A 113904-nucleotide genomic window follows, 5' to 3' on the forward strand; every position below is an offset into this window, starting at 1 on the left:
ACGCACGGCGCCGGCCTGGCCGGATTCACCGCCACCGTGCACGTTGACGTGAAAGTCGAACGATTCCAGGTGGTTGGTCAGCGCCAGCGGCTGACGCACGACCATGCGGCCGGTTTCACGCGCAAAGTATTCGTCAACCGGCAAGCCGTTGACGACGATCTTGCCCGTGCCTTTTTTCAGAAACACCCGAGCCACCGAAGTTTTGCGGCGGCCAGTGCCGTAATTCCAATTACCGATCATGATGGCCTATCCTCAAATATCCAGGGTTTGCGGCTGCTGCGCGGTATGCGGGTGCTCGGCACCGGCATAGACCTTCAGCTTTTTCGCCATGGCGTAACCCAACGGCCCCTTGGGCAGCATGCCCTTGACGGCTTTCTGCAGGGCGCGGCCCGGAAAACGCTGCTGCATTTTCTGGAAGTTGGTTTCCGTGATCCCGCCCGGATAGGTGGAGTGACGGTAGTAGCGTTTGTCCTGCGCCTTGGCGCCGGTGACAACGATATCGGCGGCATTGACGACGACGATGTAATCGCCCGTATCAACGTGCGGCGTGAATTCGGGTTTGTGCTTGCCACGCAGACGGCGTGCGACTTCGCTGGCCACACGGCCGAGGACCTTGCCCTTGGCGTCGATCACAAACCAGTCACGCTTGACTTCATGCGGCTTGGCCACAAAGGTCTTCATGATGGTGTTCCTGATGAAAAATAAATGAAAGTTTTCGCTTTATTGTCAGGGCTTTATTTGCTGACCCACATACTGCGGCCAGAACCCGTACAAATTTGATTCAAAACGAAAAGCCCACCATTGTAAGCCACATCAATAACCCAGGCAAATGGAGGAAATAGCAGAGTCCGCGTAGGCGTGGCGAGGCCTAGTGTGTGCGTGCCCCAACCAGCGGTCCTCCCGATGGTCGGACTACCCGGATCTTCTTCGTCCGAGCGGGCGGCGGGCGAACTCGGCCTTCGGCCTCAAACACACCCGCCGACACCCCCCGCTCTCCCTTCAGAAGCATCCGGCGCTGGTCGACCGGGCACGCACACACTAGGCCTCGCCACGCCAGCACCTGCGCAAACACTCCACGCTGAAAAACAAAAAACGCCCCGAAAGGCGTTTTTTGATCCAGACAGCGGATTATTTTTTCTGACGCGCCAGCGCGGCGCCCAGATAGTTGTCGTAGGAACCTTCGGCGACGCGGAACCAGGGCACCACGTTGTCACGGAAGGCCATGTAGTTCTCGAAGATTTTCTTGAAGCCCGCGTCTTTATCGCAGAACTCTTTATAAACCACGCTGGATGCCTCGAACGATGCATCCATGACTTCGCGTGGGAAGCTCTTGAGCACGGCGCCATTGGCGATCAGGCGGCGCAGGGCTTCGGGGTTATGGGCATCATAATCCTGCACCATCTTTGAACCCGCCGCGCGCGACGCGATGTCGATCGCCGCCTGATAGTGCTTCGGCAGTTCGGCATAGGCCTTGTCGTTGACGTACAGCGACACCTGGGCGGAGCCTTCCCACCAGCCCGGATAGTAGTAGTACTTGGCGACCTTCTGGAAACCCAGTTTTTCGTCGTCCACCGGACCAACGAATTCCACAGCGTCCAGCGCCCCCTTTTCCAGAGACGGATAAATATCCCCCGGCGGCACCTGCTGCGGAATCACGCCCATCCGCGACAGGACTTCGCCCGCGAAACCAGCCGTACGCATCTTCAGGCCCTTCAGATCTTCGACAGTCTTGATTTCCTTGCGGTACCAGCCGCCCATCTGGGTGCCGGTATTGCCCAGGGGGAAGTTCACGATGCCCCGCGGCGCAAACAGTTCGCGCATCAGCTTCAGGCCGTCGCCTTCATACATCCAGGCATTCATCTGGCGCACGTTCAGCCCAAACGGCACTGCCGTATCGAAACAGAAGGAAGGATCCTTGCCGTAGTAGTAGTAGGACGCAGTCTGGCCGCATTCCACCGTGCGGTTGCCCACCGCATCCATCACGCCATAACCCGGAACCAGTTCACCAGCGGGGTACAGACGAATGTTGAAGTTGCCGTCGGTCAGGTCCTTCACCATGCTGCAAAACAACTGCGCCGTGGAAAACAGCGGCGGCAGCGACGGCCCATAAGTGGACGTCATTTTCCAGTTGATCTGGGGAGTAGTCTGCGCGATGGCGGGCGCGGCCACAGCCGCTGTGCCGGCGACTGCACCCAGCCCAGCCTTTTTCAGAAATGCACGACGCTGCATGATGAGTGATCTCCGTGGTGTTCGAGTAAGAAGAAGTGTCCCTGATATTACACTGTGCGCCCGGCGGCGCGTAGCCCTGCCGCCTGGCGCACAGCCGTCATCGACCGGCGACGGCCATGCGCTCGATCAGGATGGAGCCGGTGGATTTGGCGCCCCGCGCATGGACATCCGCCCCCACCGCCACCATCTGGCGGAACATCTCCGCCAGATTGCCGGCGATGGTGATTTCATGCACCGGATGACGGATCTTGCCGCCCTGCACCCAATAGCCGAAAGCGCCCCGGGAATAATCACCGGTCACATAATTGACGCCCTGGCCGATGAGTTCCGTGACAAGCAGGCCGGTATCCATCTTGCGCAGCATGGCGTCCAGATCGTCCGCCGGGCGCGTCAGGTGCGACCGCAGACTGAGGTTATGCGAGCCGCCGGCATTACCCGTGGTGGCCATGCCCAATTTACGGGCCGTGTAGGTGGACAGAAAATAGCCTGTCAGCACCCCCTGGTCGACCACACGGCGCGCCTGCGTGCGCACGCCCTCGGCATCGAATGGCGAGCTGCCCTGCGCGCCGGGAACATAGGGGTTTTCAATCACGTCCAGATGATCGGCCAGCACCAGCTTGCCCAGGCTGTCCAGCAGAAAACTGGCCTTGCGATACAAGGCGCCGCCGCTGGTGGCCTGCACCAGAGCGCCCAGCAGGCCCACGGCCAACGGCGCTTCGAACAGCACCGGGTAATGGCCGGTTTTCACCGTACGGGCATTCAGCCGCGACAAGGCGCGTTCGGCCGCGTAGCGGCCAACGCGGACGGGATCGGCCAGATCCTGGGCGCGGCGCGCCGACGTGTACCAGAAATCGCGCTGCATGCCATCGCCGCGCCCGGCGATGGGCGCCACCGACAGACTGTGGCGGGAATAGGGATAGCCTCCTAGAAAACCCTGCGAATTGCCCAGGACGAAATGGCCTTCCATGGTGTCCAGGGAAGCGCCTTCGGTGTTGGTGATCTGATCGCTGACGGCCAGGGCGGCGCGCTCGGCCCGGATGGCGAGGCGAGCCGCATCGGCGACCTCGATCGCCCAGGGGTGGTGCAGATCCAGATCAGGGTAATGCTGCGCCAGCTGGTCGGCATCCGGCAGGCCGGCGGCGGGATCTTCCGCCGTATGGCGAGCGATATGCCAGGCGGCCTGGACGGTCTTGCGCAGCGCATCCGCCGAGAAGTCCGAGGTGGACGCCGACCCCCGGCGCTGGCCGGCAAAGACCGTGATGGCGAGGGACCGGTCGCGGGTCTGTTCGATGGTTTCCAGCGTGCGCTGCCGCACCGCCACCGACAGGCCCCGGCTTTCGGAGACCTCGGCGGCGGCATCCGATGCGCCAGCATCGCGTGCGTAGCGCAGGGCATCAGTGATCAGTTCGCGGAATTGAGCCTGCTGGGCGGGGATATCCAGGAAATCGTCAGTGTGTTCTTTCATGCTCAATCTGCCGTGGTCAAGACGGTTATCATAGCCAATTGCAAATCATTTTATGCCTGAACCCATGGACGAACACCTGCCGGACGAGGATGCCGCCCAAGACCAGCGGCCCAGCAAATCCCAGGTCAAGCGCGATCTGCACGCCCTGCTCGACCTGGGACGCGAGCTGATCGACCTGCCGGCGGCGCGGCTGGCGCAATTACCGCTGGACGATTCCCTGCGCGACGCCATCGCCTTGGCCCAACGCATCCACAGCAATGAAGGCCGCCGCCGGCAGACCCACTACGTCGGCAAGCTGCTGCGCCGCGTCGATGCCCAGGCTCTGCGTCGCCAGTTGACGGAATGGGCCAGCGGATCGCGCGAGCAGACCCGCTCCATGCACCGCCTGGAATCCCTGCGCGACCGATTGCTGGATGACGACGAGGCGCTGACCCGGCTGCTGGAATCCTTCCCGCAACTGGATATCCAGGCGCTGCGGGCGCAGATTCGCGCCGCCCGCAAAGAAGCCAAGGACAATCTGTCGCGCGCCGCCGGTCAGGAACCCGTGCGCAAGCACTACCGCGCCCTGTTCCAGACCCTGAAACAAATCGACTTCGAGGACCATGCCAGTGGACACGATGCTGGAAACGATTGAACGGGCTACCGGCCCCAACCCGACCCACAGCGTGATCTGGCTGCACGGACTGGGGGCCGATGGTCACGACTTCGAACCCATCGTGCCAGACCTGGCGCACCCCGGCCTGCCGGACATTCGCTTTGTCTTTCCCCACGCGCCGGTCCGCCCGGTGACGCTGAATCAAGGCATGCCGATGCGGGCCTGGTATGACCTGTACGGCCTGGACCGCGACGCCCGCGAAGACATCGACGGCATCCGCGCCACCCGACGCGCGATCACGGAATTGATCACGCGTGAAGCCGAACGCGGCATCCCGCGCGAACAGATCGTGCTGGCCGGCTTTTCCCAAGGCTGCGCCATGGCGCTATATACCGGTCTGCGTCTGGAACACAGACTGGCCGGACTGATCGGCCTGTCGGGCTACCTGCCGCTGCGCAACACCACGGCGGCAGAACGCCACCCTGCCAACGCCGCCACCCCGGTATTCATGGCGCACGGCACTCAGGACATGGTGGTGCCCCTGAGCTATGCGGAAACCAGCCGGGATGTAATGACGGGTCTGGGGCAGGCGGTGCAGTGGCACACGTACTCGATGCCTCACGGACTGCATCCCCAGGAACTGGACGATATCCGGGCATTTCTATCGGAGGTGTTCGTACGCTCGGATGAATCAGGCACGACATCCTGACCCCATCCTTGGTGCGACGCATCCCTCCACCTCGCGCCTTGCAAGGCGCTCGGATGAATCAGGCACGAACCCCCACGGCCACCTTTGGTGCGATGCATCCCTCCACCTCGCGCCTTGCAAGGCGCTCGGATGAATCAGGCACGAACCCCCACGGCCACCTTTGGTGCGACGCATCCCTCCACCTCGCGCCTTGCAAGGCGCTCGGATGAATCAGGCACGAAATAGCCCGCAGGGGCTATTTCGTGTCCAGATTCATCCATACCCTTCTCATGCCTGGGTCTTCGGGGTCGGGGTCGTTTTGCAGGCCCAGGGACGTCATCAGCGCAATCATGGCGCGATTGGTGGCCAGCACGAGGCCTTCGATGTAGCGCAGGCCCTGCTGGCGCGCAACCTGGAACAGGCTGTGCATCAATTCCCCGCCCAGGCCGCGCCGTTGCCAGTCGTCGGCAATCACCAGCGCGTATTCGGCGCCCTGGCCATCGGCATTGCGCAGGTAATGCGCAAACCCTACGATCCGCTCGCGCAGCAGGCCGCGGTTTTCGGGATTAGGCACCTGCACCGTGGCGACCAGCGCCACTTCCCGGTCGTAGTCGATGCGCGTATAACGGGCCAGCATCCGGGGCGTCAATTCGCGCAACATGGACACGAAGCGCATGTAGCGCGACTCGTCTGACAGGTCGCGCATGAATTCCTGCAGCAAGGAGGCGTCTTCCGGGCGGATGGGCCGCAGCAGCCATTCCTGACCATCTGCCATGACCATGGGCCGCACCATGCGTCGCGGATACGGGTGGATCGCCATGTGGCGGTAGGCCTGGTTTTCAGGGCGCTCACCGTCGTAATTCGGGTCCAGGCTGATCTGAATGCTGCCGGCGAACAAACTGGTATCGTCCCACCACAGGGGGTCGATACATAAGGAACGCACCCCCGGCAGGGCGCTGACGATTTCAGAAATGCGTTCCAGTGATTCACGCAATTGCTCGAACACCGCCGGGCTGAGATCCTTTTCCAGGACGCGGGACCAGAATTTTCCACGCTGGATCAGCTGGCGAGCCAGATAATTGTTCAGCGGCGGCAGCTCGATTTCCCGATGCGGCGACGCCAGCTGAGCGGGCCGCCCGCCCGGACCGAATTGAAGGTAGGGGCCGAACCGGGCATCCTGGCGCACCTGGATGGCCATGGGCACATTCTGGCGGGCCGGTTCGGGGGCCTGCTGGTCCTCGATCAAAATAGGCACGTGGAAACAGTCCAACAGCCAGCGGCAAGCCGGACGATCCAGTTCCTCTCGGCCCGACATGATGGCATCGCTGAGCAGGGTGCGGGCCTCGTCCAGCCTTGGCGGCCGGTTCAGCATCTCGGGCGGCAAGGCCTGCTGGGCCAGCGTCTGGTTGTAGTGATACGACGCCAGAATGCCGAAGGCATTGGCGGCGGATTCCGGGGTGCGGAAGGCCGGCAGGCCCACGGCATCCAGTCGATGTCGCTGCGAACGCATCGAGGCATCGCCCAGAAAGCAGGAAATGATCGGCTTGGCAGCCGCTTCGGAAAACTGCGCCAGGGCTTCTGTTGCAGCATCCATGTCCGACAGGGCATCCGGCGCAATCAGCACCAGCACCCCATCCACATTGCCATCGGCCGCCAGCAGCGACAGCGCCTGCTGCAGATTGTCCGGCTCCAGGGGGGCATGACTGACGACGGGATTGTCCACGGCAGCGCCCGGTTCCAGCAGCGCCGCCAGGTCGCGCCGGGTCTGCGTGCCCAGGTCGGCGCGCGAGACCGGACCGCCCGAGCCGACCGAGTCCAATGCCAGGCGGGCGGCGCCATGGCCATTGGAAAACAGGGCGATGCGCCGGCCTCGCTGGCGCTTGGTATGCACCAGGACCTTGAGCGCCGAAAACAATTGCACGAAAAACCGGATGCGCACCGCCCCCGTCCGCCGCAACAGCGCATCGAACACGGCATCGGCCGCCGCATCGTTGCCCGGCCCCTGACGGCCGGCTTTCAGCACAATGACCGGCTTGACGCTGGCAGCCGCCAGCAGCGCGCTGGCAAAGCGCCGCGAAGACTCGGCCTCTTCGAGATAGAGCACGATGCTGTCCGAGCGCGTATCCATGGACAGGTATTCCAGGACTTCGGCGGTCGTCACGCCCGAGGCATCCCCCGTGGATACCACAGCAGAAAACCCCAGCTGAATATCACCGGCCCAGTCCAGTACGGCAGCAGCCACCATGCGCGACTGAGCAACCAGCGCTACCCGCCCGACCGGCGCGCTATGCGAGTCCAGCCCCAGATTCAGTCCCAGGTGCGGACGCTGGATGCCCAGCGCGCCGGGCCCCAGCACCAGGCAGTCGTTCATCTGCCCCCAGGCCTGGCAATAGGTGTGGGTTTCGGCCGGATCGGCGGACGGGGTTTCGTGAGGCAGCAGCAACACCGCACGCGGGTGATGCGCCCGCAATTCGCCCAGAGCGGCTGGCAAACGCGCGGGGTCCAGGCACAGCAACGCCATATCCAGGCGCTGCCCCGGCTGTAGAAAGTCCAGCTGCGCAGGCAGCTGCCACTGTCCGCGCTCATCCACCCTGACAGCGGCGATGCGGCCCTGCAACAAGGGCGGCGGCGCCTGGACGACGGGCAGATCACGCGAACTAAGAACCAGCAAGGAGCGCGGCTCGAACAAAGCCGCCAGACGATGACGCAACATGAACGCAACCCCGAAACCCCCAAAGATGGGGCGTCCTTTAAAATACACGATTTCCATCCTGATTCTACAGGGCTTGCAGCCTCAGCACCCTGTCTGCCGACCACCACCATGACCGTTGCCACTTCGCGCCCCGTGCGCACTCGATTTGCCCCCTCGCCCACCGGCTATCTGCACCTGGGAGGGGCGCGGACCGCCTTGTTTTCCTGGGCCTACGCACGCCACTACGGGGGGACTTTCGTGTTGCGCATCGAGGACACAGACCTGGAACGATCCACCCCGGAAGCCGTCCAGGCCATTCTGGACGGCATGCAGTGGCTCAATCTGCAGCCCGACGAAGGCCCCTTCTATCAGATGCAGCGCATGGACCGCTACCGCCAGGTCATCGCCGACATGCTGTCCCAGGGGACGGCCTACCACTGCTACAGCACCCCCGCCGAAGTCGAAGCCATGCGCGAGCGCGCCCGCGCCGTCGGCGCCAAGCCGCGCTACGACGGCACCTGGCGCCCGGAACCGGGCAAGACCCTGCCCCCTGTTCCCGCCGACATCCGGCCCGTGGTGCGTTTCCGCAGCCCGCAGGATGGCGTCACCGCCTGGGATGATCTGGTCAAAGGGCCGATCAGCTTTGACAATGGCGAGCTGGATGACCTGGTCATCGCCCGCCCCGACGGCACGCCCACCTATAATTTCTGTGTGGTGGTGGACGACTGGGACATGCAGATCAGCCACGTGATCCGGGGTGACGACCACGTCAACAATACACCGCGCCAGATCACCATCCTGCAGGCGCTGGGCGCCGAACCGCCCTGTTATGGCCACGTGCCGATGATTCTGGGGCCAGACGGTGAAAAGCTGTCAAAGCGCCACGGCGCGGTCAGCGTCATGGAATACGACCGCCTGGGCTATCTGCCCGACGCCATGGTCAATTACCTGGCCCGCCTGGGCTGGAGCCACGGCAACGACGAACTCTTTTCCCGCGAGCAATTCGTGGCATGGTTCGACCCGCAGCACCTCAGCCGCTCGGCGGCGCAATGGGATCCGAAAAAACTGAACTGGGTCAACGCTCATGCACTGCGCCAGCTGGACCCCGCCGACCTGGCCGATCGGGTGGCGCCGCGCATCATCCAGCGCGGCGGCAATCCGCAGGCTGCTGATCTGCCCGCCGTCATGTCCCTGCTGCGCGACCGCAGTGAAACCCTGGAAGACCTGGCCGAAGGCGCCCTGCTGTTCTGCGGCCCCTACGTACCAGCCGATGCCGCCCTGCGAGCGGAAGTGCTGGACGATGCCGCGCTGGTCCTGCTGCGGGCCTTTCAAGCGCAAGCCCAAGACCTGGGCGATTGGACCGACGCCGCCCTGGATGCCGCGATCAAGTCCGTCCTGAAAACCGAGGGCGCCAAGATGCCGAAACTGGCCATCCCGCTGCGAGTCGCCGTCACAGGCCACAAGCACACCCCATCCATCAGCGCCGTACTGACCCTGCTGGGCCGCACCACCGTGTTGGAACGTCTGAGCGCGACCCTGGCCGGCTAAACCCGCCGATCAGAAGGGCAGCCGATAGCCTGGCGACATCCGCCGGGCGCGTACGCTGCCCTGAGCGCCCTGCAGCCTCAGTTCCGCCGCATCGGCCCGGACGATGTGATAGCGATTGGCGTAGATCGGATCATTCAAATCCACGGATACGCCATTGGATTCCAAGGTGCGCAACACCAGCGCATCGCCGCTACGCGACCAGCAGCCGGATTCTTCCAGCCCCTGCGAAGGCGCGCGAGGACGCTTGATCTGCTCCACATACGTCATGGTGCCGTCCGGATTCAGGGTGTACAGAGTGCGCAAGGCGCCCGCCACCCCTTTTTGCGTGCTCACCGACAACCAATTGCCCACCAGCGCGTCTCCGGCTGCCGCTGGCGTGCAGGTCGGTACAGCCGCGTGGACGACAGCAGGCGCCTGGGCGGGTTTGGTCGGGGCGCAGCCAGCCAGCACCCCTAGAGCAGCCATCCCCGCCGCTGCAATAGAAAAACGAATGAATCGCATTACTTGATTCCTGTTCATGACAATTGTCATCCAATACCCCCGCCCCACATAGGGCCGGACCCGGCAGACCCGATGACCTGGCCTACAATTTTTGGGTGCCTGCGCAACTTGCAGGAAAACAATCATTTTACTGACATGAGCCACTCCGTACTCGTCACATTGCACTTGTTTGCCGCCATCATGTTCGTGGGCACCGTGTTCTTCGAAGTGCTGATCCTGGAAGGCATCCGCAAGCCCCTGGGACGGGAAGCCATGCGCAACGTGGAACTGGCGATCGGCCGCCGCGCCCGACGCATCATGCCGTTTGTCATGATCGTCCTGTTCGGGGCCGGCCTGGGCATGGCCTGGCAGTTCCGGGATGCGCTGGCGCAACCCTTTGCCAGCCATTTTGCCACCCTGCTGTGGATCAAGATCATCCTGGCCTTCAGCGTACTGGGGCATTTTATTTTTGCCATGACCATGAGCGGTACAGGCCGGCTGAAGTCCCGTCATTTCCAGATCATCCACCTGAGCGTGTTTTGCCATGTGGTCCTGATCGTATTCCTGGCCAAGGCCATGTTCTATCTCTGATTCGCCGCAATCAAGCGGGAAACGCAACTTTTTCGAGACAAAGAACAATCCGATGGCGGAAGAAAGCCCCTAGCGCGCCGATAGTGCTTGGAAGCCCCCCACACCTTACGCTAGACTTGAATGCGTGTGATATTCATGATATTGCACGCCTGCGCCATTTGAGATGAGCCGCACCTGACGTGGGGGTCATATCAAATGGGTGGACGTTTCCTTTTGCCCTAAGGAGCCCGACAATGGCAACCGCCAAGAAAGCCGCAGCCACACCCGCAAAATCCGCCCCCGCCAAAACCCCCGCAAAAGCAGCAGCAAAGAAAGCCGCCCCAAAAGCAGCTGCCAAGCCTGCCGCCACAAAAGCTACTGCAGCTAAACCCGCTGCCAAGGCAGCTCCCAAAAAGACAGCCGTGAAAGCAAGCCCCAAGGCTGCCGCCAAACCCGTTGCCAAAAAAGCGGCTCCGGTAAAAGCTGCCGCCAAACCTGCGGCCAAGAAGGTCGCTGCCAAGCCTGCCGCCAAGAAAGCCACACCGGCAAAACCCGCTGCCAAAAAGGCCGTAGCACCGGCTGCCAAAAAGACAGTTGCCAAAAAACCGGCTGCAGCCAAGGCGCCTGTCGCCAAAGCAGCCGCCACGGTGAAAAAGACAGCGGCCAAGCCTGCAAGCGCTAAAGCAGCTGCCAAACCTGCAGTGAAAAAAGCAGCGGCAAAGCCCGCAGCAGCGAAAAAACCGGCTGCAAAACCCGCAGCTGCCGCCAAAAAACCGCTTGCCAAAAAGCCTGTCGCCAGCAAAGCGGCTACGGCCAAAGCAGCACCGGCAAAGAAAGCAGCAGCCAGCAAACCCGCCGCCGGCAAGGCCAGTGCAGTCAAAAAGGCGCCTGCAAAAGCAGCCGCAAAAACGACCGCCAAGGCCCCGGCAGCCAAGGCTGCTGCCGCCAAAAAACCGGCTGCCAGCAAAACCACTACCGTGAAAAAGGCTGCCAGCAAACCGACTGCAGCGGCGCCCGCCGCCCGCACGGACGTCAACCCTGGTGGCAACTGGCCGTTCCCCCTGAACAGCCGCCCGTAAGCAAGCCATATCAGCATGATCGATGCGCCGGGAATGCTCAGACGAGCACCCCGGCGCATTGCACTTGCCGCACCTTTTACGCTAATGCGACAATGGCCTACTTCATGCCATCTGTGAGCACCGCATGGTCCGCGACATTCTGCTTTTTCTGATTGATATTGTCTTTTCGCTCTTTGGCATCGCCCTGATTCTACGGGCCTGGATTTTTGCAATCCGCCTGCATCCATTCAATCCGTATTCTCAAGCCATCCTGCGGGTCACCGACTGGCTGGTGCAGCCCATCCGGCGCATGATCCCGGTCAGCGGACGCTTTGACTGGCCCAGCATCCTGGCCTGCTGGATCACGGCCATGCTCTACCTGCTGCTGACCTGGCTGATCGCCATGGGCGGCCTGCTGCCTCCGGCATCCGCCATCGGCGCAATCTTGCTGACCGGGCTGCTGGTGGGCTTGAAATGGCTGTTCAATGTGATTGTGTGGGTCACGCTGATTCAGGCCGTGCTGTCCTGGATCAATCCGCTGTCGCCGGTCATGCCGGTGCTCTACACCCTGACGGCGCCGCTGCTGGACCCTATCCGGCGCATTCTGCCCCGCATGGGGGGGCTGGACCTATCGCCGCTGGTGTTGCTGGTGGTGGCCCAGATCGTGATGATGATTCTGAACCACCTGGCGTTTTCAACGTTTGGGGTCTGACGCCGATTACATCGGGACGACGCGGGTCGGGCCGCCGCCGCTGATGACCTGCACCCGCTGGCCCGAACTGAGCGCGATATCGTTGGCCTGCGCAATGACGCGGGTTTCGCCATTATCCAGGCGCACGGTGATTTCCAGGCCCTGGGTCTTGCTGACCTGATTTTCAACCGCATTGCCCGCCAGGCCGCCCAACAGGGCGCCGCCGATGGACGTCAGGATCTGGCCCCGGCCACCGCCAATGGCGCTACCCGCCACGCCGCCCAATGCGCCGCCGGCCAATGCGCCGACGCCGGACGATTTATCGGACTGGATGACGACTGGCCGCACGGACACGACCGTGCCATAACGCACGATCTGTTCCTGCTGCGCCTGACCATAGGTATAAACGGACCCCGAAGCCGACTGATTGGCGCAACCGGCCAATGCCAAAACGGACAGGGAAATCCCCGCCGCCGCGGTCAGGCGCAAGGCGCGGGATGAAAGAGAAGAACTGCGGATCACCATGAAGGGACTCCCGTAACAGCTAACAACAAAGGATCAGGCAAGGCCTGCATCGATCCCGTAATGACGCTGCAGCGTTGCTGCAATCTGGTCACGGGACGGTTGGTGGTTTTGCGGACCTTGACTGACGATTTTAAAGCCGCCCATCACGTTCGCCAAACAGCAGGCATCCCGCAATGACCAATCATTGACCAGGCCATACAACAAGCCGGCGCGATGGGCATCACCGCAGCCGGTCGGATCCACGATCTGGCTGACCGGCACTGGTGCAATATCAGTTTGCTCACCCTGGGCATACAGCGTGGAGCCCTCGCCGCCCCGGGTGATCACAGCTGCCTGCAGGCCGGCGGCGATCGCTGCGATAGACTGCCCCATGCGGTCCTCGATGACGCTGGCCTCGTAGTCGTTGGCGGTCAGGATGCTGGACATGGCCACCATGCGGCGCAGATCATCGCCATCGAACAAGGGCATCGCCTGCCCCAGGTCGAAAATAAAGGGGATGCCGGCCGCATGCAGGCGCTCTGCATGGGCGAACATGCCGTCCTTGGAATCAGGCGATACGATGGCCCAGCGGGCGGCGTGCCCCGTCAGATCGTTTTCGGCCGAACGCAGCATGGCGCCGGGATGGAAAGACGCGATCTGGTTATTGTCCTGGTCCGTCGTGATGTAGCACTGCGCCGTATAGGTATCCGGCAACACCCGCACCAGACGGGTATCGATCTGCAGATCGCGCAGGCGCTGCAGATAATCGTCGGCGTCCTGGCCCACGGTGCCTACGGGCACGGGATGCCCGCCCAGCAGCTTCAGGTTGTAGGCGATATTCCCGGCGCAGCCGCCGAATTCCTTGCGCAGTGTCGGCACAAAAAAAGACACGCTCAGGGACTTGAGGTTATCCGACAGGATGTGGTCACGAAAACAGCCTTCGAACACGGCGATGGTATCGAAGGCGATGGAACCACAAATCAGCACATCCTGGTTGGGGGTCATGAATGAGTATCCTCAGGGGTAGAACAGATCAAGCTGATAGCCATTGATCCGCAGACCATCAAGGGTCAGCGGCACCTGGACCAGCACTTCGCCACGCGCGGCAAATGGACGTTTGGCGACTTCGGCCCCCAGATATTCCGGGGGGGACACATTCCGGCGCACCAGCAGCGTGCCTGCAGCGTCCTTGAGATCCAGCACGAGCGTCGGCCATTCCTGTGCATGTTCGGACTGATTGCGCAGCGTCGCCTGCAGGATGAAACGCTGCACAGGGCTTGAGGCAGAGACGGCGTCCGAGCCATGCGTACCGGGCACGTCATCCTGGACTTTCAGCGCAGAGCCGGTGATGGTCAAGCGCGCCAGATCCCGGGCATAGGGCACCTGGCAGCGCAAGGGCACGCACGCCTGCTCCAGCCAGGGTCGTAGGGCAGGAACCGCTTGCGCCAGCTGCGCACGATAGACATACAGCAGCTGCGCCCCCACCAGACCGATCAACGCCAACAACAGCAGACGGGCCAGCAAACGGACGATCCCCGCCCACCATGACGGCGCATCGTCCTGCCGCAACAGAGGCGCAGCGGTGCCTCCTTGGCTGAAATGCCCGGGCCGGGGCTCGACGACAAAGGACTCAGGGCGATCCGCTGCCTCGATCTGCGGCTCGATGCGGAAAGTGTCATAGTCAGCAACAGGTTCAGCATCCGGCGCAGCCAGACTGCGCCCGGACCGGAAGACCTGGGGCGCCTCGGCATCATCGGCATCCTCATATGCAGAAGACGCCGGCGCCGCCGCGGAATACGGCGGGGCCGACTCCGGATGCGAGACGGCAGACGGCTCCGCCGACACAGGTGCCACGCCCGAAGCGTCGGACACGACCTCGGCGTAGCCATCAAAAATATGAGAGCACTGAACGCAGCGGATATAGCCCTTGCGCAGCTGCAAATCCGACAGGCTGGCTTGGAAAACCGTGCCGCACTGCGGGCAACGCGTGGTCAGGTCCATCCCCCGGCCTCCCGCTGCTCAGTCTTTATGCCCGGCCAGGCAGACCCAGCCGTCGCGAGCCGCCCACACCTGCAGAGCCAACCAGGGCGCATACGCCTGGGCGACCTCGTCAGCTTGGCGTTCCAGCACACCCGACAGAGCCAGCCAGCCCCCGGGCGCAACCCGGGACGACAGCATGGGCGCCAGGACCTTCAGGGGATTGGACAAAATATTGGCGACCACGACCTGACTGGCGCCATCCGGCAAAGCGTCCGGCAGGCACGCCTGCACCTGGACCCGGTTGACGGCGGCATTCTGTGCCGTCGACAGCACTGCTTGATCGTCGATATCCACGCCGACCGTCAGGCCCGCGCCCAACAGCCGCGCCGCAATGGCCAGGATGCCGGAACCGCAGCCGTAATCCAGCACAGTTTCCCCGCCTTGCAGATGGGCGGCCAGCCATTCCAGGCACAGATGCGTGGTGGGGTGGCTGCCCGTGCCAAAGGCCAGACCGGGATCCAATTCGATGCGAATGATGCCATCCTGCTGACCCACAGGCGGCAGACCGGCGTCTTCGCGGTGCCAGCTGGGCACGATCCAGATGCGATCACCCACGGTGATCGGCCCGAACTGCGACTGGGTCAAGCGGACCCAATCGGCATCCGGCACATCGCGCAGATGCCAATCGCCGGCAGCCGGCGCGGGCCCGGCCAGACCATCCAAGGCAGTCAACAAATGGGCGGGATCGTCGCCATCGGCCAGCAGCGCCACCAGACGGTTGCGCTGCCAGGCCAAGGTTTCCGGCTCGGTGCCAGGTTCGCCAAAAAGCGCCTGCTCCTGATCCGTATCGCTATCAGCGTCTTCGACCGATACCGACAGCGCGCCTGCATCCAGAAGCGCATCCGACCAGGCTTCCGCCTGATCATGCCTGCAGCTGAGCACCAATTCACGCATGCCGCGCCCTTATGGCCGCTGGGCCAGTTTGTGTTCCAGGTAGTGGATGCTGGTCCCACCCTTGATGAAGTGCTCGTCCTGCAGCAATTCACGGTGCAGGGGAATATTGGTGCGGATGCCTTCGACGATCATTTCCGACAGGGCGATATCCATGCGCACCAGCGCCTGATGGCGGTCATCGCCATAGGTGATGAGCTTGGCCACCATCGAGTCGTAATACGGCGGCACCGTGTAGCCGGTGAACACGTGCGAATCCATCCGTACCCCGGGGCCGCCCGGCACGTGCCAGTTGGTGACCTTGCCCGGGCTGGGGGTGAATTTATGCGGGTCTTCGGCGTTGATACGGCATTCGATGGCATGCCCGTGCAGATGAATGTCACGCTGGCGCAGCGTGAATTTTTCACCGGCGGCAATGCGGATCTGCCACTGCACCAGGTCCAGCCCTGTGATCATTTCCGTGACGGTATGTTCGACCTGGATCCGGGTATTCATCTCGATGAAGAAGAATTCCCCGTTTTCGTACAGGAATTCAAACGTGCCGGCGCCGCGATAGCGCATCTGGCGGCAGGCCTCGGCGCAACGCTCACCGATGTGCGCGATCAGATCGCGCTCGATGCCCGGCGCGGGCGCTTCCTCGATGACTTTCTGGTGGCGGCGTTGCATCGAGCAATCGCGTTCGCCCAGCCAGACGGCTTTGCCCTCGCCATCGGCCAATATCTGGATTTCGATATGGCGCGGGTTTTCCAGGAATTTTTCCAGGTAGACCTCGGGGTTGTTGAAGGCGACCCCGGCTTCCGTGCGCGTCATGGCCACGGAATTGATCAGCGACCCGGCATCGTAGACGACGCGCATGCCGCGCCCGCCGCCGCCGCCGGCAGCCTTGATGATGACGGGGTAGCCTACCCTGTCGGCGATCTGCAGAATCTGGGCCGGGTCCTCGGGCAGGGCGCCGTCCGAACCAGGCACGACCGGCACGCCGGCCGCGATCATGGCCTGCTTGGCGCAGACCTTGTCGCCCATGGTGCGAATGCTCTCGGGACGCGGCCCGATGAAGACGAAACCGCTTTTCTCGACACGCTCGGCGAAGTCGGCGTTTTCGGACAGGAATCCGTAGCCGGGATGGATGGCCTCGGCATCGGTGACTTCCGCCGCCGAAATCAGGGCCGGCATGTTCAGGTAGCTGTCGCGCGGCGACGCAGGCCCGATGCAGACGGATTCATCCGCCAGCCGCACGTATTTGGCTTCGCGGTCGGCCTCGGAATGGACTACCACGGTCTTGATGCCCAGTTCACGGCAAGCGCGCTGAACCCGCAGGGCGATTTCCCCGCGATTGGCAATCAGAATTTTTTCAAACATGGCTTAAGCAATAATGAACAGGGGTTGGCCGTATTCGACGGGTTCGCCGTTTTCGACCAGGATTTCCTTGATCACGCCGGACTTGTCGGCCTCGATCTCGTTCAGAAGCTTCATGGCTTCGATGATGCACAAGGGGTCGCCTTCTTTGACGGTCTGACCGACTTCGACAAAGGCGGGCGAATTGGGGTTGGGCGCCCGGTAAAAAGTGCCGACCATCGGCGCCTTGACCTGATGGCCTTGAGGCGCAGCGGCGGCCGGAGCAGCAGGCGCAGGGGCGGCAGCCGCTGCCACCACCGGAGCGGCGGCGACCGGCGCAGCGGCGACGACCGGCGTCTGGGAAAACTTCACGATACGGACCTTGCCCTCGCCTTCGGTGATTTCCAGTTCGGCAATCCCCGAATCGGCCACCAGGTCGATCAATGTTTTCAGTTTTCTGAGATCCATGAGAAATGATTCCTGTGTGCAGGCCCGTATCGGCAGGCCATTCGTGATGAAAGGCGGGCGGCAGAAACAAAGATGCCGTCGGTCTGCCCTGTCCAAGCAGGGAGAATCCACGACGGCCGCATCTGACGTGACATCCAGGGGTCTGCCGGAAGTGCAGCCACAGCCTGAACGCATCAGCCCTTAAAGCGCCTTTTTACGCTAAAACCGTCGATTTGTCCATTAAATAAGGGGCGGACAGGCCATGCAGCAAGAAACTTGAAACTTATAGTATCTGGGCAACCCGCGCCTGCAGATCATCGGGTTTCAGCTCGCCCACGACCGTCGTCGCCGCGCGCCCCTTGCGATCGAACAGCACGGTAAAAGGCAGGCCGCCGCCCTTGTTGCCCAATTCACGCATCAAAGGAATGCCCTGGGTGCCTGTCAGCAGCAAGGGGTAGGATACGTGGACCTTGTCCAGAAACCGCAACACATTGGCGCGGGTATCGACGGCCAGCCCCAACACGACCAGATCGGGATGCTGCTGATGCAGGGATTCGAGCAGCGGCATTTCACGCACGCAGGGTGCACACCAGCTGGCCCAGAAATTCATGACCAGAGGACGTCCGACGTAAGCGGACAGGGCTTGGGCAGCCCCCTGCAAATCATCGAAAGAACGGCCAAACACCGGATCGGCCGGCAGCATGGAGGCCATGACCGGCCCCGCCCCTGTCGTGATGCCCAGCACAGCCCCCGAGGCCGCACGCAGAAATGAGCGTCTATCCATGAAATCATCCACTGCAGAATTCCTTGCCGGACCATCATAGCATTGGGCCCTACAATACAGCCCGGAGGATACGATGCACGTACACATACTGGGAATCTGCGGCACGTTCATGGGCGGTCTGGCGCTGATCGCCCGCTCGGCGGGGCATCGGGTCACTGGCTGCGACGCTGGTGTCTACCCCCCCATGAGCACGCAACTGCTCGAACAGGGCATCGACCTGGTCGAAGGCTTCGATGCCGGCCAGGTCAAGCTGGGCGCAGACCTTTACATCATCGGCAACGTCGTCAGCCGGGGCAATCCGCTGATGGAAGCCATCCTGGACCAGGGCCTGCCCTATATATCCGGCCCGCAATGGCTGTCCGAGCACATCCTGCCCGGCCAGCACGTACTGGCCGTGGCCGGCACCCACGGCAAGACCACGACCAGCGCCCTGCTGGCCTGGATCTTCGAGCATGCCGGCCAGCCGGCCAATTTCCTGATCGGCGGTGTCGCCCCGGATCTGCAGGTCTCGGCCCGCTATCAGGCGCAGCGCCGCCATTTCGTCATCGAGGCCGACGAATACGACACGGCTTTCTTCGACAAGCGTTCCAAGTTCGTGCATTACCGCCCTCGCACGGCGATCTTGAACAATCTGGAATTCGACCACGCCGACATTTTCCCGGATCTGGACGCCATCGAAACCCAGTTCCACCATCTGGTGCGCACCATCCCCGCCAACGGCCGGATCATCCGGCCCGCCGCCAGCGAGGCGCTGGACCGCGTACTGGCCAGGGGCTGCTGGACCGCAGTAGACACCTTTGGCCCGGACGGTCTCTGGCAGGCCCGCACGGATGCGACCAACGACCGCCGCTGCCAGGTCCTGCACGACGGGCAAGCACAAGGCTGGCTGGACTGGTCGATGGCGGGCTTGCATAACCAGTCCAACGCGCTGGCCGCTATCGCCGCCGCTCACCATGCAGGCATCTCTATTTCCGCTGCGCTGGCGGCGCTGAACGCCTTCCAGGGGGTGCGCCGGCGCCTGGAATTGCGCGGCACGGCACAAGGCGTCGCCGTCTACGACGACTTCGCCCATCACCCCAGCGCCATCGCCACCACCATCGACGGCCTGCGGCGGCGCATCGGGACCGGGCCGCGTATCCTGGCCGTCCTGGAGCCCCGATCCAACACCATGAAACTGGGCACCATGGCGGCCCGCCTGCCGGACGCCCTGGCGCAGGCCGATCAGGTCTATTGCTACGGCGATGCCGCCGGCAAACAGGCGCTGGGCTGGGATGCAGCACAGGTTCTGGCCTCTCTAGGCAGCCGCCTGATCTGGACGGGCGGCGATCTGCCCGCCCTGATCGACTCCCTGTGCCATCACGCCCAGGCAGGCGACCACATTCTCATCATGAGCAACGGCGGCTTTGGCGGCATCCACCTGAAACTGCTGGACGCGCTGGCCCGCCGCCCCTCGGACATCTCCTCGCACCAGCCCCCCCACTGATCACTCTTATTCTTTATGCACGTTCTCTACGAAGACGCCGGCAAGCTCAAGGCCGAAACGATTTTCTCCGAAGCCGACACCTCGCTGCAGGTGGAATCCGCTTCCGGCAAACGCAGCAAGATCAAGCGCAACAATGTGCTGTTCACCTTTGATCAGCCTGCCCCCGACACGCTGCTGCCCAGCGCGGAAACCCTGTCCGCCACGCTGGAACCAGCCTTTCTGTGGGAATTCGCCCCGCAACAGGAATTCGAGGCCGCCGCGCTGGCGGAAGACTATTTCGGCCACGCACCGAACGCCGTGGAAAAAACCGCACTGATCCTGGCGCTGTCGGCCGCACCCGCCTATTTTCACCGCCGCGGACGCGGCACCTTTCGCCCTGCGCCGCCCGACATCCTGCAGGCTGCCCTGGCGGCCATCGAGAAAAAACGCCTGCAAGCCGAACAGCAGCAGCAGTGGACCGACGCCTTGATCGCGGGCCAGCTGCCCGACGCCCTGCAGGCGGTCGCGCACACGTTCCTGGACCAACCGGACAAAAATTCGCAGGAATGGAAAGCCTTTGACGCGGCTGTGCAGCAACTGGGCATCAGCCCGGAAAAACTGCTGTTGTCCTTGCGCGTCTGGCCCAACCCCTTGGCCATGATGCGCCAGCGTTTCCTGACCACGCATTTTCCCAAAGGGACCGAATGGCCGCCCGTGGCCGTCGAGCCCTGGGGCGCCGACCTGCCGCAAGCCGAGGTCGAGGCCTATTCGGTAGACGATTCCAGCACCACGGAAATCGACGACGCCTTGTCCGTCACGCAGCCGGATGCCGAGACCATCCGGGTCGGCATCCACATCGCCGTGCCCGCCCTGGCCATCCCACGCGGCAGCGCCTTTGACGACATGGCCCGCAGCCGCATGTCCACGGTCTACATGCCGGGTGACAAGATCCCCATGCTGCCGCATGAATTGATCACTGCCTTTTCCCTGGACGAAGGCCAATGGCGCCCGGCCCTGTCGCTGTATGTGACGGCGCGGCGGCAAGACGGCGAAATCCTGGAGACCGATACCCGCCTGGAACGCATCCGGGTCACCGCCAACCTGCGCCACGACAAGCTGAGCGACACCATCACGGCTGACGCCCTGGCCGATCCCGACGCTGACATTCCCTACGGCCATTGGCTGCGCCCCCTATGGCAATTCGCGCTGCACCTGAGCGCCGCCCGCGATCAGGTGCGCGGCAAGCCCGAAAATAATGACCGGATTGAATACAGTTTCGAAATCGACGGCCCGGCCGACGCACCGGACTCCACCATCCGCCTGATTCCCCGACAGCGCAACGCCCCGCTGGAGCGTCTGGTGGCGGAATATATGATTCTGACCAACACGCAGTGGGGCGCCCTGCTGGCCCGCCACGGCGTGCCCGGCATCTACCGCTCGCAGCAGATGGGGCGCACGCGCATGTCCACCCAGGCCCTGCCGCATGACTCCATCGCGGTGCCGCAATACATCTGGTCCACCTCGCCGCTGCGCCGCTATGTGGACCTGATCAATCAGGGACAGATCCTGGCCGCCGCTGAACATGGGGTGTCCGCCCGTCTGGTCGCCCCCTTCAAACCCAAGGATGCGGACCTATACGCGCTGATCGGCGCCTTCGATTCGCAATACACGCTATGGGGCGATTTCCAGTCATCCCTGGAACGCTATTGGTGCCTGCGCTGGCTGCAGCAACAGGGCCTGAAAGAAGTTCGCGCCCATGTATTGCGCGAAAATCTGGTACGCCTGGCCTGCGCACCGCTGGTCACCCGCATCAACGGCCTGCCCGTCTTTGATCGCGGCCAGGAAATCGTCCTGGACATTCTGGGCTACGATGAACTAGGACTGGAAATCGAGTGCCGCCTGCGCGAAGCGCTCTAACGACATGACACAGCCGGAGAACCCGCTGCCGCTGCAGTTGCTGGAACCCCGCCGCGAAGGCCGCAGCCGGATGGCGCTGGCCCTGCTCTTGTCCGGCTGCGCGCACGCGCTGCTGCTGACCTGGCAGGCCTATGCCCCGCCTGACACGACACGCGAATCCCCGTTGGAAATCACCCTGGTCAATAGCCGCAGCGATCAGGCGCCGCTGCAGCCCCAGGCGCTGGCCCAACAAAACCTGGACGGGGGCGGCGAACAGCCGCAGGGCATGGCCTCGTCTCCCTTGCCGCGCACCAGCGACGGCAATGCCGACGAGGTCGTGCTGGAAGCGCTGCGCCGGCGCCAGGCGGAACTCGAAGCCGAGCAACGCCGCCTGCTGACGCAACTGGAATCCTCTGACAAGGTCCCCGAGGCCACACCGGCCCAGCAACTGCTGGGCCAAAGCGCGGAACCCGGCGACGACGAGCGCCAGCAGGACAGTCTGGTGCTCAGCGCCCGGATCGCTGCGCTGAAGGCCCAGATCGAACGCTACAACGCCCTGCCCCGGCAGACCTTCGTAGCGCCATCCACTCAGGCGGCCGATTACGCCCAATATGTCGAAGCCTGGCGCCAGCGCATCGAACTGATCGGCACGCAGCACTACCCGCCCCAAGCCCGTGGACGCATCTACGGCGATCTGCAGCTGACCGTCTACATCCGCCGCGACGGACAACTGGACCATCTGACGTTCGACCGCCCATCCAACCAGGCCATCCTGAACAGCGCGGCACGGCGCATCGTCGAATTGGCGACTCCCTTCCCCCCCCTGCCCCCTCAACTGGCAGCACGCACCGACATCCTGGCCATCACGCGGACCTGGCATTTCACCCGCGCGGGCCTGGACACGGAATCCCCATGAATCTGCGCCGCCTGATCGTCGCGGTCATCCTGGCGGCCCTATGCGCCGGCTTTCTGTATCAGATCGGCCTATTGGGCATGGTGGTCTGGTTCAATTTCCGCAACCCATCGAACACGCCAGTCATGCAGGACACGCTCAATACGCTGCGAACGCACCAGCCCGACGCCCGGCTGGTGCATCAATGGGTGCCCTATGACAACATCAGCGCGAATCTGAAACGCGCCGTGATCGCATCCGAGGATTCCGGATTCATGGACCACGACGGCGTGGAATGGGACGCCATCCGCAAAGCCTGGCGCTACAACCAGCGCCAGGAATCTCTGGGCCGCAGCCGCCGGCGCGGCGGCTCGACGATCACTCAGCAGCTGGCGAAAAACCTGTTTCTGTCGAACTCGCGCAACTACCTGCGCAAAGGACAGGAGTTGATCCTGACCTACATGATCGAAGGCGTCATGAGCAAGCGCCGCATCCTGGAACTCTATCTGAACATCGCCCAATGGGGCACAGCCACTTTCGGCGCTCAGGCCGCCGCCCGCCATTACTTCAAAACCGATGCAGCCAGGCTGTCGAGCACCCAGGCTGCCCAACTGGCGACCATGCTGCCCAACCCCGCGTACTACGACGCACACGGCGCCACGGGATATCTGCGATCCCGCGCCGCGACGATCCGCGCCCGCATGCCGCAGGTCGCGCTTCCCTGATCCGGCCAGCAAACGGATCAGAGTACTATTGAGGTTTTTCCTGCAGTCTGACCCATGCGCACGGCCCGACACTATCTCGCCCGCGAAATCTACCGCTCGACGGCTGTCGTGCTGGTGGCGCTCGTGGGGCTGTTCATGTTCTTTGCCCTGATCGAAGGGCTGGACAAGGTCGGTGATCGGCTGTCGCTGCTGAATTTATTCTATCTGCAGGCGCTCGACCTGCCCAACCACCTGTATGAACTGCTGCCGATCGGGCTGCTGATCGGCGCCGTGCTGGCGCTGGCCGGATTGGCTCAGCGCAATGAACTGACCATTTTGCGGGCTTCCGGCGTCAGCGGCCTGAAACTGCTGACCACCCTGTGGCTGATCACCATCCCCCTGGTCCTGGGGGCCTACATCCTGTCGGAATACATCACGCCGGCCGCCGAATTGCGCGGCAGCGAATCCCGGCTGTCGCTGATGGGGCGCACCGATGGCGGGCGCCTGTCCAGCGGCTATTGGTTCAAGGAAAGCGACGCGGACGGCGGGACGCGCATCATCAATATCCACCAGCTGGACGGCCAGGGTCAGGTGCAGGGCATCGTCCTGTACGAATTCCAGCCGGACGATACGCTCAAGGCCTATGTCCAGGCCAAGACCGGCCAATTCGAACAAGGCCGGTTGACGCTGCAGGACCTGACGGAAACCCGGATCCTTCCCCAGCCGACCAGTGCGCTGGCCGATGCCCGCATCCCCAAATCCCCGGTGACAGAGGTCCTGCACCTGGACCGTCGCAGCATCCCCACGTCTCTCAGCCCCGAACGCCTGATCGCCCGCATTCTGACGCCGGAACGCATGGCGATTTCCGACCTGCTGGACTATATCCAGTACCTGCGCAGCAATCATCTGCAGACCGACCGCCAGGAAGTCGCCCTGTGGCGCAAAGTCGCCTATCCCTTTACCTTGCTGGTCATGATGACCATTGCCGCACCGATCGGTTTCATGCAGACCCGGCGCGGCGGGGTCGGCCCCAAGGTCTTTCTGGGCATCATCCTGGGCGTAGGATTTTTCATGCTGAACCAGCTGGCGCTGAACGCCGGCATGCTGGGGGACTGGCCGCCCTGGGCCACTGCGTTAGTGCCCAGCCTGCTGGGCCTGGGCCTGGCATTGGTCACCCTGCTGGCCATGGAACACCGCCATCCTCTGGCGCTGTGGTGGCGACAACGGCGCCTGGAACAGACATCCGCATGACCTCCGCTCGTGATGTCTGGGTGATCGGCGATGTGCAAGGCTGCGCCGGCGCACTACGAGCGCTGCTGGCGCAGCCGGAACTCGCCCGACCCGATACGGAAATCTGGTTTGCCGGCGACCTGGTCAACCGGGGGCCGGATTCCCTGGGCGCCCTGCGCCTGATCCGCAGCCTGGGGACCAAAGCGCGTGCGATCCTGGGCAATCATGACCTGCACCTGCTGGCAGTCGTCGCCGGTGTGCGCAAGCAAGGTAAATCCGATACTTTGCAGGACATCCTGGATGCACCCGACCGGGATGAACTCATCACCTGGCTGCGCCATCGCCCGTTGATGGTGCGCGACTGCGGCCACGTCATGGTCCACGCCGGCATTCTGCCAGCCTGGACGCTGGACCAGGCCCAATCCCTGGCGCAGGAAATCGAATCCGCCCTGCAACAGGATGACTGGCCCCAGGCGGTCCATGATCTGTACGGCGAAGAACCCCTGCAATGGGATGACGCGCTGCGCGGACAAGCCCGCATGCGGGTCATCGTCAATGCCTTGACGCGGATGCGCGTCTGCCGCGCCGACGGCAGCATGGACTTCCGTCACAAGGGCGGCCCGGACGCAGGGCCGGAGCTGCAGCCCTGGTTTGACCTGCCGGGGCGCCGCGACCTGGCCGAGCCGGTGGTGTTCGGCCACTGGTCGGCCCTGGGCCTGAATATCCGGCCCGACAGCATCTGCCTGGACACAGGGTGCGTCTGGGGGCGATCCCTGACCGCGCTGCGCCTGCGGGATCATCGCTTGATCCAGCAGGATTGCACGGATTGCCGTTAAGCGCCTGAACCTGCCACGGCCCGCCGCACGGCCGCATGCGCCTGATGCGCCAACTGACTGCGATCCAGATGCGCGGCCGGAGCGATCGGCGGCAGGAATTCACATTCCACCGTCACGTCCCAGGCCCCCAGCAAGAACCACAGGTTTGCAGCCAAGGTCTGGTCCCCGACAAACGCCAGTTCGGGAGCGCGCCACCCGCGCCGTAAAAACCGCAAAGCCACGGGCTGCACAGGGACGGCGTCCTGCACGGCAGCCTCGAACAGCCCCGCATGAAAGGCCAGGATATCCTGGCCATCCGTCGTCGTGCCCTCGGGAAACAGGCCGACCACATCACCCTGTTGGAAACAGGCGCTGATCTGCCGCCCCGCTTCGCGGACCGCCTGGCGATGCCTGCGGTCGATGAACAGCGTGCCCGCCCAGGCGACCAGCAGGCCGATCACCGGCCAGCGCCGGATATCGCTTTTGGCGACGAAAGACGTGGTGCGCACCCGATTGAGGACAAAGATATCCACCCAGGACACATGATTGGCCGCCCACAGGACGGCGCCCTGCAGCATGGGTTCGCCCTGGACGCGCACCCGCACGCCGCACAGGATCAGCAAGCACCGGGACCAGCCGCCGACGACGGCGCGCCGCCGGGTTCGGCTTAATAAAGGGAACACCAGCAATTCTGTGAGCAGACCCAGCAGGATCCATGCCAGGACCAGCATCAAGCGAAACAGGAACAGCAATAGCGCCATGGGCATCCTTATGCCCGGCCAGCCCAGGCAACGCCGCCCATCATACCTGCTGCCCGCCGGCCCGCAAGGCGTGGCGCCGGCTGCCTAGCAGCGGCCTAGCGCCGCACACTGACCCCGGCGAGATCACTCGCCCCGCCGACGTGGCCCGACTGCTGATCCAGATAGCGCTGCAGGATGACGGCTGCCGCCATGGCGTCGTCCGGGACGTTCGAGCCCAGAATCTGCTGGGCTTCCAGGCTGGATCCGCGCTCGTCGACCAATTCGACCTGTACGCGAAAGCGCCCTTCCAGTTGATGCGCAAAGCGGCGGCTGTGCTGCGAAGCGGGCTGTTCCTCGCCATCCAGCGTCAGAGGCAGGCCGACCACCACCCGATCCGGCTGCCACTCGTCCAGCAGCGCCTGAACCTGGGTGAAGCGCTGTTCGCGTGTGGCTGGCGTCAGGATGCACAAGGGCCGGGCCTGCGCCGTCAGCGTATTGCCCAACGCCACGCCGATTTTCTTCAGTCCGAAATCGAAAGCCAGCAGGACGTCTTCAGGCATGGCCGACATCACTGGCCAGCATGGACGAGCGAATACCCAGCTGGGCCAGTGCGGCATCGTAGCGCTGCTCGGCCGGCGTACCGAACAGGATATCGTTGGAAGCCAGGACATTGAGCCAGGCATTACGGGACAGTTCGTCTTCCAGTTGGCCCGCGCCCCACCCTGCATATCCCAGCGTCACCAACAGATGCGCGGGGCCATGGCCGGCGGCGACATCCTGCAGCACGTCGCGGGACGTGGTCAGCGCCACGTCTTCGCCCAAGGGGATGCTGGAGCTGTATTCCCCCCTGGGGACATGCAGCACGAAACCCCTATCGGTCTGCACCGGCCCGCCGAAAAAGACGGGTGATTCACGGACCGGGCCGATTTCCAGGGACAGCGGCAGATCGATGCGCTGCAGCAGATCGCCGATCGTCAGATCGGTGGGGCGATTCACCACCAGGCCCAGCGCCCCATGTTCGGTGTGTTCGCAGACATAGATCACGGTATTGGCCAGTTCACCGGACACCATGCCCGGCATGGCCAGCAGGAACTGCCGGGACAGATCGATCCGCGAATGGGTGTCAGAATCATGCGTTTCCGTCTTCATGGCAGTCTCCTGAAAACCGGCCGTCAGGCCCATGCGACTAGAGTATCAGATCTCGATCAATTCGAAGTCTTCTTTACGAGCTCCGCATTCCGGACACACCCAGTTCGGCGGCACATCCTCCCACCGGGTGCCCGGCGCGATGCCGTCCTCCGGAAAGCCGGCCGCCTCGTCGTAGATCCAGCCGCAAATCAGACACATCCAGGTCCGCATGACAATCCCAACCTTGCAACAGGCCCGTCCGGTCATCGGCAGGCCGCATCCATTAGAATGGATGCCATAGTACCTAATCCGCCGGCGGCATTGCCGGCCAGTCGTCTGCACCCATGGCCTCGCCCCTCGTCTCTACACTCTCCCTGCCCCTGATTCTCGGCCCTTTCGACCCGAGCGGCGCCAGTAACCTGCCGATCGATGCGGTCATCTGCGCCCGGCTGGGCCTGCACGCCGGATCGGTGGCGACGGCCATCCATATCCAGGACACGAGCGGCACGGAATCCATCCAAAGACTATCGCCCGAACTGATCGACGATCAGGCCCGCTGCCTGCTGGAAGACATGGCGATCGGCGCCCTGAAGATCGGACCGCAATACGATCCGGAAACCATCGCGGTGCTGGCGCAGATCGTCGCCGACTACAGCGCCCTGCCCCTGGTGCTGCACCTGACGGCCCCGCCGCAGGTCCAGGACCTGGACGATCTGGACCCCGAAGACACGCTCAGCGCACAGCTGGACTTGCTGGTGCCCCAGGCGCGGATGGTCGTCGTCGACGCCGCATTGCCGGAACAATGGGCCAGCCAGGGCCTGCTGTCCGCCACGGGGGCCGACGATCCCATCCAGGCGCTGCTGGAACTGGGCGCAGACTACGTGCTGTGCAGCAACGCGGCCCTGAGCCCGGACCTGAACGGCCTGTCGCTGCACGCCCAAGACCAGGCCAGCCGCCGCTGGCCCTGGTCGCCATCGCTGGTGCGGGCCAGCGACAGCGACAGCCTGCTGGCCACCGCCCTGACCTGCCTGCTGGCCCGAGGCCTGGACCCGGCCGAAGCCGCCCAGCAAGCCATCACCACGGCTGCCGCCATGACTGAACACGCATTCCATCCCGGCATGGGCCAGCACATTCTGCAACACGCCGCCACATGAACCACCCACGCTTTCCTCGCGGCCTGTATGGGGTCACGCCCGACTGGGCCGATACCGGCCGGCTGCTGGCCGCCATCGAACAGGCCCACGCCGGCGGCATGCAGGCGCTGCAATGGCGGCGCAAGCACGGTTCCGCCGGCGAGCGCCGCGCTCAGGCCGCTGCCGTGCGCGATCTCTGCCTGCGCCTGCAGCTGCCCCTGATCATCAACGACGACTGGCGGCTGGCCGCCGACCTGGGCGCCGACGGCGTGCACCTGGGCAAAGACGACGCCGCCATCTCCCTCGTCCGCCAGACATTGGGACCGGACGCGCTGATCGGCTGTTCCTGCTACGACCAGCCCGAACTGGCGCGCCGGCACCTGCAAGACGGGGTAGACTACATCGCCTTCGGTGCGCTGTATCCCTCGGCCGTCAAACCGGATGCCGTCCGCGCCACACTGGACCATGTCCGCGCCGGACGGCGCTTGGCGGACCAGCATACGCCCCACCCAGCTGTCGTGGCCATCGGCGGCATCGGCCCCGACAACGCCGCCCCCGTCATCCAGGCCGGGGCGGACAGCATTGCCGTGATCAGCGCCCTATTCGAAGCTGCCGACGTCCGCGACGCCGCCCGCCGCTGCAGCGCGCTGTTTTCCTGATCCTTTCATATCGGAACCGATCCATGTCCCGCAATACCGAACTGTTCGAACGCGCCAGCCGCGCCATCCCCGGCGGTGTGAATTCCCCCGTCCGCGCCTTCCGCTCAGTCGGCGGCACCCCGCCCTTCATCCAGCGGGCGCAAGGTCCCTATCTGTGGGACGCCGAAGGCGCCCGCTACATCGATTACATCGGCTCCTGGGGTCCGGCCATCCTGGGTCATGCCGATCCCGAAGTGGTGCGGGCCGTGCAGGCAGCCGCCGAAGGCGGTCTGTCCTTCGGCGCGCCGACCGAAGCCGAAATCCAGATCGCGGAAGCCATCATCGACCGCATCCCTTCCATCGAGCAGGTGCGTCTGGTCAGCTCGGGCACCGAAGCCACGATGTCCGCCATCCGCCTGGCACGAGGCCACACGGGCCGCCACAAGATCATCAAGTTCGAGGGCTGCTATCACGGCCATTCGGACAGCCTGCTGGTCAAGGCCGGGTCGGGCATGCTGACCTTCGGCAATCCGTCTTCGGCCGGCGTCCCCCCGGAATTCGTACAGCACACCCTCGTGCTGGATTACAACGACCTGGTCGCTGTCGAGACCGCCTTTGCACAATACCCGGATGAGATCGCCTGCATCATCGTCGAACCCATCGCCGGCAACATGAATCTGGTGCGCCCGGCGCCCGGCTTCCTGGAAGGACTGCGCACGCTGTGCAGCCGGTACGGCGCCCTGCTGATCTTTGACGAAGTCATGACCGGGCTGCGCGTCGGACCGCAAGGCATGCAAGGACTGTGCGGCATCACGCCGGATCTGACGACGTTGGCGAAGATCATCGGCGGCGGCATGCCGGTGGGCGCCTTCGGCGGCCGCACCGAGATCATGGCCGACATCGCCCCCCTGGGTGCGGTCTACCAGGCCGGCACCCTGTCGGGCAACCCGGTCGCCGTCGCGGCAGGGCTGGTGACGCTGCGCCGTCTGGCCGAACCCGGTTTTTACGAACGGCTGCATGCGCAGACCGGCAAGCTCATCCAAGGCCTGATCGACTGCGCCCGCCGCCACGGCGTGCCATTCAGCGGCGACTGGCAAGGCGGACTGTTCGGCATCTACTTCCGCGACAGCATTCCGACCAGCCTGGCCGACGTCTCCGCCTGCGATCAGGATGCCTTCAAACGCTTCTTTCACGGCATGCTGGATGCCGGCGTGCACTTTGCGCCCTCCGCCTTCGAAGCGGGCTTTGTGTCCAGCACGCACGACGACGCCGTCATCCAGGAAACACTGACCGTCGCGGACCGTGTCTTTGCAGAGCTGGCGGCGAATTAATACGAACTTCAAATTACTTGACCCAGAACAAAGACGCGCAGGCATTCGACCCCTAAACTAAGTCTGTCATCCACAACAACGGCCGCCCGGCGGCCCAAGGGCGCGTCATGACCGACTACACCAACTACGCCGCCACGCAACACCCTGCCGTTGCATTGGACTTCCCCGACCTGGAAACCCGCACCACCGGGCAGGAACCCGCCGACATCCGTCTGTGGCTGCGCATGCTCAGCTGCTGCACACTGATCGAAAACGAAGTGCGCAGCCGCCTGCGCAGCGAATTCCAGACGACGCTGCCGCGCTTCGACCTGATGTCGCAGCTCACCCACGCCCCAAAGGGCCTGAAAATGAGCGAACTCTCGCGCCTGATGATGGTCACCAACGGCAACATCACCGGCATCACCGACCAGCTGGAAAAAGACGGCCTGGTCGAACGCATGAAAGACGACGGCGACCGGCGCAGTTCCTTGATCCGCCTGACGCTGAAAGGCCGCCGCCACCATCGCCGCATGCAGCGCGCGCACGAATCCTGGATCCAGGCGCTGGTAGGCGGCATGGCTCCGGCGGCACGCGGCGCCCTGTTCGATCTGCTGGGCGATCTGAAGCAAACCACTTACGCGCGCCTGCCAGCCGTTTAATACGTCGCATCCGCCGGCATGTGTCGCCTCAGGGTGACACCTTGCCCAGCCGGGGGCGTTGGTCCCAAGCACCCCCATTCGTCATAGAATGGGGGTTTGCTTTTTGACCTCTACGCCCCCCAGACAATCCAGACGCACGATCACCATGGCTATCAATTTGCACATTCCGGCGCGCGACGCCATTTTCCCTGTCGCAGGCATCCGTATCGGCACCGCTGAGGCCGGCATCCGCAAGGCCGGGCGCCGCGACCTGACCGTGCTGCTGCTGGACGAAGGCGCCGCAGTGGCGGGCGTCTTCACGCGCAACCGCTTCCGTGCCGCCCCGGTCCAGGTCTGCGAGGCCCATCTGGCTGCCGGCCAGGGCATCCGCGCCCTGGTGATCAACACCGGCAATGCCAACGCGGGCACTGGCGCCTCGGGCCTGCAAGCAGCCCATGACACCTGCGCTGCGCTGGCGGGCCAGCTGCACGTACAAGCCGGCCAGATCCTGCCGTTTTCTACCGGCGTCATCCTGGAACCGCTGCCGGTGGACCGCCTGATCGCCGGGCTACCCGCCGCCATCGCGGATGCGCAGGCTGAGCACTGGTTCGAGGCCGCGCATAGCATCATGACGACCGACACCCAGCCAAAGATCCATTCCCGGCGCCTGGATCTGGGCGGAGCCGCCGTCACCATCACCGGCATCAGCAAGGGCGCCGGCATGATCCGCCCCAATATGGCGACCATGCTGGGGTTCCTGGGCACAGACGCCGGCCTGGCGCCGGATCTGCTGCAAGCGCTGGCACGCCAGATCGCCGACCAGTCCTTCAACCGCATCACGGTCGACGGCGATACATCCACCAACGATTCCTTCATCATCCTGGCCACGGGCGCCAGCGGCGTGCAGATTGAATCCGCACAAGACCCGCGCTACGCCCCTCTGGCTCAGGCCCTGACGGATGCCGCCCGGGATCTGGCCCAGAAGATCGTGCGCGACGCCGAAGGCGCCACGAAATTCATGACCATCCGCATCGAGCAGGCGGCGACCACCGAAGAAGCCCTGAAGGTCGCTTACGCGATTGCGCATTCTCCCCTGGTCAAAACCGCTTTTTACGCCTCAGACCCCAATCTGGGCCGCATCCTGGCGGCCATCGGCTATGCCGGCATCGACGATCTGGATGTCTCCAGGCTGACGCTGTGGCTGGGCGATGTGCAGGTCGCCTCTCAGGGCGGGCGCGACCCCGACTACCGCGAATCAGACGGCCAGCGCGTCATGGCCCAGGCCGAGATCCTGGTGCGCGTCGCCCTGGGGCGCGGCGACATCAGCGACACGGTGTACACCTGCGATTTTTCGCACGAATACGTCAGCATCAACGCCGATTATCGATCCTGATACCCTGTTAGCCCAGATCCTCTTGATTTACAAACGGAATTCTGCAAAAATAACGGGCTTGGTCCCGCTTTTAACAGAGCTGGGCCGTTTTTGGCATCCCCGGCATTTTGAATTTGGCGGATCGTTTCTGATGAAACGCCCGTTGATTGCCGGTCATTTTTTCACAGGGAATCCCCATGTACGCGGTCATAAAAACCGGCGGCAAACAGTATCGTGTTTGCGCTGGCCAAAAACTGAAAATCGAACAGATACCGGCTGACATTGGGCAAGAAATCTCGCTTGACCAGGTGTTGTCGGTCGGCGAAGGCGAAACGCTGAAAATCGGCACGCCCTTCGTCGCTGGCGCTGCGGTCAAAGCCACCGTTCTTGCACAAGGCCGTCACGACAAGGTCAAAATCTTCAAGATGCGCCGTCGCAAGCACTACCAGAAGCACCAAGGGCATCGTCAGAACTACACCGAAATCCGCATCGACGCCGTTGCGGCCTGATACGGTCAAGGAGCACACTCATGGCACACAAAAAAGGCGGCGGCTCAACTCGTAACGGCCGCGATTCAGAATCAAAACGACTGGGCGTGAAGGTCTACGGCGGCCAGGCGATCCTGGCTGGCGGCATCATCGTCCGTCAGCGCGGCACGCAGTTCCACCCCGGCGTGAACGTCGGCATCGGCAAGGACCACACCCTGTTCTCCCTGGTGGATGGCACGGTGCAGTTCTCGATCAAGGGTGCGCTGAACAAGCGAACCGTCTCGGTCGACGCGGTCAATTAATCACCGCATCAAACCGAGAAAAGGCCCTGCTCTCCGGCAGGGTCTTTTTTTTCATTAGAATGTATTCATCATGAAATTCGTAGACGAAGCCACCATCGAAGTCGTTGCCGGTAAAGGCGGCAACGGCGTAGCCAGCTTCCGCCGGGAAAAATTCATCCCGATGGGCGGGCCGGACGGCGGCGACGGCGGGCGCGGCGGCTCGATCCTGGCCGTCGCCGACCGTAATATCAACACCCTGATCGACTACCGTTATGCCCGCCTGCATCGGGCGAAAAACGGTGAAAACGGTCGGGGATCGGACCAGTATGGGGCGGGTGCGCCGGACATCGTCCTGCGCGTGCCCGTGGGTACCGTGATCCACGACGCCGATACGGGCGAACAGCTGTTCGACCTGAATCAGCACGACGATCAGGTCACGCTGGCTGCCGGCGGCCACGGCGGCCTGGGCAATCTGCACTTCAAGTCCAGTATCAACCGGGCGCCGCGACAATTCACCCCTGGGCACGAAGGCGAGCAGCGCCGCCTGCGGCTGGAACTGAAAGTCCTGGCCGACGTCGGTTTGCTGGGCATGCCCAATGCGGGCAAATCTACATTGATCACGCGCGTCTCGAACGCCAAGCCCAAGATCGCTGATTACCCCTTCACGACACTGCACCCGAATCTGGGCGTGGTGCGCACATCCGCTTCGCACAGTTTCGTCATCGCCGACATTCCCGGCTTGATCGAAGGCGCGTCTGAAGGCGCTGGTCTGGGCCATCAATTCCTGCGCCACCTCAGCCGTACACGGGTCCTGCTGCATCTGCTGGATGTGTATTCTCCCGACCCAGACATCGATGCCTGCGCCCAGGCCATCCAGGACGCTCAGGCCATCGTGCGCGAACTGGAACGCTACAGCCCGGAACTAGCGGCCAAGCCGCGCTGGCTGGTGCTCAACAAGATGGACATGATCGAAGACCCCGCCGCCATCCAGGAACGCATCTGCCGCGAACTGGACTGGACCGGTCCGGTGTTCGGCATATCGGCCCTGACCGGCGCGGGCGCCCCGTCGCTCATGGGGGCGATCCAGTCCTGGCTGGACGAACAGCAGCGTGCGGCCTACGCGCGTGACGAAGACCCCCGTTTTACCGGCCATCCGGCGGCAAGCGATCCGCACACGACGCAGACCCGGACCAGACGCCATCCTGAATCGCGCTGCGCTACACTTCAGAACACCCGCCTGATGGACTGATCCGGTGTCAGGCGGGCATTTGACCGCTACCTTTTGTTGCTGCGCGCCGCCTGTATGTCTACGCCTGCCCTTTCTTCTTCCGTCGCCCGGGACGCCCATCGGCTGGTCCTGAAAGTCGGCTCGTCCCTGGTCACCAACGAAGGCCGCGGCATCGATCTGCAGGCCGTGGCTCAATGGGCGGAACAGATCGCCGGCCTGCATGCCGCTGGCCGCCAGGTCGTTCTGGTATCCAGCGGAGCCGTCGCCGAAGGCATGGCCCGACTGGGCTGGCCGCGCCGCCCCAAAGCCATGTCCGAACTGCAGGCAGCGGCAGCCGTCGGGCAGATGGGCCTGATCCAGGCCTACGAAGCCGCCTTTGCCCGCCACGGCATCCGTACGGCCCAGATCCTGCTGACCCACGAGGACCTAGCCGACCGGCGTCGCTACCTGAACGCTCGCAGCACCCTGGTGACACTGCTGAATCTGGGCGTGGTGCCGATCGTCAACGAAAACGACACCGTAGTCACCGATGAAATCCGCGTGGGCGACAACGACACACTGGGCGCGCTGGTGACCAATCTGGTCGAGGCCAGCGTCCTGATCATCCTGACTGATCAGGCGGGTCTGTACAGCGCCGATCCACGCAAGCATGCCGATGCGCAATTCATCCACCAGGGCCAGGCAGGCGACCCCGCCCTGGAAGCCATGGCAGGGGGATCGGGCAGCGCCATCGGCACCGGCGGCATGCTGACCAAGGTATTGGCCGCGCGCCGCGCCGCCAATAGCGGCGGCCACACCATCATCGCATCCGGGCGTGAACCGGCCGTGCTGCAGCGTCTGGCATCCGGCGAGGCCATCGGCACCGAACTGCAGGCCGTGTTGCCGGTCAGATCCGCCCGCCAGCGCTGGATGGTGAACCACCTGCGCCTGCGTGGCCGCGTCACGCTGGATGCCGGGGCCGTGCGGGCCCTGACCCAGGGACACCGCAGCCTGCTGCCCATCGGCGTCACCGACGTGGAAGGCGATTTCGAGCGCGGCGACGTCGTGGCCTGCGTCGACGAGCACGGCGTGGAATGCGGCCGCGGCCTGATCAACTATTCAGCGGCCGATACGGCCCGCATCCTGCGCCAGCCCAGCGCCCGCATCGCGGATATTCTGGGACATCTATCCGACCCGGAACTGATCCACCGCGACAATCTGGTGGTCATCCGGGCGCGCGCTATTTCTGCGCCGGAATAAACAACGTTTCCTTGACCTCTTCCATGACCACGCAGCTTTTGGTCTGCGTGACGCCGGGCAGGCGCAGCAAAATATTGCCCAGCAAATTGCGATACTGGCTGATTTCCTTGATGCGCGCCTTGACCAGATAGTCGAAATCACCCGACACCAGATGGCATTCCAGCACCTGAGGCACGCATAGCACCTCGCGGCGGAATTCCTCGAAAGTCCGTTCCGATTTGCTCGACATGCTGATTTCCACGAATACCAACAGGCCTGCATCCAGGGCAGCAGGGGCTACGCGGGCATGGTAGCCTGTGATGGTGCCGTCCCGCTCCAGGCGCCGCACGCGCTCGATACACGGCGTCACGGTCAGGCCGACGGCATCGGCCAGTTCCGTCATGGACAGGCGGCCGTTTTGCTGCAGCAGATCCAGAATGCGGCGGTCGATCTTGTCGAGCGCATGCACCGATTCTTTTTGAATTCGCACGAAGTCTCTTCCTAAAAAGTCATCCGGCTGCCGCCGGCGAAACAGGTATCCGGCGCCGGCAACAGGCCCTGGCGCACACTGACAAAAACGGCATAAAACGGGGTCAAATTGCCGTCACGACGACGACATTTCACGCAAGCAGCATTTTGTCCTACCCGCCAGGATTTGGCTAGAAGGCACACGATGAAATTCATGAAAAATCGATTTTTTCATGAAAAATAACCTGAGATTATTGCCTATCATCATCAAAAATTAATCTAATCGAGGTTCGATCATGAAGGTTCTCGTTTTAGGGGCCGGCGTTGTGGGTGTCACGAGCGCCTATTACCTGGCGCGCCAGGGCCACGATGTGACCGTTATCGACCGGGAATCCGGCACGGCGGAAGAAACCAGCTTCGCCAACGCCGGACAGCTGTCCTTTGGCTATTCCTCGCCTTGGGCTGCGCCTGGCATCCCCCTGAAAGCCCTGAAATGGCTGTTCACCCAGCACGCACCGCTGACCATCCGGCCCGATGGCAGCCTGTTCCAGCTGCGCTGGATGTTCGACATGTGGCGCAACTGCACCCCGGCCCGCTATGCCGTCAACAAAGACCGCATGCTGCGCCTGTCGGCCTACAGCCGTCAGTGCCTGCATGCCCTGCAAGCGGATACCGGCATCCAGTTCGAAGGGCGCACCCAGGGAACGCTGCAGGTCTTTCGCACGCAGAAACAGATGGACGACGCCCAGCGCGACGTCCAGGCCCTGAGCGATGCGGGCGTAGCCTACGAACTGATCGATGGCGATCGCCTGGTCGATTACGAACCCGCCCTGCACCAGGTGCGCCACAAGCTGGTCGGCGGCCTGCGCACCCCGGACGACGAGACCGGCGATTGCAGACTCTTCACCCACGAGCTGACCCGCTTGGCCGAAGCCCAGGGCGTGCAGTTTCGCTACGGCGAAACCATCCAGGCCCTGCATCAGGCCGGTGGACGGATCAGCAGCGTGCAATGCGCATCAGGCCTGCTGCAGGCCGATGCCTACGTCGTGGCGCTAGGATCATATTCCCCGCTGCTGATGCGCGGCATCGTGGATATGCCGGTCTACCCGATGAAGGGCTATTCCATCACCGTGGACATTGCCGACCCCGAACGGGCGCCGATATCCACATTGCTGGACGAGACCTACAAGATCGCTCTGACCCGCTTCGACCAGCGTATCCGGGTGGGCGGCATGGCCGAAGTCGTGGGCTACGACATGCATCTGGACCCGCGCCGCCAGCGTACGCTGGAAATGGTTCTGAATGACTTGTTCCCCGGCTGCTACAAGCCCGGCGACGTGCACTTCTGGACCGGCCTGCGGCCCAAGACGCCGGACAGCACACCCATCGTCGGACGCACCCGGCTGGATAATCTGTTCCTGAATACCGGCCACGGCACGCTGGGCTGGACCATGGCCTGCGGCAGCGGCAGTCTGATCGCCGATATCGTGTCCGCCAAATCCACGGCCATCCGCAGCGACGACCTGGACGTCCGGCGTTATCGCTGACACTGTCCGAACAGGATGGCGCCCAGCCACGGCGCCATCCGTGGGTTGCACCCGTCATAACGCCCAGGCGTAGCCAAAATCCCGTAGCGATTCAATGGGCGGCATCGGCATGCCGGCGTCGCAGGCGCGCTGGCGCAAACGGCTGATGATGCTGCGGCATCGGGGATCGCGGATACGGGCCTGTTGGCGAGGCTGCCAGACCTGCAACACCGCAGCGATCAGATCCGCATGACTGGCCACATGACCCGGCGCCTCGAACAGACACAGCAGGACAGCGCGTTCCGAGACCGTCAGGTGCAGCGCTGTTGCATGCCCATACCCCAGCACCCAGCCCTGGTCCATCAAACGCCACGAACCGATGCACAAATCCGCAGCTGCCTGATGCACGGGCACGAAGGGACGGGGCTGCACATCCGGACCAAAGCGGGCGCGCCGATAATCCAGCGCCAGCAATACCGATACCAGCAAGGCAGGCGGATCCTCCGGCCGCAATACATAATCCACCCCCGAGGACAGCAATGCGGCCTGTTCCGGGCCAACCGGCTGCCCATACCAAGCGAGCAGGATCAATCCAGGCCAGACTGACCGTACGGCGTGTGCCGCACGGCAATTGACGGCGACATCCGCCAGCAGGACGAGCGCATCCGGCGCCAGGGTCCCTGGCCGGAGAAACATTCCCCGCAGCGCAGCAGCATCAGAAAACACGACCACCCGGCAGCCGCTGGCAGTCAGGCACTGAATCCAGCCATTGTCCGCAGGCGCCAAGACCCAAACGACCTTGTCATCCATCACGCCATATCCCCCTGTTACCAGTACGCGGATAGCGGCAACTCTCGTGGAATGCCGCGGGTCCGCCCAGATATCAATCATTCAGTGCTAATTATTACATTAGTAATGGAACATGATCACCAATGTATTCGCCGTTTTTAGTCCAATGGGGGCGTGAAGACCTTTGGCGAACGATTGCGACACACCCGGATCAGGCGCGGCCTCTCGCAGGCACAGCTGGCGCACGCCTGCGGCCTGTCCCAAAGCGCCATTTCCAGCTACGAAAACGGCAGCCGCCAATCCCCCAAAAAATTGCTGAACCTGGCTCAGGCCCTGAGTGTGGATATCTATTGGCTGAGCCGCGGCGAGGGGACGGCAGAATCCGCATCCAGCATGGCGGCAACCATGCACGAGCACACCGCACCCTGGCCCTTCCCATCCATAGAACCTCATGTGTTCTGGTCCTTGAAGCCCAAGGATCGCAAGACGGTGGAAACCACGGTATCCGCGCTGATCGACAGCTTGATCGCTTCCCCCAAATACTGATTATTCCAGGATCAGCGCTAGCCGGCGCCCGATCAGCGCCTTATACTGCATGCCTCGCAGGGGTACTCGACGGCAATGCCGGCGGGTTGAGAAACACCCTTCGTACCAGTACGGATAATGCCGATGCTGGGAGCGTGCGCGGTGTCCCATCTTTTCTCTCCGGCCTGCGCTTTCCTTCCTCCCCGACTCGGCTCCATTTCCGAAAATTTTCGAACCTGGAGCTTCCTCTTGAATACCAATCCTCAGTTTTCCGCCACCCAGGCCACGGTCGACCACGCCGCTGTCCAGCCGCTGCCCGCTTCCCGAAAAATCCACGAAACCGGTTCTCGGCCGGACATCCGCGTCCCATTCCGGGAAATCCGGCAAGACGAGACGCCGTCCCTGTTCGGCGGGGAAAGCAACCCTCCCCTGACCGTCTACGACACCAGCGGTCCCTACACGGACCCGGATGCCGTCATTGATATCCGGCAAGGCCTGGACACACCCCGCCAGCCCTGGATTCTGGAGCGCCAGGACACAGAAATACTGGACAGCCTGAGCAGCCAATACGGCCGCGCCCGCCAGACCGATCCAGAACTGAATGCCCTGCGCTTTACGCGCACCCGCCCCCCACGCCGCGCCCGCACAGGCGCCAACGTCACGCAAATGCACTATGCGCGACGCGGCATCGTGACGCCGGAAATGGAGTTCGTCGCCATCCGCGAAAACCTGCGGCATGAACGCTACGTGGAAAGCCTGCGCAGCAGCGGCCCGGAAGGCGCCCGCCTGGCTGAGCGCCTGACTCGCCAGCATCCGGGGCAATCCTTCGGCGCAGCCATCCCGCAGACCATCACACCGGAGTTCGTGCGCGACGAGATCGCCCGAGGCCGCGCCATCATCCCGGCCAACATCAACCACCCCGAAGTAGAACCCATGGCCATCGGGCGCAATTTCCTGGTCAAGGTCAATGCCAATATCGGCAATTCCGCGATCCGGTCCGACATCAGCGAAGAAGTCGAAAAAATGACCTGGGCGATCCGCTGGGGCGGCGATACCGTCATGGATCTATCCACCGGCAAGCACATCCACGAAACGCGCGAGTGGATCATCCGCAATTCCCCGGTGCCCATCGGCACAGTGCCGATCTACCAGGCGCTGGAAAAAGTCGGCGGCGTGGCCGAGGAACTGAACTGGGAAATCTTCCGCGACACGCTGATCGAACAGGCCGAACAAGGCGTGGACTATTTCACCATCCACGCGGGCGTGCGCCTGCCCTTCGTGCCCATGACCGCCAGCCGCATGACCGGCATCGTCTCCCGCGGCGGATCGATCATGGCGAAATGGTGCCTGGCGCACCACAAGGAAAGTTTTCTATACGAGCGCTTCGAAGACATCTGCGACATCATGAAGGCCTATGACGTCAGCTTTTCGCTGGGCGACGGACTGCGCCCCGGCTCGGGCTACGACGCCAACGACGAAGCCCAGTTCGCCGAACTGCGCACCCTGGGCGAGCTGACCCAGGTCGCCTGGAAGCACGATGTGCAGGTCATGATCGAAGGCCCCGGCCACGTGCCGATGCAGATGATCCGCGAGAACATGGATCTGCAGCTGAAGCATTGCCACGAGGCGCCGTTCTATACCCTGGGGCCGCTGACCACGGACATTGCCCCCGGTTACGACCACATCACGTCAGGCATCGGCGCAGCGCTGATCGGCTGGTACGGCACGGCGATGCTGTGCTATGTGACCCCCAAGGAACACCTGGGGCTGCCCAACAAAAAGGATGTGAAGGACGGGATCATCACTTACAAGATCGCTGCGCATGCGGCCGATCTGGCCAAGGGGCATCCCGGTGCGGCAATCCGCGACAATGCGCTGTCCAAGGCGCGTTTCGAGTTCCGCTGGGAAGACCAGTTCAATCTGGGGCTGGACCCGGATACGGCCCGCGCCTTCCACGATGAAACACTGCCCAAGGATTCGATGAAGGTGGCGCACTTTTGCTCGATGTGCGGCCCGAAGTTCTGCAGCATGAAGATTTCGCAGGACGTGCGGGATTATGCGAAGGACAAGGGGCTGGACGAAGCGACCGCTTTAGCACAGGGAATGGCGGCGAAGTCGGCCGAGTTCATTGCACAGGGATCTGAGGTGTATCAGAAGGCATGATGCTTGGTTTCTGAGGTTTCTGGGCAGAGCCGCGGAGCCGGTGCGGCCATGCGCAGCTGGTTTTGATAGGTGGTTTTTCAGCATGCGCAGCCGGCGCAGCACCCGGTGGTTCCGCGACACACTCCTGGTGGCCCTTCGGGCTTCCCGGATCTGCCTCGTCCGCCAGGGCGGTGGGCGAACTCGTCGCTTCGCTCCTCAGACAGCGCCCACCGACTGCCCCCTGGCTCCCTTCGTCAGCCTCCGGCACCAGTCGAATGGTCGCTCCACCACCGGGTGCTACACCGGCCGGAACCGTTGCACACCTGAGCCTGGGGAGGCCATGCCCCCGGCGCCGGCATTGGCAGGCGCCGGATGCTTCTGAAGGAAGAGCGGGGGATGTCGTCGGGCGTGTTTGAGGCCGCAGGCCGAGTTCGCCCGACGCCCGCTCGGACGAAGAAGATCCGGGCAGCCCGAAGGGCCGCCTGACACAGCCGGCAGAGGGGGCATGGCCTCCTCAGGCGGCTCAAGAACTCAAACAACCCACACGCCCAAAGAACCCCAGACGCCCCGACGCGCGTTTACTTCACCGCATATAGGAACAACTCCACCCGCCGGTTCAGCGCCTTGCCCGCCGCCGTATTATTGTCACCCACCGGATTCGCCGACCCCCGGCCTTCCGCCGCCAGCCGGCCCGGCGCCACGCCCTGGCCCGCCAGGTATTGCGTCACCGCCCCCGCCCGCCGTTGCGACAATGGCATATTGATCGCATCCGACCCCGTCCCATCCGTATAGCCGACCGCCTTGGCCCGCAATTCCGGATGTTGCGTCAGCGCGCGCGCGACACTGTCGAGTACCGGCAGCAACTCCGATTTCAGGACGGATTTGTTCGTGTCGAACGACACATTGCTGGGAATATTGACCTTTAACGTACCATCTGGCATTTCTATCACGGCAACCCCCAGGTTGGACGCACCGGACTTCTCTACATCACCCTTGATGACCTTCCAGTTATAGCCGACCACCCCGCCTACGACAGAACCGATCCCCGCGCCGACCCAAGCGCCATGACTGCCGCCTCCGATCAGCGCCCCAAGCCCGGCCCCAATGGCGGCGCCGGCGCCGGCGCCCACCGCCGTATTCTGGCCTTGAGGAGTGACATTGGCGCAGGCCGTCAGCAAAGCCAGCACACCGACCGCCGTCAACCGCGTGGCTAAATATGTTGCCGTCGCCATGGAATCCTCCTGTTGTTGATGATTCAACTAGCGTAGCAGGATGTGTCCGCATAGTTGTAAACGCTCGTTTCAACTCTGGCTTTTTGTCGCACTGACAGCAGACCCCCCATCTCGCCGCACGACACGGAATACAATCGGGTCCAACAGGCGCCGGGACCTGGCACAGAGACCTCATGATCGAATTCCAGCACGTCTTCAAATCCTACGGGCGCGGCCGCAATATCCTGGCCGACGTCAATTTTCGCATCGAGCCGGGTGAATTCATTTTCGTCTCCGGCCCTTCGGGCGCGGGCAAATCCACCCTGCTGAAGCTGATGGGCGGACTGGAGCCTGCCAGCCGGGGGGCCGTCACTGTCAACAGCCATCGCATCGACCGGCTGTCGTCGCGCACCCTGCCCTATCTGCGCCGCACTGTCGGTCTGATCCTGCAGGACGCGCACCTGTTGTTCGACCGCCATGCCTTCGACAATGTCCTGCTGCCCCTGGCCGTGCAGGGCCTGGAACCCGACAGGGCCATCACGCGCGCGCGCGCCGCCCTGGAAAAAGTCGGTTTGCGCGGCAAGGAAACCATGCTGCCCATCGAACTGTCCGGCGGCGAACAGCAGCGCCTGGCGATCGCACGCGCCATCGTCGGACGCCCGGCCATCCTGATCGCCGACGAGCCCACCGCCAACTTGGACCACGATAGCGCCACCCACATCATGGATGTCTTTCGCGACTTCAACCAAGTCGGGGTCACCACCCTGATCGCCTCGCACGACACCGCCCTGATGGCCCGCTACGCCCAACGCACCCTGCACATCGACGGCGGCCGTTTCAGCGATCTACCCGGAGTCCGCACATGACACGCTGGCTGCGCTACCACCGTTATGCCCTGCTGGTCGCCCTGCGCCGCCTGCGCCTGCACCCCTTCTCGTCTCTGGCCAACATTATCGTCATCGCCCTGATGCTGGCCGTTCCCATTCTGGGTGCGGCCGTGCTGCAATCCAGCCAGCCCCTGGCCAAGGAACTGGCGGTCGCCCCTGAATTGACCCTGTTCCTGACCCCGGGCACATCCGCCGACCAGCAACAGGCACTGCTCAAACGCCTGCAGGAGCAGGCCGGCGATCGGATCGCGGACGCCCAGTTGCTGCCGCGCGAGCGGGCCATGGCCCAACTGCGCGCCGACCCTGCCTGGGCGCAGGCGCTGGACGCCCTGGCCGACAACCCGCTGCCCGACGCCCTGATTGTCACCCTGAAGGATTCCGACGCACCCGCCCAACAGGCGCGCGAACTGGCGGATGCCTGGCGGCAATGGCCGGGAGTGGAGCACGTTCAACTCGACAGCGAATGGGTACGGCGCCTGGAATCCCTGCTGTCCTTCATCCGCGTCGGCCTGGGCCTGCTGGCCGCTGCCGTCATCGTGGTCGTTCTAGCGACCGTATTCAATACCGTCCGGCTGCAGGCCCTGACCCAGCGCGACGAAATCGCCGTCGCCCGGCTGGTTGGCGCGACCGAATCCTTTGTCAGACGCCCCTTTCTGTATCTGGGCGCCCTGACCGGCCTGGCCGCCAGCCTGCTGGCTTTGCTATTGGCTTGGCTGGCCATGGCGCCTCTGAACACTCTGCTGGGGCGTTTCGCCCAAAGCTACGGTATCGACTGGTCCCTGCATCTGCCCGCCGCAGCGGATCTGCTGCTGTCCGGTCTATTGATCATTCTGCTGGGCGCCGTCGCCGCCCGCCTGTCGGTGACCCGGCACACTCAATTCTGATGGCGGCGGCAGACCCGGCATCCCGCATCGCGGCCTGGCAAAAACAGTCGGGCCGCCACGGCCTGCCCTGGCAACACACACGCGACCCCTACCGTATCTGGCTATCGGAAGTCATGTTGCAGCAAACCCAGGCGGCAACGGTCATCCCCTACTACCAGCGCTTCCTGGAAAAATTCCCCACGGTGACGGACCTGGCGGATGCCCCGGCCGACGCGGTACTGCACGCCTGGGCCGGGTTGGGATACTACGCCCGTGCCCGCAATCTGCACCGCTGCGCCCAAACCGTGCGTGATGCGCACCGCGGGCAGTTTCCCTCTACCGCCGCCGCCCTGGAAACGCTGCCCGGCATCGGTCGGTCTACGGCATCCGCCATCGCCGCCTTTGCCTATGGCGAACGCGCCCCCATCCTGGACGGCAATGTCCGCCGTGTCCTGATCCGCTATCTGGCGTTGGCTGGCGACCCCGGCGCTGCCGCGATGACCCGCACCCTCTGGACGCACGCCCAATCCTGGCTGGATCAGGCCCCTGCCGACCTGGATATGCAAGCCTATACCCAGGGCCAGATGGATCTGGGCGCCGCCGTCTGTACCCGGTCCCGGCCTGACTGTCCACGCTGCCCGCTGGCGCCGGATTGTGCCGCCCTGCGGCAAGGCCTGCAAGACACATTGCCCAATCCCCGCGTCCGGCGCGCCCAGGCCCGGCACCGCTGCTGGATGCTCATCCTTGAATGTGACGGCCGCCTTTGGCTGCAGCGCCGGCCCGCTGCCGGTATCTGGGGCGGCCTGTGGGCGCTGCCGACCTTTGACAGCCGCGCCGCGCTGGATACTGCCTGTTCCCAACTGCCGGCGACGACCGGCGCCGCGCAACCCCTGGCGGCCATTGAACACGTCTTCACGCATTTCCGCCTGTTGATACAGCCCGTGCGCATGCAACACCCAGGGCCTCTATCCGCCTGCCAAACCTTGGCGGACCCGGTATGCAGCCATCAGCAGGCAGCGTCCGAGCAGGCGCGCAACCCGGCGGTGATTCCGGTCCAAGCCGGCGAGTCCGCCTGGGTACCCCTTGGACAATTGCAGACGATCGGCCTGCCCGCCCCGCTCTCGCGCTTATTGTCGGGACTGTACCCGCTCGCCCCTTGAGCGCAACGGGTCAACGCGGCTGTTATCCGGACGAACGCGGCTGATGCGCGCCGATGCTCATCAATAGGCCGCAGGCCACCCCCAGCGTCATCAAGGCGGTGCCCCCATAGCTCATGAAGGGCAGCGGCACCCCGACCACGGGCAGCACGCCCGTCACCATGCCGATGTTCACGAACACATAGACGAACATCATCATGGACATGGCGCCGCCCAGCAGGCGCCCGAACTGAGTGGGCGCTCGCACCGTGATCGTCAGGCCGCGCAACACCATCAAGGCGTACAGCAACAGCAGCGTCACACCGCCATACAGACCGAATTCCTCGGCGAATACGGCGAAGATGAAATCCGTGGTGCGTTCGGGGATGAAGTCCAGATGGGTCTGCGTCCCCTGCATGTAACCCTTGCCATACACCCCGCCGGAACCCACGGCAATCATGGACTGAATGGTATGAAAGCCCTTGCCCAGCGGATCAGACCCAGGATTCAGCAGCACGCAGACCCGGTATTTCTGATAGTCGTGCAGCACCACCCAGTCCACATCGGGCTGGCAGATCTGGTCTTCGTAGGCCACCAGCGTACCCAGACCCAGGGTCACCACCAACGCCACAGGCACCAGCAGCTTGAAAGACAATCCGGCGAAATAAATCACGCAAAAGCCCGATGCCAGCACCAGCAGCGCTGTCCCCAGATCCGGCTGCTCAATGATCAAGGCGGCGGGCACCAGCAACAACACCCCGGCCACCAGAAAATCCAGCACCCGAAACTGCCCGCTGGATTGGCGCTGAAAATACCAGGCCAGCATCAGCGGCACGGCGATCTTCAGCATCTCCGAAGGCTGGACGCGCCCGAACCCGAGATCCAGCCAACGGGTCGCCCCTTTGCTGGTCACGCCGAACAGCATCACCGCCACCAGCAGCAACACCCCCGCCACATACAGAATCGGGGCCATGCGCATGATAAAAGTCGGCCGCATCAAGGCCACGGCCCACATGGCGATGAAGGCAATCAGGAAATTGCGTAGCTGGTCAGCGAAACGCCAGTCTGTATTGCCCACGGCGGAATGCATGGTCGCCATCCCGACCACCGCCATGACAACCAGGAGGATCAGCAAAGGCCAGTCCAGGACCGACAGCATGCGGCGCACGGCCAGCACGATGAGCTTCATGGGGTGTCCTCCTGTGCGCCGTCTTCCAGGGGCGTATCCGCATCCGGCAGGGGGGCGGGTTCAGGCGCATCCTCGTCATCCGGCGCAGGCGACGCGTCAGGCGTTCCCTGGCCCGGCTGTGCGGCGGCGTTCATCGTCTGATACGCAGCCTGTTCCGTCTGCCACTGCAGCTTGCGCTGGGCGATCCGGCGGGGATCCAGCCAATAATCAAATACCGTCCGTGCGATCGGCGCCGCCACCGACGCCCCCCAGCCGCCGTTTTCCACAATGAGCGCGACAGCGATCTGCGGATCATCCACCGGCGCGTAGGCCATGAACAAGGCATGATCGCGCAGGCGTTCGTCCACTGCGTGCGCCTTGTATTTGGCGCCTCGCAGACTGTAGACCTGTGCCGTACCGGTCTTGCCCGCCGCCTGGTAGGGCGCCCCCGCAAACGCTCGCCGCGCCGTGCCTTTGTTGATCACATCGACCATGGCATCGCGTACCACCTTCAGATTGGCGGGTTTGAGCGGGATCGTGTACTGCGGCGCCAGCACCGGATAGGTGAAGCGCCCGCTCAGGGGATCTATGATGCGGCGCACCAGGTGCGGCCTCATGTAGGCCCCGTCATTGGCCAGCACCGAGGTAGCCTGCGCCAGCTGCAGCAAGGTGAACGCGTTGTAGCCCTGCCCCACGGTCACCGACACGGTCTCGCCCTGGTACCAATGCTGCTGTTCCGGTTTCTTATAGGTCTTGCGCTTCCAGGCCCGCGACGGCAGCACCCCGCGCCGTTCGCCATCCAGATCGATACCGGTGATCTGACCAAAACCGAATTGCTTGCTGAAATCATGCAGGGCATCGATATCCATCAGGGCGCCCAGCGAAAAGAAATAGGTGTCGGACGACACGACAATCGCCCGGTGCATATTGGTCGGCCCGTAGACGGCGCCGCCCGCATTGCGAAACCGCTGCCCCGCCAGCTCGAAATAGCCCGGATCCGGCACCAGGTCCTGCGCCCTGCGCAGCCCCATTTCCAGGGCGGCCATGGCCACGAATGGCTTGTAGGTCGAACCGATCGGATAGGTGCCGTACAAGGGCCGATTGATCAGCGGATGGTCTGGCGAATCATTGAGCTTGCGCCAGTTTTCCACGTCGATCCCATCGACGAACAAATTGGGATCAAAGGATGGCGAGGACACGAAAGCCAGGACCTCACCAGTGTGCGGGGCAATAGCCACCAGCGCCCCGCGCCGGCCATCGAACTGCGCCTCGGCCAATTGCTGCAGCCCGGCATCCAGGGACAATTCCAGGTTCGACCCCGGGACCGGATCGGTACGGCTGAGTTCGCGCACCGGCCTGCCGGTGGCCGTGACTTCCAGTTCCTCGACGCCAGTGCGGCCGTGCAAGACACTTTCCCAGGTCTTTTCGATGCCTTTCTTGCCCATGACCATGGTGCCCCGGTAATTGCCCTCCTGACCGGTGTCTTCCAGATGCTGCTGATCTTCTTCCGATATCCGGCCCACGAAACCCAGCACATGCGCTGCCGACTCATGCAGCGGATAGGACCGCACCCAGCGGGCCTCCAGGCTGACCCCCGGGAATTCAAAGGCATGCACGGCAAACCAGGATGCCTCGACATCATTCAGGTTATTGCGCAACAGCACCGGCGCGTAACGGCCGCTTTGCTGGTAGAGGCGCAGAAACTTACGCTGATCGCTGTCGCTGATGTAGACCAGTTCCCGCAGCCGATCCAGCAGGTCTTCGACATTGCCCCGGACCTGCGCGCGCGTCACCAACAGTGTGTAGTCCCGCTGGTTGGTGGCCATGACTTCACCGCGGCGATCAGTGATCTGGCCACGCCGAGGCGGGACCGGCACGATAGTGATGCGGTTCTGATCGGCGCGCGCCGCCAGATTGTCATAGCGCACCACCTGCAGATACCACAGACGGCCAACCAGCAGCAGCAGGCACACCAAGGCGCATATCCCGGCCACCCAGGCACGCAGCAATACGGTCTGCCGCTGATGCAAACCGGTCTTGCGGAATTCAAACATGCCAGACCATCACACCGACCCTGCGTCGTCGCCATCCAGTCGGCGCTGGGGCAGCAGAAGCAGCACGTCAGCCAAAGGCAACAATGCACCGGTCGCCAGCGCTGTCCACAGCCAGTCCCAGCCGACCCATTCGCCATTGAGCCAGGCGCCCAGCAACCGGGATACCAGGGCCGCCACAACGAAAATCGGCACCAGATGCAGGGTATGAACCCAGACATTGAAATGCCGCAGGCGCCCGTGCAAATGTAGGATTCCATAAATGCACAGGACGTAGTTCAAGGCATGCAACCCCAGCAGATTGGCATCATGCACATCCATCAGCAGCCCCAGCACAAAGGCCGTCAGCAACCCCACCCGCCGGGGCTCATGCAGGCACCAGAAGGCCAGCACCAGCAGCAGCATGTCAGGCACGGGCTGCCACAAGCGCCAGGGCAGCAGGGACGCCAGCCACATCAGCGCCAGGGATCCCCAAATCAGCAAAATGGACGAAGGCCGATGGAAAGGCGCGGCATCCACCGGCTGCAGCGACATCAGCGAGGACCTGCCGACAGGCTGTTTAGGGCTGACCAAGGGCACGTTCGATCTCCTCGGGTTTAGGCACTTTCGACACATCGACGCGCAACACCAGGAAGTGGCGGTAGCGTTCGGGGTGTGACAGGGGTTCGGCCAGCGCCATGGCAAAGCCGGTGCCAGGATCCCGGTCGACTTTTTCTACCCGGCCAACAGACAATCCCGCCGGAAACAAGCCGCCGATTCCGCTGGTGACCAGCGTATCACCGGGCTGCACATCCATGTTGGCGGTCAGATAGCGGACTTCGAGCTTGCCGACCTCGTCGCTGCCAAAAGCGATCAGGCGCAGGCCATTGCGCAGCACCTGAACGGGGATGGATACCTGATCGTCAATCAGCAATGCGGCTTCGGATGTAAAGGGCGTCACGTGGACGATCTGCCCCACGACCCCGCCCTCGTCGATGACCGGCATGCCGGGCTCGATGCCCGCGTTGGAGCCTTTGTTGAACACCAGACGGTGGCTGAAGGCATTGGGCGGCACGTAGAAGACTTCGACCGCCACTGACTGCTGTGAAATGGATTCGGAGACCTTCAGCAGGCGACGCAGCTGTTCGTTTTCTGTCGTCAACTGGGCGGCATGCGTGACCAGCTGCGCCATCTCGATCTGCTGCCGACGCAGCGCGTCTTGCTCTTCGCGGGCCAGCGTGGCCGCATGCGACCAGCTGTTCACGTATTCCATCGCCTCGCGCGGCGCCAACACCAGCCGCTGAAACGGATAGATGGCGACCGACAGCGCCTGACGCACCGGATGCAGCACCGGCCAATGCGCATCGGTCACGATCAGCGACAAACAGACGGTCAGCAGCAGGGCCAGGCGAATCTCGACACTGGGCCCCCGTTTGAAGAGTCTGAGCGTCCCGGGTTCACGCATGGCGGGCAAGGATCGGCGTGCGCCCGATCAATCGTAAATGAACACCCCGCCCAGGCGCTCGAGGTGTTCCAGCGCCTCGCCGCAGCCACGCACCACGCAGGTCAGCGGGTCTTCGGCCACAACCACGGGCAGTCCGGTTTCTTCTTGCAGCAGGCGGTCCAGATCGTGCAGCAAGGCCCCGCCACCCGTCAGGGCGATGCCCTTGTCGGTGATGTCGGCGCCCAATTCCGGCGGCGTCTGTTCCAGGGCGGTTTTGACCGCCGAGACGATCTGGTTCAAGGGATCGGTCAAGGATTCCAGGATTTCGTTGGAGGACACCGTGAAACTGCGCGGCACCCCTTCGGACAGATTACGGCCCTTGACCTCGATTTCACGGATTTCAGAACCGGGGAAGGCCGAACCGATTTCCTTTTTGATCAATTCAGCGGTGGGCTCGCCAATCAGCATGCCGTAATTGCGGCGGATGTAATTGATGATGGCCTCGTCGAATTTATCGCCGCCGACCCGCACGGAACCCTTATAGACCATGCCACCCAGGGAAATCACGGCGACTTCGGTGGTGCCCCCGCCGATATCCACCACCATGGAGCCGCTGGCGTCCGAGACCGCCAGCCCCGCGCCGATGGCGGCGGCCATGGGTTCTTCGATCAGGTAGACCTGGCTGGCGCCGGCGCCCAGAGCGGATTCGCGGATGGCGCGGCGTTCGACCTGCGTCGATCCGCACGGCACGCAGACGATGATGCGCGGGCTGGGGGCCAGCATGCTGCGCGGATGCACCATGCGGATGAACTGCTTGAGCATCTGCTCGGTCACGGTGAAATCGGCGATGACCCCGTCCTTCATGGGACGGATCGCTTCGATGTTGCCAGGCACGCGGCCCAACATCTGTTTGGCCTCGCGGCCGACAGCCTGGATGATTTTTTTGCCGTTGGGGCCGCCGTCATGGCGGATGGCGACGACCGAGGGTTCGTCGAGCACGATGCCCTTGCTGCGGACATAGATCAGCGTATTGGCCGTACCAAGGTCAATCGCCATATCGCTGGAAAAATAGCTGCGTAGAAATCCGAACATGGGCGCACTAATGAAAAGGGGATGAAATGTGATTTGCGCACGTAGGGCCCAGTGTCACCGACGATCAACCGCCAGCACGGCGGGCACAGGCCAGGCAAGCCGCATGGAATCGGTAATGATAACTTATAATCCTCTGTGGACATGCCTGAAATTAAGGGGAAAGTTTTGCAAAACACCTGCTTTCCTCATTTTGGACACATCCACACACACTCATCCGGCTGTCGTCTCGGCGGCGGCCTCTCCGGCAAGACGACATGGCACTGACCGAACAGGACATCGCCCGGCTCGCACGGCTCTCGGGCTTGCGACTGGATTCCACTGACCAATCCCGCGCTCACCAGGAACTGAACCGCATCCTGGGTCTGATCGAGGAATTGCAGGCCGTGGATACGACCGGCATCGAACCCATGGCTCATCCGCTGGCAGCCCACCAGAACATCGCCCTGCGTTTGCGCGACGATACGGCCAGCCCGGCCCAGTCGACCGCCCAGCGCGATGCCTGCCTGCAGAATGCGCCGGCGGCCCACCAGGGCCTGTTCCTCGTCCCCACCGTCATTGAATGATGCCATGACCCAGCTTTCAGAATTTCGCAGCATCCAGGCGCTGAGCGACGCCCTGCGCGCCCGACGCATCAGCGCCACAGAATTGGCGACAGACGCCCTGCAGGCCGCCCGCGCCCATACCGATCCGAACGTCTTCCTGCATATCGACGACGCGCTGACCTTGACGCAGGCCCAGGCAGCCGATCAAGCTCTGGCCAGCGGTCAGGCAGGTCCCCTGACCGGCATTCCCATCGCGCATAAAGACCTGTTCGTCACGCGCGGCTGGCGCACCACGGCGGCCAGCCGCATGCTGGCCGACTACGTCAGCCCCTTCGACGCCACGGTCGTGGACCATCTGCGCCAGGCCGGCGCCGTCTCGCTGGGCAAGCTCAGTTGCGACGAATTCGCCATGGGTTCGGGCAATGAAAATTCGGCCTTCGGGCCGGTGCGCAACCCCTGGGACGCGGAGCGCATCCCAGGCGGGTCGTCGGGCGGCTCCGCCGCCGCCGTGGCGGCAGGCCTGGTGCTGGGCGCCACCGGCACCGACACCGGCGGCTCGGTGCGCCAGCCCGCCGCCTACTGCGGCGTCAGCGGCATCAAGCCCACCTACGGCACGGTGTCGCGCTACGGCATCATCGCCTACGCGTCCAGCCTGGACCAGGCCGGCCCCTTGGCCCGCAGCGCCCAGGACCTGGTGCCGCTGCTCGACACCATGAGCGGCTTCGACCCCCAGGATTCCACCAGTCTGGAATCCTGCGACGGGCAGGCCAACGCCGCGGGCCGCGTCCAGGCCGCCTTCGACACCGCCCAGTCTGCCTTCCAGGCCAACGGCAAGCAGCCCCTCCAGGGTCTGCGCATCGGCGTGCCGCGTGAATTCTTCAACGAAGGCCTGTCCGCCGACGTCGGCGCCGCCATCGAAGCGGCGCTGCAGGTCTTCGAATCCCTGGGCGCGGTCCGGGTGGATATTTCCCTGCCCCGCACCCGGCTGGCGATCCCGGCCTACTACGTGATCGCCCCGGCGGAAGCCTCCAGCAACCTGTCGCGCTACGACGGCGTACGCTACGGCCACCGCGCCGCCAGCTACACCGACCTGGCCGACATGACCAGCCGCTCACGATCCGAAGGCTTCGGCGACGAAGTGCGCCGCCGCATCCTGGTTGGCGCCTATGTGCTGTCGCACGGCTATTACGACGCCTATTACCTGCAGGCTCAGCGCGTGCGGCGCATGATCGCCGATGACTTCCAGCAGGCGCTGTCCCAGGACTGCGACGTCATCATGGGCCCCGTCACACCCAACGTCGCGCGCCGTATCGGCGACAACCGCCAGGACCCCATCGCCGACTGGCTGGGCGACATCTATACCCTGGGCGTCAGCCTGGCCGGCCTGCCCGGCATGTCCATCCCCTGCGGCTTTGGCGGGGACTCGGGCCGCCTGCCCATCGGGCTGCAGGTCATCGGCCGCTATTTCGACGAAGGCCGCCTGCTGGCCCTGGCCGACCGCTACCAGCAAGCCACCGACTGGCACCAACGCACACCGGAACACGCATAATGGATTGGGAAATCGTCATCGGGCTGGAAACGCACGCCCAACTGTCCACACAGTCGAAAATCTTTTCCCGCAGCAGCACGCGCTTTGGCGCCGAGCCCAACACGCAGGCCAACGCCGTGGATATGGCGCTGCCGGGCTCCTTGCCCGCCATGAACCGGGGCGCGGTGGAACGCGCCATCCAGTTCGGTCTGGCGATCGGCGCCCAGGTGGCGCATCGGTCCGTGTTTGCCCGGAAAAACTATTTCTACCCCGACCTGCCTAAAAACTACCAGATCAGCCAATTTGAATTGCCGATCGTGGTTGGCGGCCAGCTGTCCTTTTTCGTCGGCGAACAAGAACACACGATCAATCTGACCCGCGCCCACCTGGAAGAAGACGCCGGCAAGTCCCTGCACGAGCACTTCACCGGGCCGCACGGCGAATCCTCCAGCGGCATCGACCTGAACCGCGCCGGTACGCCGTTGCTGGAAATCGTAACCGAGCCGGAAATGCGTTCAGCGGCCGAAGCCGTCGCCTACGCCCGCACCCTGCACGGCCTGGTGGTCTGGCTGGGCATCTGCGACGGCAATATGCAAGAAGGCTCTTTCCGTTGCGATGCCAACGTGTCGGTGCGCCCTCGCGGCCAAGTCGCATTCGGCACGCGCTGCGAGATCAAGAACCTGAATTCCTTCCGCTTTCTGGAACGCGCCATTCAATACGAAATTCGCCGCCAGATCGAGCTGATCGAGGACGGCGGCAAGGTCGTGCAGGAAACCCGCTTGTACGATGCCGACCGGGATGAAACCCGCAGCATGCGCACCAAGGAAGATTCCGACGACTATCGTTATTTCCCCGACCCGGACCTGCCGCCACTGATCGTGTCATCGGAATGGATCGAGCAGGTCCGCGCCACGCTGCCGGAACTGCCGGCGGCGAAACGCGCCCGCTTTGAATCGGACATGGGTCTGACAGCCTACGATGCCGCGCAATTGACACTGCACCGCGCCATCGCCGATTACTTCGAAGCGACCGCTGCCGCCCTGCCCGCCGACCAGGCAAAACAGGCCGCCAACTGGATCTTGGGCGAATTGTCTGCCGCGCTGAACCGCGACAGCCTGGATATGGCTCAGTCCCCTGTAGCGCCGACGCAATTGGCGGCGCTGATCGCCCGCATCCTGGACGGCACCATTTCCACGAAAATCGCCCGTGATGTGTTTACAGCAATGTGGGCGGGGGAATCAGGCGGTGATGCGGATGCGATCATCGAAGCCAAGGGCCTGCGCCAGATCAGCGATACGGGCGCCATCGAAGCCATGATCGACCAGGTGCTGGCGGCCAACCCCGCCATCGTCGAGGAATACCACGCCGGCAAGCAAAAGGCGTTCAATTCCCTGGTGGGTCAGGTGATGAAAGCAGCCAAGGGCAAGGCCAATCCGCAGCAGGTGAATACGGTACTGAAGCAGAAGCTGGACGGGTAGTTCTTGCCGCTTAAGAACTCAAATCCCATACCGATCCCGATAGGCCCTCACGGCCTCCCGGTATTCCGCCAACGCCGCGTCCCCTTCCAGCAACGTCATCACATCCACCAAGGATGCAATGCTGATCACCGGAATCCCGTAGGTCTGTTCCACATCCTGCACCGCCGAATGCGCAGACAACGCCCCATCGGCCCCTGCGCGTTCCATCCGGTCCAGCGCGATCAGCACCGCTGCAGGCTGAGCGCCAGCGGCGCGAATCAGAGCGACGGACTCACGCACTGATGTTCCGGCGGTGATGACATCGTCGATGATCACCACCCGCCCCTGCAAAGGCGCTCCCACCAGCACACCGCCCTCGCCGTGGTCCTTGGCTTCTTTCCGGTTGAAAGCGAACGGCGCCGAATGTCCCGACACGCCAGGCTGAGCAGCCAGCGCGACGGCGGTGGTCGTCGCCAGGGGAATGCCCTTGTATGCCGGACCGAACAGCATATCGAACCCCAAACCGGCATCCAGCAGGGCCTGCGCATAGAACTGCCCCAGGCGGCCCACGCTGGCGCCGTCGTTGAACAGGCCGGCATTGAAGAAATACGGGCTCAAGCGCCCGGACTTGGTTTTGAACTCACCAAAGCGCAAAACCCCCTGTTCCAGGGCGAAGCGGACGAAGGCTTGGGCGTGCGAACCGGACATGGCGGTGATCTCGTAATCAGGGAAGGCCACATTATCGGATATTTCCGCCTATCATTTAGCCCTTGAGCCCCCGATACGCAGCACGAAGGAATCCCTCATGCGTCAGCCTGTCTATTTCATCTCCCACGGCGGCGGCCCCTGGCCATGGATGCCGGACCCCGCCAACAACTATGCGGCGCTGACGACGGCGCTGCGAGGCATCCCCGCCGCACTGCCGCAGCCACCGCGCGCCATCCTGATGATTTCGGCTCACTGGATCACCCGGGACCGCCTGAAAATCACCAGCCACCCGCAACCCGGCATGGTGTATGACTATCACGGCTTTCCCGCCGACACCTACGAACTCCACTATCCGGCGCCCGGCTCGCCCCGCCTGTCGGCCCGGCTCAAAGACCTGCTATCGGCCAAAAACATCCCCATTTCCGAAGACTCCCGGCGCGGCTACGATCACGGCGCATTCGTCCCTGCCTACATCATGTATCCCAAGGCGCAAATCCCCATGGTGCAGCTGTCGATCGAGGCCGGCTTCGATCCGTCCTGGCACCATGCGCTGGGCGCCGCCCTGCAGCCCTTACGAGACGAAAACATCCTGATCGTCGGCAGCGGGCTCAGCTTCCACAATCTGCGCAGCTTCGGCCCGGCAGCGCGGGAGCCCTCTGCGCTGTTTGACGCATGGCTGCAGGAGGCCCTGGTCGACACGACGCCCGACCAGCGCCAGGATCACCTGCGGCACTGGGACGACGCCCCCGCTGCCCGCATCTGCCACCCCATGGAAGACCACCTGACGCCGCTGTTCGTGGCCGACGGAGCGGCAGGCAAAGACACCGCCAGCTGTTTTCACCACGAAACCGAATTCTTCGGCGGGCTGACGATCTCCAGTTTCCGGTTCGGATAAAAGGACACCCGTGCTACGCATCACCTCACTGAACGTCAACGGCATCCGCTCCGCCCATCGCAAGGGGCTGGCGGATTGGCTGCAAGCTCAGCACCCCGACATCGTCTGCCTGCAGGAAATCAAGATCCAGGATGCCGATCTGGTGGACGAACTGCGCCATCCGGACGGCTATACGGGGCATTTTCACCATGCAGAAAAAAAAGGGCTACAGCGGCGTCGGACTGTATCTGCGCCAAGCCGCCGACGCTGTCACTATCGGCATGGACTGCCCGGAATTCGACGCCGAGGGCCGCATCCTGCGGGCCGACTGGCCGGGCCTGAGCGTGATCAGCGCCTATCTGCCATCCGGGTCCAGTGGCGACGAACGGCAAGCCGCCAAATACCGTTTCCTGGATCACTATGAACGCTGGCTGGACGGCCTGATGCAGGAACACCGGACCAGCGGACGCGAATTCGTGATCTGCGGCGACTGGAATATCGCTCACCACGAAATCGATTTGAAGAACTGGAAAGGCAATCTGAAGAACAGCGGTTTTCTACCCGAAGAACGCGCCTGGATGACCCAATTGCTCGATCAGCGCGGCTGGGTGGACGTCTACCGCCGCCTGCACCCGGACACCGAGGGCGAGGCCTACACCTGGTGGAGCAATCGCGGGCAGGCCTGGGCCAAGAACGTCGGCTGGCGCATCGATTACCACATTGCCACGCCAGGTATCGCGGCTCTGGCCCAGACAGCCACCGTCTACAAGGATGAACGCTTCAGCGACCACGCCCCGCTGACCATCGACTATGCCATGCCATGATGGCGCCCATGTTCAAACCGCATGATTCGTCCTATAATCATCTGAAATTGCAATATTGCAGTCCCGATTTCCCAGGAGCCCATTCATGACCGATTCCGTTGAAAGCGCTGTTGCCGCCGCTTCCGGCCTGCAAAACTGGGCCATGATGCAAGAAAACCAGAACCTGCTGCTGCGCAAGGTGCTGGATGGTCAGTCCAATACCATCCTCAGCCTGGTGAATTCCGTGCCGACTGCGCCCCAGCTGGCCAGCAGCGGCGCAGTCGGCACGTTGCTGCACACGACCGCCTGATCTGCACCACATCGATCGCCGTTGCAGACGGCGGCCAATAGCAAAACCCCGCATCTCAGGGATGGCGGGGTTTTTTCTTGTCTGATCAGGCAGCGGCCCGGCGCCGATCACGCGCCTGATCGTCCTGGCGCTGATAATTCTGCGCCAGGACTGCGCACACCATCAACTGGATCTGATGGAAGATCATCAGCGGCAGCAGCACCGGCCCGATCGCACTGGCGCTGAACAGCACGCCGGCCATGGGGACGCCCGTCGCCATGCTCTTCTTCGACCCACAAAAGACGATGGTGATTTCATCGGCCCGATTGAAACCCAGTTTGCGGGTGGACCAAGTGTTGAGCACCAGCACGATGGCCAGCAGCAGACAGCAGCAGACCACCAGCAGCACCAGGGACTGCAGGGCCACCTGATGCCAGAGCCCGGCCACCACGGATTCGCTGAATGCCGTGTACACCACCAGCAGGATGGAGCTTTGATCTACGCTGGTGACCAATTTGCGATGGCGATCCATCCAGCGCCCGATCACGGGGCGCATCAGATGACCGGCGACAAACGGCAGAAAAATCTGCTGCCCGATACGCAGGATGGACTGCAGCAGGGAACTGCTGTCCAACGCCGAAGTATCCGTCTGCAGCAAGAACTGCAGCAGCAAGGGCGTGATGACGATGCCGACGATGCTGGATGCCGAGGCGGCGCACACAGCAGCCGGCACATTCCCCCGCGCAATCGAAGTAAAGGCGATCGCCGATTGCACCGTGCCCGGCAACACGCACAGATACAGCATCCCGACATACAGGGGCTCACCCAATAGCGGGATCAGCACAGGCCGCAGCGCCCAGCCCAGAATCGGGAAAATGACGAAGGTCCAGACGAAGATCACACCATGCAAGCGCCAGTGCGTCGCACCAGCCAGGATGGCCTCACGGGACAGCTTCGCCCCATGCAGGAAAAACAGCAGCGCAATGGCTGCTGCTGTCAGCCACTCGAAAAAAACCGCCCCCTGGCCATGCGCTGGCAACAAGGTGGCCGCCAGGACAACGGCGATCAGAATCAGAGTGAAGCGGTCAAACAACAAGCGTAGTTTCGATACCATGAAAATGCGTGCCTCGATGGCCCGATACGATGGGGTAACCAGAATAAACGAGTCAACTGATCAGGTTTGGCGACAAACAACGGAAAATTGTTTGCGAACAGACATCAAAACATATCGCCACACCTGCCATGCCCAACTGTTGCCTGGGCCGCCGAGCCCTCAAGCGGCCAGATCTGCATCCAGACGCCCGACCAGGCCGCGCATCCACCACAACAAGATCAGCCCGGGCACGGCGATGAACACGGTCATGACGAAAAACGACGGCCAGCCCAGATGTTCGACGAATACCGGCGTCAACGGCCCGGCCAGATAGGTCCGGCCGACGGCCGACAGCGCCGACAGCAGGGCGAACTGCGTCGCGGAAAACCGCTGCTGGCACAGCGCCATCAGCAAAGCCACAAAAGCCGCCGTCCCCAGGCCGCCGCACAGGTTTTCCACGGCCACCACCACCGCCATGGAATACAGATGCGGCGGGGTCACCGCCAGCATCCAGTAGCCCAGATTGGAGACCGCCTGCAGCAAACCGAAAGCCAGCAAGGCGCGATACAACCCCAGACGCGTCATCAGGCCGCCGCCCGCCAGGGCGCCGATGATGGTGGCGACCAGGCCAAAGACCTTGTTCACCATGCCGACTTCGGTGACATCGAACCCGGCGCCGCGGATCAGAAACGTCGTGGACAAGGCGCCCGCAAAAGCATCCCCCAGCTTGTAGAGCACAATCAGCAGCAGAATCATCCACGCGCCCGGCCGGCTGAAGAATTCCCGCAAAGGGGCGATGACGGCCTGCTGCAGATCACGCGGCGGCTGAGTCACCCTTTCCGGTTCGGGCGCCCACAAGGTCGCCAGGGACGACACCGCCATCAACGCCCCCATCAGCATATAGGTGCGCCCCCAGCCCAGCCACTGATCCGCCATGATCAGGGCCAGGCCGCCCGACACGACCATGGCCAGGCGATAGCCCATGACCTTCAGCGCAGCGCCTGCCGCCCGTTCTTCGTGGCGCAGCACGTCCGTGCTATAGGCATCAAAAGCGATATCCTGTGTAGCGGACAAAAACGCCACCCACACCGCCAGCAACGCCAGCGTCTGCAGCTGAGAGCCCGGATTAAAGAAGCCCATGGCAGCAATGGAAGCCGCCAGCAGCCACTGCATCAGAAACACCCAGCCGCGCCGCCTGCCCAGCCAGGGAGGCGCGTAGCGATCCACCAGCGGCGCCCACAGAAATTTCAAGGTATACGCGGTTCCGGCCAGGGTCAGGAACCCGATGCTTTGCAGGGAAACCTGCTCTATCGTGGCCCAGGCCTGCAGCGTGCCGGACGTCAGGGCCAGCGGCAGGCCGCTGGCAAAACCCAGCACCAGCAAAGGAGCGACACGCCGGCGTCCATAGACGCGCCAGCCGTCCGTCATCCCTGCCTGCCCATAGGCGACTCGAACCGATAGACCGCCAGCGTGCTGCGCCAACTGCGCAGCCAGTGAATTTCCGTTTCGCCTCGGAAGGTGGCCAGATGCGTGATGCGCAGGCCCAATTGGGCAGCCAGCAGCTGGAAATCCCGCAGCGTGCATAAATGGATGTTGGGCGTGTCGTACCACTGGTACGGCATCTGGTCATTGACCGGCATGCGCCCGCGCAAAATCGACCAGCCGTGCGGCCAGTAACCGAAATTGGGAAAGGAGACGATGCCGTAGCGCGCGACCCGCGCCATTTCATGCAGGATATGTTCCGTATGATGCATGGACTGCAGCGTCTGGGACAACACCACGGTATCGAACTGTTGATCGTCGAACAGGGCCAGGCCTTCTTCCAGGTTCTGCTGGATCACCCGGACACCGCGCTGCACGGCGGCAATCACCCGCTCATCATCCAGTTCCACCCCAGCCCCCTGGACCTGCCGGGTACGCTGCAGGTACGACAGCAGATGACCATCCGCGCACCCCAGATCCAGCACCCGGCTGCCCGGCTCGATCCACTGAGCGATGCGCAGCAAGTCAATACGAGGCGTCTCGTCGGTCTGAAGCGGCGCCGTCAGGCTGCCAGGGTTTTGCGCATCGGCCACCCGCTGATTCATGCCAACACTCCCGTCGTCTGGCGGCGTTCTCCCAGATCTAAACGCTGCGCCATCTGATCGTAATAGCCTTGCACGATGGCGTGATACCGCACATCGCCCAACAAAAAGGCGTCATGCCCATGCGGGGCATCGATTTCGGCATAGGTGACTTCACGCCGGTTCTTCAGCAAGGCCTGCACGATTTCGCGGGAATGTTCCGGTGCAAAACGCCAGTCCGTGGAAAAGGACACCAGCAGAAACCGCGCCTGCACCGGGGCCAGCGCCTGAGCCAGATCCCCGCCCGTCGTCCGGGACGGATCAAAATAGTCCAGCGCCCGGGTCAGCAGCAAATAGGTGTTGGCATCGAAGCGGCGGGAAAATTTTTCCCCCTGATGCCGCAGATAGGATTCGACCTCGAACTCGACGTCATAGTTATACCGGTAATCGCCATTGGCATTGGGCGCACGCTGGGCGCGCCCGAACTTGGCCGCCATGACCTCGTCCGACTGGTACGTGATGTGCCCCACCATGCGGGCGACCGACAGCCCATGCGTCGGCACCACGCCTTGAGCAGCATAGTCGCCTTCGCGGAAATCGGGGTCGGTCAGGATGGCGCGGCGGGCGACTTCATTGAAAGCGATGTTCTGCGCCGTCAGGCGGGCGGTACTGGCCACCACGATGCAATCGCCCACCCTGTCCGGGCAGGTGATCGCCCAACTGAGCGCCTGCATGCCACCCAGCGAACCGCCCATCACGGCGGCAAAGCGTTCGATGCCGAAATGATCGGCGACCCGCGCCTGCGCCCGCACCCAGTCTTCCACCGTCAGCAGGGGAAAGGACGCCCCCCAGGGCTTGCCGGTCGCGGGATTGATCGTCGTCGGGCCGGTCGAGCCGAAACACGAACCCAGGTTATTGACGCCGATGACGAAGAATCGGTCGGTGTCGACGGCTTTGCCGGGGCCGACCATATTGTCCCACCAGCCGATCTGGGACGGCTGAGCGGCATCCATACCGGCGACGTGGTGGGACGCATTCAGCGCATGACAGACCAGCACCGCATTGCTGCGCTGCTCGTTCAGCACGCCATAGGTTTCCACCGCCAGCGTATAGGACGGCAGCACCTGGCCGCTGGACAAAGTCAGCGGTTCGTCGAACGACAGGAACTGGGGAGAGACATAACCGACGCTGCCTGTCGGCACGGGAGCGCGCACAGCATCGGCAGACGCGGGAGCGGCGGCGGAATCGGGAGAAATGGCGATGGCGGTCATAGGACCTCTTTAGCTGGATTTATGGAGCGCCCGCAAGCGGATCAGGCAAATCGGCGCCAAGTCGAATCTCATTCTAGCACTCTGGTTTAGGGCGCTCCCGCCGGCGCGTGGATTGATCCCCATCAAAACGGACAAAAACATCCTGCTTACAGGCCTTATCACATGCTCACTTCATGATACATTCACTCACGTATGGGCACGGTAGCCGATGACAATATCTCTGCGGGGACATCCATGACACCACTGACCGTTCGCGAACACGACTGCCTGTACTGGGCATCCCAAGGCAAGACCAGCTGGGAAATGGGCCGGATCCTGGGCATTACCGAACGGACGGCCAACTTTCATATCGCCAACCTCTGCGACAAACTGGGTGTGCGATCCCGCCAGGCGGCGATCACCCAAGCCCTGCAGCGCAATTTGCTGGACCTGAACAAGTTCACCTGACCCGCGCACTGGCCGCATCCTTCAAGCCGTGCGCACCGATCCAAAGGGATACCTGGGTGACTGCCTGCGTCAGCTAAAATCAGCTTATTCAGACCAACTCAGTACCCTTTATCATGACCCAGGCCTCCGACCGGCGCCGCTTGCTGGCTGCACACCCTGAACTGCTGCGCGCGATCCGGCGCGGCATCGAAAAAGAAGGCTTACGGGTGGATGCCGAGGGTGCGCTGGTACGCACGCCACACCCGCTCGCGCTGGGCGCTGCGTTGACCAACCCGCACATCACCACAGACTATTCCGAAGCGCTGCTGGAACTGGTCACCAGCCCCGACCTGTCGCCCAATGCCCTGATCCAGGAACTGACGGATATCCACGCGTTCGTGGCGCTACGCAACCCTGGCGAAGCCATCTGGAACCAATCCATGCCGGCCCACCTGCCGGCGGAAGCCGACATCCCGGTCGCCTGGTACGGCACGTCCAACACCGGCATGCTCAAACACGTCTACCGTCAGGGTCTGGCCTGGCGCTACGGCAAGATCATGCAGTGCATTGCCGGGGTGCATTACAACTTTTCCCTGCCGGAAACCGCCTGGGACCTGCTGTCGCAGGGCGATACAGCGCAAGAACGGCGCAATACGGGCTACATGGGACTGATCCGCAATTTCATGCGGCATGCCTGGCTGCTGATGTATCTGTTCGGCGCCTCGCCCGCGATGTCCCGCAGCTTCCTGCAGCATGCCGGCCTGGAATCGCAACTGACCCGCCTCAGCCCGGACACCTACTGCCTGCCCTGGGCGACCAGCCTGCGCATGAGCGATCTGGGCTACAAAAGCCCCACCCAGTCTGAACTGCATCTTTGCTACAACGATCTGGATACCTTTACGGCCCGCATCCACACCGCCGTCACCACATCCTGGCCGGCCTACGAGGCCATCGGCACCCATCGCGATGGCCAGCGCATCCAGCTGAACACAAACCTGCTGCAGATCGAAAACGAGTACTACGCCACCATCCGCCCCAAACAGACGGCGGGACGCTGCGAACGCCCCAATACCATCCTGCACGAGCGCGGCATCCAGTACATCGAAGTGCGTTGCATGGACATCGACCCCTGGGAACCTGCCGGCATTTCCGCCGAGACCTGTCGCTTCCTGGATGCCTTCCTGCTGTTTTGCGCCCTGGAAGACAGCCCGCTGTTCCCCATCCCCGGCACCTGCCAGGAAAGCCAGGCCAATTTCGCGCGGGTGGCGCGTGAAGGCCGCCGCCCCGGCCTGACGCTGATGCACGACGAACAAACCATCGGTTTGCAGGACTGGGCTCAGGACATCCTGACCCGCATGACCCCCTACGCCGAATTGCTGGACGCTCACACGGACGACACACAACACCTGTCCGCTTTGCAGCGACAGCATGCCAAAGTACAAGATCCAGAGCACACCCCTTCAGCGCGTCTGCTGACCGCGTTGCGCGACAGCGGCCAGGAATTCCACGACTGGACCCTGGCGCAAAGCCAGGCCCATTGGGCGGCGCTGCATGCTCGCGGCCTGCCCGGCGACACCCTGGCGGCCTACGACCAGGCCGCTCAGGATTCCCTGGCGGAACAGGCCGCTCTGGAAGCCGCCGACACGGAAAGCTTTGAAGACTACGTCGCCCGGTTTCACTCGGCCTTGGTCAAGGCGGCCTGAACCGGCTCATCCATGACTGGATGGACGGCAACCCTTAGGCAAACACTATGTTCTCCGGCTTGAGCGCTTTTCCGCTGACCCCCATGACCGAGACCGGCATCGACGAAGCGGCATTCACGCGCTTGATCGAGCGGCTGGCGCAGGCTGGTGTGGGCTCTATCGGCGCGCTGGGCTCGACAGGCAGCTATGCCTATCTTTCCCGCGCCGAACGGCTCCGCGTGGCCCAGCTCGCTGTCCAGCATGCCGACGGCGTCCCGGTCATCGTGGGGATCGGCGCCCTACGCGCGCGGGATGTGCTGGATCTGGCGCAAGACGCACAGACAGCCGGCGCGCACGGGGTTCTGCTGGCCCCCATGTCCTACCAGCGACTGAACGACGACGAAGTGTTCGGTCTTTATGAGGCCGTGACCCGTTCCCTGTCCGTGCCGCTCTGCATCTACGACAATCCGGGCACGACGCATTTCGAATTCAGCGATGCGCTGCATGGCCGGATCGCTCAACTGCCCAAAGTGGCTTCGATCAAGATCCCCGGCGTGCCGGCTGATCCTGTGGCAGCACAAGCACGGGTGATGCGCCTGCGCGCACTGATTCCCGACCATGTGACCATTGGCGTCAGCGGCGACGGATTTGCAGCACTGGGCCTGAATGCCGGGTGCGATGCATGGTATTCCGTCATCGGCGGACTGTTTCCGCAGCTTGCGCTGGGCATCTTCCACGCCGCCCGGGCAGGCAAGCCACAAGAGGCGACCCGGCTATCGGATCGCCTGGCGCCGCTGTGGGCTCTATTTGCGCAATATGGCAGCTTGCGGGTCACTGCCACGGCGGCGGAAATCTGCGGCCTGGTCGGCGCACCCAGCCTGCCCTTGCCGCTCAAATCCCTGGAAGGGGCGGCGCGACAGCAGATCAAGGCCATCCTGGACCAGCTGCACCTCTAAGCCGTCACAAGCCGCATGCGCCCCCTGAACCCCCAATCCGCACACATCATCCCGCCATTGCCCGACCACTGGCGGGACCACTTCCTGCCGCTGATCGCTGGCCACGATGCAGGCATCCATGAGCAGATGTCGCTACGCCATGTCCTCCTGTCGCTGCGGGACATGCCATACGCGCGCCCTCGCGGCGGCAACACCGCCAAGGACTGCGTTTCCGAATGGAGGGGTACCTGCTCATCGAAACACCTGGCCGCGCACGAATGGCTGACGCTGACGGGCCACCGCCCTCAGCTATGGATGGCCGCGTACCTCCTGGATTTCCAACAACCCTATTTTTCAGACGCACTGAGAGCATCCGCAACCGGCACTCAGGTATACGACGTCCATAATTTTTTGAGCTGCGACTTGGGCCAGGGCGACATCATCATCGACATCACGTTCCCTGCGCGCCTGGGCCGCCATGGATTCCCCGTGACGGCGGATTGGGATGGCAAAAGCGACTTCACGCTTTGCTGCGCACCACAGGAACGTATGGCACTGAACGACCTGGAATCTGCGGATGCCCGCAAGCGCGCCTGGCTGCGGTCCTTGAACACGGACCCTGCGCTGCAGATTCGTGAGGCAGCAATCATGGAAATGACGCACTGGCTGGCCGTCTCGGATGGGGGGCAGGCATCAGGCCTGCCGCACACGTGTTCATCAATCCCTAGGTTTCACTCAGGATGAACGCCGCTTCATGATGCGGACTTGACCGGATCATCGTCAGCGACGAAAGCTGCACGAAGGCCGGAGAGAAAACTGTCTGTCCCGACAGGAATCGAACCCGTATCGTTTGGCGGGTGCGTGCTACCATGAAACTACTGCGTAACACATTAGGGCTGCAAAATGAACGAAACCACCTTCACATTCCGTGTCGACGAAAACCTGAAAAGCGACTTCTCTGACGCTGCCAAGGCGCATGACCGCACGGGCGCTCAACTGCTTCGTGACTTCATGCGCAGCTATGTCAAAGACCAGCAAGACGCGGCCCAGTACGATGCATGGTTGCAAGACAAAGTGCGGCGCTCCAGAGCATCGGCCGACGCAGGCAATCTGATACCCGCGGCAGAGGTCGAAGCTCAATTCGCCGCTCGCCGCGCCAAGACGCGCCAGCACCTTGAGCGCTCTAGGTGAACCATTTTGGCTTACGGATGCAGGTGGCGAGAGGCAAGGACGCAGCGAACATTCTCCTGCCTCTGCCGGGCAGCAACAAAGTGGAGGAACCGGAAACGATTTCCAGTTTGCCAGTGCCATAGCCTTGTGCCATAAACGGCGAGAAAAGGCCGTGCGGGCGGCGGCAGGGAGGCAGGAAGAACGGGAAACGCTGTTTATCTTGATTTGTACGGACAAATGGCGTACGGTGAGACATAGAACATAAACCCATTTCTCATGAGGCCAACCATGCTGCATACACCTGAAGCCCAAGAAAAACCGCGCAACGCTCGGCTGGAGGCGCGCGTGTCCAGCGACCAGAAGGATTTTTTTCAACGTGCAGCCAACCTGACCGGACGCACCCTGAGCGAACTGGTCATCGACAGCACGCAAGAAGCCGCCGCGAAGATCGTGCAGGAGCACGAAGTCATCCGCCTGAGCCGTGAGGAACAGGTGGCGTTCGTGAGCGCGCTGCTCACGCCTTCTGAGCCGGGGCCGCGCTTGCAAAAGGCCGTCCAAAGCTACCGTCAGAAGGCGGGGTTTTAATTGGCGCTCATCCTTACGCCGGAGCACATCAGCCCGCTGACCAAGACCCATGAGCGCAAGTCATTCGATTGCGGCCATGAAGACCTGAATCGTTACTTGCGCGAACAGGCGCGGCAGGACGCTGAAAAGCGCGTGGCCGCGCCTTTTGTGCTCACGCAGCCGGGTGATCTCAAGGTGCTCGGCTTCTACACCCTTTCATCCTCCATCATCCCCGTTGACGAACTGCCAGAAGAGTTGATGAAGCGCTTGCCGCGTTACAGCCAGTTGCCCGTCACACTGCTCGGGCGGCTGGCAGTGGATCGTTCAGCCGGTGGGCAAGGTGTCGGGGAATTCCTGCTGGTCGATGCCCTGCTGCGCAGCCTAGGGGCCGCGCAACAGATTGCGGCCATGGCGGTCATTGTGGATGCCAAAAACGAGCGGGCCGAAAGCTTTTACCGATATTTTGACTTTCAGCCCTTCCAGCAAACCCCACTGCGGCTATTTCTGCCCATGGGGCAGATTGCAAAGCTGTTTGCATAGCCACTCATCACCCAAGGGCGCGAATGGCAAGAATGGCAAACTTGATCACAACGTTGCCCTGACCGGCGATGATTCCACACGAAGATGGAGATGCTCTCGCGCAGAGTCTATGGCTTCAGGGACTGGCGCGCCCGACAGGAATCGAACCTGTATCAGAAGCTTCGGAAACTCCTATTCTATCCATTGAACTACAGGCGCCACGATCATCGGCCTAGCCGCCGATGCCGCCCCGAATCATTGCGATGCGAGGGCTCGACATTGTAGCGGGTTTATCCTATCCCTGCAGTGTGCCGGGCCTGTCGCTATAATCGAAGGTTGAGGCCTGTAACAGAAGCAATCAGGCGACACGACACTGGCGGCAGGCCAATGGCCGCATTCCACTATCCCAGGAACCCATCATGAGTCTTCCAGAACACGCCGAACACGGACACGGGCACGAAAGTCCCATCAAGACACCGAAACAGCTGCTGATCACGGTCGTGCTGGCCTTCGTGATTCCGATTTCGGTCATCATTTTGCTGGTCAATCTGGTGGGCTCGTCGATCCGCACGGGCTATGGCTCCAACAGCCAGACCGAGGAATCCATCGCCAAGCGCATCCAGCCGGTGGCCGGATTCAAACTGGTAGACGCCAACGCGCCCAAGGTCTTCAAGACCGGCGAACAAGTATTCCAATCCACCTGTGTCGCCTGTCACGGCTCCGGTGTGGCCGGTGCGCCGAAATTCGGCGACAAGGACGCTTGGGCGCCCTTCATCAAACAAGGCTTCGACGATCTGCTCAAGAACGCCATCCACGGGATCGGCGCCATGCCTCCCAAGGGCGGCAATTCCTCGCTGGATGACTTTGAAGTCGCCCGCGCCGTGGTCTACATGACCAATCAATCAGGCGCCAGCTTCCCCGAACCCGCAGAACCCGCCGGCGACCAGGCCGCCGCCCCAGCGGCTGCACCTGCTGCCGCACCGGCAGCGCCCGTCGTCGCAGCGAAAACTGCTGAACCGGCGCCCGCACCCGCTGCAGCTGAAAAACCCGCTGCACCCGCTGCCGCTCCGGCTGCCCAGGCATCCGCCGGCAACAGCGTCGGTGAAAAAATCTACAAGTCCGTCTGCATCACCTGCCACTCGGTAGGCGTGGCCGGCGCGCCGAAATTCGGCGACAAGGCATCCTGGGACCCCTTCATCAAGACGGGCCTGGACAGCATGCTGGCAAAAGCGATTTCCGGCGTGGGCGCCATGCCGCCACGCGGGGGCTCGCAAGCCACCGACGACGAGCTGAAAGCCGCCATCGAATACATGGTGGATGCGGCCAAGTAATCCCCCATCCAGGCTTGGCTTTCCCGCCCCTCGGCGTCTACGCAGACCCGAGGGGTTTTTCTTGGCTGACGCTGCCGCGCAGGCTGCGCCGCGACGTGCCGGGATTCCTGAAACAGGACACTAGGGATACTCCGCATGATTCAAACGATCGTTTGAATTAGAATGGGCGGATTATCCTGCAGGAGATCTCCTCATGCCTCACCCTTTAGTGACTTCGCTGCATCAGGCCATGACCCTGCCTGTCATGGCGGCGCCGATGTTCATCGTATCCGGCCCGGAACTGGTCATCGCGCAATGCGCCAGCGGCATCATCGGCTCGATGCCGGCCCTGAACGCCCGCCCTCAAGCGCAATTGGATGTCTGGCTGACCCAGATCGAAGAAAGCCTTGCCGCCCTGAAAGCGGCGGAGCCCGACCGGCCGATTCCGCCCTACGCCATCAACCACATCATCCATCAGTCCAATGATCGCCTGCAGGCGGATCTTGAGACCTGCGCCCGGCATCGTGTGCCGCTGATTATCACCAGCCTGCGGGCGCCCAACCAGGTCGTGGATGCCGTGCACGGCTGGGGCGGCAAGGTTTTTCATGATGTGACGACTCTGCGGCATGCGCAAAAAGCCATTGATGCAGGCGTGGACGGCCTGATCCTGGTGTGCGCCGGGGCAGGCGGTCACGCCGGCACCCTGTCGCCCTTTGCCCTGCTGGGCGAAGTCCGGCGGATCTTTGACGGTCCCATCTGTCTGTCGGGCGCCATCAGCCGGGGGCAGGACATCCTGGCCGCCCGGGCCATGGGGGCGGATTTCGCCTACCTCGGCACCCGCTTCATCGCCAGCACCGAAGCCCATGCCCAAGCGGAATACAAGCAAATGATCGTCGATACCGCCGCCGCCGATATCGTCTACACCCCCTATTTCACCGGCATCCCCGGCAACTACCTGAAACCCTGCGTGCGCAACATCGGCCTGGACCCCGATCAGCTTCCTGCCTCCCACGGTACGGACTTCGGCAGCGACAACAAAAAGGCCTGGCGCGACATCTGGGGCGCCGGCCAGGGCGTGGGCAATATCGACAGTGTGCAGCCCACGGCGGATATCGTCGCCCGTCTGCGCGAGGAATATCAACAAGCCGCCCAGTCTGTACGAGACGGCTTCGTCACGGAGACCTGCGCATGATCCGCCTTGAACATAAGGGCCCGATTCTGGAAATCCTGATCGACCGGCCTGAACGGCGCAATGCGCTGACTGACGCCATGTACCGCGAGATCGATCAAGCGCTGCAGGCGGCAGACGCCGATCCGGCCTGTGCCGCGATCATCCTGCACGGCGCGGGCGGCCACTTCACGGCCGGCAACGATCTGGCGGAATTTCAGGTGCCGCACAGCAGCCGCGACGTGGGCTCCATCGCTTTCCTGCACACGCTGGCCAGCATCAATGTGCCGATCATCGCCGCGGTCCAGGGCCAGGCCGTGGGCGTGGGCGTGACCCTGCTGGCGCATTGCGATGCCGTCTATGCCGACCGCAGCACGATCTTTCGCCTGCCCTTCGTCTCGTTGGGCCTGTGTCCCGAAGGCGCATCCAGCTACCTGCTGTCGCGCCTGGCGGGCCCGCGCCGCGCTGCCCGCTGGCTGCTGCAAGCCCAGCCCTTCGATGCCGAGGAAGCCCTCGCCGGTCAGCTGATCAACGATATCCAGGACGATCCTCTGGCGGCTGCCCGCGCCTATGCCCAGGCGCTGGCCGCACAACCCGTGCAAGCGGTCCGCGCCAGCAAGCAACTGCTGCGCGCGCCGGATCGCGACACCATCCATCAGGTGCTGGACGCCGAGGCAGCGGTGTTCTTTGAGCGCTTGAAGTCCGCCGAGGCCCAGGCGGCCTTTCAGCGTTTCTTTGCCCGCAAGGGGTAAGACGCCTTCCCGGACAGGGGCGTGCCGCGACAATGCGCACGCCCCAACGACTTCCTGCAGATCATTGAACCTTCACAGGATTGGTGGTTTTCACCACACTTTCCCAGGTTTTTGCGCTCAGAAATAAAGATTAGGGTTTACCCCTAGCTTTATCCTAGGGTTTACCCTATACTGAACTTGTCGAAAATCTGAAGCTTCTGAAACAGGAGTCAGTTATGAGCCATACCTACACCACTACCACCCCGAACCTGATGTCTGACGCGCTGGAGCGCGCTTACGCCCATGCGATTCTGACCGAATCGCAGCCCCTGTCCCTGAAGAAGGGCCTGCGCACCGTGGGTCGCGCACTGAGCCGGAGCGCGAAATTCGTCGGACGTGTCGTCACCGAGGTGCTGAACGCCCAGGCCGAAGCACGCGCCCGCAACATGCTGCACAACCGCTCGCCCTGGTAATCGGGACTGACGCCGTCCATACAGACGGCGCCCCGACGCGAATCTACCGGACAGCCGCCTCGTCTCTTGGATGATGCGGCTGTTTTTTATCGCTTGAGCAGATTTTTCAGGCTGCTCAGCGCGCGATCCGGATCCATCTCGGACGCGCCCGGCACAGAACCATCCGCCTGCGCCTGCAAGCCCATCTCGACGATGAAGCGCGACGGTTCGCACATGGTGTCCTCGCGCCCGCGCCGGCGCTTGCGGCACCAGCTGATCTGCAAGGTGCGCTGCGCCCGCGTAATGCCCACATACATCAGACGGCGCTCTTCCTGGATTCGGCGCACGCGGGCGGCCACTGCCGCCTCGCTGACATCGCCCTCGTCATCCCCGCCGCGATGCGGCAGCAGGCCTTCTTCCACTCCGATCAGATAGACGTGGGGGAATTCCAGCCCTTTGGAGGCATGCAGGGTGGATAGCTTGACTGCATCCGGCTCGTCATCGTCCGAGCGCTCCAGCATCGTCACCAGCGCCACGTGCTGCACCAGCTCGAGCAAGGTCATGTCATCCTCGTCCGCCTTGCGCTTGAGCCATTCCAGCAATTCCAGCACATTGCTCCAGCGCGTCTGCGCCTGACGCTCATCCACGGTGTCGTACAGATGGCGCTCGTAGCCCATGGCGGCCAGCAGATCATCGAGCACGCGGGCGGCATCATCGCCGCGCAGGCCATCGATGCCCACCGCCGCGCCGGCCAGGCCCGCCTGGCCGGGCGGGGTTGTCGTGTTCTGCATATCCGGCATATCCGTCGCCCCCTGGGCAGCCGGCGGCACAGGGTCCGGATCAAACGCCAGCAGATCTCCCTGAATCGCCGCGCCGAGCAAGGGTGGCACTGCCCCACCGCGCCGCGCCGCGCGCGCCTGGAAATGCTGGATCAAGCGCACAAAGCCATACACCGCCTCGCGTTGGCGCGCGGCCGGCAGCAGCGCCTCGGTCACCTCGGCAGCGACGGCGAACAGGGATACCCCCTGACGCGCCGCCTCGCTGCCCAGCGCCTGCAAGGTGCCTTGCCCGATACCCCGCCGGGGCGTCGTCGCGGCACGGATGAAAGCAGGGTCTTCATCTTCGTTGGCGATCAGACGCAGCCAGGCCAGCACATCGCGGATTTCCGCCTTGTCGAAAAAACTCTGGCCGCCCGACACCGTATAAGGGATACGCAAGGTGCGCAGCGCCTGTTCCATGATTCGCGCCTGATGATTGCCCCGATACAGCACGGCAAAATCCTTCCACTGCGCCTGACGCTCGAACCGGGACGCCGACAAGCGCATGGCGATGGATTCCGCCTCGATCAGATCCGTATCCATCGGCGTGACGCCAATGGGATCGCCCACCCCCAGTTCGGACCACAGGGTCTTGTCGAACGTCTTGGGGTTATGCGCGATCACCTGATTGGCCGCCTGCAGGATGCACTGCACCGAGCGGTAGTTCTGTTCCAGCTTGATGACCCGCAGCTGCGGGTAATCGCGTTCCAGCTGGGCCAGGTTTTCCACCGTCGCACCGCGCCAGGCATAGATGGCCTGATCGTCGTCGCCCACGGCAGTGAGCATGGCCCGATCACCGCACAACAGCCGCACCAGCTGATACTGGCAGGCATTGGTGTCCTGATATTCATCCACCAGCAGATACTGCACCCGCGCTTGCCAGCGCTGACGCACGGACTCATCGTCCTGCAGCAACTGCGCCGGCAGACGAATCAGATCGTCGAAATCGACCGACTGATAGGCGCGCAGGGTAGCCTCGTAGCTGCGATACACGCGAACGGCCTCTGCCTCGTCCGCGTCCTGAGCGGCCCGGGCGGCGCCATCAGGATCCAGCTGGGCATTTTTCCATAAGGAAATCATCTGCTGCACGGACCGCAGACGAGCGCGGTCCGTCGTGGCCAGCAATTCCTGAATGATGCCCTGCGCATCAGTCGCATCCAGGATGGAAAAGCCGCGCTTCAAGCCCAGCTCCGCGTATTCTTCGCGCAGGAATCTCAAGCCCAGGGAATGAAAGGTGCCGACCGTCAGACCGCGCAGCAAGCGGGGCTCGACCAGGGTGCGCACGCGCTCGTTCATTTCCCGCGCGGCCTTGTTGGTGAATGTCAGCGCCACCACATGGCGGGCTTGATACCCGCATTCGCGCAACAGATAGGCCATTTTGCGGGTGATCACGCGCGTCTTGCCGCTGCCCGCGCCCGCCAGCACCAGGCAGGGGCCATTCAGATAGCGCACGGCCTCGTGCTGACTGGGGTTCAGATCCATCTCAGATTTCCTGGGGATCGATTTCGATCCCCCAGCGCACGGGGCGACCGGCAGCCACGCCATCGACCTGCGGCAACAGCGCCCGCAACAGGCCATGCAGGGCGCCGCGGCGCGGGGACTCAAGCAGCAACTGCGCCCGTTCGACCCGCGCCACCCGCACGATCCGCAACGGCACGGCGTCGTACAGGCACACCCCGGCTGATTCCGGCAAAGCATCCGCCTGCGCGCGAACAGCTCGCAGGAAACCCAGCGCATCGGCCAGGTGCGTAGCCTGCGCCGTCAGCAGCGCCTGGCTGGAAAACGGCGGCAGGCCCAGATCCTCGCGCTCGGCCAGGGCGGACTCCGCGAAGCGGCTGTAATCATGTCGGCACAAGGCCTGATAGACCAGTTGGTCGGGGTAGTCCGTCTGCACCAGGACCTGCGCCCCGCCGGTTCGCCGCCCGGCACGGCCGGCGACCTGCATCAACTGAGCGAACAGGCGCTCAGGCGCACGGAAATCCTGGGCGAACAGCATGGCATCCGCATTCAGCACCCCGACCAGCCCCAGTCGCGCAAAATCGTGGCCCTTGGACACCATCTGGGTGCCGACCAGAATATCGGCCTGGCCGGCATGCACCTGGGCGAACAAGGCTTCAGCGCTGCCCTTGCGGCGCGTGGCATCGGCATCGATGCGCAGGATCCGTGCCTGGGGAAAAGTTTCCGCCAGAAATTCCTCGACGCGCTGCGTGCCCCGCCCCATGGGCTGCAGATCCTGATCGCCGCAATCCGGGCAGGCGCGGGGCGCCGGCTGGGCATCGCCGCAATGATGGCACTGCAGAACGGTCCGCCGACCGCCAAGCCGGTGCAGCACCGTATGCGCCGTGCAGCGGCGGCATTGACTGACCCAGCCACAGGACTGACACCGCAGCACCGGAGCATAGCCGCGCCGGTTCAGGAACACCAGGCTTTGTTCCCCCTGTTCCAGCCGCGCCGTCAGCGCCTGCAGCAACTGCGGCGTAAAGCCTTGCTCTAATTGCGCCCGGCGCGTATCGACCAAACGGATATCGGGCAGGGCCTGGGCCTGGGCCCGGTCGGGCAGGGAGACCAGGCGATAATCCCCGCGCTGCGCGCGGCGCCAGGACTCCAAGGATGGCGTGGCCGACCCCAGCACCACGGGGATCCCCAGGTCATGCCCCCGCCAGACGGCCAGATCGCGGGCTGAATACCGCAGGCCATCCTGCTGTTTATACGAAGGGTCGTGTTCCTCGTCCACCACGATCAGCCCCAGGTGCGGCAGGGGCGTCATCAGCGCCAGGCGGGTGCCCAGCAACAACTTGGCCTGCCCTCGGACCGCCCGCAGCCAGGCCCGCAAGCGTTCGCCTTCGGACAAACGGCTGTGCAGCACAGCCAGATCGCCTGGCTCGGCGCACAGCTGCGTGCGCACGACCTGCTCCAGCTGCGGCGTCAGGTTGATTTCCGGCACCAGGATCAGCACCTGCCGCCCCTGATCCAGCACCTGCCGGGCCAAGCGCAAATACAGTTCGGTCTTGCCGCTGCCTGTCACGCCATGCAAGAGCGCTACTCCACGCCCTGCCGTCAATAGCGACTGCAACTGATCCAAGGCGGCCTGCTGCCCAGCCGTCAGTGCCACCGCAGCCGCCTCCGGGCCATCGCGGCGGGCAAGGCGTGCAGCACCAGGCCGGCGATCCGCCCGGCACACCGGGCCGCCGGCAGATCGCGCGCCGGTATACGCAGCCGGCTTGCGCAGCGGCGGCGGCAACACCGGCAACAACACCTCGCCCAGCGGGCGGTGATAATACTGCGCTGCAAAATCTGCCAGCCGCAGCCAATCCGCCGGCATGGGAGGCAGATCATCCAGCACTGCCTCGATCGGGCGCACACGATCAGCGGCCACGCCTGGGTGCTCCCGTACCGCCCAGACCATGCCCACCATGGCCCGGCGACCGAACATCACCCGCACGCGGACGCCTGGTGCGACCGGCGCACCATGGGAATAATCGAACAGCCCCGGCAAAGGCACATCCAGCGCCACCGCCAGATAGACAGGCGGCGCGGCGCCCGTGGCATCGTCTCGGAGGGGGGAACCCGGTAGGTCAGACATCAGGACGGAATGCTCCAGCCTGTGGATAACTTTGTGGAGAAAGAGGGAATAATGCGGTGAACACCAGTTCCCTCTGCGAGTCAAGACTTGTCAAAATACCAGTATTTCTTGATTTTCTCTTGTAAAACAACAGTTTATTAGTCAAATCAAGATTCTTTCCAGAAATGTCGGTATTAACCCCGACCTCGACAAAATTGTGCATAAGCACAAAAGTCAAGTGCTCCGGGCCATCAAAGCCCGGAGCAGCCCGCCATCAGACGTGATAAGCGCGGCTGGCGGTATGGACTTCATCAACCAGGGACAGGACGGCCTCGGGCGGGGTGAACTGCGATATCCCGTGCCCCAGATTGAACACGTGTCCACCTGATCCGACCGTTCCGAAATCCGCCAGCACGCGGCGGACTTCCGCGCGGATGGCGGCGTCGCCGCCAAACAGCGCCATGGGATCGAGATTGCCCTGCAACGCCACCTGATCCTGTACTGTGCGTCGCGCCTGCGACAGCCGCACCGTCCAGTCCAGCCCCACTGCATCACAGCCGATCGCCGCGATATCCTGGACCCACTGGCCGCCGCCCTTGGTGAAGACGATGGCGGGGATGCGCTGCCCATCATGTTCGCGCAGCAGCCCATCCAGCACGCGCTGGGTGTAATGCAGGGAAAACTGCTGGAACAGGCCATCCGCCAACACACCGCCCCAACTGTCGAACACCATGACCGCCTGCGCACCGGCGCGGATCTGGGCATTCAGATAGGCCTGAACGGCCTGGGCATTGATATCTAGAATCCGGTGCAACAGGTCGGGGCGCTGATACAGCAAGGTCTTGATCTGCCGATAGTCGCTGCTGCCCGCGCCCTCGACCATATAACAGGCCAGCGTCCAGGGGCTGCCGGAAAATCCGATCAAGGGCACGTCGCCATTCAGTTCACGGCGGATCAGGGAGACGGCATCAAAGACATAGCGCAAGCGGTCCATGTCGGGCACCTGCAGGGCGGCGATAGCGGCTTCGTCACGCAGCGGGCGCTCGAAACGCGGCCCTTCGCCGGCCACGAATTGCAGGCCCAGGCCCATGGCATCCGGCACCGTCAGGATGTCGGAAAACAGGATAGCGGCATCCAGCGCAAAACGGCGCAGCGGCTGCAGCGTGACCTCGCAGGCATATTCCGGATTCTGGGCCAGCCCGAGAAAAGAGCCCGCCTGGGCGCGAGTCTGGTTGTATTCCGGCAGATAGCGCCCCGCCTGGCGCATCATCCAGACCGGGGTATAGGGAACGGGCTGGCGCATCAGCGCGCGCAGGAACACATCATTTTTCAACTGGGTCACGTCAGGCTTCCTATGGACGTATCGCGTCATCCACGCGATAGCGACTGGATCGGAGGGGAATCCTGGATTTTACCCGACCCCCCTACAGATTACCCGCACGACGGGACGGGCCGCGAACAGCGATCGACGAGGTGTTGGCGGTTCACTGAATACAAAATTGATAATTATCATTCTCATTTAGATTGCCTGGCTTGCAAGATACGTTGCGCCGCACCCGATCCGGCCCCGTACCGTTTTCACCTCTATTCCGTGGCAATCATCATGTTCTTCAAGCATCCAGGGTTCGCGCCCGATACCGTCGGGCCGATCATCGCGGCCGCTGTGGCAGCTACCCTGAGTCTGACCCCGCCTCTCTCCGGGGCGCAGACCCTTCCCCCGCCCAACAGCAATGACCGCATAGAAGGCCCGCCGGATACCGGTGAGTCACGCGACACGGCCGTGACCGCGGAGGACGAGAGCGTGAACATGCTGACACCGGTTCGCGTGCACGGCCTGAGAGACCCCGATACACAGGGACACGAGAACGTATTCAACAAGAACGTCACCAATCTCTACGTCGATCGTAAAGAGCTGAACCGCTACCAGGTCACCAATCCGGCAGATCTCTTCAAGGGTATGAACGGCGTCTACAGCATGGACTCGCGCAACGGCGCGTCGATCTCACCGAATATCCGCGGCCTGTCGGGCGAAGGTCGGGTGCCGCTGACGGTGGACGGCACCGAGCAGTCCGTCAACGTCTGGCTGCAGGTCTACGGCGCCGGCAACCGCAACTACGTGGACCCTGCCCTGTTCCGCAGCATCGAGGTGGAAAAGGGCCCGTCGCTGAGCCGGGGCATCAAGAGCGGCATCGGCGGCGCAGTCAATGTGCGCACCATCAATCCGTCTGACATCATCCCCGACGGCGACAGCCTGGGTCTCGAAGTCAAGCTGGAGACCTCCGGCAACACCATCGCGCCCGCCGTCGATGCCAACAGCTATTTCGGCAAAGACTACCGCGACATTCCAGGCGCGACGCTGGGTTCGGACTACGCGGTCAATATTCCCCAACCCGTACCGCGTGACCGCAGCGGCGGGGATGCCATGAATTTCCAGGACAAGAGCTTCATGTTCGCCATCGCGGGGCGTAACGACCACACCGACGCCCTGCTGGCCTACAGCTACCGCAAGCGGGGCAATTATTTCGCCGGCAAGAACGGCGCCGATGCCTACACCGACAACGACGCCTACGCCAAGGACACCTCGGCCTATTTTCCCAACCTGACCAAGCTCTATCATCCGGGCAACGAGGTACTGAGCACGGCCAGCAAGACCGAGACCCTGCTGCTCAAGAACCGCTGGTACCTGCCGCACGACCAGCAGATCGGCCTGAGCTTCATGCGCACCGATCTGGATTTTGCGGAAACTTCCACCGGCCAGTCGATCATGATGATGGGCATCGCCGAGGAGTTGTCCAAACCCTCTGGGCAGGGCCTGCCCGGCCAACTCGTCGCCGAATACCCCCGCTCGAACGTCCGGCTGGACACCTGGAAGATAGACTACGAATGGAAGCCGGAAGGCTCGCGCGTGGTCGACCTGGAAGCCCACCTCTGGATGACCAAGACCGACAGCGAACGCCACCAGAGCGGCAGCGGCGCCTATTACATTCCCCGCAGCGGCGTATTGGACGCGTACCAGATACTCAAGGCTGACTGGGATACCTGCCGAGGGCCGAACTGGGCCATGGGCCTGCCCAGCGGCGCGGCGGGTTTCACCTGCTTCACCAACCCAGCGCTGAATCCCGCCCTGGGGGGCACTGCGCCCGTCGAACCCGACCACGACGGGCGCATCTTCGCCGGCAGCGCACAGTGGACCAGCCATGACCGCAAGGGCTTCGACTTCAGCAACCGTTTCATCCTGGACGACCGGCTGCGCCTGACCGTCGGCGGCGAACTGCAGCACGAAAAGCTGGACGAACGCGTCGTCAACCTGGACCTGACCGGCGGCATCGGCGTTGGTGGCGCCGCCCTGGCCGAATCCACCATCAAATTCGGCCCGCGTTCCGGCACCCGCCGGGAATGGGCGGCCACCATGAACCTGGAATGGCGGGCGACAGACTGGCTCACCCTGACCGCCGGCGCCCGCTACAACGAGTACTCGGCCTTCGACGACGGCCTGGCCGAACGGCGCGCGAACCAGGTGGCGGGATCGCAGATCACCGGACAACGGACCGGAATGGCGCTGGAATACGGCCAGTTGATGTCGAATGCTGAAGTCACCCAACTGAACTCGTTGGCAAGCGCAAGATCCACCGCAGCCGCCAGCGTCGGTCCAGGTGACTGGGATCAGCTCGGAAACCACAACATCACGACACCCGCCATGGCGGCTCTCCAGGCTGCCCAAGCCGCCTTTGATACCTATATCGCCGCCCATGGCGAGGGCGCGGCATCCAGGTATCCAATCGCAGGCTCCGGAGATCAGGCCCTGTACTGGAAGAAAAAAGCCGTCGTTCCCGTGGTGGACGGCAAGGTCGATGCCTCGCAAAGTCCCTTCGCCGGTAGCGGCATCGATCCTTCCAAGACAGCGGCCAACCCCCAAGGCAAGACCGGGGAGTTCCAGGAAATCATTCCGATCGGCACCTCCACCGTCTACGCCACTCCCGCCGCCGGCCAGGAATGGGCGCCGCCCGAGCGGCAATACGGCCACGCCTGGTCGCCGGTCTTCTCCGCCACGGCGCGCATCACCGACACCGCCAGCATCTACGCCCGCTACGCCCAGATGACGCGTTTTCCCAGCATCTTCGAGATCGCCTCCACCTCGGTCGGCCTGGGCAACACCTATTACCTGGGCCGCGGCGCCAGCAAGCCGGAACGCAGCACCAACTGGGAAATCGGCTATTCCCAGGACCTGGCCCCGTTCCTGCCGGATCTGCGCCAGGCGGACGTGCGCCTGAGCTATTTCGACACCACCATCCAGGACTTCATCGACCGCGATGCTTACCTGAACGTGATCCAGTTCGACCGCAAGAAGACCACGGGGATCGAGTTCCAGTCGCGCTTCGACAGTGGCCGGTTCTTCGGCGGCCTGGGCGCCACTTGGCGGCTCACGCAGGAACTGTGCGACGAGAACTACGCCTATGGCCTGGACCCCTTCTACAACCGCATGCCGGAATGCATGACCGGCGGCTTTCCCGACATGCTGACCGCCACCAGCCTGCAACCGCGCTATTCCATCAACGCCGAGCTGGGCACCCGGCTGCTGCAGAACCGGCTGGAACTGGCGCTGCGCGCCGTCTACCACGCGAAAGCGGAAAACAAGGAACTGGACGCCCTGCTGAACACCCCCTATGGCCCGTCCATCTGGAAGGAAAACAGCATGCGCCAGTTGTACTGGCATCCCGTCATGCTGCTCGACGCCTCGGCCCAATGGCGCGCCACCAAGAACGTCACGCTGAGCCTGGGCGTCACCAACCTGACCGACCGCTATTACCTGGACCCCATGGCCAAGATCCCCGCCCCCGGCCCGGGCCGCACGATCACCGTCGGCATGCGGGCGCAGTTCTAGCAGTCCCGAAGTTCCAGGGTTTCCTGGCTTTCCCTGAAAACCAGGTCTTTCCATCGTTTTCTTCAAGGAGTTGATATGAAACGATCCCTGTCCCGCGCCCTCCTCGGCGCGTCCCTGGCCCTGGCCGCTTCCCACGCCCCGGCCGCCACCGTGCTGGGCGACTCGTTCAACGATGCCAACGTCAAGGCGGCGCCCTCGACGCTGTTCGGATCGGGCAACGCCGGCCTGATCTTCAACGGCGGCTCGGCCGCGATCGATCTGGCCGGCGGTCCCATCGCCCAGTCGAACAACGCCATCAACCGCGGCCCCGACGTCAGCGGCAACACCTACCTGAAAGGCAGCGACATCAACTTCCTGGCCGGCCTGATCCTGGGCGACACCCAGATCGCCCAGGTATGGCGCAACGACGTGGTCTACAACGGCGACACCACCACGATCAACAGCGTGCGCCAGATGATCGTGCCGCCGCTGCCGTTCATGCCCGACTTCGGCGGGCTGGTGATCGGCAAGGTCGACGGTTCGCCGGTCTACTTCGGCGAATGGGCGCCCAAGGGGCCGAACTATTCCGCCCCGGACAATGCCGATCTGAACATGGGCAGCGCCGAGCGCACGGTGTGGTACGTGGGCGAAAACCCCACCACGTCCATGCCGACTCTGGTCAATGCCCAGTACAACGTCGTCGGCATCAACCAGCACAACCCGGAGAACCCCAGCGTCTACCAAGGCGTGCTGACGGCCAACTACGGCAGCGGCGGCGGCTATCTGGATGGCAGCATCACGCGCGGCAGCGACGTGGTGGACTTCGGCACGAGTGACACGGCCATCACCCACACCGGCGCCTTCTCCAACGCTGCCTTGACGATCTCCGGCCAGTTCTACGGCGCCCAGGCCGAGGCCCTGGCAGGGATCTACACCGGCGGCGCGACCGCGCAGGATCACGTCGCCTTCGGCGGCGCGCGGCAGTAAGCGGGGACGGGACCGGCACGATGACGATCCGCTGGACGCAGCTTCACTTCCTGCCGGCCCTGCTCCTGGCCTGCGCCCTGCTGCCGTCCCCGCCTGCCCGGGCGGACGAGGACGACACCCGCTACCTGCTGGACCAGGCCGGACGCATCGGCCGCCAGAGGGACAGCGGGGCGGGGTCGTTGGCCCCGCACCCCGGAGGCCTGGTCCTCACCATCGAGGGCCGGGCCTACCGGGTCAGACCCACCTTGCAGGACCTGGAACCGGCCCTGTACACGGCCATCAACCGGGGCCAGTGGGGCGAGGCGCGCGCGCTGGCGGATTCGTACCGCCGGCTGGCGGGCCACAAGCCGCACCTGGTCCTGCTGGCCGACGGCCTGGCGGCGCGGGCCGAGGGCGACTACGGCCGGGCCATCGGCCTGCTGGAAGACGCCCGCGACGATGCTCCCGGCGATGCGCGTACGCAGATGGAACTGGCCCGCGCCTACGCCGAAGACGGCCAGGACCGGGAATCGCGCGCCCTGTTCGAACAGGCCATCGGCAACAGCCTGCCGCCCGACACCCGCCAGCTGCTGCAAAACTATGTGGGCGCCGTGGACCGGCGCGGCGACTGGCAGGGGTCCATCGCCGTGGGCCGAGGCCACAACGACAACATCAACCAAGCCAATGGCTTCGAGCAATGTTCGATGTATTTTCTGACCCTGTGCCTGGCGCGGCTCAAGCTGCCTGATCCGATCGCATCGACCTTCACCAATTACGACTTGGTACTGAGCAAGCGGATCGCGCTGGCCGGCCACCACAATCTGCTGCTGCGACCCATCAGCTACGGGACGTTCTACCAGAAGACCGCCCCGGAAGGGCGCGCGATCAAGGACTACAGCCAGCAGACCCACGTGCTGTACGCCGGATACCAGTACGCCGATGCACGGCAGAAAATCAGCCTGCTGCCGTTCACGGAACTGTACGCCCGCGACGGGCACACCAATTACCAGGCCCCCGGCCTGCAGGCCGAATGGAGCCGGTCACTGACGCCAAGCCTGCGCCTGACGGCGCAGGCAAGCATCAAGCGCTACGCCTACAAGGCACAGGACAGCCGCTATTTCAGCGACTACACGCAAAAGGCCGCCGGGCTGGGGATCGCCTGGATGCCCGCGGCGAACACCAGCCTGCAGGCAGGCATCGACTTCACCCGCCGCAAATATCCCATGCCCACGGAAAGCGGCAAGGACCTGGCCGTGCGCGCCGGGGTGTACCACGCCTTCGGGCAGTCCGGCGCCTTCGTCAATCTGCTGGCCCTCTACCGCGTCAGCCGCAACGACGAACATGACTTTTTCCTCGGCGCCCGGCGCCGCGACGAACAACAGCTCTACGTCGCCACTCTGGGATCGACGCGTCTGTCGGTGGGCGGCGTCTACCCCGAATTGCGCTTCAAACACGTCGTCAACCACAGCAACTCAATTTTCTATGGTTATACCCAGAACGAAGTCTCGCTACAGCTGCGCAAGAATTTCTGAGTCCATCCGATGGATTGCCCGATTAATCGTATTGATAATTATTCTCATCAAAAATACAATGAGCTTTCCAGTCGCCACGCCCCACAGGGCCCGGACTACCATGTCTTCCACCTTTCTGGACAAGGCTTTTTCGAACTTCCCCGCCTTCCGTCACGCTGACCCCGATGGCCTGCGAGTATTGGCAGGCGGCGCCCGCCGCATGGTGTTGTCGGCCCGTCAACACTTGTTCCACCTGGGCGAATCAGCCGACCATTTCTTCTGGATCGAGACCGGCAGCGTGACCCTGTATCTGCCCAGCTACAACGGCGATGAACGCGTCTTTCAGGTCCTGGGAAACGACTGCCTGGTGGCTGCGACCGTCATGTTTGCGGACGATCGCCGCTACCCTGTCTCGGCCCAGGCGAACGAACGCACCGTTCTGCATCGCCTGGACTGCGCACCGCTGATCGGCATGGCGCAACGTTCATCAGAATTTTCCTGCTCGCTGCTGCGCATCGTGGCCGGCCAGATGACACAGGCGATCGGCCGCATCGACCTGCTGACCATCGCTAATTCCATGCAACGCCTGGTCACCTATCTGGTGAACCTTTATATCGAGCAGGGCAGCGCCTGGCTGACCTTGCCAACCCATCACCGCGTGTTGGCGCGGCAGTTGAACATGACACCAGAGAACTTGTCACGCATGCTAGGCGGTTTCCGGCGCGATGGCCTGATCGGCGGACGCAACCGCGATCTTGTTCTACTCGACGTAGAAGCCCTGTGCAAGCAGGCCCGGCTGCCGCCACCGGATATGAAACTCCGCACCCAGCACACAAGGCCATCTAGGGACGAAGCACTGTTCAGTTGCTGCACCTTGCACTGATCATCCGTCAACAGCCGGATTCAGGCCCCGAGAACGGACTATGCGCCTTGCCGGCAGGCTCGGCACAGCCTTCACGGCCATCAAGACGCCGACCTGCCAGGACCGGCCAAGCATGCCACAGATAGGCGGCATAGGCTCCCACCCATAGCACACCAGCCATCAGGATCAACTGCCAAGCCCAGGGCGCCAATACTGGCAGTCCCGCCACAGCCCGCATCAGGGCGGCCAAGATCAGGATGCCCGCGGCCACAGGCAACCATGGCCGACGATCCAGCCATCGTCCCGTATGGATGCGTCCCGCCAGACTCATGATGGTGAACACCGACAGGCCCATGGCTCCGGCTGTCAGCAGATGGCGGCCGCTTGATACAGACCAGCCGCCCGCCAGCCAGGCCAGGCCCATGGCGCCATAGCCCAGAGCAATCAGCCAGAAACAGGCATACAGCATGAGCGCCCAGCGCGTGAACAGCGCCCGCCCGACATGCCAATCGTTGAGCACATTCAGCACGGCGGCGCAGGCGGCCAACGCAGTCCAGCCGACGACCAGACCATCGCCCAAGACGACCTGCGCCACGCCACATGTGCAGATGGCGAAGACCGCCAGATAGCGGCGCGGCGGCCGGGCCAGATAACGATCCGACGGCGGCGGTTCGCCTGGTCGACCGGCCTCGATATAGCCATTGAGCACGCTCATCGACACCCGGCTGCCCGCTAGCAGGATCAGGATCATCGTCAGATCGATTGCGCCATGAATCCAGGGAAGCCCATCGTATTCGGCAAACAGCGCAACGAAGAACCCAGTCTGCACCAGCAGCAGACCCGCCAACGCCCAGGCAAAACCCAGGTGCGCCCGGCGCGGATCACGCCACAGCGCTGGCGCCAGCTGGATCAGCAGCACAGCAGTAAAGGACACATTGCACAGAGCCGCCAGCCCGAGCCCCATCTCGAAAGGCAGCCACTGAGCCAACGCATATGCCGCCCGTGCCATCAGCCAAAGCGCAACCAAGCCCGCCAGAGGGCGGACGGCAATCGGCGCGACCCCCGTGAATTCCGGGATGGCGGTCAGCAGAAAACCGGCCGCTGCAGCCAAGCCGAAACCGAACACCAGCTCATGCGCATGCCACAACAGCACGCCCCCCGGAGGCCTCCAGCCAGACAGGGCAGCACTATTCAGAAACAGCAGCCAGACAGACAAGAACACCACAGCGCCCGTCGACGTCAGCACGAAAAACGGACGAAATCCGCACGACCATAAAGGGTGAACTGCTGAGCCGCCATGCCGCACAGTCATGAGGGCTCCCTATTAAAGGCCGCCGCCGAAGAAGCGAGTCCAAAAGATTCCCGCACCGCTGGCGCATCCATCAAACCGGCGGTCGTCCGATGGATCCAGGCCTCGGTGCGCCTGGACTGCGATTGCTCCACAACGAATTCGCCCAGCATGCGCCCCGGCCCGGACGCCATGACGACGATACGATCAGCCAGCCGGACAGCCTCCATCAGATCGTGGGTGATCATCAGCACAGCGGCCCCGGCGTGTTCCACCTGTTTGCGCAGCAAACCATAGAGTTCCTGCTTCAAGCCCACATCCAGAGCTGAAAACGGCTCATCCAGCAATAGCAGATCCGGCGCTACCGCCAGTGCGCGGCCAAGCGCCACCCGGCTTTGCATCCCGCCGGACAGTTCATGCGGATATTTGTGCGCGTCCGCTTCGTTCAGACCCATGCGCGTCGCCCATTCCATCGCCCGGCGACGGCGCGCGGCGGCTGGCAGCCCCAAGCCCTTGAGTCCCAGAGCAATATTGTCCGCGGCATTTTTCCAAGGCATCAGCCGAGGCTGCTGAAACACGCAACCCACCCCCCTGAATGTGGAGCGCACCCGTCCTTCGGACGGTTCAAGCAAACCCGCCGCAATATGCAGCAAGGTGCTTTTCCCGCAGCCAGACGGACCCACCAATGCCAAGGTCTCGCCGGCATGAAGATCCAGCGATACGCCTGACAGCACAGGCGCCAACCCAAAGCGGTGGCCTAGTTGGCGAAGGCTCAACAGACTCATGCGTCTGCCGCCCGCCAGCGTTCGATGACACGCTTGATCGGCTCCAGCAGCAGATACTCAGCGGCCAGCAGCAGCCCCAACACCGCCGCGATCCAGCCCAGTGACCCTGCCATATCCAGTTGCGCCCGCGACACTGCCAATGCCGCCCCCGCTCCATCCGACGCCGCCAGCAGCTCGGCCATCATGACAACTTTCCAGGCAATGCCCAGGGCGGTAATCCAGGCCGGCAGCAAGTACGAGGCCACGTGCGGCAGATGAACGTCCAGCAACACCACGCGCCACGGCAGCCGATAGACACGCGCTACATCCACGAGTTGCCCGTCCAGTGTCCTCGCCCCCTGCATTGCCCCCGCAAAGACCAGCGGAAAACAAGCAAGCACGACGGTAAACACAGGTGTTGCATCACCCATGCCAAACCAGATCATTGCCAGTACCAGCCAGGCAATAGGCGGCATGCCCAGCAACAGCGTCACCAAGGGTCGAGACACCAGCGCAGCAGTCAGAGACCGGCCGGCCAGCATTCCGAGCACGGTCCCCGCCAGCACGGCAATACCCAACCCTGAGAAGGCCCTGCGGGCGGAGATCCACAACTGCGGCGCGGCCAGACCCGAGGCTAACAATTCACCCAGCCGTCCCAGCACAGCCGAAGGCCCTGGCAGAACCAGCGGCCCATGGTGCAGAGCGCCCCATTCCCAAAGCGCACAGAACAGCAACAGGCTGGCCACTGCCCCCCAGCCGCTCCAGAAATAGGCCGATACCGCGCCCAGGCGCCGCCACCCGAGCGCATCAGACATAGAAGTCCTGACCCGGCAAGCGCCCACCGATCAGCGCGGCTTGATCAGCCAGCAGGCACTGGAAGAAGAATTCCAGTTCTTCTCGCGCATCTACGGCATCCACTGCACGGTCACGCGACCGCACCAGAGAATCTGCTACAGCGTCAGCCGTCAGCATGGGGATGTGGCGCGCCACCAGTTCGCCGCATGCCGCAGGGTGCGCCAGACACCAAGCCAGAGAATCTGCATACTGAGCACGCACCCGGCTGGACAAGTCTGTATCAACGCTTGATTTCCCCACGGCCACCACACCCGCCTGCGGAATGCGCGGCTCACGCCCTAGTATCCGACCCCAGGCCTGCGACAGGTTGACGCCGCGATACAGCGTAGGCGCCACGACCGACACCGGGAATGATTCGCTTTTGCGCAACACCATGGACACGGCGGGCTCTGGTAGCAGTGCGTGATCCACACGGCGGAGCAACAATTGCTGAATGGCATCGAACGGCGTCGGCACATAGCGCAGGGAGAAATCCCGCCGCGGATCCAGTCCCAGGCGAGATGCCAGCAAGCCAAACAGGATGTCCGGCATGTCTGCCCGAAACGGCATGGCGATTTCCAGCCCCCGGAAATCGTCCAATGCGTGCAGTGCCGGATCGCGGGTCACAAGCCACAGCATCCCCCAGGTCGCCACGTTCAACAGCCGCAGGGGTACCCCCTGGGCGTACAGATTCGCCGCCACATTTGATGGCATTGCCATGAAATCCGCACCGCCACCCACTGCCCAGGCCCGCAACTGATCCGGGTTCTGCCACAACTGGAAACGGGCGCCGGGCGCTATATCGTCCAGGCTGCCGGAATCAGCCATATGGACCAAGGGATACGACACCGTGGCTGGCGGTCCCGCCAGCACCAGGGGACGCGCACCGGAGGCCGCAGCTGCAGGCGCACCTGCCGCAGGCGGAGCCGCCAACATCAGGCCCCAGGCAGGGACCAGGCCCAGCAGCGCGCGGCGCCGCGCCTTGGAAACAGAAGGGCGGCCAGCAGACGGCACTGGCAGCGGAGCGAGTCGAAAAACCATGGCGATTGCCGGAATGAACCCTGTAGACCCCGGGATTGTGGTCGGATTCATATGTAAATGCAAATGATAATTATCAAGTTTAATGCTGCTCGTCAGATCGATACGGAGCAGGATCAATATCATGCTTGCGCATCAGCGCCCAGAATGCCCGGCGATGCTTTTGGGCCATCCGCGCCGCCAAGGTCACATTACCGCCATGACGCCCCAATGCCGCGCGGATATAGGCTCGTTCGAAGCGGGCGACCACCTGGCTTTTGGCTTCCCGGAAGGAATCCCGCGAGGTGGCGCGCTGCATGGCCAGCGCTACCGCGTAGGCTTCCAATTCCGCCCCGGAACGGTCCAGGATGGTGTGACACAGTTCGGCTTCGGTGGGGCCTTGGTTGGCTGGCGCCATCATGCCCGCCATGACTGCCCCGCCATACAGCGGTTCAGGTTCTGCCACGCAGGCCGGCGTCAGCCGGCCCAAAGCGCTTTCCAGGCGAGCGCGAAGTTCTTCCGGGCAAAACGGCGGTTGCAGGAAATCTGACGCCCCCAGGGCGATCAGGTCATGCACTGCCTGGGCCCGCAACCCTACCGCATACACCAGCAACACCGCGGGCAGCCGGCCGGAGCGAGCCGCCAGCGCGGTGCGCCATCCAGGCAAAGAGGCCTCATCCGCGTACAGCAGCCCTGCATCGTACCGGCCGCGCATCAGGGCGGGGTCATCCAACAGCGTCTCGAGCGCCGCATGATGCTGCTGCAGGGTATGCAGCTGCAGGCGCCCGCCCAGGTGTGATCCTTTCAGTGCTTGCACCCAACAGGTCTGATCCAGGGTCAAGAGTGCGCAATCCAGTCGTTCTCGCATGCCAGGTCTCCTTGCTTGATGTGAGGCGGCTGCATGACGCAGCCCGCCGAAACAACAGGATAGGCAAGCGATTCAAGCCGGCATAGTCGCAAAACTACGCTGGGGTTAACCCTGGATTTCGATGGAATAGTCGACTTTCAGGAATTTCTGGCTGGATCTAGAAAAATTTCAGCAATATTCACTGAAACCCTGGTGATAGCATGGCGTCAATTTCATTCAAGACGCAGGAGACAAGCTTGGACGCGCTGAATACTTTCATCAATGACATCAACGGCCTGGTGTGGGGTCCCCCCATGCTGGTGCTGATCCTCGGCACGGGTTTTTTCCTGATGATCCTGCTGAAGTTCATGCCGCTGCGACGCATCGGCACAGGCTTTGCCATGATCTGGCGCGGTCGCCATCGCGGCGATGCATCCACCGGCGAAATCAGCCCCTTCGAAGCGCTGATGACGTGCCTGGCAGCCACGGTCGGCACCGGCAATATCGCTGGCGTGGCGACCGCCATCGCGGTCGGCGGCCCCGGCGCCCTGTTCTGGATGTGGTGCACGGCGCTGGTCGGCATGGCGACCAAATATGCCGAAGTGGTGGTTGCCGTCCATTTCCGTGAAAAAGACGCACGCGGCGAGCACGCCGGCGGCCCCATGTATGCCATCAAGAACGGTCTGGGCCGCAAATGGCTCTGGCTGGGTTTCGCCTTTGCAATCTTTGGCGGCTTTGCCGGCTTTGGCATCGGCAATATGGTCCAGGTCAACAGCATGGCCCTGGCCCTGGAATCCACCTTTTCCGTCCCCACCTGGATCACCGGCGTGGTCACCATGGTGCTGATCGGCCTGGTCATCCTGGGCGGCATCAAGCGCATCGGCGCGGTCGCCGCATCCCTGGTGCCCTTCATGTGCGTGGCTTATGTGCTGGCCGGACTGGTCGTCCTGTTCGTCAATGCAGAGCGCATTCCCGAAGCCCTGGATCTGATCTTCACCCATGCCTTCTCGCCCATCGCCGCCACCGGGGGTTTTGCCGGCGCAGCCGTCATGGCGGCCATCCGCTTCGGCGTGGCCCGCGGGATTTTCTCGAACGAAGCCGGTCTGGGTTCGGCCGGGATCGCCCAAGCGGCAGGCACGACCAGCAACGCAGTGGAATCCGGCCTGATCGGCATGATGGGTACCTTTATCGACACCATCATCATCTGCAGCATCACCGGCCTGGCCATCGTCTGCTCGGGCGTCTGGAGCAGCGGCGAAAGCGGCGCCGCCCTGTCGGCCGCCGCCTTTGAAGTGTCCATGCCGGGCATCGGCGGCATCATCCTGACCATTTCCCTGGTGATCTTTGCCTTTACCACCATCCTGGGCTGGAGCTACTACGGCGAAAAATGCTGGGAATTCCTGCTGGGTTCGAAATCCACACTGCCCTACCGCATCATCTGGGTGGTCGCCATCCCGTTTGGCGCCATCACGCAACTGGATTTCGCCTGGTTGCTGGCTGATACCCTGAACGGCCTGATGGCCCTGCCCAACCTGGCCTCGCTGATCCTGCTCAGCCCGGTGATCGTGAAACTGACACGGGAATATTTCCGGGACCGCACCCAGGCCGGCGAACTGAGCGCGCAGACGAAGTAAGCGCACGAAAGCGACCTATCTATATAGGGCGCCATCACAAGCACGGCCAGAGATTTCCTGGCCGTGCTTTTTTCATCCAGCGCAGACCTAGTGCGTCTTGAACACCTGAACCATGCTGCTTTCCGGCAACAGGGCGTATTCCTGCGCGTTCGGCAATTCGTAGTGCCACCATTCCGTCGGGATGGAGCAAAAGCCGGCCTGCAGCATGATGCCCAGCAGCAGGTGGCGGTTGCGTTGGACCTCGGGCTGCAAGTCGTCACGATCATGGTGCGACTGATCCCGCATATCGTCGAAATCGGTTCCCATGTCCAGGGGCTGACCGCTGGCTTCCAACAAGCCGACATCCACCGCCACCCCGCGCGTATGGTTGGACCCCAGGTCGGCATCGGCGATATAGCGCGGATCGGGCAAGGCCTTCCAGAAGACAGCCTGGGCAGCCGCCGGACGGTAGGCGTCATAGACGACCAAGACCAGCCCCGCCCGCCGGGCAGCTTGTGCGGCACGGCGCAGGCAGTCCGCCGCCGCCGGGCGCAACGCACAACGAGCCCCCGGCGCATATACGGGGCGCCCGACCAGATTGTCGGCGGTGGCGTATACCAACGAAATCAGCACGCCATCGGCTTGCGTCACTTCGATCAATTCTGTCATGACCACCCCGCATTGATTCACTTTCCCGTCACTGGACTGTACCGGAAACCGCCGGGATACATCAGCCCCGCAGCTGTCCGATCCAGTGACGGGTCGAGGCGTCATGCCCGGCGGCATCCGCCGCCGGACCGGCGCTCAAGGCCTGTATGATTCCACGCGCCAGGACCTTGCCGTATTCCACCCCCCACTGATCGAAAGGATCAATACCCCAGATCACGCCCTGGGTGAACACACGGTGCTCATACAGCGCCAGCAGCGCGCCCAGCGAATAGGACGACAATCGCGGCAAAGCGATCAGATGGTTGGGCCGCCCGCCCGGATGCACGCGGTGTGGCGCCAGCCAATCCGTCTGTTCGGCCGACAGGCCTTCGGCCAGGCATTCAGCCCGCGCCTGCGCCAGGGTCTTGCCGCGCATCAGCGCCTCGCGCTGGGCCAGGCAATTGGCCAGCAGCTGGCGATGGTGCTGCGCCCAATGGTGATCCGCCTGGCAACACAGGATGAAGTCCACCGGGGCGCCGTCGCTGCCCTGGTGCATCCACTGGAAAAACGTATGCTGCGCGTCGGTGCCCGGCATACCCCAGACGGCAGGGCCGGTGGGCACGCCTACCGGGCGCCCGGCCTGATCCACCGATTTTCCCAGGGATTCCATATCCAGCTGCTGCACGTACGGCACCAGATTGGCCAGCCGCGAATCATAGGGTGCGATATTCAGGGAACCTTGCCCCAGAATGCTGCGATTCACGATACCGGACAGCGCCATGCGCACCGGGGCATTGGCTTCCAGCGGCGCCTGGGCGAAATGCGTATCCATGGCTGCCGCCCCCATGCGCAGGCCCGCCAGCACATCCGCCCCCACAGCCAGCGCCGTGGTCAGGCTGACGGACGACCAGATGGAAAACCGGCCACCCACCCAGTCCCACAGGCGAAAGATCTGCGTATCCGGAATCCCCCAGGCGCGGGCGCGTTCCGGTTGCGCCGTGACAGCCGCCACGTGTTCGGCCGGATTCAGGCCCGCAGCCAGCAGCCATTCCCGCGCCCGCGCCCCGTTTTCCAGGGTCTCGGATGTGGTGAACGATTTCGACACCAGCACGATCAGGGTATTGCGCGGGTCCAGGCCGGCCAAGCCGCCCTCGATGGCGTGGCCGTCGATATTGGCCACGAAACGCACGTCGCGCCAGGTGCCGGCATATCCGAACGCAGATACCGCCAGCCGCACGCCCCAGTCCGATCCGCCGATGCCGACATGCACGATGTGGCGCCAGCGGCGCTCGGTATCCGCCCGGCGCACCCAGGCATCGACGCGTTCGCGTTCGGCCAGCACATCGGCGGGCGCCGTGGGTGAACGCAAGACGGTGTGCCAGGCGGCGCGGTTTTCCGTCACATTGACGGCTTCGCCCGCCAGCAGGCGGCGGCGCTGTTCCTCGAACCCGCGCGCGCGCAACAGCGCCTGACCAGCCGCCAGCAGATCCGGCGAATGGCGCTGACCACTGGCATCCAAGGTGAGCCCCGGGGCCTCGATCAGATCCAGGCCATCGCTTTGCGAGGCGCAGGTCTGCGCTGCCACGACGAAACGCTTCCATTCAGGAAGTTCAGTCAGGGGGGGGCTCGATAGCGCCTCAGCGGGCGAGGTATTTTGGGACATACTCAAAAGTATAGAGGCAAGCCTGCGCCTCGCGGCAAAAGGCAGTCACGCCACCCCCACCCGCACGCCTCAAAAACCACACGGCCCCAACAGGAGCCGTGTGACAAACAACGATTACCGCAGGGAACCGGGAGCGATCAGCAGCGCTCGTAAATCCCGGCCGCCCCCATGCCGGTACCCACGCACATGGTCACCATGCCGTACTGCAGATTGCGGCGGCGCATGGCGTGGATGGTCGTGGCAGAGCGGATCGCACCGGTCGCACCCAGGGGGTGACCCAGGGCGATGGCGCCACCCATAGGATTGACGACGTCCTCGTTCAGCCCCAGATCACGGATGACCGCCAGCGACTGGGCGGCAAAAGCCTCGTTCAGTTCGATCCAACCCATCTGATCCAGGGTCAAACCGGCTTTCTTCAGAGCAGCCGGGATGGCTTCCTTGGGTCCGATGCCCATGATGTCGGGCGGCACGCCGCGCACGGCAAAGGACACGAAGCGCGCCAGCGGCGTCAGATTGTGTTCCTTCAAGGCGCGTTCGGACACCACCAGCAGGGCGCCTGCGCCGTCCGACGTCTGCGAGCTGTTGCCCGCCGTCACGCTGCCTTTGGCAGCGAACACCGGACGCAGGCGCGCCAGGGCTTCCAGGCTGGTATCGGCGCGCGGGCCTTCATCCAGGGACACGATGTGACGGGTTTCGCGGACCTCGCCGGTCGCCAGATCCGGCAGGCGGCGCACGAGTTCCACCGGCAGCATTTCGTCGGTGAATTCGCCCGACTGTTGCGCCGCCAGGGCGCGCTGGTGCGAACGCAGGGCAAAGGCATCCTGGTCCGCTCGGGAAATATCCCAGCGGTTGGCGACCTGTTCCGCCGTCGCGCCCATGCCGTAGGCAATGCCGATGTTGTCGTCATTCAGGTAGACATCGGGGCTGAAGGACGTATTGATGCCCATGGTGGGTACCAGGCTCATGGATTCCGTGCCGCAGGCCAGCATGACGTCGGCCTCGCCCACCCGGATGCGGTCGGCCGCCATGGCGACCGCCGTCAGGCCGGAGGCGCAAAAGCGATTGACCGTGACGCCGCCGACGGACTGCGGCAGGCCTGCCAACAGCACGCCGACACGCCCGACGTTCAGCCCCTGGGGGCCTTCGGGAATGGCGCAGCCGACGATGGCGTCCTCGATGGCGGCCGGGTCCAGGTTCGGCGCCTGGGCCAGCACGCCCTGGATGACCTTGGCCAGCAGTTCATCGGGCCGGGTGTGGGAATACATGCCGCGCGGGGCCTTGCCGATGGGCGTGCGCGTCGCAGCGACGATATAAGCTTGTTGCAGAGCAGTCATCGAAGGTCTCCTTAATTGCGGACGGGCTTGCCGGTTTGCAGCAGTCCGGCAATACGCTCTTGTGTCTTGGGGTTGGCGAGCAGGCCCAGGAAGGCGTGCCGTTCCAATGTCAGCAGCCAGGCTTCGTCCACCAGGCTGCCCGGATCGACGTCCCCGCCGCAGATGACGGTGGCCACCTGCTCCGCGATATGGAAGTCATAGTCGGTGATGTAGCCGCCGACGTGCATGTTCACCAGTTGCGCCTTCAGCGTGGCGATGGCATCGCGCCCCGCCACCGGGAAACGGGCCGCCACGGGCGGGCGATAGCCCTGTTCCGCCAGATTGGCGGCTTCGCGCACGGCCACATACAGCAGTTCGTGGCGGTTCATGACGATGGGATCGGAATCGCGCAGATAGCCGATTTCGCGGGCTTCCAGCGCAGATTTCGACACCCGCGCCGTCGCCACGGCCAGGACGAAGTTCTTCACATAGGCCAGCAAAGGCGCATCCGGGGCGGACTGCGCCTGGATTTCCGCTGCGCGGCGGGCGCTATAGGTCATGCCGCCGGCGCCCGGCACCAGGCCGATGCCAACTTCCACCAGACCGATATAGCTTTCCAGATGCGCCACGCGGCGGGCGCAATGCACGGACAGCTCGCAGCCTCCGCCCAAAGCCAGGCCGGCCACGGCGGCCACCACCGGCACCTGAGCGTAGCGCAGGCGCAGGACCATATCCTGCATTTCCTTCTGGATGGGTTCGACCGCCTTGACGCCGCCCGCCATGAAGGCCGGCAGCATCGCTTTCAGGTCGGCGCCCGCCGAGAACGGATCTTCCAACTGGGCGATCACCAGGGCCTTGTAGCCCTGCTCGGCCAGATCCACGGCATGCGTCACGCCGCGCACCACATCGGGGCTGAGCGTATGCATCTTGGTCTTGAAGGACGTGATCAGCACGTCCTGGGGGTGCGGGGCGGGCAGCGTCCAGCACAGCACGGCGTCGTTTTCGTACACGACGGCAGGCTGGATGGCCGGGCCCTCGCCCACCAGGCGCGGGGCGCCGATCTGGCGCTGGTAGACCGCCAGCGTGCTGCGCGGCACATAGGCGTTCTGCGCCGGGCTGAAGGACCCTGCCGGGGTGTGCACGGCCTGCGATTCCCAGACCGGGCCGCTGGTCACCCAGGCGGGCAGCGGGGCGGATGACAAGGTCTTGCCGGCGGCGATGTCCTCGTTGATCCAGCCGGCCACGCGCTGCCAACCGGCGGCCTGCCAGATTTCAAAGGGGCCGAAGCTGTGACCAAAGCCCCATTTCATGGCCTGATCCAGTTCGCGCGCGCTGTCGGCGATGTCGCCCAGGTGCACGGCGCTGTAATGGAAGGTATCGCGCAGCACCGCCCACAGGAACTGCGCCTGGGGATGATCGGAATCATGCAGGGCTTGCAGGCGCTGGGCGGGATCGCGTTCCTTCAGGATGTCCTTGACCTCGTCGTCGGCCTTTTCGCCGGACGGCACGTAGGCCCCGGCCTTGGGGTCCAGACGCAGAATCTGCTTGCCTTCTTTCTTGAAGAAACCCGCCTTGGCTTTTTGGCCCAACGCACCCTTTTCGATCAGACCGGCCAGCACGGGCGGGATCGTGAAATGGGCGTGGAAGGGATCGCCGGGCAGCTGATCCTTCATCGTATTGATGACGTGAGCCAGGGTATCCAGCCCCACCACATCGGCGGTGCGGTAGGTGCCCGACTTGGCGCGGCCCAGGCGCACGCCGGTCAGGTCGTCGACCAGCTCGTAGGGCAGATCGAAAGCCTGGGTGTGATGAAAGACCGACAGAATGCCGAATACGCCGATGCGATTGCCGATGAAGTTCGGCGTGTCCTTGGCGCGGACCACGCCCTTGCCCAGTTGCGACACCAGGAAGGTTTCCAGGTGATCCAGCAGGGCCGGTTCGGTGGCGGCGGTGGGAATCAATTCCACCAGCGGCATATAGCGCGGCGGATTGAAGAAGTGCACGCCGCAGAAACGGTGGCGCAGGATTTCGGGCAATGCTTCGGACAGGGACGTGATCGACAGGCCCGAGGTGTTGCTGGCGACGATGGCGTGCGGGTTCAGGGCCGGGGCCAGCTTGTGATACAGGTCGCGCTTCCAGTCCAGGCGTTCGGCGATGGCTTCGATGACGACATCGCAATCGGCCAGCAAGTGCAGGTCTTCGTCGTAATTGGCCGGGGTGATCAAATCGGCCAGTTGATTCACGCCCAGGGGCGCGGGATTGAGTTTTTTCAATTGAGCGACGGCGCGCGCCACGATGGCGTTCTTGCCGCCTTGGCCGTCATCTTTGGCCAGGTCGAACAGCACCACCGGCACGCCGGCATTGGCGCAATGGGCCGCGATCTGCGCTCCCATGACCCCGGCGCCGCACACCGCCACACGGCGGATGAACAGAGGGGCAGACTGACTGGTTTGCATGATATGGTGTCCTCTCACAGTGATGGAAGGTCCCGGATGGGCGGCTCCTTGGCGTATCAGTCCCTGAAGCGGGGAGCTCTCTCCGAAAGCCGATTGCTGATTGTCGCTGATTTACGATCAAAATTCAAACGATCGTTTGAATTTTGATGAAGATTGTGTGCGGCCAGCCCAATGCGCAAGACTTCTATAATAAAAGCTTGATGGATGCGCGCGCCGGATCAAGCGCTTGAACACACACTATGGCCCGCCTTCCCCGCCTGTACGCCCCCCGCATTCCACAGTTGGCGCATGCCCGGTTCGCCCGCCCGCTGGCGGCCGCCGACGCCCCCGCCCCGGCAGCCTCGCTGGACAAGATCGCCGCCTGGCTGGCCGAAGAAGCCGCCCGATCGGCCCGCCCTCCGGGCGCGGCGCCATTCAGACCGGCGCACCCAGACGCGGCGCTGCCGCCCCCTGACACCGGCACCGTCGCGGTCCATGCCTGGATCGTGCTGCCCGACCAGATCACTGTACTGGCCACGCCCGGCAATGCGCAGGCGCTGCCTCGCCTGATGCAGGCCCTGGGGCGACGGATGGGGTCCGGGCTGCTGCGCACCCGCGTCTATGCGGGCCGCTACCACAATGCCTTGCTGGAACCTGGCCGCTGGGTCCTGCCCGCCATGCTCTGGGTAGAATCGCAGGCCGTCGCAGGCCGCCAGGTCGCCGCCGCCACCCAATGGCCGTGGTCCTCGGCGGCGGAACACGCAGGACAGGCGACCAGCGCCGCGTATCCCACGGGCTGGCTGCTGGATCATCCCGACTACTGGCACGAAGGCGACACCCCTTTTGCCCGCCAGGCGGCCTGGCGCAAGCGCCTGGCCAACGGCCTGCCAGAAGCGCAAAGCCGGCAGATCGAGGCCGCCTTGCACGGCCAATGGGCGTTGGGGGAAAAGATCTTCCTGACCCACCTGGGGCGTTTGGCATCCCGGCGCGTCAGTCCGGCGCCGCGGGGGCGGCCCCGGAAAGCGGTCTAGGCGCGATGCGTCTTCAGCCAATTTTTCAGTACGGTATCCACTCGCGTCTGCCAGCCTGGGCCGGTCGCCCGGAAGCTATCGACGACTTCTGAAGATAGGCGGATTGTGACCATTTTCTTGACTGGCGCCTTTTGCGGGCCTCGGCGGCGGATGCCCAGTTCCTCGTGCAAGGCGACTGGCAGTACGTCGGCGGCAGGCCGCGCCCGCGCGAAATCCGCGTCACTCCATTCGGGGTTGTCGGCATCGGACAATTCAGAATCTGGCTTTTTCATATCGAGCAACCTCGCGTACGTTGGCTTTACGCAAACTGATGACACGTAATGCCACGCCCCTGATTGTAAAAACCACCACATGCAGGCGCCCCTGTATCGGCCCCAGCGCCTGGAAGCGCGACTCCGTATAGTCCTTGCGCCTATCCCGGACCACCAGCGTCTTATTCCAGTCCAGGCCTCGCACACACTCGAACGATAAGCCACGATCAGCTATATTCCGGACATTTTTGGCGGGATCGTATTCAATTTCCACGAGACAGCGCGCTCATACAAATTGTAATTACAATCAGACTGCCTGGCAAGACTGTGATCATCTTGCTCACGCACGCGATGCGCACCATGGTAAAAGTCCCGCGCCTCTAGGCAAAGAGGCGCGGGACTGATTTGTCACAGCGACGGATCAATCAGAACGAGCTGGTTACTTCCATGAAGAAACTGCGGCCCGGCTGGTTGTAGGTATAGGCGCCGGCGCCGTAGTTGGATCTCAGCATCCCCAGTACCGACTCCAATGGCATTGCCACGACGGAAGATACGCTTGTCGAACAGATTGTCCACACCTGCCGTCACACGCAGGTGCTTGTTGACCTTGTGCTGTGTGCTCAGGCCGAACAGCGCATAGGGCGGGACTTTGTCCGTGGCGCTGCCGGTCAGAGGCTGGCCATGGAAGTCATACTTCGGCCCTTCCTGCTCGCCATAGACGGTGGCCTTGGCACGCAGCGACCAGGCAGGCGTCACAGACCAGTCTAGGGTACTGTTGATCGTGTATTCAGGGATGGTGGACAGGTGTTCGCCAGTTTCCTTGTTCTTCGATTCGATCATATAGGTGAAGTTCGTAGACCACAGCCAATCCCGAGCGAAGGGCCAGGTCAAGTTGCCCTCGATGCCCTGGACGACGGCGCGAGGAATATTTTGCCACCGGAAAACGTTATCTTTCCCATTGAAAGCGCCAACAGGGGCATGACCAGCTTCAACCTTGTTACGGTAGTCATTATGAAAATAGGTCAAGCTGGCACCCAAACCATCAGCACCGCGAAATTCCATCCCCAGTTCTTTATTCAGACTGGTTTCTGCCTTCAAATCGGGATTTCCGATCAAGAAGCACCCCCGCTCGCCAGCAGGCCCCAGATTGTCACCCCAGCATCCTTGACCACTGCTGTACAACGCATAACCAGAGTTACTCTGGTACAGATTGGGAGCTTTGTAGGCCCGAGCAATACCCGCCTTCACTGTCCACTGCTCATCAACCAAATAAGACAGATTCAACGAAGGGCTCCAGTTATTGCCTTGAACACTGTGATGATCAAAACGCAAGCCAGGCGTTACTGTCCAACGCTCACCCATATAAAGATTGTCCTCGGCAAACAAGGAGTAAACACTAGCGTGTACCTTCGGCGTATAGGTAAACGGACACCGGGTTTGCCAAGCCAGTTGGCCTCTGGACAAATCTGACGCCCTATCATCCAAGTCTTGTCGCACGAATTCCAAGCCCAGCGTTCCCATTTGATCTATCCCGCCCCAATTCAGACGGCGATTTATCTCAGTATGAGCAGTCAGTGTGCGTAAATTAGTGTCGCCATAACCACCATCGTTGATCTTAGGATGGCGAACCATGAATCGCCCTTCACTGCCACCTGCCAAACCTTCCAATAGTCGTGTATTCCGCGTCTGCTCATACTGAAAGTAACTCAGAGTATGCGTCTCAGCATTCCAGTCTCCATTATGCGTTATGGAATAAGACTGGCGATAAGTACGATTAGTCTCACCCCCTAAACTCCCTAGCACATAGCCGGTCTTCGGGTCTCGATTTGTGTTCTGCGTGTCACCAACATAAATATTACCCTGCCGCCCATAGCTGGCTTCAAAATCAACTTCGTGACCGGCGGCGAGCTTCCAACTCAACACACCGCTCATATCGCGATTCTTAAAGCCTTCACGGCCGGCAGGAAACGAATCCTTGTTGTTCTTTCCCCGATATGACTGATGCCCTTCATTAATATCCCACGCATCCCCCTGGAAATTCGCAGCGCTGCCGCTCAGGCGGAAATCCAGGCTGTCGGAAATCGGCCCGGTCAGGCTGAAGGTCGTGCGACCGGTCGAGCCCTCGTCGCCGTGTTCAGGCAGATTGCCATAGACGGACACAGACCCGCTTAACTTATCCGCTGGCGGCTTGGTGATGATGTTCACCACCCCGCCGGCCGCGCCGTTGCCGTAGCGAGCGGCGGCCGGGCCGCGCAGGACTTCGATGCGCTCGATCTGTTCCGGCGGCACCCAATTGGTGTCGCCGCGCGTGTCGCGCTCGCCGCGCCAACCAAAGCGCGCCGATCCGCGCGAGGACACCGGCTTGCCGTCGATCAGGATCAGGGTGTTTTCCGGCCCCATGCCGCGGATATCGATCTGACGGTTGTTGCCGCGCTGACCGCTGGACGAATTGCCGGTCAGGTTCACGCCGGGCATGGTGCGGATGATTTCCAACACATCGGTGGCAGGCGGGGATTTCTGGATGTCTTCAGACGTGATGGTGGACGCGCCCGGGGTCTGCTTCAGTTCCTGTTCGGCCTTGACGACCACGCGGTCAAGCTGTGTCACGCTATCGGATGATTGAGCGTTCGCCGCAGCGGCGGCTAGGCCCAGCGCCATGAGAAGGCCGACAGGCGTCAGGGCCAAGCCCTGAACCTTGGATGCAGTCATACGGATTCCTTGATTTGCTGCAGATGCAAAATACTTTCAATCGAAAGAGAAATATAAACGATAAACATTCTTATTCGCAATATTCAATGACATCTTTTTGCGATACATCACACAAACGGCAGGCCGCTCTATGCTCCCGCGAGGGCAGCCACCGGATCCAGCCGGGCCGCAGCACGGGCAGGCATCAAACCGGATACCAGACCCGTGACAACCGCGCAGCCAAAAGCGCTCAGGATCGCTGTCAGCGAAAACACCAGCTCCACGCCGGCCGCCAATAACGCCAAGCCGACACCCAGGCCCAACGCCACACCCGCCGCACCGCCAAACAGGGACACCAGCGCCGCCTCGGTCAGAAACTGATGCAGGACATCCCGCTGACGCGCGCCGACAGCCATGCGGATGCCAATTTCACGGGTGCGCTCACGCACCGTCATCAGCATGACGTTCATCACGCCGATACCGCCGACCAGCAAGGACACCGCCGCGATCAGACCCAGCATCAAGGTCATGGTGTTCTGCGATTCAGCGGCGGCCTGCAGCTTGGCGGCGGCATTGCCGATGCTGAAGCTCTCGCGGCCATGGCGCGCTCGCAGCACATCACGCATCGCCGATTCGGCTGCCACCGCATCGCCTGGAGATCGCGCCTCGATCACCGCGTATTCCGGCTCGCCGACGGCGGTGAACACCCGTGCTCGTCCCGTATCGAAAGGAATGAACGCCTGATCATCGTAGTTTTCAGAGCCGGACTCGGCGCCTTTGGCGCTCATGACGCCAATGACCTCGAAAGGCGTAGCGTCGATCAGCACCAACTGTCCGATCGGATCCTTTACATCCGGCAGCAGCCGGTGCCGCAGGCGGCTGCCCAGCACAACCACGGGCGCCAGCTCGCGGTTTTCCGCGGCGATGTGAAAACGGCCCAGCGCGACAGGCCAGTGGTGAATGGCCGGCAGATCAGCCGTGCTGGCTACAACGTAGGCAGGACGCGAATAGGCGCCGTGGCGCAGCATGGCCTGATTGCCGATCACCGGCATGACATGCGCAATCTCGGGCAGCCCGGCGATCGCATCCAGGTCATCCAGTGTGACGGCGCCTTCCAGCCCGCCCTCGGGGGGCACGCCGCCGCTGACGTAAAGAATGGCGGCGCCCAGGGCGCCCATCTGCCGCACGACCTGCTCTTTGGCGCCGCGCCCAATCGCCAGCATGACGATGACCGAGGCCACACCGACCACGATGCCCAACAGGGTCAGCGCCGTCCGCAGCCGATTGATCGCCATGGTGCGCCAGGCGGCGCGCCATGCCTCGGCCAATACAGGGGCTCCGGTCTTTCGGCTTGGCCTGGATCGCCCGGCCGGCGACATCTCTGCACGATCTGTCGTACGACACAGCCCATCCGGATCCACCGAATGCTGCGGCACGGACGCCGGTGCCGTGTGCGCACCCCTGCCAGGCCGATCATCCACCACGCAGCCATCCCGGATTTTCACCACGCGCCGGGCACGGGCGGCCACACCGGGATCGTGCGTGATCAGGATGATGGTATGACCCAGGGCGGACAATTCGTCGAACAAGGCCATCACTTCAGCGCCGCTGCGCGAATCCAGGGCGCCCGTCGGCTCGTCCGCCAGAATGACGCGCCCGCCATTGACCAGGGCGCGGGCGATCGAAACGCGCTGCTGCTGTCCTCCGGACAACTGGACAGGGCGGTGCCCAAGCCGCTCTGCCATATCCAGGCGTTCCAGCAAGCCGGCCGCCCGTCGTTCACGAACGGCACGGTCCTCCCCCGAATAGACGGCGGGCAGGGCGGCGTTTTCCAGCGCGCTGTCGGTGGGGATCAGATGGTAGCCCTGGAACACAAAGCCGAAGTCTTCACGGCGCAAGCGCGCCTGCTCATCACTCGACAAGTCCGCCACATTCCGGCCTGCGTAGCGGTAAGTCCCGCGGTCGGGCCGATCCAGGCAGCCCAGGATATGCATGAGTGTGGACTTTCCCGATCCCGAAGCGCCGACAATGGCGATGTACTCGCCCTCGCTGATGTCCAGCGACACCTCGCGCAGCGCCCAGGCGGCGGGCGAACCGCCCATGCCGCCATACTGTTTGCTGACGGCCTCCAGCCGGATCAGGACACTCACAGCACGAACCGGGGCACGGCGTCATCCGATGTGCGTTCACCCAGAATCAGCATGTCACCCTCGGCAAGGCCCGTGACGATTTCCGCCGCCTGGCGGTCACGCGCACCGATCTGCACCGGGCGCCAGACTGCGCGGCCGTCCTGCAGTACCCGCACCCGATACTCCTGCGCCCTGCCCTCGCCCGCCGGGCGCAGGGCCGCCAGCGGCGCCAGCACGACGTCATCGGCCTGGCGGGTGACAAAGGCGACCTGGGCGCTCATCCTGGGCAGCAACACGCGATCGGCATTGGGGACATCGAACAACACGGTATAGAAGACCGCTTTGGCGCCGCCGGAGGACACCGACGGCGCACCGCCCGGCTCATCGCCCTGCCCCATGCCCGGCATGGGCAGCACCTGCCGCACGACGCCGCGCCACTGCCGGCCATCCTGCGCCAGCGTGACGAACGCCGCCTCCATGCCCACGCGCAAACGCCGCACATCCGCCTCGGACACCTGGGTCCAGACGGTCATCATCGACAGATCCGCCACGCGCAACAGATTCGGCGTCTGATAGGCGGCGTTCAGCGTCTGCCCGGGGCGCGCATCCAGCGATACGACGGTGCCTGCAATCGGCGCATAGATCCGGCTGTAGCCAAGCCGGGCTTCATCGCCCTGCAATGCGGCACGGGTGCGGCGAATGTCCGCCTGGATCCGACGCACCACTGCTGCCGCCGCCAGCAGGCCGGCGCGCGCCACATCCACGTCATGAGCCGGCGTCGCACCAACCTGCAGCAGACGCTGCTGGCGTCTGAAACCGGCTTGCGCCAGCTCGGCGGCAGCCTTGGCCTCGTCGAGCTGGGCATGCAGGGCATCCAGCGATGCACGGCCCGCATCCACGGCGGCCTGCTGGACGGAGGCATCGATTTCCACCAGCAGTTGCCCGGCAACCACGGTATCCCCCGGCTGCACATGTATCTTTTGAATCTGACCGGACACCTGCGCCCCCACGTCCACATAATGCCGGGGCCGCAGCGTGCCCAGCGCATTCACGGTGGCGCGGATCGTCCCGCGCTCGACCGGCGCCGTCGTATACGCGGGCGGCGCCGGGCGGCTCGCCCAGACGGCAGTGGCTGCCGCAATGGACGCCAGCAGCCAGCAGCCCAGCACACGCCAGCGCCGCACGGCCTCAGCAGCGCCCATGGCGCTTCCCACGAGCAGGAATCACTGCAGCGCGATCCGCACGACACTTTCCATGCCATCTGCACGATAGGCGGGATGCTTGTCATCGTGCGGACCCTTGATCGTCGCAAACAGGGCCTGACCATCCGCCGACAGCGCCAAACTGTTCGGATGCGCCGGCAGGTCGTAGCGGGTCTTCACGGCATAGGTCGTCGCATCGATCACGGTGATGGCGCCGGTCCCCTGCGGGTGCTTGCGCGAAGCGCCCCGATTGCTCAGGTAGATCTCGCCGCGGATCGGGTTATACAGCACGTCCAGAGCGCTTTCACCGACCGGAACTGTCGCCAGAATGGCGCCGTTCGAGGTATCGAAGACCACCAGGCGGCCGCTATTGGCATCGGCGGCGAACAGGCGCGTGCCGGTGTCGTCCAGCGCGATGTTCACCAGGAAAGGCTCCGCGCCGTCCACGGCGAACCGGCGCAGCACCTTGCCGCTGTCCGGGTCGACGACCGTCACGCCGTATTCGCCACCCTGGCCGATGTACAGACGATTTGCAGCGGGGTCATAAGCGGCGCCGGCTGGCCATTTGCGCAGGCCGGTCAAGGTATGCAGGATGGCGCCGCGCTTCAGGTCCACGATCCAGACCTTGCCATCGGCGCCGGGGTTGGTGGCGAACAGGCGCTTGCCCGACGCATCCAGCACGATCTGACGCACATGTTCGGTACGGCCCTTGGCGTCGGTCAACCCCAATCGGTAGCTCACCGACTGCCCGGCCTTCAGGTCTATTCCCTGGACGGCGCCATTCAAGGTATTGCCCGCGTAAAGGATATCGGCCCGCGCATCGTATGCCAGCGCATAAGGCTTGCGCGCAGTCGGAATGACGGCGCGGGTTTCCAGGGTATCGGGGTCAAGACGATAGATCGTCCCGCCCTGAGAGGCATCAAAACTGCTGCCGGACGAGGCCACAAACACACTGCCGTCGGCCACGACCAGTTCATACAGCCCAGGAGCCAGGTCGCGGCGCAGCACGGCTTGCTGCGCCGGCGTTTGGGTCTGTGTCTGCGCGCTCAGGCCGGCCTTGTCCGGCTGTCCGCCTGGCGCAGCGCAGGCAGCCAGGACGCTGCACAGGACAAGCGGGCCCAGGCGGGCGGACACGCGCCCAGCCGAGGGAAGACGGAATCGGGTAAATCGAGTGTGCATCATGCAAATTCCTTTCATGACAAATGATGAGGGGCGCGGGATCTTAGAAACGCATGTCCAGGCCCAGGCGAAAGGCGCGCGGCGCGCCGTAATAGGTCGAGCCCGGATCGGGGTGGTAGTAGGTGTCGAACACGTTGTAGACGTTCAGGCGAGCCGAGACATCGCGGCTGATCTGGTAGCGCGCCATCAGGTCCACCACGGCGTAGGCGTCCTGTTCAATGACGCGCTGGGCGCCCAGAGGATCCTTGAGCTGCGTATAGGCACGGCTCTGCCAGCGCACGCCGCCGCCCACGGTCAGGCCGTGGCCGATGCCAGGCCAGCGGTAGCTGGTAAACAGTTTCGCGGTGTTCTGCGGCACGTTCGTGTTCAGCGTGAGACCATCCCGGTCCTGAGCCAGGGAACGGGTGAAGCTGGCCGCCACCTGCCAGTTCGGCAGCACTTCGCCGGAGGCTTCCAGGTCGATACCGCGTGTGGTCGTGCCAGAGACCGCCTCGTAGGCCTGGCTACCGTCCGGAGCCTTCACGCCGGGCAGGGAAACTGCAAAATTGTCTTGCTGCACACGGAACAAAGCCGCCGATACATTCAGCCCGCCATTCAGCAGCTCACCCTTGGCGCCAACTTCGTAGCTGCGGCCCAGCAGAGGCTCCAGATATTCGCCATCGGGACCCTGGCTGTTCTGCGGCTTGAAGATATCCGTGTAGCTGGCATAGACCGACCACTCCTCGTTCAAGTCGTAGACGATGCCGGCATACGGGGTGAACTTGTCGGACTCGTGGCGATCCAGATGGACAGAAGGCGTACCGTTGTAGTAACTCGTGTCCTTGATGTTTTCCCAACTGGTGATGCGCCCACCGATGATCAGCGACAGACGGTCGGTGGGTTTGAAGCGCGCTGTGGTGTAGGCGCTGCTCAGGTTTTCCCGGTTGACGATCTCGCCGGTGGCCGGATTGACGGGATCGCCCGGCGTCTGGCCGTTCCAGGTATAGATATTGTCGATGGCCTGCGACCAGCCAGGAAGGGTCTTGAACCAGAGGCTGTAAGGCGAAGTCTCGTCACGCGTACGCGACGCCGTGGCGCCGACCACCAGCTCATGCTCCCGCCCCAGCAAGGTAAAGGGTCCGGTGGCATAGACATCCAGAGAATTCTGCACGGGTTTGCCTGCCCAGCGCCCCGCCCACAGACCGACTCCGGCACCAGTGGCACGGTCGGGACTGCCGCTCAAGGCATAGCCCAGCACTTCGTCATAGCGGTAGACGCTGTGCTCCAGGGTGCCCTTGACCTTCCAGTGGTTGTCGAAGCGATGTTCCAGCGAAGCAAACCATGTCTGGTTGTGGCGCCGGGAATAAGCCCATTCGGCAGCGGCGGACTTGGATCGGTCCCAGTCCGTGCGCCCGCCGTCCGTGTAGAACATGGGCAGGCCGCCGCGCGAATGGCCGGTGGCATCCTGATTCTGGAACAGAAAGCCCAGCGTCGCCAGGGTGCTGGGGCCCAGGTCGGCCTCGACAACGCCATATAGGGTCTTGCTGTGTTCCTGCAGGCGTTCCAGATACGAGCCGTTCTGCTGCCAAGCTGCGACCAGCCGGCCACGCACGGTGCCGGCCTCGTTCAGGGGCGAGGAGATGTCCGCCTCGGTCCGGTACAGATCCCAGGACCCGGTCTCGATGCTGGCGCGCGCCTGGAATTCACGTGTGGGCCGCTTGCGGATCAGATTGATCGTCGCGCCGGGCGCACCCACGCCGCTCATCAGGCCATTGGCCCCGCGGATCACCTCGACACGGTCATAGGGCGCCATATCGGCGCTCTGGAAGATGCCCTTGTAGTTGCTGTAGACCTGATTGACCCCATCGACCTGGTAGTTTTCCACCTGGAAGCCGCGCGCGTAGATCGGGCTGGTGTCCGAGCCCCGGTTGCCCGAGGTGTTCATCACCAGGCCCGGCGTGTTGTCCACCACATCCGCCAGCGAGGTCAGCCCCTGATCGTCCATGCGCTGACGCGTGATGACGCTGACGGATTGCGGCGTCTCGCGGATCGACAGGTTCAAGCGCGTGGACGAATTGCTGGCCTGCGCGGCATAGGACCCGGTGCCCTCGGTCGTGGGATCCAGGGCACCGCGCACGACGACCGGCTGCAGGACCTGCGCATCGCCAGCGGCGGCATCGCCCTGGCGCACGACGGTGTAGCGGTTCGGCCCAGTCTGTCTGGCCTCCAGGCCCGAGCCCTGCAGCAAACGGCTCAGGGCATCCGGGGCGGAATAGCTTCCCTGCAACGCCGGAGCGCGCCGGGTTTCAGCCAATGCGGTGGGGAACACGACTTGCAGCCCGGTCTGTGCTGCTAAGGCATTCAAGGCCTGATCCAGCGGCTGAGCGGGCAGATCCAGGCCCTGTACGGCGGCCTGCGCCCAAGCCCCGGCCACCCACGCCAGGCTGCCGGCCGCCAGCGCAGCGGAAATCGTTGCCACAGCCCCACGTCGGGACCTCCCAGAGGTCTTCATCGGTTTCACTCCCTGAATCAATAATGAGATTGAGAATTGATCAAATCAGAAGTGAAGACGTTCGGGCGCTGCCCGACATGGCAGATCCGTTACTATTTTTTACTATTTGACCGCAGAAAGACCTGGGCCACCCCATCGGGCTGACGCTCGATCCGCACCGGCAACACAGACGGCAGGCTGTCGATCAATGATTCAAGATCCCGGATCCGATACTCACCCGACAGGCGCAAGGCATCGGTATCCACTGGCGGATCGCCCGCCCAGACAACCGGCGCGGGACGATAATGGCTCAAGGTGACCAACACGTCGGATAGCGGCGTGCCGTCAAAGCGCAACCGGCCCTCGCGCCAGGCCGTCTCGCGCTCCAACACCGGCACACTGGCCGGGACGGCGCGCAATGTGCCGACATCCGCCGCCTGCCCCGCATCCAGCACGGTCTGTCCCGCAGGGCTGGACACCTCTACCCGCCCCTGCAGAACGGCAACCTGGGCGCCGGCCGCATCGCGCCGCACGCGGAACACCGTCCCGATGTCACGAACGACGGCATCGCCCACGCGCACGCGCAGCGGCCGCCAGTTCTGCGCCACCGTCAGCACGACCTGACCGGCATCCAGACGCATGTCGCGGGTTCGCAGGCGCCACTGCATTGTCAACATGGACCGGCTATCCAAGGCGACGACCGTGCCATCCCTCGCCGTCCAGGCGCTGGGCGCCCCCGCCCCCACGGCGACCGTGCGTTCCCGCAGCACCGGATTCCAGGCCCATAGCCCCGCGCATAGAACCACACCGGCGCTTGCGATGGCTTGGCGCCGGCGCAGCCGCCGCTGGGCCGACTGGGCCTTGGCCTCGCGCAGGATCTCCTCACGCGAGGGCAGACGGGCACGCAGCACATCCTCGAACGGCATGAAAGGATCGGCGCCGGAGCCGACGTTCTGTCGACGAGGCGCCGCACCGGGATCCGCTCGGTCCGTCATCGGGACTCCTCTGCACCGGAATACTCCCCGGCGCAAGGCAAGACATCCGCACCCGACCTGGCGTCGGGCATGCAGGCCCGGGCAGGCGCCCACTGCAAGCGGATCAACTGGATCGCCTGCCCATAGTGCTTGGCGACGGTATTGCGGGACAGATCCAGTTCGCTGGCGATCGCCATCTGGGGCATGTCATAAAGACGGTGCAGGATGAAGACCTGCCGCGCCCGATCCGGCATTCCTTGAATCACGGCCGCCAGATCCTCGACCGCCTGCAACCCATGCAGGTAAGAGGCGGCATCTTCGTGACAATCCCGGACAGAGCACCCCGCAAGGGTTTCGGTCAGATGGGTGCGCCGCGTATCGCCACGCCGGCGGTCGATCGCGTGATTGCGCAGGACACGGCGCAGAAAAGCCAGCGGCTGGCGCACGCCGGCAGGCTCCGGCCTATCCAGCAGATCGGCGCAGACCTCGTGCACCACATCGCGGGCGAAATCGGCATCGCCGAACCGGCGCCCGACGTATCTGACCAGATCGTCGTAATGGCAGACCAGACTGGCGACCAGTCCGCCTGCCCTTGGCTCGGTGGGTTCCATGAAATTCGCGGTGCGCAGATATCCGGCAGCAGATTGCCAGACTTAGTTAATAATAATGAGAATGAATCTCGATTAATAAACTATACCATCGTACCGCCAGCCGGATACGCTTTCCGGCTGTCATGCGATCATGCGCTACCCAACAGCCACCGCCATCCCGCCATCAAGGCATCCTGCGGCGCAGTCCTATGGATATGTCCCGGCAGCACCTCGTGGCGCAAGCGGAGGCCGGGACAAGTCGCCAGATCCGCCGCCAGCCCCTGCACGCCGTCCACCATGGCGCGATGTTCCCGCTTGATCAGCTGCTGTTGTCGCTCTTGGGGGCTCAGACTCATTTCCTGGGGACTGAGACCCTGCTCATATTCCCCCACTGTCAGGGCGACGCCCAGACCCGGCACGCCCTGCTTTTCCAGCCATGCCCGGCGCCGGCGCACCAGCCGACGCACATAGCCCTGCCCCCACCACACCGACGGGCTGGACAGCACATAGCCATCAAAGGCGTCCGCCCGATGCAGCAGGACATAGAGCGCAAACAACGCCCCCAGCGAGTGGCCCGCCAGCGCCTGGCGGCGGGGGTCCAGGCGGAAATCAGCCGCTACCCGTGCACGGACCGTATCCAGGGTATGCAGCCAATGCGCCGCCCCCGTCTGCACGCTATCAGGCAAGGGATCTGCTGCCTGATAGCCGGCAGGCCTGGCCTGCGGCGGCACATCCGCCGTCCGGTCGGCGGCGAATCTTTCCAGCCAATGCCGCGGCGTGTAGTCCCAGACGCGCTGCGTCGGCGCCTGCGGGGCCAAGCCCACCAGAATGCCGGGCAGGCCATCTGCGCCCGCAGTCTCGCGCATCGTGTCAAACTGGCTGAGATCCAGCACATAGGCCACCGGCCAGCCCCCTGGCGGCATCAATCCGGGCGGTACGGCCACGCGCACGGCGCAACAGCGGCCATCCGGCAGGGGTACGGCAAACTCGGCGGAAAATGTCGTCATGACGGGGCCATCATTGATCCTCTATACTGGCACGATTGTAAACGTTTCTCATTCATGAACTCTTCTCAAGCCGCCCTGCCGGACACCCTGGAAAACTACCGGCATCTGCTGCGCCGCCGCTGGCTGTTGGTCGGCCTGCTGGGATGCATCATCCTGGTCTCCATTCTGGCGGACTTCACACTGGGACCTTCCGGCCTGGGGTGGGCCGAGCTCAGCCACGCCCTGTTCCAGCCTGCCCAGGCCGATCCGACCACCCGCGTGATCGTCTGGGACATCCGCCTGCCCTATGCCCTGATGGCCGTGGCCGTGGGCCTGGCGCTGGGCCTGGCGGGCGGCGAAATGCAGACCATCCTGAACAACCCGCTGGCCAGCCCGTTTACGCTGGGCATCTCGTCAGCGGCGGCATTCGGCGCCTCGCTGGCCATCGTCCTGGGGCTGTCGCTGCCCGGCGTGCCGCAATCCTGGATGGTCGCGGCCAACGCCTTTGTCTTTGCCCTGGTGTCCGCGCTGCTGCTGGATCTGGTCGCCCGTTGGGGCGCCATGAGCACATCCGGCCTGATCCTGTTCGGCATCGCCCTGGTGTTTTCCTTCAATGCGGCCGTGTCGCTGGTGCAGTTCGTCGCCAGCGCCGAGGCGCTGCAGGGGCTGGTGTTCTGGACCATGGGCAGCCTGGCCCGGTCCTCCTGGCCCAAGCTGGGCGTGCTACTGCTGGCGATCGCCCTGCTGCTGCCGCTGTCGCTGCGCGACACCTGGAAGCTGACGGCGCTGCGCCTGGGCGAGGACCGCGCCGCCAGCTTCGGCATCGATGTGCCGCGCCTGCGGCTGACGGCGCTGCTGCGCATCAGCATCCTGGCGGCGCTGGCGGTGTCTTTCGTCGGCACCATCGGTTTTGTCGGCCTGATCGCCCCCCACATCGCCCGGCGCCTGTTCGGCGAGGATCACCGCTTTTATCTGCCGGGCAGCGCCCTGGTGGGCGGGACGATTCTGTCGTTGGCCTCGATCGCCTCGAAAAACATCGTGCCGGGCATCATCGTACCGGTGGGGATCGTGACCTCGCTGGTCGGCGTCCCGTTTTTTCTGTCCGTCGTCCTGCGCCGGCAGGTGAAATGACATGAAAACCCCCTGACCATGCTGCAGATCCAGGATCTCTCGGTCGCCTACGGCCATCGCCCCATCATCCGCCGCCTGACGGCGGGCCCCTTGGCCCCGGGCCGGGTGGTCTCGCTGCTGGGTCCCAATGGCAGCGGCAAGTCCACGCTGCTCAAGGCGATCGCCGGGCTGCTCAAAGCCGGCGGCCAAGTGCTGCTGGATGGCCAGGACCTGACCCGCCTGTCCTTCGAGCGCCGGGCGCAACAGGTCGTCTATCTGCCGCAATCCCTGCCGGCATCGGTGCATCTGCGGGTCTTTGAGTCCGTGTTGGTGGCCGCCCGCGCATCCGACCTGGCCCCGCAGGCGCAAGACGCCAGCCCGCAACGCATCCTGAATGTGCTGTCGCGGCTGGGCATCGAACACCTGGCAATGCACTATCTGGACGAGTTGTCCGGCGGACAAAAACAGCTGGTCGGACTGGCCCAGGCGCTGATCCGCACCCCGCGCCTGCTGCTGCTGGACGAACCGCTGTCGGCCCTGGACCTGAACTATCAATGCCATGTCATGGACCTGCTGCGCCAGGAAACACAGGAACACGGCCTGACGACGCTGATCGTGCTGCATGACCTGAACATCGCCCTGCAGCGCAGCGACGATGCCCTGCTGATCCAGGCGGGCGAACTGGTCGGCCACGGCAGCCCCGATACCGTCATCACGCCGGATGCGTTGGCCCAGGTCTATCAGGTCGATGCCCGGGTGGAAACGTGTTCGCGCGGCCTGCGGCACATCCTGATCGACGGGCTGTGCGTTCCTTCCGTCTGATCCTTTGAACCTCTCATCAACACGCCCCCGATCCCCATGTCTTTCCCGGATACCCGCGCTGCAGCGTCATCTGCTCTCCATACCCGCACCGGCGGCCTGCGCGCGCTGCTGTCGGCCCTGCTGCTGACACTGGCGGCGCTGGTGGCAGGGCCGGCCACCGCCGCTCCCATCCAGGTCACGGATATTCTGGGCCGCACCGTCACGCTGCCCGGCCCGGCCCAACGCGTGGTCCTGGCCCAGGCGCGGCACTTTCAGGTGCTGTCCCTGCTGACACCGGACCCCGCCGCCATTCTGGCCGGCTGGTCCGACGAGTTCAAAACCTCTTTCGCGCCCGACTACCAGGTCGCCTTGCAGCGTTTTCCCAGTCTGGCCAAAGTGCCCGTCGTGGGGCGCCACACGGCGGACTCGTTCTCGGTGGAAAGCGCACTGGCGCTGCGCCCGGATCTAGTGGTGATGACGGCATCCTTCGCCGGTCTGACAGCAGGCCAGACAGCCAGCGAATCCCCCATCATCCGCCGCTTCGAAACCGCCAACGTCCCGGTCATCGTGATCGACTTTTTCATGCGCCCGCTGGAAAACACCGTCCCCAGCCTGCGGGCGCTGGGCCGTGCCATCGGCCGCGACGCCCAGTCCGAGGCGTTCATCCGCTTCTACGAACGCCACATGCAGGCGATCGCGCAGCGCCTGGCCGACCTGCCGGAAGACCAGCGCCCGCCCGTCTTCGTCCACGCCCACGCAGGCAGCACGGACTGCTGCAATTCGCCGGGCGTGGGCACCTTCAATGAAATGATCCGCTACGCCGGGGGCCGCAATATCGGCGCCGGCGTCCTGAAAAGCGCCACCGGCAAACTGAATTTCGAGTACATCAACGCCAGCGCCCCACAGGTCTATGTCGCGACCGGCACGGGTTCCCGCGCCGCCAAGGGGCTGGCGATCGGCGCTGGCGTGGACGAGGACCAAGCCCGCGCCAGCCTGAAGCGCCTGATCGAATCCAACCATCTCGACGCCCTGCCCGCCGTGCGATCCGGCAACAGCCATGGCATCTGGCACGCCTTCAACGATTCGCCGCTGCACGTGGTCTTCATCGAGGCCCTGGCGCACTGGATCCACCCCGACCGGTTCCAGGACATCAACCCGGCTGACACGCTGCGCGAGATCAACACGCAATTCCTGGCGGTCCCTCTGCAAGGCGCCTATCTGGTGGATTTGCCGGCCCAGCCATGATGCGGCAGCACGCCGCCGCATAGCAGCCTAAAACCATGCCCGACATCTGCATCGTCGCCCTGCGCGGCCTGCCCGATGAGGCGCAGGCGCAGCGCCTGCGGCAAGATCTGCCGCAGGCGGAGCAGCACTGGATCACCCGCCTGCACCGGCCCCAAGACCGCCTGCGCAGCCTGCTGGGCCGAGCCCTGGTGCGCCGCCTGCTGGCGCAGCGCTTGGGGGCGCCCCCCGCGCACATTGCCCTGAACACCGGCCCCCACGGCAAACCGCAACTGAGCGCCCTTGCCGGTGCGGCGCCCGTCTGGCATTTCAACATCGCCCACAGCGGCGATCAGGTGCTGGCGGCCATCGGCCCGCAGCCCTTGGGCGTGGACGTGGAGGCCTGCCCGGACACCATCGATGCCGCCTTGCTGCAGATGGTCATGGGCCGCCGGGCTGCCGACCGGTCGCCCGATCTGGACCCGCGGGCGTTTTGCACCGAATGGGTCCAGCGCGAAGCCGTCCTGAAGGCCTGCGGCCTGGGCCTGATGATCACACCGGGCCAATTACGCCTGCACGCAGGCGGCCATGGCTGGCGAAGCGTCTCCGGACCGCCCGCGACAGACGGCCTGTACGTCCGGCTGCTATGGGCATCATCCACGGACTGCGCGGCCCTATGCCTGCCTGCCCCGACCCCTGCCTGGCAGCTGTCGCAGTGGGATCTGGCCGCCTGGCTGGATGCCTCGGAACCCAGCACCTAACCGCGCTTTCCATCATTACCCGCTGGATCACTGCTGGACCGACGTCTGCAAAATTCTCTATAATTAAAGAACATAATCATTCTCATTATCATGAGCATCAACGATTTACCCTCTCCCATCCCGACCCAGATCTGGCCCGCTGACACGGCCCAGCGCTACCGGGCGGCAGGCCACTGGCGCAATGAAACCTTCGGCGCCTGGCTGCGGGAACGCGCCGCCACACACCCGGACGCCCTCGCCGTGATCGGCGGCGCACAGCGCTGGACCTATGCGGAACTGGATCACCGGGCGTCCAACCTGGCTGCGGGCTTTCTGCAATCCGGCCTGCAGCGCGGCGACCGCGTGCTGGTGCACCTGCCCAACATCCCGGATTTCATCAGCGTGGTGATGGGCCTGTTTCGCGCCGGGCTGATCCCCGTGTACGCGCTGCCCGCTCACCGCATCACGGAAGTCGAACACTTCGCCAGGGGTTCGGCGGCACGCGCCTATGTGGCGGCGGCCACCCATGCCGGCTTTGACTACCGTGCGTTGGCCCAGGACCTGCGCAGCCGCTGTCCCGCTATCGAGCAGGTCTGGATCAGCGGCGACGCCGGGGCATTCTCCGCGCTGGAATCCCTGTATGCCGCCGATGGCAGCGCCATCCCTGCCACCGTGTCACAGGGGTCCGATGTGGCCTTTCTGCAGATTTCCGGCGGCAGCACCGGCCTGTCGAAGCTGATCCCGCGCACGCACGACGACTACATCTACACCTTGCGAGAATCCGCCCGCATCTGCGGCCTGGGGCCAGCATCCGTTTTCCTGGGCGCCTTGCCGATTGCGCATAACTTCCCCATGAGCTCGCCGGGATTCTTGGGTACGCTCTACGCGGGCGGCTGTGTCGTGCTCAGCCCCTCGCCCGACCCCGACAGCGCGTTTGCGCTGATCGAACGCGAAGGCGTCACCGTCACCAGCCTGGTGCCGCCGCTGCTGCTGCAGTGGCTGGATCTGGCGCCCGCCGCCAAACACGACCTCAGCAGCCTGCGCGTCATCCAGGTCGGCGGCGCGAAACTCTCGGCGGAAATCGCCCGGCGCGTGCGGCCCGTCTTGGGCGCCACGCTGCAACAGGTGTTCGGCATGGCCGAAGGCCTGGTGAATTACACACGGCTGGACGACCCCGATGACCGGATCATCCGCACGCAGGGCCGTCCCATCAGCCCCGACGACGAAATCCTGATCCTGGACGACGCGGGCCGCCCCGTCGCCCCCGGCGAACCCGGCCACCTGCTGACGCGCGGGCCGTACACCATCCGCGCCTACCACAATAACCCTGCGGCCAATGCCCGATCCTTCACCGAAGACGGCTACTACCGAACCGGCGACGTGGTGCGCATGACGCCCGAAGGCTATCTGGAAGTCCAGGGCCGCGCGGGCGACCACATCAACCGGGCGGGGGAAAAAATTTCGGCCGAGGAAA

107 protein-coding genes, 1 tRNA gene, 1 pseudogene and 2 riboswitches (2 of these 111 cut by a window edge) are annotated in these 113904 nt (G+C 63.6%); of the genes and pseudogenes, 54 read left to right on the forward strand and 55 right to left on the reverse strand.

Annotated features, from left to right (window positions below; all coding sequences use genetic code 11):
* From rpsI to pmbA, 4 genes are all read right to left on the reverse strand, one after another.
* A protein-coding gene (rpsI, locus tag VDP79_RS12590) for a 30S ribosomal protein S9 (protein ID WP_323018527.1) crosses the window boundary here: on the reverse strand, nucleotides 1-240 show its 5' portion. The gene continues 153 nt to the left of window position 1, outside the view; the window shows 240 of its 393 coding nt (coding positions 1-240); it begins with the start codon at nucleotides 238-240; its stop codon lies beyond the left edge, outside the window.
* Between the two features lie 12 nt (nucleotides 241-252).
* Nucleotides 253-681 (reverse strand): 50S ribosomal protein L13, encoded by a 429-nt coding sequence (gene rplM / locus VDP79_RS12595; protein ID WP_298014404.1) that lies wholly within the window; start codon nucleotides 679-681, stop codon nucleotides 253-255.
* A gap of 447 nt (nucleotides 682-1128) precedes the next feature.
* Nucleotides 1129-2229 (reverse strand): TRAP transporter substrate-binding protein, encoded by a 1101-nt coding sequence (locus VDP79_RS12600; protein ID WP_323018528.1) that lies wholly within the window; start codon nucleotides 2227-2229, stop codon nucleotides 1129-1131.
* A 97-nt stretch (nucleotides 2230-2326) separates the two neighbouring features.
* Nucleotides 2327-3694: a metalloprotease PmbA gene (gene pmbA / locus VDP79_RS12605; protein WP_323018529.1), complete on the reverse strand. Its 1368-nt coding sequence runs from the start codon at nucleotides 3692-3694 to the stop codon at nucleotides 2327-2329.
* A 52-nt stretch (nucleotides 3695-3746) separates the two neighbouring features.
* Between pmbA and yjgA the strand changes: the two genes are divergently transcribed.
* A complete protein-coding gene (yjgA, locus tag VDP79_RS12610; protein WP_323018530.1) occupies nucleotides 3747-4328 on the forward strand; it encodes a ribosome biogenesis factor YjgA in 582 nt (193 codons plus the stop codon).
* Complete coding sequence (locus VDP79_RS12615) at nucleotides 4312-4998, forward strand: alpha/beta hydrolase (protein WP_416233113.1); 687 nt, start codon at nucleotides 4312-4314, stop codon at nucleotides 4996-4998. Before yjgA ends, VDP79_RS12615 begins: the two co-directional genes overlap by 17 nt.
* A gap of 235 nt (nucleotides 4999-5233) precedes the next feature.
* Here the strand turns inward: VDP79_RS12615 and VDP79_RS12620 are convergent, their stop codons facing one another.
* A complete protein-coding gene (locus VDP79_RS12620) occupies nucleotides 5234-7690 on the reverse strand; it encodes a GNAT family N-acetyltransferase (RefSeq protein ID WP_323018532.1) in 2457 nt (818 codons plus the stop codon).
* A 108-nt stretch (nucleotides 7691-7798) separates the two neighbouring features.
* On the opposite strand from VDP79_RS12620, the gene gltX reads away from it, so the two are divergent.
* Nucleotides 7799-9217, forward strand: coding sequence for a glutamate--tRNA ligase (gltX, locus tag VDP79_RS12625; protein ID WP_323018533.1), 1419 nt, complete (start codon nucleotides 7799-7801; stop codon nucleotides 9215-9217).
* A gap of 9 nt (nucleotides 9218-9226) precedes the next feature.
* Here gltX and VDP79_RS12630 read toward each other — a convergent pair whose 3' ends face one another.
* The gene (locus VDP79_RS12630) at nucleotides 9227-9718 is read right to left on the reverse strand and encodes a hypothetical protein (RefSeq protein ID WP_323018534.1); all 492 of its coding nucleotides are present in this window, start codon (nucleotides 9716-9718) and stop codon (nucleotides 9227-9229) included.
* 135 nt (nucleotides 9719-9853) lie between these two features.
* Between VDP79_RS12630 and VDP79_RS12635 the strand changes: the two genes are divergently transcribed.
* Nucleotides 9854-10288, forward strand: a complete 435-nt coding sequence (locus tag VDP79_RS12635) for a hypothetical protein (protein ID WP_323018535.1) — start codon at nucleotides 9854-9856, stop codon at nucleotides 10286-10288.
* A gap of 133 nt (nucleotides 10289-10421) precedes the next feature.
* On the opposite strand, the gene VDP79_RS14995 is transcribed toward VDP79_RS12635, so the two are convergent.
* A complete protein-coding gene (locus VDP79_RS14995) occupies nucleotides 10422-11264 on the reverse strand; it encodes a hypothetical protein (protein WP_416233114.1) in 843 nt (280 codons plus the stop codon).
* A 206-nt stretch (nucleotides 11265-11470) separates the two neighbouring features.
* Between VDP79_RS14995 and VDP79_RS12645 the strand changes: the two genes are divergently transcribed.
* Nucleotides 11471-12037, forward strand: a complete 567-nt coding sequence (locus tag VDP79_RS12645; protein WP_323018537.1) for a YggT family protein — start codon at nucleotides 11471-11473, stop codon at nucleotides 12035-12037.
* Between the two features lie 6 nt (nucleotides 12038-12043).
* Here the strand turns inward: VDP79_RS12645 and VDP79_RS12650 are convergent, their stop codons facing one another.
* The 7 genes from VDP79_RS12650 to VDP79_RS12680 form a co-directional block, all read right to left on the reverse strand.
* Entirely contained in the window at nucleotides 12044-12541 is a 498-nt protein-coding gene (locus VDP79_RS12650; RefSeq protein WP_323018538.1) for a glycine zipper 2TM domain-containing protein, read from the reverse strand.
* 33 nt (nucleotides 12542-12574) lie between these two features.
* On the reverse strand, nucleotides 12575-13525 hold the full coding sequence (locus VDP79_RS12655; protein WP_323018539.1) for a carbohydrate kinase family protein: 951 nt from the start codon (nucleotides 13523-13525) through the stop codon (nucleotides 12575-12577).
* A 12-nt stretch (nucleotides 13526-13537) separates the two neighbouring features.
* Nucleotides 13538-14521: a zinc-ribbon and DUF3426 domain-containing protein gene (locus VDP79_RS12660; RefSeq protein WP_323018540.1), complete on the reverse strand. Its 984-nt coding sequence runs from the start codon at nucleotides 14519-14521 to the stop codon at nucleotides 13538-13540.
* Between the two features lie 18 nt (nucleotides 14522-14539).
* Nucleotides 14540-15454, reverse strand: coding sequence for a 50S ribosomal protein L11 methyltransferase (gene prmA / locus VDP79_RS12665; protein ID WP_323018541.1), 915 nt, complete (start codon nucleotides 15452-15454; stop codon nucleotides 14540-14542).
* Nucleotides 15455-15463: 9 nt separating this feature from the next.
* Nucleotides 15464-16810: an acetyl-CoA carboxylase biotin carboxylase subunit gene (gene accC / locus VDP79_RS12670; RefSeq protein WP_323018542.1), complete on the reverse strand. Its 1347-nt coding sequence runs from the start codon at nucleotides 16808-16810 to the stop codon at nucleotides 15464-15466.
* A 3-nt stretch (nucleotides 16811-16813) separates the two neighbouring features.
* Nucleotides 16814-17254: an acetyl-CoA carboxylase biotin carboxyl carrier protein gene (accB, locus tag VDP79_RS12675; RefSeq protein ID WP_323018543.1), complete on the reverse strand. Its 441-nt coding sequence runs from the start codon at nucleotides 17252-17254 to the stop codon at nucleotides 16814-16816.
* A 262-nt stretch (nucleotides 17255-17516) separates the two neighbouring features.
* Complete coding sequence (locus VDP79_RS12680; protein WP_323018544.1) at nucleotides 17517-18017, reverse strand: TlpA disulfide reductase family protein; 501 nt, start codon at nucleotides 18015-18017, stop codon at nucleotides 17517-17519.
* Between the two features lie 73 nt (nucleotides 18018-18090).
* Here VDP79_RS12680 and mpl point away from each other — a divergent pair, with 73 nt between their 5' ends.
* From mpl to VDP79_RS12710, 6 genes are read left to right on the forward strand one after another with little or no spacing between them, the layout of a single operon-like run.
* Nucleotides 18091-19500, forward strand: coding sequence for a UDP-N-acetylmuramate:L-alanyl-gamma-D-glutamyl-meso-diaminopimelate ligase (gene mpl / locus VDP79_RS12685; RefSeq protein WP_323018545.1), 1410 nt, complete (start codon nucleotides 18091-18093; stop codon nucleotides 19498-19500).
* Between the two features lie 15 nt (nucleotides 19501-19515).
* Nucleotides 19516-21396, forward strand: a complete 1881-nt coding sequence (locus VDP79_RS12690; RefSeq protein ID WP_323018546.1) for a ribonuclease catalytic domain-containing protein — start codon at nucleotides 19516-19518, stop codon at nucleotides 21394-21396.
* Nucleotides 21397-21400: 4 nt separating this feature from the next.
* A complete protein-coding gene (locus VDP79_RS12695; protein ID WP_323018547.1) occupies nucleotides 21401-22291 on the forward strand; it encodes a TonB family protein in 891 nt (296 codons plus the stop codon).
* Nucleotides 22288-22992 carry a monofunctional biosynthetic peptidoglycan transglycosylase gene (gene mtgA, locus VDP79_RS12700; RefSeq protein ID WP_323018548.1) on the forward strand — a complete coding sequence of 235 codons (705 nt, stop codon included), beginning with the start codon at nucleotides 22288-22290 and terminating at the stop codon, nucleotides 22990-22992. Before VDP79_RS12695 ends, mtgA begins: the two co-directional genes overlap by 4 nt.
* 54 nt (nucleotides 22993-23046) lie before the next feature.
* Complete coding sequence (lptG, locus tag VDP79_RS12705; RefSeq protein WP_323018549.1) at nucleotides 23047-24222, forward strand: LPS export ABC transporter permease LptG; 1176 nt, start codon at nucleotides 23047-23049, stop codon at nucleotides 24220-24222.
* Nucleotides 24219-25037: a symmetrical bis(5'-nucleosyl)-tetraphosphatase gene (locus VDP79_RS12710; RefSeq protein ID WP_323018550.1), complete on the forward strand. Its 819-nt coding sequence runs from the start codon at nucleotides 24219-24221 to the stop codon at nucleotides 25035-25037. Before lptG ends, VDP79_RS12710 begins: the two co-directional genes overlap by 4 nt.
* On the opposite strand, the gene VDP79_RS12715 is transcribed toward VDP79_RS12710, so the two are convergent.
* The 4 genes from VDP79_RS12715 to VDP79_RS12730 all read right to left on the reverse strand — a co-directional run bounded on the left by VDP79_RS12715 (nucleotide 25034) and on the right by VDP79_RS12730 (nucleotide 27115).
* On the reverse strand, nucleotides 25034-25777 hold the full coding sequence (locus VDP79_RS12715; RefSeq protein ID WP_323018551.1) for a lysophospholipid acyltransferase family protein: 744 nt from the start codon (nucleotides 25775-25777) through the stop codon (nucleotides 25034-25036). The genes VDP79_RS12710 and VDP79_RS12715 overlap by 4 nt on opposite strands.
* 95 nt (nucleotides 25778-25872) lie before the next feature.
* Entirely contained in the window at nucleotides 25873-26316 is a 444-nt protein-coding gene (gene ruvX, locus VDP79_RS12720; RefSeq protein WP_323018552.1) for a Holliday junction resolvase RuvX, read from the reverse strand.
* Nucleotides 26309-26905: a YqgE/AlgH family protein gene (locus VDP79_RS12725; RefSeq protein ID WP_323018553.1), complete on the reverse strand. Its 597-nt coding sequence runs from the start codon at nucleotides 26903-26905 to the stop codon at nucleotides 26309-26311. Before VDP79_RS12725 ends, ruvX begins: the two co-directional genes overlap by 8 nt.
* A gap of 45 nt (nucleotides 26906-26950) precedes the next feature.
* A complete protein-coding gene (locus VDP79_RS12730; RefSeq protein ID WP_043685094.1) occupies nucleotides 26951-27115 on the reverse strand; it encodes a rubredoxin in 165 nt (54 codons plus the stop codon).
* Nucleotides 27116-27228: 113 nt separating this feature from the next.
* On the opposite strand from VDP79_RS12730, the gene VDP79_RS12735 reads away from it, so the two are divergent.
* The 9 genes from VDP79_RS12735 (at nucleotide 27229) to proB (ending at nucleotide 35211) form a co-directional block, all read left to right on the forward strand.
* Nucleotides 27229-28038 (forward strand): bifunctional hydroxymethylpyrimidine kinase/phosphomethylpyrimidine kinase, encoded by an 810-nt coding sequence (locus tag VDP79_RS12735; RefSeq protein WP_323018554.1) that lies wholly within the window; start codon nucleotides 27229-27231, stop codon nucleotides 28036-28038.
* Nucleotides 28035-28676, forward strand: a complete 642-nt coding sequence (gene thiE, locus VDP79_RS12740; RefSeq protein ID WP_323018555.1) for a thiamine phosphate synthase — start codon at nucleotides 28035-28037, stop codon at nucleotides 28674-28676. The genes VDP79_RS12735 and thiE overlap by 4 nt, the downstream gene beginning before the upstream one ends.
* Before the next feature lie 23 nt (nucleotides 28677-28699).
* A complete protein-coding gene (gene hemL / locus VDP79_RS12745; protein ID WP_323018556.1) occupies nucleotides 28700-29986 on the forward strand; it encodes a glutamate-1-semialdehyde 2,1-aminomutase in 1287 nt (428 codons plus the stop codon).
* 107 nt (nucleotides 29987-30093) lie between these two features.
* The gene (locus VDP79_RS12750; protein WP_323018557.1) at nucleotides 30094-30624 is read left to right on the forward strand and encodes a MarR family transcriptional regulator; all 531 of its coding nucleotides are present in this window, start codon (nucleotides 30094-30096) and stop codon (nucleotides 30622-30624) included.
* A gap of 145 nt (nucleotides 30625-30769) precedes the next feature.
* Nucleotides 30770-31996, forward strand: coding sequence for a bifunctional glutamate N-acetyltransferase/amino-acid acetyltransferase ArgJ (gene argJ / locus VDP79_RS12755; protein ID WP_323018558.1), 1227 nt, complete (start codon nucleotides 30770-30772; stop codon nucleotides 31994-31996).
* 176 nt (nucleotides 31997-32172) lie between these two features.
* Complete coding sequence (rplU, locus tag VDP79_RS12760; RefSeq protein WP_323018955.1) at nucleotides 32173-32484, forward strand: 50S ribosomal protein L21; 312 nt, start codon at nucleotides 32173-32175, stop codon at nucleotides 32482-32484.
* Nucleotides 32485-32504: 20 nt separating this feature from the next.
* Nucleotides 32505-32765: a 50S ribosomal protein L27 gene (rpmA, locus tag VDP79_RS12765; protein ID WP_323018559.1), complete on the forward strand. Its 261-nt coding sequence runs from the start codon at nucleotides 32505-32507 to the stop codon at nucleotides 32763-32765.
* A 70-nt stretch (nucleotides 32766-32835) separates the two neighbouring features.
* The gene (gene obgE, locus VDP79_RS12770; protein ID WP_323018560.1) at nucleotides 32836-33993 is read left to right on the forward strand and encodes a GTPase ObgE; all 1158 of its coding nucleotides are present in this window, start codon (nucleotides 32836-32838) and stop codon (nucleotides 33991-33993) included.
* Nucleotides 33994-34047: 54 nt separating this feature from the next.
* Nucleotides 34048-35211 carry a glutamate 5-kinase gene (gene proB, locus VDP79_RS12775; protein WP_323018561.1) on the forward strand — a complete coding sequence of 388 codons (1164 nt, stop codon included), beginning with the start codon at nucleotides 34048-34050 and terminating at the stop codon, nucleotides 35209-35211.
* Here the strand turns inward: proB and VDP79_RS12780 are convergent.
* Entirely contained in the window at nucleotides 35192-35680 is a 489-nt protein-coding gene (locus VDP79_RS12780; protein WP_323018562.1) for an Lrp/AsnC ligand binding domain-containing protein, read from the reverse strand. The two genes, proB and VDP79_RS12780, sit on opposite strands and share 20 nt — an antisense overlap.
* A gap of 11 nt (nucleotides 35681-35691) precedes the next feature.
* Complete coding sequence (locus VDP79_RS12785; protein WP_323018563.1) at nucleotides 35692-35874, reverse strand: hypothetical protein; 183 nt, start codon at nucleotides 35872-35874, stop codon at nucleotides 35692-35694.
* 80 nt (nucleotides 35875-35954) lie between these two features.
* Between VDP79_RS12785 and VDP79_RS12790 the strand changes: the two genes are divergently transcribed.
* Entirely contained in the window at nucleotides 35955-37205 is a 1251-nt protein-coding gene (locus VDP79_RS12790; RefSeq protein WP_323018564.1) for a D-amino acid dehydrogenase, read from the forward strand.
* 54 nt (nucleotides 37206-37259) lie between these two features.
* On the opposite strand, the gene VDP79_RS12795 is transcribed toward VDP79_RS12790, so the two are convergent.
* Complete coding sequence (locus VDP79_RS12795) at nucleotides 37260-37994, reverse strand: hypothetical protein (RefSeq protein ID WP_323018565.1); 735 nt, start codon at nucleotides 37992-37994, stop codon at nucleotides 37260-37262.
* 153 nt (nucleotides 37995-38147) lie between these two features.
* Here VDP79_RS12795 and VDP79_RS12800 point away from each other — a divergent pair, with 153 nt between their 5' ends.
* The gene (locus tag VDP79_RS12800; protein ID WP_323018566.1) at nucleotides 38148-38519 is read left to right on the forward strand and encodes a helix-turn-helix domain-containing protein; all 372 of its coding nucleotides are present in this window, start codon (nucleotides 38148-38150) and stop codon (nucleotides 38517-38519) included.
* A 48-nt stretch (nucleotides 38520-38567) separates the two neighbouring features.
* Nucleotides 38568-38668: riboswitch (TPP riboswitch) on the forward strand.
* A 79-nt stretch (nucleotides 38669-38747) separates the two neighbouring features.
* Nucleotides 38748-40661 (forward strand): phosphomethylpyrimidine synthase ThiC, encoded by a 1914-nt coding sequence (thiC, locus tag VDP79_RS12805; RefSeq protein ID WP_323018567.1) that lies wholly within the window; start codon nucleotides 38748-38750, stop codon nucleotides 40659-40661.
* A gap of 557 nt (nucleotides 40662-41218) precedes the next feature.
* On the opposite strand, the gene VDP79_RS12810 is transcribed toward thiC, so the two are convergent.
* Nucleotides 41219-41872 (reverse strand): OmpA family protein, encoded by a 654-nt coding sequence (locus tag VDP79_RS12810; RefSeq protein ID WP_323018568.1) that lies wholly within the window; start codon nucleotides 41870-41872, stop codon nucleotides 41219-41221.
* Between the two features lie 173 nt (nucleotides 41873-42045).
* Here VDP79_RS12810 and VDP79_RS12815 point away from each other — a divergent pair, with 173 nt between their 5' ends.
* The 3 genes from VDP79_RS12815 to mutY are packed head-to-tail and all read left to right on the forward strand — an operon-like array spanning nucleotide 42046 to nucleotide 44761.
* Nucleotides 42046-42717 carry a cell division ATP-binding protein FtsE gene (locus VDP79_RS12815; protein ID WP_323018569.1) on the forward strand — a complete coding sequence of 224 codons (672 nt, stop codon included), beginning with the start codon at nucleotides 42046-42048 and terminating at the stop codon, nucleotides 42715-42717.
* Nucleotides 42714-43622 carry a cell division protein FtsX gene (locus VDP79_RS12820; RefSeq protein WP_323018570.1) on the forward strand — a complete coding sequence of 303 codons (909 nt, stop codon included), beginning with the start codon at nucleotides 42714-42716 and terminating at the stop codon, nucleotides 43620-43622. The genes VDP79_RS12815 and VDP79_RS12820 overlap by 4 nt, the downstream gene beginning before the upstream one ends.
* A complete protein-coding gene (gene mutY / locus VDP79_RS12825) occupies nucleotides 43622-44761 on the forward strand; it encodes an A/G-specific adenine glycosylase (RefSeq protein WP_323018571.1) in 1140 nt (379 codons plus the stop codon). The genes VDP79_RS12820 and mutY overlap by 1 nt, the downstream gene beginning before the upstream one ends.
* 22 nt (nucleotides 44762-44783) lie before the next feature.
* Here the strand turns inward: mutY and rodA are convergent, their stop codons facing one another.
* Genes rodA through VDP79_RS12850 form a run of 5 tightly spaced genes read right to left on the reverse strand, consistent with a single transcriptional unit; the run spans nucleotide 44784 to nucleotide 50471 of the window.
* Nucleotides 44784-45926, reverse strand: coding sequence for a rod shape-determining protein RodA (gene rodA / locus VDP79_RS12830; protein WP_323018572.1), 1143 nt, complete (start codon nucleotides 45924-45926; stop codon nucleotides 44784-44786).
* A complete protein-coding gene (gene mrdA, locus VDP79_RS12835) occupies nucleotides 45923-47959 on the reverse strand; it encodes a penicillin-binding protein 2 (protein WP_323018573.1) in 2037 nt (678 codons plus the stop codon). The genes rodA and mrdA overlap by 4 nt, the downstream gene beginning before the upstream one ends.
* Nucleotides 47960-47968: 9 nt before the next feature.
* The gene (gene mreD / locus VDP79_RS12840; RefSeq protein WP_416233131.1) at nucleotides 47969-48490 is read right to left on the reverse strand and encodes a rod shape-determining protein MreD; all 522 of its coding nucleotides are present in this window, start codon (nucleotides 48488-48490) and stop codon (nucleotides 47969-47971) included.
* A 25-nt stretch (nucleotides 48491-48515) separates the two neighbouring features.
* Nucleotides 48516-49400: a rod shape-determining protein MreC gene (gene mreC / locus VDP79_RS12845; RefSeq protein WP_323018575.1), complete on the reverse strand. Its 885-nt coding sequence runs from the start codon at nucleotides 49398-49400 to the stop codon at nucleotides 48516-48518.
* A 27-nt stretch (nucleotides 49401-49427) separates the two neighbouring features.
* Entirely contained in the window at nucleotides 49428-50471 is a 1044-nt protein-coding gene (locus VDP79_RS12850; RefSeq protein WP_323018576.1) for a rod shape-determining protein, read from the reverse strand.
* Between the two features lie 254 nt (nucleotides 50472-50725).
* On the opposite strand from VDP79_RS12850, the gene gatC reads away from it, so the two are divergent.
* Genes gatC through gatB form a run of 3 tightly spaced genes read left to right on the forward strand, consistent with a single transcriptional unit; the run spans nucleotide 50726 to nucleotide 54019 of the window.
* Nucleotides 50726-51034 (forward strand): Asp-tRNA(Asn)/Glu-tRNA(Gln) amidotransferase subunit GatC, encoded by a 309-nt coding sequence (gene gatC / locus VDP79_RS12855; RefSeq protein ID WP_323018577.1) that lies wholly within the window; start codon nucleotides 50726-50728, stop codon nucleotides 51032-51034.
* Between the two features lie 4 nt (nucleotides 51035-51038).
* A complete protein-coding gene (gene gatA, locus VDP79_RS12860; RefSeq protein ID WP_323018578.1) occupies nucleotides 51039-52562 on the forward strand; it encodes an Asp-tRNA(Asn)/Glu-tRNA(Gln) amidotransferase subunit GatA in 1524 nt (507 codons plus the stop codon).
* A complete protein-coding gene (gene gatB / locus VDP79_RS12865) occupies nucleotides 52562-54019 on the forward strand; it encodes an Asp-tRNA(Asn)/Glu-tRNA(Gln) amidotransferase subunit GatB (protein ID WP_323018579.1) in 1458 nt (485 codons plus the stop codon). The genes gatA and gatB overlap by 1 nt, the downstream gene beginning before the upstream one ends.
* 18 nt (nucleotides 54020-54037) lie before the next feature.
* Here gatB and pyrE read toward each other — a convergent pair whose 3' ends face one another.
* Nucleotides 54038-54706 (reverse strand): orotate phosphoribosyltransferase, encoded by a 669-nt coding sequence (gene pyrE / locus VDP79_RS12870; RefSeq protein ID WP_323018956.1) that lies wholly within the window; start codon nucleotides 54704-54706, stop codon nucleotides 54038-54040.
* Between the two features lie 97 nt (nucleotides 54707-54803).
* Here pyrE and VDP79_RS12875 point away from each other — a divergent pair, with 97 nt between their 5' ends.
* The 3 genes and pseudogenes from VDP79_RS12875 (at nucleotide 54804) to VDP79_RS12885 (ending at nucleotide 56693) form a co-directional block, all read left to right on the forward strand.
* On the forward strand, nucleotides 54804-55601 hold the full coding sequence (locus VDP79_RS12875) for a class III extradiol ring-cleavage dioxygenase (protein ID WP_323018580.1): 798 nt from the start codon (nucleotides 54804-54806) through the stop codon (nucleotides 55599-55601).
* Nucleotides 55602-55611: 10 nt separating this feature from the next.
* Nucleotides 55612-56404 (forward strand): annotated as a pseudogene (locus VDP79_RS12880) (exodeoxyribonuclease III).
* An 85-nt stretch (nucleotides 56405-56489) separates the two neighbouring features.
* Entirely contained in the window at nucleotides 56490-56693 is a 204-nt protein-coding gene (locus VDP79_RS12885) for a hypothetical protein (RefSeq protein WP_323018581.1), read from the forward strand.
* Nucleotides 56694-56778: 85 nt separating this feature from the next.
* Here the strand turns inward: VDP79_RS12885 and VDP79_RS12890 are convergent, their stop codons facing one another.
* From VDP79_RS12890 to metX, 4 genes are all read right to left on the reverse strand, one after another.
* Nucleotides 56779-57786: a bile acid:sodium symporter family protein gene (locus VDP79_RS12890; RefSeq protein ID WP_323018582.1), complete on the reverse strand. Its 1008-nt coding sequence runs from the start codon at nucleotides 57784-57786 to the stop codon at nucleotides 56779-56781.
* A gap of 159 nt (nucleotides 57787-57945) precedes the next feature.
* Nucleotides 57946-59193 (reverse strand): muropeptide transporter, encoded by a 1248-nt coding sequence (locus VDP79_RS12895; RefSeq protein WP_323018583.1) that lies wholly within the window; start codon nucleotides 59191-59193, stop codon nucleotides 57946-57948.
* Nucleotides 59190-59852 (reverse strand): methionine biosynthesis protein MetW, encoded by a 663-nt coding sequence (gene metW / locus VDP79_RS12900; protein WP_323018584.1) that lies wholly within the window; start codon nucleotides 59850-59852, stop codon nucleotides 59190-59192. The genes VDP79_RS12895 and metW overlap by 4 nt, the downstream gene beginning before the upstream one ends.
* Nucleotides 59849-61099 (reverse strand): homoserine O-succinyltransferase MetX, encoded by a 1251-nt coding sequence (gene metX, locus VDP79_RS12905; RefSeq protein WP_323018585.1) that lies wholly within the window; start codon nucleotides 61097-61099, stop codon nucleotides 59849-59851. Before metX ends, metW begins: the two co-directional genes overlap by 4 nt.
* Nucleotides 61088-61166, reverse strand: a riboswitch (SAM riboswitch). Its footprint overlaps the gene before it by 12 nt.
* Before the next feature lie 167 nt (nucleotides 61167-61333).
* On the opposite strand from metX, the gene VDP79_RS12910 reads away from it, so the two are divergent.
* From VDP79_RS12910 to VDP79_RS12940, 7 genes are all read left to right on the forward strand, one after another.
* A complete protein-coding gene (locus VDP79_RS12910) occupies nucleotides 61334-61546 on the forward strand; it encodes a helix-turn-helix transcriptional regulator (RefSeq protein WP_323018586.1) in 213 nt (70 codons plus the stop codon).
* A 113-nt stretch (nucleotides 61547-61659) separates the two neighbouring features.
* A complete protein-coding gene (gshA, locus tag VDP79_RS12915) occupies nucleotides 61660-63228 on the forward strand; it encodes a glutamate--cysteine ligase (protein ID WP_323018587.1) in 1569 nt (522 codons plus the stop codon).
* A gap of 47 nt (nucleotides 63229-63275) precedes the next feature.
* On the forward strand, nucleotides 63276-64163 hold the full coding sequence (locus tag VDP79_RS12920) for a dihydrodipicolinate synthase family protein (RefSeq protein WP_323018588.1): 888 nt from the start codon (nucleotides 63276-63278) through the stop codon (nucleotides 64161-64163).
* 15 nt (nucleotides 64164-64178) lie between these two features.
* On the forward strand, nucleotides 64179-64886 hold the full coding sequence (locus VDP79_RS12925; protein ID WP_323018589.1) for a hypothetical protein: 708 nt from the start codon (nucleotides 64179-64181) through the stop codon (nucleotides 64884-64886).
* Between the two features lie 159 nt (nucleotides 64887-65045).
* On the forward strand, nucleotides 65046-65333 hold the full coding sequence (locus VDP79_RS12930) for a hypothetical protein (RefSeq protein WP_323018590.1): 288 nt from the start codon (nucleotides 65046-65048) through the stop codon (nucleotides 65331-65333).
* Nucleotides 65334-65600: 267 nt separating this feature from the next.
* Entirely contained in the window at nucleotides 65601-65897 is a 297-nt protein-coding gene (locus VDP79_RS12935; RefSeq protein WP_323018591.1) for a DUF1778 domain-containing protein, read from the forward strand.
* Nucleotides 65898-66416 (forward strand): GNAT family N-acetyltransferase, encoded by a 519-nt coding sequence (locus VDP79_RS12940; protein ID WP_323018592.1) that lies wholly within the window; start codon nucleotides 65898-65900, stop codon nucleotides 66414-66416. It begins immediately after the preceding gene.
* A gap of 123 nt (nucleotides 66417-66539) precedes the next feature.
* Here VDP79_RS12940 and VDP79_RS12945 read toward each other — a convergent pair.
* Nucleotides 66540-66614 (reverse strand) — tRNA-Arg (locus VDP79_RS12945).
* Nucleotides 66615-66814: 200 nt separating this feature from the next.
* Between VDP79_RS12945 and VDP79_RS12950 the strand changes: the two genes are divergently transcribed.
* From VDP79_RS12950 to VDP79_RS12965, 4 genes are all read left to right on the forward strand, one after another.
* Entirely contained in the window at nucleotides 66815-67726 is a 912-nt protein-coding gene (locus VDP79_RS12950; RefSeq protein WP_323018593.1) for a c-type cytochrome, read from the forward strand.
* A gap of 193 nt (nucleotides 67727-67919) precedes the next feature.
* The gene (locus VDP79_RS12955; RefSeq protein ID WP_323018594.1) at nucleotides 67920-68897 is read left to right on the forward strand and encodes a nitronate monooxygenase; all 978 of its coding nucleotides are present in this window, start codon (nucleotides 67920-67922) and stop codon (nucleotides 68895-68897) included.
* Nucleotides 68894-69625: an enoyl-CoA hydratase/isomerase family protein gene (locus tag VDP79_RS12960; protein WP_323018595.1), complete on the forward strand. Its 732-nt coding sequence runs from the start codon at nucleotides 68894-68896 to the stop codon at nucleotides 69623-69625. Before VDP79_RS12955 ends, VDP79_RS12960 begins: the two co-directional genes overlap by 4 nt.
* Before the next feature lie 215 nt (nucleotides 69626-69840).
* Nucleotides 69841-70077 carry a hypothetical protein gene (locus VDP79_RS12965; RefSeq protein WP_323018596.1) on the forward strand — a complete coding sequence of 79 codons (237 nt, stop codon included), beginning with the start codon at nucleotides 69841-69843 and terminating at the stop codon, nucleotides 70075-70077.
* Nucleotides 70078-70163: 86 nt separating this feature from the next.
* Here the strand turns inward: VDP79_RS12965 and VDP79_RS12970 are convergent, their stop codons facing one another.
* The 3 genes from VDP79_RS12970 to hemE form a co-directional block, all read right to left on the reverse strand.
* Nucleotides 70164-72356: a UvrD-helicase domain-containing protein gene (locus tag VDP79_RS12970; protein WP_323018597.1), complete on the reverse strand. Its 2193-nt coding sequence runs from the start codon at nucleotides 72354-72356 to the stop codon at nucleotides 70164-70166.
* A 1-nt stretch (nucleotide 72357) separates the two neighbouring features.
* Nucleotides 72358-74457, reverse strand: a complete 2100-nt coding sequence (locus VDP79_RS12975; RefSeq protein WP_323018598.1) for a primosomal protein N' — start codon at nucleotides 74455-74457, stop codon at nucleotides 72358-72360.
* A gap of 253 nt (nucleotides 74458-74710) precedes the next feature.
* Nucleotides 74711-75778 (reverse strand): uroporphyrinogen decarboxylase, encoded by a 1068-nt coding sequence (gene hemE, locus VDP79_RS12980; protein WP_416233115.1) that lies wholly within the window; start codon nucleotides 75776-75778, stop codon nucleotides 74711-74713.
* A 261-nt stretch (nucleotides 75779-76039) separates the two neighbouring features.
* Between hemE and VDP79_RS12985 the strand changes: the two genes are divergently transcribed.
* From VDP79_RS12985 to VDP79_RS13000, 4 genes are all read left to right on the forward strand, one after another.
* Nucleotides 76040-79318: a TonB-dependent receptor domain-containing protein gene (locus tag VDP79_RS12985; RefSeq protein WP_323018600.1), complete on the forward strand. Its 3279-nt coding sequence runs from the start codon at nucleotides 76040-76042 to the stop codon at nucleotides 79316-79318.
* Nucleotides 79319-79393: 75 nt separating this feature from the next.
* Entirely contained in the window at nucleotides 79394-80284 is an 891-nt protein-coding gene (locus VDP79_RS12990; RefSeq protein ID WP_323018601.1) for a Slam-dependent surface lipoprotein, read from the forward strand.
* Nucleotides 80285-80304: 20 nt separating this feature from the next.
* Nucleotides 80305-81795, forward strand: a complete 1491-nt coding sequence (locus tag VDP79_RS12995; RefSeq protein WP_323018602.1) for a porin family protein — start codon at nucleotides 80305-80307, stop codon at nucleotides 81793-81795.
* A gap of 100 nt (nucleotides 81796-81895) precedes the next feature.
* On the forward strand, nucleotides 81896-82657 hold the full coding sequence (locus tag VDP79_RS13000; protein ID WP_323018603.1) for a Crp/Fnr family transcriptional regulator: 762 nt from the start codon (nucleotides 81896-81898) through the stop codon (nucleotides 82655-82657).
* A gap of 7 nt (nucleotides 82658-82664) precedes the next feature.
* Here VDP79_RS13000 and VDP79_RS13005 read toward each other — a convergent pair whose 3' ends face one another.
* The 5 genes from VDP79_RS13005 to VDP79_RS13025 all read right to left on the reverse strand — a co-directional run bounded on the left by VDP79_RS13005 (nucleotide 82665) and on the right by VDP79_RS13025 (nucleotide 87407).
* Nucleotides 82665-83948 (reverse strand): NnrS family protein, encoded by a 1284-nt coding sequence (locus VDP79_RS13005; RefSeq protein WP_323018604.1) that lies wholly within the window; start codon nucleotides 83946-83948, stop codon nucleotides 82665-82667.
* Complete coding sequence (locus tag VDP79_RS13010) at nucleotides 83945-84709, reverse strand: ABC transporter ATP-binding protein (protein WP_323018605.1); 765 nt, start codon at nucleotides 84707-84709, stop codon at nucleotides 83945-83947. Before VDP79_RS13010 ends, VDP79_RS13005 begins: the two co-directional genes overlap by 4 nt.
* Nucleotides 84706-85503 (reverse strand): ABC transporter permease, encoded by a 798-nt coding sequence (locus VDP79_RS13015; protein WP_323018606.1) that lies wholly within the window; start codon nucleotides 85501-85503, stop codon nucleotides 84706-84708. The genes VDP79_RS13010 and VDP79_RS13015 overlap by 4 nt, the downstream gene beginning before the upstream one ends.
* A complete protein-coding gene (locus VDP79_RS13020; RefSeq protein ID WP_323018607.1) occupies nucleotides 85496-86563 on the reverse strand; it encodes an ABC transporter substrate-binding protein in 1068 nt (355 codons plus the stop codon). Before VDP79_RS13020 ends, VDP79_RS13015 begins: the two co-directional genes overlap by 8 nt.
* Before the next feature lie 79 nt (nucleotides 86564-86642).
* Nucleotides 86643-87407 carry a helix-turn-helix domain-containing protein gene (locus VDP79_RS13025; protein WP_323018608.1) on the reverse strand — a complete coding sequence of 255 codons (765 nt, stop codon included), beginning with the start codon at nucleotides 87405-87407 and terminating at the stop codon, nucleotides 86643-86645.
* Nucleotides 87408-87700: 293 nt separating this feature from the next.
* Between VDP79_RS13025 and VDP79_RS13030 the strand changes: the two genes are divergently transcribed.
* Nucleotides 87701-89020, forward strand: a complete 1320-nt coding sequence (locus VDP79_RS13030) for an alanine/glycine:cation symporter family protein (protein ID WP_416233132.1) — start codon at nucleotides 87701-87703, stop codon at nucleotides 89018-89020.
* 87 nt (nucleotides 89021-89107) lie between these two features.
* Here the strand turns inward: VDP79_RS13030 and ddpX are convergent, their stop codons facing one another.
* The 4 genes from ddpX to VDP79_RS13050 all read right to left on the reverse strand — a co-directional run bounded on the left by ddpX (nucleotide 89108) and on the right by VDP79_RS13050 (nucleotide 95079).
* Nucleotides 89108-89668 (reverse strand): D-alanyl-D-alanine dipeptidase, encoded by a 561-nt coding sequence (gene ddpX / locus VDP79_RS13035; protein WP_323018610.1) that lies wholly within the window; start codon nucleotides 89666-89668, stop codon nucleotides 89108-89110.
* 61 nt (nucleotides 89669-89729) lie between these two features.
* On the reverse strand, nucleotides 89730-91310 hold the full coding sequence (pgi, locus tag VDP79_RS13040; protein WP_323018611.1) for a glucose-6-phosphate isomerase: 1581 nt from the start codon (nucleotides 91308-91310) through the stop codon (nucleotides 89730-89732).
* A 137-nt stretch (nucleotides 91311-91447) separates the two neighbouring features.
* Nucleotides 91448-92644, reverse strand: a complete 1197-nt coding sequence (locus VDP79_RS13045) for an acetyl-CoA C-acyltransferase (protein ID WP_323018612.1) — start codon at nucleotides 92642-92644, stop codon at nucleotides 91448-91450.
* 11 nt (nucleotides 92645-92655) lie between these two features.
* Nucleotides 92656-95079, reverse strand: a complete 2424-nt coding sequence (locus VDP79_RS13050) for a 3-hydroxyacyl-CoA dehydrogenase/enoyl-CoA hydratase family protein (RefSeq protein ID WP_323018613.1) — start codon at nucleotides 95077-95079, stop codon at nucleotides 92656-92658.
* 239 nt (nucleotides 95080-95318) lie between these two features.
* On the opposite strand from VDP79_RS13050, the gene VDP79_RS13055 reads away from it, so the two are divergent.
* A complete protein-coding gene (locus VDP79_RS13055) occupies nucleotides 95319-96089 on the forward strand; it encodes a hypothetical protein (RefSeq protein WP_323018614.1) in 771 nt (256 codons plus the stop codon).
* Here VDP79_RS13055 and VDP79_RS13060 read toward each other — a convergent pair.
* The 10 genes from VDP79_RS13060 to VDP79_RS13105 form a co-directional block, all read right to left on the reverse strand.
* Nucleotides 96086-96361, reverse strand: a complete 276-nt coding sequence (locus VDP79_RS13060) for a BrnA antitoxin family protein (protein WP_323018615.1) — start codon at nucleotides 96359-96361, stop codon at nucleotides 96086-96088. The genes VDP79_RS13055 and VDP79_RS13060 overlap by 4 nt on opposite strands.
* Nucleotides 96342-96614, reverse strand: a complete 273-nt coding sequence (locus VDP79_RS13065) for a BrnT family toxin (RefSeq protein WP_323018616.1) — start codon at nucleotides 96612-96614, stop codon at nucleotides 96342-96344. Before VDP79_RS13065 ends, VDP79_RS13060 begins: the two co-directional genes overlap by 20 nt.
* A 134-nt stretch (nucleotides 96615-96748) precedes the next feature.
* Nucleotides 96749-99049, reverse strand: a complete 2301-nt coding sequence (locus tag VDP79_RS13070; protein WP_323018617.1) for a FepA family TonB-dependent siderophore receptor — start codon at nucleotides 99047-99049, stop codon at nucleotides 96749-96751.
* A gap of 128 nt (nucleotides 99050-99177) precedes the next feature.
* Nucleotides 99178-101130 carry an ABC transporter permease gene (locus VDP79_RS13075; RefSeq protein WP_323018957.1) on the reverse strand — a complete coding sequence of 651 codons (1953 nt, stop codon included), beginning with the start codon at nucleotides 101128-101130 and terminating at the stop codon, nucleotides 99178-99180.
* Nucleotides 101131-101174: 44 nt separating this feature from the next.
* On the reverse strand, nucleotides 101175-102359 hold the full coding sequence (locus VDP79_RS13080; RefSeq protein ID WP_323018618.1) for an efflux RND transporter periplasmic adaptor subunit: 1185 nt from the start codon (nucleotides 102357-102359) through the stop codon (nucleotides 101175-101177).
* 21 nt (nucleotides 102360-102380) lie between these two features.
* Nucleotides 102381-103541, reverse strand: coding sequence for a YncE family protein (locus tag VDP79_RS13085; RefSeq protein ID WP_323018619.1), 1161 nt, complete (start codon nucleotides 103539-103541; stop codon nucleotides 102381-102383).
* Between the two features lie 40 nt (nucleotides 103542-103581).
* Nucleotides 103582-105996, reverse strand: a complete 2415-nt coding sequence (locus VDP79_RS13090; RefSeq protein ID WP_323018620.1) for a TonB-dependent siderophore receptor — start codon at nucleotides 105994-105996, stop codon at nucleotides 103582-103584.
* A gap of 125 nt (nucleotides 105997-106121) precedes the next feature.
* Nucleotides 106122-107003: a FecR family protein gene (locus tag VDP79_RS13095; RefSeq protein ID WP_323018621.1), complete on the reverse strand. Its 882-nt coding sequence runs from the start codon at nucleotides 107001-107003 to the stop codon at nucleotides 106122-106124.
* A complete protein-coding gene (locus tag VDP79_RS13100; RefSeq protein WP_323018622.1) occupies nucleotides 107000-107593 on the reverse strand; it encodes a sigma-70 family RNA polymerase sigma factor in 594 nt (197 codons plus the stop codon). The genes VDP79_RS13095 and VDP79_RS13100 overlap by 4 nt, the downstream gene beginning before the upstream one ends.
* 128 nt (nucleotides 107594-107721) lie before the next feature.
* Nucleotides 107722-108579, reverse strand: coding sequence for an alpha/beta hydrolase (locus tag VDP79_RS13105; protein WP_323018623.1), 858 nt, complete (start codon nucleotides 108577-108579; stop codon nucleotides 107722-107724).
* Between the two features lie 54 nt (nucleotides 108580-108633).
* On the opposite strand from VDP79_RS13105, the gene VDP79_RS13110 reads away from it, so the two are divergent.
* From VDP79_RS13110 to VDP79_RS13130, 5 genes are all read left to right on the forward strand, one after another.
* Complete coding sequence (locus VDP79_RS13110) at nucleotides 108634-109689, forward strand: iron ABC transporter permease (RefSeq protein WP_323018624.1); 1056 nt, start codon at nucleotides 108634-108636, stop codon at nucleotides 109687-109689.
* Between the two features lie 18 nt (nucleotides 109690-109707).
* The gene (locus VDP79_RS13115) at nucleotides 109708-110490 is read left to right on the forward strand and encodes an ABC transporter ATP-binding protein (protein ID WP_323018625.1); all 783 of its coding nucleotides are present in this window, start codon (nucleotides 109708-109710) and stop codon (nucleotides 110488-110490) included.
* Nucleotides 110491-110526: 36 nt separating this feature from the next.
* Nucleotides 110527-111714 carry an ABC transporter substrate-binding protein gene (locus VDP79_RS13120; RefSeq protein ID WP_323018626.1) on the forward strand — a complete coding sequence of 396 codons (1188 nt, stop codon included), beginning with the start codon at nucleotides 110527-110529 and terminating at the stop codon, nucleotides 111712-111714.
* A 35-nt stretch (nucleotides 111715-111749) separates the two neighbouring features.
* Nucleotides 111750-112451, forward strand: a complete 702-nt coding sequence (locus tag VDP79_RS13125) for a hypothetical protein (RefSeq protein ID WP_323018627.1) — start codon at nucleotides 111750-111752, stop codon at nucleotides 112449-112451.
* A 90-nt stretch (nucleotides 112452-112541) separates the two neighbouring features.
* A protein-coding gene (locus VDP79_RS13130) for a (2,3-dihydroxybenzoyl)adenylate synthase (protein ID WP_323018628.1) crosses the window boundary here: on the forward strand, nucleotides 112542-113904 show its 5' portion. 323 nt of this gene lie beyond the right edge of the window; only the first 1363 of its 1686 coding nucleotides appear in the window; its start codon is at nucleotides 112542-112544; its stop codon lies off the right edge, out of view.

It is taken from the genome of Castellaniella sp., assembly GCF_034675905.1.
In the GTDB taxonomy this organism is placed as follows: Bacteria; Pseudomonadota; Gammaproteobacteria; order Burkholderiales; family Burkholderiaceae_B; genus Castellaniella.

What these genes read in the sequence shown, in the direction of transcription:
- ddpX (WP_323018610.1), bottom strand. Translation starts at nt 89,668, where the DNA reads ATGACAGAATTGATCGAAGTGACGCAAGCCGATGGCGTGCTGATTTCG.
- VDP79_RS12735 (WP_323018554.1), top strand. Translation starts at nt 27,229, where the DNA reads ATGGCCTCGCCCCTCGTCTCTACACTCTCCCTGCCCCTGATTCTCGGC.
- VDP79_RS12985 (WP_323018600.1), top strand. Translation starts at nt 76,040, where the DNA reads ATGTTCTTCAAGCATCCAGGGTTCGCGCCCGATACCGTCGGGCCGATC.
- VDP79_RS13045 (WP_323018612.1), bottom strand. Translation starts at nt 92,644, where the DNA reads ATGACTGCTCTGCAACAAGCTTATATCGTCGCTGCGACGCGCACGCCC.
- VDP79_RS13000 (WP_323018603.1), top strand. Translation starts at nt 81,896, where the DNA reads ATGTCTTCCACCTTTCTGGACAAGGCTTTTTCGAACTTCCCCGCCTTC.
- VDP79_RS13120 (WP_323018626.1), top strand. Translation starts at nt 110,527, where the DNA reads ATGTCTTTCCCGGATACCCGCGCTGCAGCGTCATCTGCTCTCCATACC.
- VDP79_RS12950 (WP_323018593.1), top strand. Translation starts at nt 66,815, where the DNA reads ATGAGTCTTCCAGAACACGCCGAACACGGACACGGGCACGAAAGTCCC.
- VDP79_RS13105 (WP_323018623.1), bottom strand. Translation starts at nt 108,579, where the DNA reads ATGACGACATTTTCCGCCGAGTTTGCCGTACCCCTGCCGGATGGCCGC.
- VDP79_RS12600 (WP_323018528.1), bottom strand. Translation starts at nt 2,229, where the DNA reads ATGCAGCGTCGTGCATTTCTGAAAAAGGCTGGGCTGGGTGCAGTCGCC.
- VDP79_RS12650 (WP_323018538.1), bottom strand. Translation starts at nt 12,541, where the DNA reads ATGGTGATCCGCAGTTCTTCTCTTTCATCCCGCGCCTTGCGCCTGACC.
- mreC (WP_323018575.1), bottom strand. Translation starts at nt 49,400, where the DNA reads ATGCGTGAACCCGGGACGCTCAGACTCTTCAAACGGGGGCCCAGTGTC.
- VDP79_RS12970 (WP_323018597.1), bottom strand. Translation starts at nt 72,356, where the DNA reads ATGGATCTGAACCCCAGTCAGCACGAGGCCGTGCGCTATCTGAATGGC.
- VDP79_RS12660 (WP_323018540.1), bottom strand. Translation starts at nt 14,521, where the DNA reads ATGGACCTGACCACGCGTTGCCCGCAGTGCGGCACGGTTTTCCAAGCC.
- VDP79_RS12635 (WP_323018535.1), top strand. Translation starts at nt 9,854, where the DNA reads ATGAGCCACTCCGTACTCGTCACATTGCACTTGTTTGCCGCCATCATG.
- VDP79_RS12790 (WP_323018564.1), top strand. Translation starts at nt 35,955, where the DNA reads ATGAAGGTTCTCGTTTTAGGGGCCGGCGTTGTGGGTGTCACGAGCGCC.
- mpl (WP_323018545.1), top strand. Translation starts at nt 18,091, where the DNA reads ATGCACGTACACATACTGGGAATCTGCGGCACGTTCATGGGCGGTCTG.
- VDP79_RS12785 (WP_323018563.1), bottom strand. Translation starts at nt 35,874, where the DNA reads ATGAATTTCATCGTGTGCCTTCTAGCCAAATCCTGGCGGGTAGGACAA.
- VDP79_RS12910 (WP_323018586.1), top strand. Translation starts at nt 61,334, where the DNA reads ATGACACCACTGACCGTTCGCGAACACGACTGCCTGTACTGGGCATCC.
- VDP79_RS12850 (WP_323018576.1), bottom strand. Translation starts at nt 50,471, where the DNA reads ATGTTCGGATTTCTACGCAGCTATTTTTCCAGCGATATGGCGATTGAC.
- VDP79_RS12885 (WP_323018581.1), top strand. Translation starts at nt 56,490, where the DNA reads ATGACCGATTCCGTTGAAAGCGCTGTTGCCGCCGCTTCCGGCCTGCAA.
- VDP79_RS13070 (WP_323018617.1), bottom strand. Translation starts at nt 99,049, where the DNA reads ATGACTGCATCCAAGGTTCAGGGCTTGGCCCTGACGCCTGTCGGCCTT.
- VDP79_RS12795 (WP_323018565.1), bottom strand. Translation starts at nt 37,994, where the DNA reads ATGGATGACAAGGTCGTTTGGGTCTTGGCGCCTGCGGACAATGGCTGG.
- prmA (WP_323018541.1), bottom strand. Translation starts at nt 15,454, where the DNA reads ATGCGTGAATTGGTGCTCAGCTGCAGGCATGATCAGGCGGAAGCCTGG.
- VDP79_RS12820 (WP_323018570.1), top strand. Translation starts at nt 42,714, where the DNA reads ATGACACGCTGGCTGCGCTACCACCGTTATGCCCTGCTGGTCGCCCTG.
- ruvX (WP_323018552.1), bottom strand. Translation starts at nt 26,316, where the DNA reads ATGCCTGAAGACGTCCTGCTGGCTTTCGATTTCGGACTGAAGAAAATC.
- VDP79_RS13080 (WP_323018618.1), bottom strand. Translation starts at nt 102,359, where the DNA reads ATGGGCGCTGCTGAGGCCGTGCGGCGCTGGCGTGTGCTGGGCTGCTGG.
- pyrE (WP_323018956.1), bottom strand. Translation starts at nt 54,706, where the DNA reads ATGTCCGGTTCGCACGCCCAAGCCTTCGTCCGCTTCGCCCTGGAACAG.
- mreD (WP_416233131.1), bottom strand. Translation starts at nt 48,490, where the DNA reads ATGTCGCTGCAGCCGGTGGATGCCGCGCCTTTCCATCGGCCTTCGTCC.
- VDP79_RS12955 (WP_323018594.1), top strand. Translation starts at nt 67,920, where the DNA reads ATGCCTCACCCTTTAGTGACTTCGCTGCATCAGGCCATGACCCTGCCT.
- gshA (WP_323018587.1), top strand. Translation starts at nt 61,660, where the DNA reads ATGACCCAGGCCTCCGACCGGCGCCGCTTGCTGGCTGCACACCCTGAA.
- VDP79_RS13110 (WP_323018624.1), top strand. Translation starts at nt 108,634, where the DNA reads ATGAACTCTTCTCAAGCCGCCCTGCCGGACACCCTGGAAAACTACCGG.
- VDP79_RS12930 (WP_323018590.1), top strand. Translation starts at nt 65,046, where the DNA reads ATGAACGAAACCACCTTCACATTCCGTGTCGACGAAAACCTGAAAAGC.
- gatA (WP_323018578.1), top strand. Translation starts at nt 51,039, where the DNA reads ATGACCCAGCTTTCAGAATTTCGCAGCATCCAGGCGCTGAGCGACGCC.
- accC (WP_323018542.1), bottom strand. Translation starts at nt 16,810, where the DNA reads ATGTTTGAAAAAATTCTGATTGCCAATCGCGGGGAAATCGCCCTGCGG.
- gltX (WP_323018533.1), top strand. Translation starts at nt 7,799, where the DNA reads ATGACCGTTGCCACTTCGCGCCCCGTGCGCACTCGATTTGCCCCCTCG.
- VDP79_RS13030 (WP_416233132.1), top strand. Translation starts at nt 87,701, where the DNA reads ATGCTGGTGCTGATCCTCGGCACGGGTTTTTTCCTGATGATCCTGCTG.
- VDP79_RS12815 (WP_323018569.1), top strand. Translation starts at nt 42,046, where the DNA reads ATGATCGAATTCCAGCACGTCTTCAAATCCTACGGGCGCGGCCGCAAT.
- VDP79_RS12750 (WP_323018557.1), top strand. Translation starts at nt 30,094, where the DNA reads ATGACCGACTACACCAACTACGCCGCCACGCAACACCCTGCCGTTGCA.
- pgi (WP_323018611.1), bottom strand. Translation starts at nt 91,310, where the DNA reads ATGTCCCAAAATACCTCGCCCGCTGAGGCGCTATCGAGCCCCCCCCTG.
- VDP79_RS12810 (WP_323018568.1), bottom strand. Translation starts at nt 41,872, where the DNA reads ATGGCGACGGCAACATATTTAGCCACGCGGTTGACGGCGGTCGGTGTG.
- thiE (WP_323018555.1), top strand. Translation starts at nt 28,035, where the DNA reads ATGAACCACCCACGCTTTCCTCGCGGCCTGTATGGGGTCACGCCCGAC.
- VDP79_RS13055 (WP_323018614.1), top strand. Translation starts at nt 95,319, where the DNA reads ATGGCCCGCCTTCCCCGCCTGTACGCCCCCCGCATTCCACAGTTGGCG.
- obgE (WP_323018560.1), top strand. Translation starts at nt 32,836, where the DNA reads ATGAAATTCGTAGACGAAGCCACCATCGAAGTCGTTGCCGGTAAAGGC.
- VDP79_RS12710 (WP_323018550.1), top strand. Translation starts at nt 24,219, where the DNA reads ATGACCTCCGCTCGTGATGTCTGGGTGATCGGCGATGTGCAAGGCTGC.
- VDP79_RS12690 (WP_323018546.1), top strand. Translation starts at nt 19,516, where the DNA reads ATGCACGTTCTCTACGAAGACGCCGGCAAGCTCAAGGCCGAAACGATT.
- VDP79_RS12975 (WP_323018598.1), bottom strand. Translation starts at nt 74,457, where the DNA reads ATGTCTGACCTACCGGGTTCCCCCCTCCGAGACGATGCCACGGGCGCC.
- metX (WP_323018585.1), bottom strand. Translation starts at nt 61,099, where the DNA reads ATGACCGCCATCGCCATTTCTCCCGATTCCGCCGCCGCTCCCGCGTCT.
- rpmA (WP_323018559.1), top strand. Translation starts at nt 32,505, where the DNA reads ATGGCACACAAAAAAGGCGGCGGCTCAACTCGTAACGGCCGCGATTCA.
- gatB (WP_323018579.1), top strand. Translation starts at nt 52,562, where the DNA reads ATGGATTGGGAAATCGTCATCGGGCTGGAAACGCACGCCCAACTGTCC.
- gatC (WP_323018577.1), top strand. Translation starts at nt 50,726, where the DNA reads ATGGCACTGACCGAACAGGACATCGCCCGGCTCGCACGGCTCTCGGGC.
- VDP79_RS13025 (WP_323018608.1), bottom strand. Translation starts at nt 87,407, where the DNA reads ATGCGAGAACGACTGGATTGCGCACTCTTGACCCTGGATCAGACCTGT.
- VDP79_RS13005 (WP_323018604.1), bottom strand. Translation starts at nt 83,948, where the DNA reads ATGACTGTGCGGCATGGCGGCTCAGCAGTTCACCCTTTATGGTCGTGC.
- proB (WP_323018561.1), top strand. Translation starts at nt 34,048, where the DNA reads ATGTCTACGCCTGCCCTTTCTTCTTCCGTCGCCCGGGACGCCCATCGG.
- mtgA (WP_323018548.1), top strand. Translation starts at nt 22,288, where the DNA reads ATGAATCTGCGCCGCCTGATCGTCGCGGTCATCCTGGCGGCCCTATGC.
- VDP79_RS13115 (WP_323018625.1), top strand. Translation starts at nt 109,708, where the DNA reads ATGCTGCAGATCCAGGATCTCTCGGTCGCCTACGGCCATCGCCCCATC.
- VDP79_RS13020 (WP_323018607.1), bottom strand. Translation starts at nt 86,563, where the DNA reads ATGGTTTTTCGACTCGCTCCGCTGCCAGTGCCGTCTGCTGGCCGCCCT.
- metW (WP_323018584.1), bottom strand. Translation starts at nt 59,852, where the DNA reads ATGAATCAGCGGGTGGCCGATGCGCAAAACCCTGGCAGCCTGACGGCG.
- VDP79_RS12895 (WP_323018583.1), bottom strand. Translation starts at nt 59,193, where the DNA reads ATGACGGACGGCTGGCGCGTCTATGGACGCCGGCGTGTCGCTCCTTTG.
- VDP79_RS12645 (WP_323018537.1), top strand. Translation starts at nt 11,471, where the DNA reads ATGGTCCGCGACATTCTGCTTTTTCTGATTGATATTGTCTTTTCGCTC.
- VDP79_RS13085 (WP_323018619.1), bottom strand. Translation starts at nt 103,541, where the DNA reads ATGATGCACACTCGATTTACCCGATTCCGTCTTCCCTCGGCTGGGCGC.
- lptG (WP_323018549.1), top strand. Translation starts at nt 23,047, where the DNA reads ATGCGCACGGCCCGACACTATCTCGCCCGCGAAATCTACCGCTCGACG.
- VDP79_RS12875 (WP_323018580.1), top strand. Translation starts at nt 54,804, where the DNA reads ATGCGTCAGCCTGTCTATTTCATCTCCCACGGCGGCGGCCCCTGGCCA.
- VDP79_RS12890 (WP_323018582.1), bottom strand. Translation starts at nt 57,786, where the DNA reads ATGGTATCGAAACTACGCTTGTTGTTTGACCGCTTCACTCTGATTCTG.
- pmbA (WP_323018529.1), bottom strand. Translation starts at nt 3,694, where the DNA reads ATGAAAGAACACACTGACGATTTCCTGGATATCCCCGCCCAGCAGGCT.
- VDP79_RS12655 (WP_323018539.1), bottom strand. Translation starts at nt 13,525, where the DNA reads ATGACCCCCAACCAGGATGTGCTGATTTGTGGTTCCATCGCCTTCGAT.
- VDP79_RS13050 (WP_323018613.1), bottom strand. Translation starts at nt 95,079, where the DNA reads ATGCAAACCAGTCAGTCTGCCCCTCTGTTCATCCGCCGTGTGGCGGTG.
- VDP79_RS12925 (WP_323018589.1), top strand. Translation starts at nt 64,179, where the DNA reads ATGCGCCCCCTGAACCCCCAATCCGCACACATCATCCCGCCATTGCCC.
- hemL (WP_323018556.1), top strand. Translation starts at nt 28,700, where the DNA reads ATGTCCCGCAATACCGAACTGTTCGAACGCGCCAGCCGCGCCATCCCC.
- VDP79_RS13125 (WP_323018627.1), top strand. Translation starts at nt 111,750, where the DNA reads ATGCCCGACATCTGCATCGTCGCCCTGCGCGGCCTGCCCGATGAGGCG.
- VDP79_RS13100 (WP_323018622.1), bottom strand. Translation starts at nt 107,593, where the DNA reads ATGGAACCCACCGAGCCAAGGGCAGGCGGACTGGTCGCCAGTCTGGTC.
- VDP79_RS12995 (WP_323018602.1), top strand. Translation starts at nt 80,305, where the DNA reads ATGACGATCCGCTGGACGCAGCTTCACTTCCTGCCGGCCCTGCTCCTG.
- mutY (WP_323018571.1), top strand. Translation starts at nt 43,622, where the DNA reads ATGGCGGCGGCAGACCCGGCATCCCGCATCGCGGCCTGGCAAAAACAG.
- VDP79_RS12730 (WP_043685094.1), bottom strand. Translation starts at nt 27,115, where the DNA reads ATGCGGACCTGGATGTGTCTGATTTGCGGCTGGATCTACGACGAGGCG.
- VDP79_RS12725 (WP_323018553.1), bottom strand. Translation starts at nt 26,905, where the DNA reads ATGAAGACGGAAACGCATGATTCTGACACCCATTCGCGGATCGATCTG.
- argJ (WP_323018558.1), top strand. Translation starts at nt 30,770, where the DNA reads ATGGCTATCAATTTGCACATTCCGGCGCGCGACGCCATTTTCCCTGTC.
- VDP79_RS13075 (WP_323018957.1), bottom strand. Translation starts at nt 101,130, where the DNA reads ATGGGCGGTTCGCCCGCCGCCTGGGCGCTGCGCGAGGTGTCGCTGGAC.
- VDP79_RS12615 (WP_416233113.1), top strand. Translation starts at nt 4,312, where the DNA reads ATGCTGGAAACGATTGAACGGGCTACCGGCCCCAACCCGACCCACAGC.
- VDP79_RS12680 (WP_323018544.1), bottom strand. Translation starts at nt 18,017, where the DNA reads ATGGATAGACGCTCATTTCTGCGTGCGGCCTCGGGGGCTGTGCTGGGC.
- rplM (WP_298014404.1), bottom strand. Translation starts at nt 681, where the DNA reads ATGAAGACCTTTGTGGCCAAGCCGCATGAAGTCAAGCGTGACTGGTTT.
- VDP79_RS13095 (WP_323018621.1), bottom strand. Translation starts at nt 107,003, where the DNA reads ATGACGGACCGAGCGGATCCCGGTGCGGCGCCTCGTCGACAGAACGTC.
- VDP79_RS13015 (WP_323018606.1), bottom strand. Translation starts at nt 85,503, where the DNA reads ATGTCTGATGCGCTCGGGTGGCGGCGCCTGGGCGCGGTATCGGCCTAT.
- rplU (WP_323018955.1), top strand. Translation starts at nt 32,173, where the DNA reads ATGTACGCGGTCATAAAAACCGGCGGCAAACAGTATCGTGTTTGCGCT.
- VDP79_RS12960 (WP_323018595.1), top strand. Translation starts at nt 68,894, where the DNA reads ATGATCCGCCTTGAACATAAGGGCCCGATTCTGGAAATCCTGATCGAC.
- VDP79_RS12920 (WP_323018588.1), top strand. Translation starts at nt 63,276, where the DNA reads ATGTTCTCCGGCTTGAGCGCTTTTCCGCTGACCCCCATGACCGAGACC.
- VDP79_RS12715 (WP_323018551.1), bottom strand. Translation starts at nt 25,777, where the DNA reads ATGGCGCTATTGCTGTTCCTGTTTCGCTTGATGCTGGTCCTGGCATGG.
- yjgA (WP_323018530.1), top strand. Translation starts at nt 3,747, where the DNA reads ATGCCTGAACCCATGGACGAACACCTGCCGGACGAGGATGCCGCCCAA.
- accB (WP_323018543.1), bottom strand. Translation starts at nt 17,254, where the DNA reads ATGGATCTCAGAAAACTGAAAACATTGATCGACCTGGTGGCCGATTCG.
- mrdA (WP_323018573.1), bottom strand. Translation starts at nt 47,959, where the DNA reads ATGTTTGAATTCCGCAAGACCGGTTTGCATCAGCGGCAGACCGTATTG.
- VDP79_RS12620 (WP_323018532.1), bottom strand. Translation starts at nt 7,690, where the DNA reads ATGTTGCGTCATCGTCTGGCGGCTTTGTTCGAGCCGCGCTCCTTGCTG.
- VDP79_RS13010 (WP_323018605.1), bottom strand. Translation starts at nt 84,709, where the DNA reads ATGAGTCTGTTGAGCCTTCGCCAACTAGGCCACCGCTTTGGGTTGGCG.
- VDP79_RS12695 (WP_323018547.1), top strand. Translation starts at nt 21,401, where the DNA reads ATGACACAGCCGGAGAACCCGCTGCCGCTGCAGTTGCTGGAACCCCGC.
- VDP79_RS12630 (WP_323018534.1), bottom strand. Translation starts at nt 9,718, where the DNA reads ATGCGATTCATTCGTTTTTCTATTGCAGCGGCGGGGATGGCTGCTCTA.
- VDP79_RS12965 (WP_323018596.1), top strand. Translation starts at nt 69,841, where the DNA reads ATGAGCCATACCTACACCACTACCACCCCGAACCTGATGTCTGACGCG.
- VDP79_RS13060 (WP_323018615.1), bottom strand. Translation starts at nt 96,361, where the DNA reads ATGAAAAAGCCAGATTCTGAATTGTCCGATGCCGACAACCCCGAATGG.
- rodA (WP_323018572.1), bottom strand. Translation starts at nt 45,926, where the DNA reads ATGAAGCTCATCGTGCTGGCCGTGCGCCGCATGCTGTCGGTCCTGGAC.
- VDP79_RS12990 (WP_323018601.1), top strand. Translation starts at nt 79,394, where the DNA reads ATGAAACGATCCCTGTCCCGCGCCCTCCTCGGCGCGTCCCTGGCCCTG.
- VDP79_RS12935 (WP_323018591.1), top strand. Translation starts at nt 65,601, where the DNA reads ATGCTGCATACACCTGAAGCCCAAGAAAAACCGCGCAACGCTCGGCTG.